Below are 111,733 nucleotides of genomic sequence, written 5' to 3' on the forward strand. Positions count from 1 at the left end.
GAAGGCATGGATACGCCGTCGATGCGTCGCCTGGCCGGTGAACTGTCGCTGCGCGGCGGCCAGCCGCTGCAGGCGCTGGACCATCTGCTGCCGTTGCTGGAATCGATCCCCGACGACCGCCAGGTGCTGCAGCTGCTGCTGATGTCCTGGCAGCGCCTGGGCCGCGAAGACGAGGCGCGCGCGCGCCTGGACGCGGCCCTGGAACAGCATCCGCAGCTGCACGACCTGTGGCTGGCACGCCTGGCCGTGGAAGAAGTCGGCAGCCCGACCGCCGCGGCGACCGTGGAGCGCTGGATGGACGCGATGCCGGGTCATCTGCCGGCACTGGAAGCACGCCTGCGCCTGCATGACATGGTGGGCGAACACGAACAGGCCGAAGCCATCGCCGAACGTATCGTCAGCCTCGAACCGGGCCGCGTCAGTGGCGAAACACGCCTGGTCGAAGGCCTGCTGCAGCGTGATCCGGTTGCCGCGATCGCGCGCGTGCAGGCGCTGATCGACAGGGCGCCGGACGGCCATCGCGCCGACCTGCGTACCTGGCTGGGTGAAATCCAGGACCGCGCTGGCCAGCCGGAACAGGCGCTGCAGACGTGGATGGCGCTGCAGGCCGACCAGGCACCGCAGCGCCTGCCGCTTCCACCGCAGGCCAAGGCGCCGCCGAGCTGGCCGGAGAAGGGCGAGATCGACAGTGATGCCAGCTCCGCGCCGATCTTCCTGTGGGGTGCGCCGGGTTCGGGTGTGGAGCGGGTTGCGACCGGCCTGGCGGCCGCCAGCCCGGTGCTGCGCAGCGACCGCTACACCAGCAATCCGCCGGATGATGCATTCCAGAACTACCACACGCTGCAGGACCTCGCCTCCGGCGTGCTGACCCCGGAGCGGCTGGTGCAGCGCTGGCGCGAGCAGCTGCCGGCGCGTGGCCTGCAGGGCGATGCCGTCATCGACTGGCTGCTGTGGTGGGACAACGCCCTGCTGTGGGCGCTGCGCCCGCAGCTGCCGCAGGGACGACTGGTGCTCGTGCTGCGTGACCCGCGCGACATGCTGCTGGACTGGGTGGCCTACGGCGCTGCCGCTCCGCTGGCGATGACCTCGCTGGCTGAAGCCAGCGAATGGCTGGCGCGCGGGCTGGCGCAGGTTGCCACCCTGCATGAGGAAGAACTGTATCCGCACGTGCTGCTGCGCATCGACCAGATCGGCAATGATCCGCACGCGATGGCCGAGCTGCTGGGACGCCTGTTCGAGCGGCAGATGCCGCCGGCCGCACAGCTGGGCGCACCGCGCTTCCCGCCGGGCCACTGGCGCAACTACCGCGACGTGATGAGCGCCGCCTTTGCCAAGCTCACCCCGATTGCGGTGCGCCTGGGTTACCCGGAAGAGTAAGGAGAAGCCGATGCAACTGAGCAGCCACAGCCTGACCAACGGCGCGCCGATCGACCGCGCGTTCGCCGCCGGCGATGCCACCGGCTTCGCGCCGGACCGCAATCCGCACCTGGCCTGGAACGGCGCACCGGAAGGCACGCGTTCGTTCCTGCTGGTGTGCGTGGACCCGGATGTGCCGACCGTTGCGGAAACGGTCGGCCGCAGCGACATGACCGTGCCGCGCGACCAGCCGCGCTGCGACTTCGTGCACTGGGTGATGGCCGATATTCCGGCCTCGGTGCAGGAGATCGCCGCCGGCAGCTGCAGCGATGGCTTCGTGGTGAAGGGCAAGACCGCACCGGCTGGCCCGGCGGGCAGCCGCCAGGGCCTGAACGACTTCACCGGCTGGTTTGCGGGCAACCCGGACATGGCCGGCGATTACCTGGGCTATGACGGCCCCTATCCGCCGTTCAACGACGAGCGCATGCACCGCTATTTCTTCCGCGTGTTCGCGCTGGATGTGGCCTCGCTGGAGCTTCCGGCGCGCTTCACCGCCGCCGACGCATATCGCGCCATGCACGGCCACGTGCTGGCCGAAGCCGCACTGCATGGCACCTACACGTTGAACCCGGCGCTGGGCTGAGCGGCACGATGGGTAGAGCCGGCCGCTGGCCGGCTTTGCTTCTGTAGTGTCGAGCCATGCTCGACTCACCGTAGAAGCAGTCGAGCATGGCTCGACTCTACACAACGAAGAAGGGCGACCTCGCGGCCGCCCTTCTGTCGTCTTACTTCTTCTCGATGGCCGACTCGACCACCATGTCCAGCACGTACGCCTGCGACGGCGCATCGGCCGGCGGGTTCTTCACTTCGTAGCGCTTCACGCGCACCACGTTGCGCACGCCGTCCTCGTGGGTGTAACCCTCGATGTTGCCGTAGAAGTTCTCGAACTTGCCCGGCTCACCCTGCTTCAGGCCCTTGTCGTCGAACTTCACTTCACGCACCTGCAGGCACTGGTAGTCCGGGATCAGCGGGTGCGAGCACTTCTCGGTCTTGGCGGCCACTTCCAGGAATACGGTCTCGCCGGCGCCGCCGTAGCGGGTTTCAGCGGTCGGTTCCGGGTTGAACACCAGCACGTCGCCCTTCGCGTTGGTCAGGGTCAGCTTGCCATCGGCATCCTGCTCGGCCTTCAGCTCGCCCTGCAGGCGGCTCGACACGGCCTCGTCCAGCGCCATCAGCGCCTTGTCGGTGCAGGCCATCATGGTCGAGGCCATCGCACTGACCGTCAGCTTGCCGTCGGCCAGGGTGTAGCCGCCACCCATGTGGTTGCAGGCGTTGCTGACCGACAGGCGGCCATCAGCGAAGTCCAGGGTGACCGGCTTGTCTTCGCGGGCGAACAGCGCGTCGATGCGCTTGCCGTCGGCGGCGGTGGCCTGCTGCAGCAGCCAGTGCTGGCTCTGCAGGCGCTGCGCGTCCAGGTGCGCCAGCGTCTGCTGGTCTGCTGCCTTGGCCGCGGCCGGGGCCACGTCGTCGCCGCCGGTGCCGGCCGGGGCCGGGGTCTGGCTGCAGGCGGCCAGCAGGGCCAGCGGGAGGAGCAGGGTGAGCTTGCGGTTCATGGTGATTCTCCTTGGGGAACCGTGGGGGAAACGGGGTGGGGCCGGCAACGGGGTTACCGTGCCCCGGCGCTGTTCAGCTGCCGGACGGCAACCACAGCAGCAGCGCGGCGCCCAGCGCGATGCGGTAAAGCGCGAACGCGGTGAATTTGTGCGATTTGATGTAGCCCATCAGCCACTTCACTACGACGAAGCCGGTGACGGCCGCGGCAAGGAAGGCCACGCCCACCTCGGTCCAGTTCTCGCTGCCCAGCTGTCCGGCCTTGGCCATTTCCAGGAAGGTGTAGGCGCTGGCGGCGAACATGGTGGGAATGCCGACCAGGAACACGAACTCGGCGGCGGCCGCGCGGCGGCTCAGGCCCAGCAGCATGGCCAGGAAGATCGCCGAGGCCGAACGCGAGGTGCCGGGGAACACGCCGGCCACCACCTGTGCCAGGCCGACGCCGATCGCCACGGTCCAGGTCACCTGGTCGCGGTCGGGCAGGCGCGCGGTGTAGGCCTCCACCAGCAGCATCCAGATGCCACCGATGATCAGTGCCCAGGCCACCGGGCTGACCGTCTCGGGCAGCGACCAGCCGGCTTTGCGCACCACCAGGCCGACCACGGCGGTGACCAGGAAGGCCGCGCCCAGCTTGAATACGTACTCGCGGTTCTCGCGCTGCCCGAAGCCGGTGGCCAGCTGCAGCAGGCGCTGGCGGAACACCAGTACCACCGCCACGATCGCGCCGGCCTGGATGACGATGTTGAAGAAGTCCGAACGGGCACCCAGCCAGTGCTGGGCGATGAGCAGGTGGCCGGTGCTGGAGATCGGCAGGAACTCGGTCAAGCCTTCGAGGATGCCCAGCAACAGGGCGGAGAGCAGGTCGGACATGGACGGTGCGGGCACGCGCGGCAGGAAGGAAGAAGGTCGAGAGGATAGACGATCACTGCCGCACCAAACGGGTGCGTCCGCTGTCGGCTGCACCCATTTGGTGCGCACGGTTCTGCACCGCTGCGGGGCGGCCTTATTGAAATCAATGACTTGCAGCCTACGAAAAGTTGGCACGGTCGTTGCTGTACCTCAGCAGGCATTCATCCCCATCCGAGGTCGTACCGATGTCCGTGGAAAACGTTGAGAAGCTGATCAAGGACAACCAGATCGAGTTCGTCGACCTGCGCTTTGTCGACATGCGTGGTGTCGAGCAGCACGTGACCTTCCCGGTCAGCATCGTCGAGCCGTCGCTGTTCGAAGAAGGCAAGATGTTCGATGGCAGCTCGATCGCCGGCTGGAAGGGCATCGCCGAATCGGACATGGTGCTGCTGCCGGATACCGCCAGCGCCTACGTCGACCCGTTCTACGCCGATCCGACCATCGTGATCAGCTGCGACATCCTCGATCCGGCCACCATGCAGCCGTATGGCCGTTGCCCGCGCGGCATCGCCAAGCGCGCCGAGGCCTACCTGAAGTCCTCCGGCATCGCCGAAACCGCGTTCTTCGGCCCGGAGCCGGAATTCTTCATCTTCGATTCGGTCCGCTTCGCCAATGAAATGGGCCACACCTTCTTCCAGGTCGACTCGGAAGAAGCGGCGTGGAACAGCGGCGCCAAGTACGACGGCGCCAACAGCGGCTACCGTCCGGGCGTGAAGGGCGGCTACTTCCCCGTTCCGCCGACCGACACCCTGCACGACCTGCGTGCCGAGATGTGCAAGACCCTGGAACAGGTCGGCATCGAAGTGGAAGTGCAGCACCACGAAGTGGCCACCGCCGGCCAGTGCGAGATCGGCACCAAGTTCAGCACCCTGGTGCAGAAGGCCGACGAACTGCTGCGCATGAAGTACGTGATCAAGAACGTCGCGCACCGCAACGGCAAGACCGTCACCTTCATGCCCAAGCCGATCGTCGGCGACAACGGCAGCGGCATGCACGTGCACCAGTCGCTGTCCAAGGGCGGCACCAACCTGTTCTCCGGTGACGGCTACGGTGGCCTGAGCCAGCTGGCGCTGTGGTACATCGGCGGCATCTTCAAGCATGCCAAGGCCATCAACGCCTTCGCCAACTCGGGCACCAACAGCTACAAGCGCCTGGTGCCGGGCTACGAAGCACCGGTAATGCTGGCCTACTCGGCCCGCAACCGTTCGGCTTCGTGCCGCATTCCGTGGGTGTCCAACCCGAAGGCACGCCGCATCGAAATGCGCTTCCCGGATCCGATCCAGTCCGGCTACCTCACCTTCACCGCGCTGATGATGGCCGGCCTGGACGGCATCAAGAACCAGATCGACCCGGGCGCACCGAGCGACAAGGACCTGTACGACCTGCCGCCGGAAGAAGAGAAGCTGATCCCGCAGGTCTGCTCCTCGCTGGACCAGGCGCTGGAAGCGCTGGACAAGGACCGCGAGTTCCTGAAGGCCGGCGGCGTGATGAGCGATGACTTCATCGACGGCTACATCGCGCTGAAGATGCAGGAAGTGACCAAGTTCCGCGCGGCCACCCACCCGCTGGAATACCAGCTGTACTACGCCAGCTGACCGGTGGCGATGGCGGTGGGCTTCCCCCTCCCACCCGCCGCCATCGCTTCCGTCTTCGCGGCTGGGGAGCCGCAGGGCGGGCCCCGGTCCGCCGTGGTAGAGCGGACCCCGACCCGCCGTGGTAGAGCGGGCCGCTGGCCCGCTGCAGTAGAGCGGACTGTTGGTCCGCTGAAACAGGGGCAAGAGAGACCGGATACGCGACCAGGGCCGCCCTCCCTCCCGCGTCGGTCGTGCAAGGAGAGAGGCACGGCCGTCCCGGCCCTGTACGTGTCCGGTGCAACAGCCACGGCCATCATCCTGATGGCCGCTGGTTGCCTGATGCCATCGCGCGCTGGCGCGCTGGCCCCATCCACCCTCGGGACATGCGCATGAAACTGATCTCCGCCATCATCCGGCCGTTCAAGCTCGACGAGGTCCGCGAGGCCCTCTCCGACGCAGGCGTGTCGGGCATCACCGTGACCGAAGTGAAAGGCTTCGGCCGCCAGAAGGGCCACACCGAGCTGTATCGCGGCGCCGAGTACGTCGTCGACTTCCTGCCCAAGATCAAGATCGAAACCGTGGTCACCGATGAGCGTGCCGACGCGGTGATCGAAGCGATCCAGTCGTCGGCAGGCACCGGCAAGATCGGTGACGGCAAGATCTTCGTCACCGCCGTCGAACAGGTCATCCGCATCCGCACCGGCGAAATCGGTGCCGACGCGCTGTAACCCCTTTCCGGAGACTCCCCCATGAAGATGCGCCTTCTCACCGGGTGGCAAGCCCGGTTCCACTTCGTGTGCCTGTTGATGCTGCTCAGCGCGCTGGCCGCCGGTGCGTGGCCGGGCAGTGCCCACGCTCAGGCCCAGATCTCGCCGCTGCCGAGCGAAAGCGTGGCGGTCGAACCGCTGCAGGATCCGGTCGCTGCGGCCGCCGCACCGGCCGCGGCTGAAGCCGCCGCGACCTACGACCATGGCGACGTGGCCTGGATGCTGACGTCCACCCTGCTGGTGTTGCTGATGGTGGTGCCGGGCCTGGCGTTGTTCTATGGCGGCCTGGTGCGTTCGAAGAACGTGCTGTCGGTGCTCAGCCAGATCCTGGTGGTGTTCTCGCTGGTGCTGCTGCTGTGGGTGGCCTATGGCTACAGCGCGGTGTTCAGCGCCGGCAACCCGTTCTTCGGCTCGTTCACCGAATTCGCCTTCCTCAAGGGCTTCACTCCGGAGTCGGTCGGCAACACCCCGATCAAGGGCCTGCCGGACTACCTGTTCGTCGCCTTCCAGTCGACGTTTGCTGGCATCACCACCGCGCTGATCGTCGGCGCGTTCGCCGAGCGCATCAAGTTCCGTGCGGTGCTGCTGTTCTCGGCGCTGTGGTTCACCCTCAGCTACATCCCGATGGCGCACATCGTCTGGGGTGGCGGCTACCTGGGTGAGATGGGCGCGATCGATTTCGCCGGTGGCACCGTGGTCCACATCAACGCCGGTGTGGCCGGTCTGGTCGCCGCGTGGTTCGTCGGCAAGCGCCTGGGCTATGGCCAGACCGCGCTGAAGCCGCACAACGTGCCGTTTACCTATATCGGCGCGATGCTGCTGTGGGTCGGCTGGTTCGGCTTCAACGCGGGTTCCGCCGCTGCCGCCGATACCGTCGCCTCGCTGGCCTTCCTCAATACCGTGCTGGCCACGGCCGCTGCCGTACTCGGTTGGACGCTGGTGGAAGCGATCAGCAAGGGCAAGCCGTCGGCACTGGGCGCGGCCTCGGGCGCAGTCGCCGGCCTGGTCGGCATCACGCCGGCCTGCGGCACCGTCGGCCCGCTCGGCGCGATCATCATCGGCTTCGTCGCCGGCGTGGTCTGCGTGTGGGGTGTGACCGGTTTGAAGCGCCTGCTGAAGGTGGACGACACCGCCGACGTGTTCGGTGTGCATGGTGTCGGCGGCATCGTCGGCGCGATTCTCACCGGTGTGTTCAGTGCGCAGTCGCTGGGCGGCACCAAGGCCGATCTGGATATCGCCCATCAGGTCTGGGTGCAGGTGGTCAGCGTCGGCCTGACCGTGGTCTGGTCGGCGGTAGTGACCACGCTGATCCTGCTGGTGGTGCGCAGCGTGGTCGGCCTGCGCGTGACCGAGGAAGCCGAGCGCACCGGCCTGGATGTGACCTCGCACGGCGAGTCCGCGTACGAGGCCTGAAATAGCGGCCGAGCTGCTGCATTGATGTTGTGGGTGCCGACCGTTGGTCGGCACTTCTACTGGTCTGGTAGGTGCCAAGCTTGCTTGGCACTGGGTCTGGGTCTGCTCTGGTGGGTGCCGACCACTTGGTCGGCACGGCAGCATGCATCATCGCGCCTGATCGCGCACAATCGGGCCATGCACCCGATCCGCACCGCCCTGATGCTCTCGGCCTGCCTGCTGCTGGCCGCCTGTGCCTCCGCGCCGCAGGAAACCCGCAACCCGCTCGCCACCTGGGTGTCGTCACCCAACCAGAATGCGCGCACGCCGGTCATCATCGTCATCCACCACACCGAACAGAAATCGGTGCAGCAGAGCCTGCGCACGCTGCGCACCGCCAACAGCGGTGGACCAGTCAGCGCGCACTACCTGATCGGTGCCGATGGCCATCGCTATCAGCTGGTTGCCGATGAGCGCCGTGCTTGGCACGCCGGCGCCGGGCGTTGGGGCACCATCACCGACCTCAACTCGGCATCGATCGGCATCGAGCTCGACAACGATGGCCGCAGCCCGTTCAGTGCGGCGCAGATCGAATCGCTGATCGTGCTGCTGCGCGATCTCACCACCCGCCTGAACATTCCGCCGCGGCAGGTGATCGGCCATGCCGACCTGGCGCCGACACGCAAGCAGGACCCGAGCCGCTTCTTCCCGTGGCAGCAGCTGGCCGAGGCTGGATTCGGCGTATGGCCACGCGCCGCCGACGGGGCTGCGCCGGAAGGCTTCGACGCGTGGAATGCGCTGGCCCGCTTCGGCTATCCGCTCGACAACCGGGACGCCGCCGTCGCTGCCTTCCACCGCCGTTTCCGTGGCCGCGACGACCTGCCGAAGACACTGGATGCTGAAGACGCCCGCATTCTGCATTCCCTGCTGCTGCAGACGCCGTGAGCCGGCGCATGAACGCTTGGCCCAGCGCTGGGTTGCCGCCCAGCGGCCGGCACTCCACCATGGCGGCATGATCGATTCCGCCATCTTCTTCAAGCGCAAGCACTGCATCCTGCTGGCAGCGGCCGTGCTCGCAGGCTGCTCCACCACCGCTCCCCGCACCGGATCTGAAGTGCCGACGCCGGTCACCCCGCCCACGGCCACCTACGCCAAGGCCACATGGAGCGCATTGCCGCCAGTCGCCGACAGCGACCTGCAGGCCGGTTTCGTCGCCTGGCGCAGCAGCTGCACCCGCCTGAAGAACGATGCGGTCTGGGCCAAACCCTGCGCCACCGCCGCGACGGTTTCGGACAAGGACCCGGCGGCGATCCGCCAGTTCCTGCAGCGCGACCTCGATGTCTATGCGCTGCGTGCCGGCGGCCACCAGGCCGACGGGCTGATTACCGGCTACTACGAGCCGATCTACCCCGGCAGCCTCACCCGCACGGCTGCTGCCACTGTACCGGTGTACGGCACGCCCGATGATCTGGTGGTGGTGCAGCTGGACAGCGTCTACCCGGAACTGAAGGGCAAGCGCCTGCGCGGGCGCGTCGAGGGCAAGGTGCTCAAGCCCTATGACGACGCCGGCACCATCGCGGCCAAGGGCGCCAAGGCGCCGGTACTGGCCTGGCTGACCGACCCGATGGACCTGCAGCTGCTGCAGATCCAGGGGTCGGGCCGGGTGCGCCTGGGCGACGGCACGCAGGTACGGCTGGCCTATGCCGAGCAGAACGGCCACCCCTACCGCGCGATCGGTCGCTGGCTGGTCGACCAGGGCCAGCTGAAGAAGGAAGACGTCACCATGGATGCGATCCGCGCCTGGGCCCGGGCCAATCCCGCGCGCGTGCCGGAACTGCTGCGCAGCAACCCCAGCTACGTGTTCTTCGTGCGCAACCCGGACAGCCCGGAAGGCCCGCGTGGTTCACTGAACGTGCCGCTCACCGCTGGTTACAGCGTGGCGGTGGATCGCACCGTGGTGCCGCTGGGCAGCCTGCTGTGGCTGTCCACCACGCGCCCGGACGGCACCCCGGTGGTGCGCCCGGTGGCCGCGCAGGACACCGGCGGCGCCATTGCCGGCGAAGTGCGCGCGGACCTGTACTGGGGCAGTGGCGATGCCGCAGGCAAGCTGGCCGGCGACATGAAGCAGAAGGGCAACATCTGGATGCTGTGGCCGAAGGGCGTGGCGTTGCCTGCGTCGGCCCGGTGAAGCACTCACCTGCGCGCTGCGAGGTCGGGCGATAATGGCGCCATTCCGAACTTTCCGACCGCGCATGCGGCCAGGACCTCTGCAATGACCTACGCAAAGCACAACGCAAAACCCGGCGCGAAATCCGCCGCGAAGAAGTACTACAAGCACTGGGCCGAATCGGGCCTGGGCAAGGGCAACGTGCTGATGGAAGCCCGTGGCGAGAAGATCGTGCGCCAGGTGGAGATCTACGGCACCAAGATGGTCTGGGCCGACGAGCACGCCCACAGCGATGACCGCTTCCTGCTGGCCGACCAGTCGGTGTCGTTCCTGGATTTCGACGAAGACGACGAAATCTCCGCGCGCGAATTCGAAAGTGCCTGGAAGAAGGCCCGGGAAGCTACCGGCTACCCGGTGTAAGCCACCGCTCCACCCCGTTTTTGTAGAGTCGAGATCCTATGTTCGTGGTCAAGCCTGCTGGAAGCAGGCTTGACCCACCTTCAGCATGGCCGGATCGAAGTCCCGGCCGCTTTTGAAGACACCCCAGGCGATCCTGGCCAGCTTTCTGGCCAGGATGTTGAAGACGGCGGTGCTGGGGTGACCGCGTTTTGACAGCTCGTCGTAGAGCGGTTGCCCCCGACGACACCGCTTGAGCCCCATGGCGGCCATGTAGAGCATCTGGCGCAGCACTGGCGCGCCCTGTTTGGACAGCCGACGCCGTCCCGTTCTGCCGCCAGACTCGTTAGGCCGGGGATCCAGGCCGGTGCAGGCGATCCACGCGTTGGCGCTGGCCAACGGCCAGCGCGTCATGTAGTAGATCAGGTGAGCGGCGACGGCAGGGCCGACACCAGGGATGGTCAACAGGCGCTTGTAGAGCGTGCCATGCTCTCCATCGCGACCCAAGCGCTGCAGTTCGCTTTCCAGCTCGGACAGCGTCCCAGCCAGAGCGCAGAACAGATCTGACAGCTCCCCGGGGGCACTTTTGCTTACCCCGAAGGATTGCTCCAGGCGCGCGCGTGTCTTTACCAGCGTCTGCCGCTTGCGCAGCAAATCGTGCATCTGCTGCTGCTCATCGGTACGCGGTACGTATTCACGCAGGCGATCGTTCTCCTTCTTCACGTACCGGGCGATCGCTTCGGCGTCCATGGCGTCCGTCTTGCCACGCGAGCCCGTCGCCCGGCCGTAGTGCTTGATCAGACGTGGATTGATCACATAGACAACGTGGCCTGCCTGGCCAGCCATCCGAGCCAACAACTCGTAGTACCGCCCCGTCGCCTCCATGCCAATCCGGCATCGCTGGGGCAAGGTGTTGAGCCACTGGGCTATGCCGGCCCGGGTGTTGGCGATCCTGTCGCCGGCCTTGCGGTCGGCCACTGCCGGTACGAACTCCTTGGAGTCCACGTCCACGCCAATATCGAGAGAATCAGACATTTGTACGGCTCCCAGCTATCTTTAAGGGGCTGGGGTGGTACCGCACCGACGTTAGCTTGCCTACATCGACGATCCCCTTTGGGGGCCGTACGATCCTTTATCGACGTTCGTGTGCGGGATGGGGATCGCTCGACTCGTCTGTCGGCTAGTATCCGCAGATGCATGCTTGACGGTCCCTCCACCCTGGCTCCTACATACCTCGTAGGAGCCGGGAGGAACATACAAGCCATGCTCGACTGCTGTTTGCCAGGAGCAGTCGAGCATGGCTCGGCTCCACATGGCAGACGCATGTAATGTTATATAATTACATTTCATCTGCGCCCGTCCACCCCCATGAAAACCTCCACGCTGGTGGCCGCCCTCGCGGCGGCTCCGTTCGCCCCTGAAGCACTCGCACAATCGGCCGACGCCGCACTCACCCTCGGCAGGGTGCAGGTACACCAGCACGGGGAGGGCCAGCTGAGCGCGCACCAGGTGCTGACCTCGGTGGACGTGCTCGGCGCGAACCAGATCGAAGACCGCAACGTCTCGCACAGCTGGGAGCTGCTGGGGCAGATGCCCGGCATCCAGCTCACCGAAACGCGGCAGGGTGCCGAATCGGGCAAGGTCAGCTTCCGCGCCTTCAACGGCGAGGGCTACCTCAACGCCATCAAGACCCTCATCGACGGCATCCCCAGCAACGTCAACAGCGGCAACCAGCGCTTCATCGACATGCTGTTCCCGCTGGACATCAGCTACATCGAAGTGGTGCGCGGGACCAACGACCCGCGCTATGGGCTGCACAACATCGGTGGCAACGTGAACTTCGGTACGCGCCAAGGCGGCAGCTACACCGATGCGCGGCTGGCCTACGGCAGCTACAACACCCGTGATGCACAGCTGGCGGTTGGCCGCGAAGCCAATGGCTTCGCGCAGAACTATTTCGTCGGCACCCAGGCCAGCGATGGTTATCGCGACCACGACACCTCCAGGAAGTACTCGCTGGGCGGCAAGTGGTTCTTCGGCACGCTGGACGAAGGGCTGCGCGTGGGCCTGACCGCGCGCGCCTATCACCATGAAGCCGACGAACCCGGCTTCATGACCGCCGAGGAACTGCGCACGCACCGCCGTGGCAGCGAGCTGCGCAACGGCAACGATGGCGATGACCGCGACATGCGGCAGATCGCCGCGCACGTCGACCTGAAGTTGTCCGACGCACTCACGTTCGGCATGCGGCTCTACTACAACCGCTACGAAGACGACCGCCGCGTGACCTTCAGCGACCTGCCCACCGGCAACCTGCCGCGTCAGCGCCGCGTGTGGGATGAGCGCCAGACTGGCCTGCTCAGCACGCTGACCTGGCAGGCCAGCCCAGCGCTTACCCTCGAAGGCGGCTTGAACTACGAGCAGCAGGACAACGGCTATATCCGCGAGCGCTACGCCTACGCCGAACCCACCGACTTCAGCCGTGCCCCGGCACGGGTGCAGAACAACGACCGCCACAGCTTCGACAATTGGGGCGCCTACGTGCAGGCCATCTACCAGCCCGTCGAGGCGTGGAAGATCGTGCCGGCCTACCGTGTGGACCGCTTCAGTGGCCGTACCCACCTGATGAACGGCCTCAGCGCTCGGCTGCAGGATTACGGCAGCATCGGCCAGCCCAAACTGAGCGTCATCCACAGCCTGGGCGAGAACACCCACGTATACGCAAACTGGGGCCGCACCTTCCAGGTGCTCACTGGATCCACCGCGCCGGCTTACCTCGCCCCGGGCCAGGCGCGGATGCGTCCGTCCACCAACACCGGCATGGAGCTGGGCCTGAAGTTCCAGCCGTTCGCGGGCAGCCAGGCACGTCTGGCGGTATGGCAGCAGGATGCGGAAAACGAGGTGTCCAACATGCCGGCCACCGGTACCACGGTCACCTTGGGCAAGACCCGCCGACGCGGCGTGGATGCGCAGTTGAGCCTGCAGCTGGGCGACGACTGGACGGTATGGGCGTCGCACGCCTACCAGGAAGCGAAGATCACCCGCGACGACCGCGACGCCAGCATTTCCCTGCAGGGCCGCGAAGTGGCCGCCACCCCGCGATACATCAGCAACCTGGGGGCGGATTACCGCGCCAGCGACGCGCTTCGCCTCGGCCTGCAGGCACGCGCGCAGGGCGACTACTACCTTGAGGAGCGCAATGTGGCCGGAAAGTTCGGTGGCTTTGCCGTGCTCGACCTCAGCGCGGCCTACCAGATCAACCCACGCTGGAGCGTGGACCTGCAGCTGAAGAACGTTACCGGACGCCAGTACGCCTACGCCTGGTACGACAGCTTCTTCTGGGACAGCGCTCGCCCGATGTTTTCGCCGGCCCCTGGCCGTAGCGTGTTCGTCGGCCTCAATATGAAACTGTGACCCGCTCACGTATCCGGAAGTGGGCGAGCTTGCTCGCCCTGCGGCAGTGGTCAGGGCCCTTTCCTGACGGAAAGGGATCCGACCCCGGACCCGCGTTTTGCACTACATTGGTGCAATGTCCGACCCCGCACCCCCACCGTCCCTCGATGCCCTGGGCACGCCGTTGGCCTGGGCCGGGGCCGATGGCTGCATCGTCGGCTGCAATCCGGCCTTCGCCCGCTGGCTGGGCGTCAGCGTCCGGCGCCTGCTGGGGCGGCCGCTGGCTGCACTGGAAGTGCAGGGCGAAGCCCTGGCTCATTTCCTGGCCCGCGATGAGCGCGACAGCCTGCGCCTGAACCGGTTGGCGCTGGCGGTGCCCGGCGAGGCCCCGCGCTTCGCCGAGGGCTGGATGAGCCGCCGCGATGATGGCGGCTGGCTGCTGGAGGCGCATCCGGTCGATGAATTCCCCGGGCTCGACCCGACCCAGGCCCTGCCCAGCGCGCTCAGCGCGGCGCTGAAGGGACTGGCCCACGAGCTTCGTAATCCGCTGGCCGGGTTGAAGGGCGCGGCCCAGCTGCTGGCCCGCCGCGCGGCCCAACGCGATGCCAGCGAACGTGAGCTGATCGAACTAATCGGGTCCGAGATCGAGCGCCTCAACGGCCTGCTCGACCAGCTGCTGTCGCCGGCCCCGGCTGCACCGCATGCCGAGCTGAACATCCACGCCGCGCTGGAACGCGTGCTGCGCCTGGCCGAGAACGAGGCCGGCTGGGCGGTACGCCTGCAGCGCGACTACGACCCCAGCATTCCCGAATTCCACGGCGACGCCGACCGCCTCACCCAGGCGGTGTGGAACCTGGTGCGCAATGCGATCCAGGCCGGCGCCGGCAGCATCACCCTGCGCACCCGCGTGGAGCATGGCGTACGCATCGCCGAGCAGCTGCACACGCTGGCGCTGCGCCTGGAAATCGCCGACGACGGCCGTGGCGTGCCCGAGGAGCTGGCCGAGCATCTGTTCCTGCCCTTGGTCAGTGGCCGCGCCGAAGGCACTGGCCTGGGCCTGGCGCTGGCCCAGCAGGTCGCGCGCGAGCATCGCGGTACGCTGACCTACCGTTCGCGCCCGGGCCATACCGTGTTCACCCTGCTGCTGCCGATCATCAGCGGCGCCGTCCCGGCCGAGGAGGCCCCGCGCGATGTCTGAACCTTCCACCGCCGCACAGCGCATCTGGGTGGTCGATGACGATCGTGCCGTGCGCTTCGTGCTGTGTACTGCGCTGCGCGAAGCGGGCTACCAGGTCGTCGATTTCGACAGTGCCGCTCCCGCCCTGCAGGCCCTGAGCGAAGGCCCGCCACCGGCGCTGCTGTTCACCGATGTGCGCATGCCGGGTGACGATGGCCTGGTGCTGTTGGACAAGCTCAAGGCCGCGCTGCCGCAGCTGCCGGTGGTGGTGATGTCGGCCTACACCGATGTGGCCAGCACGGCCGGTGCGTTCCGCGGTGGCGCGCATGAATTCCTGTCCAAACCGTTCGACCTGGACGACGCGGTGGCGCTGGCGCAGCGTGTGCTGCCGGCGGTGGCGCCGGCATTGGCTGCCCCCAGCCCCACAGCTGAAACTCCCAGCGACCAGCCACCGCAACTGGTGGGCGATACCCCGCCGATGCGCGCGCTGTTCCGTGCCATCGGCCGCCTGGCGCAGGCGCCGCTGGCGGTGCTGATCACCGGCGAAACCGGCACCGGCAAGGAGCTGGTGGCCAATGCGCTGCATCGCGAATCGCCGCGCGCGCAGGGGCCGTTCGTCGCGCTCAATACTGCTGCAATCCCGTCCGAGCTGCTGGAAAGCGAGTTGTTCGGCCACGATGCCGGCGCCTTCACCGGTGCCCAGCGCCGCCATATCGGCCGTTTCGAGCAGGCCAACGGCGGCACGCTGTTCCTCGATGAAATAGGCGATATGCCGTTGCCGCTGCAGACCCGCCTGCTGCGCGTGCTGGCACAGGGCGAGTTCTTCCGCGTCGGTGGTCGCGAGTTGATCCGCGTCGACGTGCGGGTGATTGCCGCCACCCACCAGGATCTGGAAGGCCTGGTCGCGCAGGGGAAGTTCCGTGCCGATCTGCTGCATCGCCTGGACGTGGTGCGCCTGCAGCTGCCACCGCTGCGCGAGCGTCGCGAGGACATCGCACAACTGGCAAGTACGTTCCTGGGCGCCGCCGCACGCAAGCTGGATACGCCGCCGAAGCGCCTGACCGCTGCCGCACTGCAGGCGCTGCGCGAACACGATTGGCCGGGCAACGTGCGCGAGCTGGAAAACGTGTGCTGGCGGATGGCGGCGTTGGCCGCCGCTGACACCATTGGCGTGGCCGACGTCGATACCGCGCTCAACCGTACGCGCGGTCGTCGCAGCAGCACCACCAGCGCCGATCCGGGGCAGTGGGAGGCGCTGCTGGCCGAATGGGCACGCCGGCAGCTGGCCGAAGGCACCGAAGGCCTGCACGCGCAGGTGCGTGAGCGGGTCGACCATGCCCTGCTGGAGGCCGCGCTGCAGATCACCCATGGCCGCCGTGCTGAAGCCGCGGCCCGCCTGGGCCTTGGCCGCAATACCCTTACCCGCAAGCTGGGCGCTGGCCGCCGTCGCGGGGGCCATTGAACGGTCCCTGCACGCGATCCTCGCGCCCGCTTGCCGAACCGTTGATCGTTCATGGACGATGCCGTCCGTAGTGTCACCTGCAAGGAGTCTTCGATGCGTCTGTCCTTTGCCATCCTGCCGTTGTCCGCCGCCGCGCTGCTGTCTGCCTGTGGCAGTGCGCCGAAGAAGGCCGAGCCCACCCCGCCACCGCCGACCGTGGTCAGCGCCGCCAAGCAGGCCGAGGCTAATCTCTCGCCGGCCTCGGCCAGTATCGTCAGTGGCCGCATCGCGCTGATGGTGGAGCCCGGTGGCATCCACATCACTGGGCTGATCGGTGGCCTGCAGCCGATGCAGCAGGCCGGTTTCCACATTCATGAGCGCGGTGACTGCAGCGCGGTGGATGCCAGCAGTGCCGGCAATCACTTCAATCCCGGTGGCGCTGCGCATGGTCGCGCCGGCACCGGCAAGCACCACCTGGGCGACATGGACAATCTGCGTGCCGACGCCCAGGGCCGCGCCAACGTCGATATCCACCTCAAGGGCGTTACCCTTGGCGGAGGCGCCGCCACCGATATCGCCGGACGTGCACTGGTCGTGCATGCCAACGCCGACGACTATCGCAGCCAGCCCGCCGGCAATGCCGGCGTCCGCATCGCCTGTGGCGTGATCCGGGTTGTCCGCTGATCACTGCAGGCATCATCCAGGGAGAGATTCCATGCGTTTGATCCACACTTCGCTGTTCGCAGCCATTGCTGCACTGGGCCTGGCGGCCTGCAACCAGCAGCCGGCCGCGCCGCAGGCTGAAACCGCGCCGGCCGCTCCGGCCGAGGGCGCAACCACTGAACCGGCCGCAGCACCGGCACCCGCTGCCGCCCCGGCGGCCGACGCCTCGGCCACCGCCGAGCTGGCACCGACCCAGGGCAACGAGACCAAGGGCAGCGTCACCTTCAAGGTGGTTGACGGCAAGGTCCACGTGACCGGCCAGATCAGCGGCCTGAAGCCGGGCAGCGAGCACGGCTTCCACATCCACGAGAAGGGCGACTGCAGCGCGCCGGACGGCATGAGCGCCGGTGGCCACTTCAACCCGGGCAAGCAGGATCACGGCAGCGTGTCCGCCGATCCGCACCACGGTGGCGACATGCCCAACATCAAGGCCGACGACAAGGGCGTGGCCACCATCGACGGCCCGGTGTCGAGCAACGTCAACATCGGCAAGGGTGATGACTTCGACATCATCGGCCGCGGCCTGATCGTCCACGCCGATGCGGATGACTACAAGACCCAGCCGACCGGCAACGCCGGTGCGCGCCTGGCCTGCGCAGTGATCCAGAAGGTGCAGTAAGCCATCAGAAAACGCCGGCGCAAGCCGGCGTATTTCTTTATCGGTAGTGACGGCCGCTGGCCGGCAATCGCAGATCCGGAGGTTGCCGGCCAGCGGCCGGCACTACCAACACCCGCATCAGCGCGCCAGCAACTCGCGCGCGTCCTGACCGGCCTCGCAGTGCACGAACAGCACCGCGGCCATTTTGCTGGAAATGGAAAACGCCGGCGCAAGCCGGCGTTTTTCTTTATCGGTAGTGCCGGCCGCTGGCCGGCAATCGCAGATCCGGAGGTTGCCGGCCAGCGGCCGGCACTACCAACAGGCCACCCGGGTCAGCGCGCCAGCAGTTCGCGCGCGTCCTGACCGGCCTCGCAGTGCACGAACAGCACCGGCACGCCGTGCGCTTCCAGCACCGCGGCCATCTGCCGCTGGCGCATCAGGAACTGCTCGTAGATGCCCTTCAGGCGGTCGCAGTCGTTCTTGCCGTGGTTGTAGTGCGCGCACCAGCCGGCCGGATCGAACAGCGCCATGCGTGCCTCGCCGTGCGTGTAGCGCAGCAGCGGCTCGGGCGCGGCGTTGAGCCATTCGTCCTCGCCCGGGGCCATGATCGCGGTCTCGATCAGCGGCCACAGCGCGGCCAGGCCTTGGTTGTCGTACTGCATCGACATCATGGCGGCCAGATCATTCACGGTGAAATAGCGCGCATGCTCGATGCGGGCACCGAAGCTGTTCTGCGCCATCAATGCGGTGTCGGCATGGGCCATGCCGTTGGCCAGCAGCGTGTCTTCCAGCGCCTCGGCCACCGCATTGGTCGTCGCCACGTCGCTGCCGGTCAGCAGGAACGGCACCACGCGCAGGCCACCGCCCACCAGGCTGGCATCGGCCTGGAACGGCAGCGGCACGTCACCGTTGGCATCGGTACCGAAGGCCAGCAGGCGCGGGCCCTGGTTACGGCCCGGCGCACGCATCTGCAGTTCTTCCAGACGGCGGTGGATCGGCCAGCCCGGACGCAGTACTTCGGCCGGATCGAAATGGGCGGCGGCGAACACCAGGTCCAGCTCGGCCACCTGCGGCACCAGCTTGGACAGGTCGCGGCCGACGCGATCGGCCAGTTCACCGGCCTGTTCGGCGCTGAGCACCGCCTGGCGGGGGATTTCGCCGCCGGCCAGTTCCAGGGCCAGCACGCCAAGGGCATTCATCGCGGGGTCGGGTTTGCTCATGGTTCCACGGTTGGCCCATCACAGGGCGGCAGCTACACTTGGCTCCATTATGCCTGCTCCGTCGTGCAGGCCATGTTGCAGACACCCTCATCCATGCCAGGTATCTCCATGCCCAACGCTCGTCCCGTCGCCATCCTCGGTGGCGTCCGCATTCCGTTCTGCCGCCAGAACACCGCGTATTCGGATGTCGGCAACCTCGGCATGTCGGTCCGTACGCTGGGCGCGCTGGTTGAACGTTTCGGCCTGCACGGCCAGCAGCTGGGTGAAGTGGCGATGGGTGCGGTGATCAAGCACTCCAGCGACTGGAACCTGGGCCGCGAAGCCACGCTGTCCTCCGGCCTGTCGCCGTTGACCCCGGGCATCACTTTGCAGCGCGCCTGCGGCACTTCGCTGGACAGCATCATCACGGTTGCCAACAAGATCGCGCTGGGCCAGATCGAATCCGGTATCGGTGGCGGTTCAGACACAACCTCCGACGTGCCGATCGTCTACGGCAAGAAGCTGCGTGCACGCCTGCTGGCGGCCAACCGTGCCAAGAGCACCGGCGACAAGATCCGCGCGCTCACCGCTGGCTTCAAGTTCTCCGAGCTCAAGCCCGAATTCCCGGGCGTGGCCGAGCCGCGCACCGGCAAGAGCATGGGCGACCACTGCGAGGACATGGCCAAGGAATGGAACATCTCGCGTGACTCGCAGGACGAGTGGGCGGTGTCGTCGCACAAGAAGCTGGCTGCTGCCTATGAGCGCGGTTTCTTCAACGACCTGATCGCACCGTTCCGTGGTGTCGAGCGTGACAACATCCTGCGCCCTGATACTTCGCTGGAGAAGCTGGCCACGCTGAAGCCGGCGTTCGACAAGGTCTCCGGCCGCGGCACGCTCACCGCCGCCAACTCCACGCCGCTGACCGACGGCGCCGCCGCCGTGCTGCTGGCCAGCGAAGAGTGGGCGCGTGCCCACGGCCATGAGCCGCAGGCCTATCTGCGTGACGCGCACGTCTCGGCGGTGGACTTCGTGCATGGCGAAGGCCTGCTGATGGCGCCGACCGTGGCCGTGCCGGAGATGCTCAAGCGCAACGGCCTGACCCTGCAGGACTTCGACATCTACGAGATCCACGAAGCTTTTGCCGCGCAGGTGCTGTGCACCCTGCGTGCGTGGGAGAGCGAGGATTACTGCCGCAATCGCCTGGGCCTGGATGCACCGCTGGGTCGCATCGACCCGGACAAGATCAACTTGCTGGGCTCGTCGCTGGCCACTGGTCACCCGTTCGCGGCGACTGGCGCACGCGTCATCGCCACCGCAGCCAAGCAGCTGGCCGAACGTGGCGGCGGCCGTGCGCTGGTGTCGATCTGCACCGCCGGCGGCATGGGCGTGGTCGCGATCGTCGAACGCTGATTGCTGCGACCGCGCGCCAACCAAGGTTGGCGACTACCCGGAATATGCGCTGGATCTGCTGCGGTAGATGCCGACCTTGGTCGGCCATGCGATGCCATCGTTCGGAAGATGTCAGAGCGCCAACCAAGGTTGGCGACTACCGGGTTCCACAGATGAAAACGCCGCCCAATGGGCGGCGTTTTTCTGCTCCGGTGGGTGCCGACCGTTGGTCGGCACGCTTCACGGCAACCGTGGATTGCCGAATTCGTCGCGCTCTTCGTTGGCGTCATACACCGGCGGCTGCACCGTAACCGGCTGCTCCTCCACCGTGGCACGCAGCGGCGCTTCGGTGCCGCGCACCAGTTCCACGCTGTCCTCGCCACGCTGCAGTCGCAGCGCATTGGCCAGGCACTGCGCGGCCAGCGCGTGCTCGCCACGCTGTGCGAACAGCTCACCCAGTGCCTCCCACGCCGGGGCACCGGCGCCCGCGGCGATGGCCTCGTGCAGGAACGCATCGGCGGCATCCCACTGCTGCTGGGCCAGGGCCACGCGGCCCTGTGCCAGGCGCAGCGCAGCCGAGCTGTCGTGCACGTTGCGCCAGCGCGCGAGGTTGGCCTGACGCGTGGCCAGGCGCTCGGCCGGCAGGCGGCCATACAGCGCCACCAGTTCGTCATCCCAACGCTGGTCCAGTGCCTGTTCCAACGCCAGCAGCGCCGGTTCGTCCCAGTTCAATGCAACCGCACGGCTGGCATACGCACCCACCACGTCCGGGGTTGGCCGCAGCGCCTTCGGCGTGGCTTCCCATTGCGCGGCCAGCGCATTGACGTCGGCCGCTTCCAGTAGTGCCTGTGCGGCCAGGCGTGCTTCCAGTTCGCTGTTTGCGTCGGCCGGCAGCACCTTGCTCTGGCGCAGTGCACCCAGCTGGCCATACGCCTCGTGGGCGCGGCCGGCCTGTGCCAGCGCTTCGGTACGCAGCCACAGGCCGCGCGGCGGCAGCGGCTGGATCGTCGCCACATCCAACGCGTTGATCGCATCCACCGGCAGATCGCGCGCCAGCAGCTGTTCGGCGCGTAGAAGCGCCTGCAGGGTGGCATCGCTCTCGCCCAGGCGCTGCAGCAGGGCTTCACCGGCGGGGCCGTCGGCACGTGCCTGCGCACTGCGCACGGCATTGGCCAGCGCCACCGCGCTCACTTCCGGATCCTTGGCGGCACCATCCAGCAGCTTTTCCGCGCGTTGCCACTGGCCGTGCTCATAGGCCTGCAGGCCGTCGATCAGGCGCACCCGGCCCTGCTTGCGGCGGTAGCGGCCCCAGGCGCGGAACGGTGCAGCGATCAGGCTCCACAGCAGCCACAGCACCAGCACCGCGATCACCGACAGCAGTGCCACCTTGGGCAGGTTGCTGTGGTAGTCGTAGCCGCCGTAGCGCAGGGTCACTTCGCCGAAGCGGTTGAGGTCATCGGCGCCGAGCCATTGCGCGGCCACCACGCCGATGGCCACGGCCAGCAACAGCACGACCAGGGATTGCAGGGGTTTCATGGGGGATTACCTCCGGTCGGTCTGGGTGCGCAGTTGCTGCAGGGTGCTGCCAAGAACGCTGTTGCTGGCCTGCAGCGGAAGCTCGCGCAAGGCCTTCAGTTCAGCACGTTGCGCGCGCAGGGCCGGTGAATCCGGCCAACGCCGCTGTGCCCAGTGTTCCACGCGCGCCAACGCGGTATCGCGACCGGTGCGGTCGCCACGTTCGATTGCGGCACGCGCCAGGGTCAGTTCCAGCTGCAGCGCATCGTCGGCATTGCGGCGTTCGGCGGCGGTCAGCGGGCCATTCTGGCGGCTCGGGGTGATGTCCACGAACGGTGCCAGCGTGGCCTGCCACCAGGGCTTGCCGGCGCCGGGCGCGGTGCTACCCGTCACCTGCGAGGGCAGGCCCTGCAGGGCCTTGGCCAGGGCATCCAACCGCTGCAGCGATTGCACGCGCGGGCCGGTGCCCAGCGCATCCAGTGCATCGCGTTCCTGTACCAGGGCCTGGCGCAGGTTCAGGCCGTCGCTGTCGGGCAGATCGGCCAGCGCGGTGGCGGCCTGTGCATACAGGCGGCGTGCGCCTTCCACGTCGTCGGCGTAGTTCAGGCGCTGCGCCGCCTGGGTCAGCAGCAGTTCGGCCTCATCGCGCTGTACCGCCTGACGGCCCTGGTTGGCGCTGTCGGCCAGCTTGGCCAGGTTCTCTTCCAGCAGCGCACTGCGCTGGGAAAGGCCCAGCATCTCGTCGCGCAGCACGCGGTTGGTGGTCGCCGCATCCTGCAGGCGCTGGCTGGTTGCGCGCTGGTCGCGGCGCAATGCATCCAGCGTCGCCTGCAGGCCCTGCAGCTGTACGGCCGTGGTCTGCGCCTGCGCTTCCTGTTCGTTTTGTTGCTGCTGCCAGACGTACCAGCCGGCATAGCCGCCCACGCCAAGCACGACCACCCCGGCCAGCGGCAGCAGCCAGCGCACGGGTCGACGGGGCGGGGAAACGGGCGGAGTCTCGTTCATGGGGCTTCCTTGTCGGCACCGTCGCCGGTCAGGTACCGGCAGGCCGCGTTGTGCACAGCATCACTGTTGCCGACCACAGCGGCAAGCGTGACCCACGTCCCTGTTCAGTTCGCTGCCGGGACGGTGAGCGTGGCGTGTGCAGCCGCCACCAGCTGCGCGGTGGTGGGCCCGGCCGCGCGCGCCACGCGCTGCAGCCCCAATGCGTGCGCCTGTTCGCCCAGCCGTTCGCTGGCCACCACGGCGGTGGCATGTGCCTGACAGCGTTGCTGCAATGCCGGCGGAAGCTGCTGCCAGAAATGCAGCAACGCCTCACCACTGCTGACCGCCAGCACCCACGGATACGCTGAATGCGCCAATCGAGCCAGCGTGCGTGGCGACAGGCGCAGCAGGCGACGCTGATAGACATCGGCGCGTTCGATGCTGGCGCCGGCCGCCTGCAGTTGCGCGGCAATCAGGCCGCGTCCGCCGGGGGCGGTGACCAGCCCGATGCGCAGGCCGCGTACGTCCGCCAGTACCGGCAGCGCCAGCAGGCCCTCGCTGTCCATCCGTTGAGGCGCATGCACCTCGGCGACACCCTGCGCCCGCAGCGCGCGCGCGGTGCCTTCGCCCACGGTCAGCCACGGGCTGCGTTGTGCCTCGGCCAGTGGCAACAGGGTGGCGGCTGCGGTAACGGCGGCCGGGCTGGTGAACACCACCCGATCGCAGTTCAGCGCGCGTTGCAGCTGGTGCACCACTGGCGTGCCGTTCAGGCGCTGCAGGCGCCAGGGTGGCAGGGCCAGCACATGCCCGCCCAGCCCAGCAACGGCGCGGCGCAGCGCGGAATTCTGGCCCTGCGGTCGCAGCGAAATGAAGGTCCAGCCCGGCTCGGAACCGGCGGCGCCAGTGGGTATCGTATGGTCGGCCATTGCCTGCATTATGCGGGCCCTTCGTTGTCGTGGTCCCTGCTCCGATGTCCGTTGATGCTCTGACTTCCTCGCTGGCCGCCCTGCAGGACGTGCTTGACTGCATGCCGGCGGTCCGCGCCATGCAGATCCAGCTCGACGGCTATGCCGATGGCGTGCTGCGCATCACCGCGCCGCTGGCCGCCAACGTCAACGACAAGGGCAACGCCTTCGGTGGCAGCCTGGCCTCGGTGCTGACCCTGTCCGGCTGGGCACTGGTCAGCCTGCGCCTGCGCCTGGCCGGCCACGATGCCGAGGTCTACGTGGCCGACAGCAACCTGCGCTACCTGGCACCGGTCTACGAAGACCTGCACGCCCATGCCGAAGCGGCCGAGGCCACTGGCTGGGATGCCTTCCTGAACACCTTCCGCCAGCGCCGCAAGGCCCGCATCAGCATCATCGCCACCCAGCCCGGTGCTGATGGCAAGCCCGCCGCCGAGTTCAGCGGTCGCTTCGTTGCCTTCGCCAAAGGGTAGGATGGCAGGCTGACGTTCTGGGGAAACCACCGATGCGCCGCCTCATCCAGTTCCTGATGTGTTCCCTGCTGCTGGCCAGCGCCGTGGCTTCGGCCGACGACCTGAGCCGCAAGCAGCGCAAGCTGCTGGAAGAGACCCAGATCGCCTACGGCGCCACCATCCGCTGGGGCAGCATGGACGATGCCATCGGCTATCTGGACCCCAAGCTGCGCAAGGAAAAGCCGCCCACCGAGTTCGAGCTCAACCGCTACGCGCAGCTGCGCGTGTCGTCCTACCGCGAGCGCAGCAGCGCCGCGCTGGACGGGGGCCTGGTCGAGCGCCGGGTCGAAATCGGGGTGATCAACCAGAACACCCAGGCCGAACGCACCGTGGTGGTGGTTGAGCGCTGGCGCTGGGATGCCGAGGCCAAGCGCTGGTGGCAGACCGCCGGCCTGCCGGACCTGTGGAAGGGGCAGTGACGGGCCGCGTCCGGCTTGTGCGACAATCGGCGCCCGCTTAATCGACCCGTGACCTGAGTGAATTACGAAGAGTTGCTGGCCTTTGCAGGCCGAAACCCGATGCTGTCCGCGGCCCTGGTCGGCCTGACCGTGGCCATCATCGTCACCGAGATCCGCCGCCTGTTCCGGGGCTTCAAGGGCATCAAGCCCGCCGAACTGACCCAGCTGATCAACGCGGGTGGCACGGTGGTGGTCGACCTGTCGGCCAGCGGTGACTTCGAGAAGGGCCACATTGCCGGCAGCCGCAATGCCCAGGCCAGTGCCTTCGGCCCGGACAACAAGCTGGTGGCCAACGCCAAGCAGTCGCCGGTGGTGCTGGTGTGCCGCAGCGGCAACGCCTCGGAAACCGCCGCCAAGGCGCTGAAGAAGGCCGGCTTCGAAAAGGTCTACGTGCTCGACGGCGGCATTCCCGCCTGGCAGCAGGCCGAGCTGCCGCTGGTCAAGGGCCGCAACTGATTGCCGCAGGTGGCGGATCCGGCCTTGTATGGGCCTGATCCCGCCCCCATCGCAGTAGTTCGACCATCGTTTTCATTGCATTCACCTGGAGTTACTGGAAATGTCCGAAGAGATCACCAACGGCGCCGCTGCGCCGGTCGATGCCGCTACCGGCCCTGCTTTCACCGTCGAGAAGATCTACGTCAAGGACGTCTCCTTCGAGTCGCCGAACGCTCCGACCATCTTCAATGACCAGGTGCAGCCGGAACTGCAGCTCAACCTGAACCAGCAGGTGCAGCGCCTGGGCGAGAACGCCTTCGAAGTCGTGCTGGCCGTGACCCTGACCTGCCAGGCCGGTGAGCGCACCGCCTACGTGGCCGAAGTGAAGCAGGCCGGCGTGTTCGGCCTGGTCGGCCTGGACCCGCAGTCGATCGACGTGCTGCTCGGCACCCAGTGCCCGAACATCCTGTTCCCGTACGTGCGTCAGCTGATCAGCGACCTGATCCAGGCCGGCGGCTTCCCGCCGTTCTTCCTGCAGCCGATCAACTTCGAAGGCCTGTACGCAGAAACCCTGCGCCAGCGCCAGGAGCAGGGCGACGCACCGTCGCTGGCTGACTCCGAGCCGGCTGGCAACGCCTGATTCCTGCCGCGACGTCACGGATGAGCACTACCGCTGACAAGATCGCCGTGCTTGGCGCCGGTTCCTGGGGAACCGCGCTGGCCAGCCTGCTCGCACGGCACGGTCACCCGACCGTGCTGTGGGGGCGCGACGCTGCCGTGGTCGAGGCCATCGACCAGCGCCACGAGAACCCGCGCTACCTGCCGGGCATCCCGCTGCCGGACAGCCTGCGTGCCACCACCGACCTGGCGTCGGCAGTGGAGGGCGCCGCCTGGATCCTGGTGGTCACCCCGTCGCATGCCTTCGGTGAAACCGTGCGTGCGCTGGCGCCGCTGCGTCCGGCCGGTGCCGGCGTGGCCTGGGCCACCAAGGGCTTCGAACCTGGTTCGGGCCGCTTCCTGCATGAAGTGGCGCGCGAAGTGCTGGGTGAGGACGTGCCGCTGGCCGTCGTCACCGGTCCGTCGTTCGCCAAGGAAGTGACCCAGGGCCTGCCGACCGCGATCACCGTGCACGGCGACGTGCCCGAGTTCGCGCAGACGGTGGCCGAGGCGATGCATGGCCCGGCGTTCCGCGCCTACACCGGCGACGACATGGTCGGTGCCGAGCTGGGCGGCGCGATGAAGAACGTGCTGGCCGTGGCTACCGGTGTGGCCGACGGCATGCAGCTGGGCCTCAACGCCCGTGCCGGCCTGATCACCCGTGGCCTCAACGAGATGCTGCGCCTGGCCGCGGCGATCGGCGCCAAGCCGGAAACGCTGATGGGCCTGGCGGGCCTGGGCGATCTGGTGCTGACCTGCACCGGCGATCTGTCGCGCAACCGCCGCCTGGGCCTGGCCCTGGGCCGCGGCCAGACGCTGCAGGATGCCGTGCGCGAAATCGGCCAGGTGGTCGAGTCGGTGCAGACCGCCGACGAAGTGATGCGACAGGCACGCCGTCATGGCATCGACCTGCCGATCTCGGACCGCGTGCGTGCCGTGCTGCACGGCGAGCAGACGCCGGAAGAAGGCCTGCGCGCGCTGCTGGCGCGGGAACAGAAACCGGAATATCCGGACACACTGTTCAAGTGAATCGAAAAACCCCGGCCACGTGCCGGGGTTTTTTATGTGTGTGGCCCATCCACGCATGGCGTGGATCTACTCCGGAATCCGCTTCTGGTAGCAGCCAACCTTGATTGGCGCCCGGTAGCGCCGGGCCATGCCCGGCGGAATCCATCACCGCGCCCGTGGCGGCGCGCTGGTGTTGTCCATGTCCGAGAAGATCAACCACGGCCCGTCGCCCACGCGCTTCAGCGTCAGCGTGAACTTGCCGGTGTCCCCCACGTTGTTGCCGTAGCGGTAGGCACCAATGATGTAGCCCGTGCTGCCCTCCACCGAGTACGCCAGCGCGCGCAGCCGCAACGGGCTGCCGCCCTGGCCGGCATACGCGGCTTCGATCGCGCTGCGCCCACGCACCGGTAGCTGGTTGCTCTGCAGCACAAAACCATCCTCGGCGAACAGCGCAGCCAGTGCCTTGGCATCGCCCGTGCGCCACGCCTGCTCGTAGTCGCGCAGTACGCGATCCAGCGTCGCGGGCAGGGCCGCATCAGGAAGAGGCTGTGCGGGCTTCGCGCCTTCAGCATCGTGGGCGATGGCCGGCGATGCCAGCAGCAGGGCACTGCAGAAAATCACGGCGAGTCGTGTGCGGTGCATGCGTCCGGCTCCAGGCGATGACGGGAACGTGCGAACGCATCCTAGCGCGCTGCTGGTTAGAATCACGCAGGCGCCCGCGCGGCGGCATGCACCGCAGATCAGACAAGGACAAGGAATGAAGATTCGAATCACAGGGATGGCACTGACGGTCGCACTGCTGGCCGCCTGCGGACAGGCACCAGCGCCGGATGCAGCACCGACCGCACCGGCACCAACCACCGAAGCACCTGCGGCCACGGCAACGGTGGTCGAGAAGGAACCGTCCATCGAAGACGGCGTGGACCCCTCGGTGTGGGACAACGAAGGCGAACCGGAAGACCCGGGTGCTGGCGGCGAACTCACCTGCGCGGACAATCCGCTGGCGACCCACTTCTTCACCCTGGTGGGCGGCAACACCGTGGACGACTGCGGCCGCAAGGACCCGAAGGTGCTGGCCGCGTTCAACGCCCTGATGAAGAACACGGCGGCGGCCGAATCCGCCGACAAGGACATCCCATCGCTGCGCGAACGCCTGCTGAGCGGGCCCAGCGGGCCCGGCGAGCTGGTGGTGCTGCAGGGCGAGCCATGGTGGTTCTACACCGCCTGCCAGGCCCACGACTGCCCCGGCACCGCATTGGCGATGCTGTACTCGCCCGATCAGTCGAAGATGGTCGGCCGCCTTACCGCGCGCTGCAGAATCTGGTGGCTGGGTGAACCCAGCGACGAGCAGCGCGCGCTGATCGAGCGCGAGCAGCCGGTGGACAAAGCGATGCTGAAGGAAGAAGGCGAGTCCTGCGAGTAATCGGTGGTGACGCCGGATGATGTTCCGGCGGCCGCATCATGCCGGTGAAAGCTGCCTCACCATGTCGGCGATGATCACGTGGACCAGTGTTCTCAGGAAATGCACTTCGCCTTCCAGGGTTGGGCCGATGTCGAAACGGGTCGACCATTGCTGGTTTTCCTGCAGCACCAGCGCGTAAAGCGCCTGGGCTTCGCTCGTGATGCGGTCGATCTGATGGCGCAGCTGCCGGGTGGCAGCCGGCCTTCCCAGGCCCAGCGCTTCACCGGCAGAAACCAGATGCTCGAAACGAAGGTCGTGGAAGCGCGCGACACCGAGAATGGGCCACGACAGTTCCGAGCGTTCCGGCCAACGTGCGCCCTCGTCGGCATACGCGCGGGTCTCGTAACATGCGGTGGACAGCAGGTCGTAGTGGGGGGCCAGTTCGATGCCCCTGCTGTCGACCAGGAAGCTCAGGTTCTTCAGGTGCGCATCGTTGTTGCCGGTGAGTACATTGAAGATCAACCAGTCGAACAGGCGGACGCGCGTCTTGAGCTTGCTTCTGCATTGCTCGACGATGACCTTCAGGGTGTCGATGCTGCCGAGCGTGTACTTGAACTGCCGGTCGAGGTTGAGCAGCTGGCAGGCGTCGATGGCATGACGGCGATGGATGGCATCGGCGGTGATTTCGCGATCAAAGCGCTCGATGATGAAGACCGGCTCCGGTACGTAGCGGCGCTCGATCTTCGGCACCTGCAGCCCCATGCGCTGTGCAAGGCGCATCACGAACCACTCGTTGGCCACGCTGTGGGGATAACTGCTGCTGGTGCTGTCAGGCTTGAGGATGTGGGTCGAGGGCTCGGCGCCCAGAGGTTGGTAGAGTTCTCCCCCTGTCTCGATGATTGCCAGCTTGTGCTGGGCACCTGCCAGTGACATGCGCTTGGCGGCACCCGCCGCAAGCGACGTGCGTGGCAGGCCTTGGATACGCGTGGAGAGTTCCGCATCGGGCAGTGGTTTTCTGCCGCCGGGTGGCAGGCGCTGGCCTGGAGGCAGCAGCGTCAACGAGCCAGCCGATTCCGCGCCATAGGCAGCCAGCAATGCGAACGCGTCCGCGCCATCCACCCTGGCATCGGTTGCCATCAGCGTGCGTTGCTGCTCTTCCGGCAGCAGATTGTCGAAGTACCACTGCACGGGGCGTTGGCTGGAGCCATCGAGGATGGCGGTGTCTTGCAGTGGTAACGCAGGCGCCAGTGGAAACCGATGTGCGCTGCCGAGCCACTCCGGCGCATAGGTGAAGCGCCACAGGTTTGCTGCTTCGGTCAGGCGGCCCACCGGCGCTTCGTCGATGCTGACCTGCAGTTCGCGTGGTGGAAGCGGATAGTGCAGTCCAGACAGGACGGTCGTTGTAATGACGTCCTTGAGGTCGATACGGGGGGCGCTCATGGCACCTTCCCGTTGGCACGTTTGGCCAGCAGGGCCATCGCTTCGTCCGGCACGTCGATTTCGACATGCAGCCCCAGCTCGTCAAGCACGGTGAACAACTTGCCCCATTGCACCGTGGTACCGCCGCGTTCGACCTTGGCCAGGAAATTTTCGCTGACCCCGATGCCTTCGGCGGTTGCATCCTGGCGCAGTCCCTGATGCTTGCGGGCGGCTCTCACCAGTGGTCCCAAGGCCTCAGCCTTCTCAAGCCTGATCTTCAATGGGAACTCCCCCAGCAGAGCCTGACGCTCTGGATTCGACCCATCGTCTATACCATATAATCCTCACTGCAGTGAGGATTCTTCGCGCAAAGCCCAGGATTCCTCAGAATCCTTTCGATCTTGAGGATTTCTTGGCAAAAGAGCTGGATGCAAGAAAATCCTCATTGAAATAAGGATTTATCTGCAAAGGCGTCCAGTCCCCCAAAAAATCCTCATGAACTCAAGGATTCTTTGACGTCGTGGGAGCGCGATGCCTCATCCGGTCCATATGGGCAGCGCCACGAGGGTGGGACGTCCGCGATGAGTGGGGTCCAGGTGGGGCCTGCCAGGAGCGTACCCGGGAACCTCTGCCTGCAGCGCAGGCTCAAATCGTCAACAGGCCGCAGGCAAAGCATCTGTTACTTGCTCGCGCGCCGCGCGCCTTTCTCGTCTTCGTCCTTTGCATCGCCCCGGCTCTGCGCGAACTCCGGGAACGTCTTCGCGATCGAATCCTTGTCCGGAAGGATGTAGAACACGCCGCCCTTCTCGAACGTGGATTGCACGATCTGCTCGTAGAACGCAGGCGTGACGTTGATGCAGCCGTGCGTAACGCGGTTGTCGTCCGGCGAAGGTGATGCCAGCCGTTCGGCGCGCTTCTCTTTCGGAGTGCCTGGCGGCAGCGGGTGCATCGAAACGGCGGAATCGTAGTCCACCCACAGCACGCGACCGGCATCGTCGGAGGGGCCGTAGCCACCAATGAAACGGCCCGCCGGGGTGGTGCGGTCATAGCCTGGAATCGCGCTCAGCGCGAGCTTGGCGACGCCGGGTGCGGAGTGATCGCCGATGGCCGAACCGAACAGCGCCGGTGCCGCGCCACGCAGCTTGCCGTCTCCACCGAAGACCAGTACCTGCGCAGCCGCCTTGTCCATGATCGCGAACGGATAACCCTGGTTGTCCTTGCTGGCGACTACCCAGCCGGCCAGTTCGATCACCGTCTCGGACACGCTCTGGTCAGCGGGCAGTTCATCGACTGCGGCGACCGGGGGTGCAGGTGCGTCCTTGTCCCTGGCGTTGGCTACGCCGCTGCACGCAACGGCCAGTGCCATGGCCAGTGCGGCATGGAGGGCGCGGCGCGCAGGGGAGGAGGAGGTACGAATGGGACGGCTCCTTGCAGTGCAATCTTGGTGGAAGGATGCCAGTGGCCGGCGAAGGCCACTGGTTCCCGATACAGATGTGGATCAGTTCAAACGGTGAGGGAGCGATCAGCCGCGCGGCTTGCGGCCCGCTGGTGCCCTTTCAAGCTGCTGCACGCGACCTTCGATCTGGTCCAGACGCTGGTTGGCCTGCTGCGCCGACTGGTTGGCGGACTCGGCACTCTGGGCGGCGCCCTGCACCTTTACATCGAGCTGGTCGAGACGCGAGTTGATCGTTGCAAACTCGTTCTTGTAAGAGGCGCAAGCGCCAAGGCTCACGGTGGCGATGAGCGCCACGCTGAGTGCACGGGCCATCTTCATGTGTTGCGAGGTCAGTTTCATTCCACTCCCTCCTTCGTCTGGGGAAGCTGGAATATAGCGGCGTTTGTTCCCGGCGCTACCAAGCGCTTTCAGCTGGAATTTGAGTACGTGGATGGGCTGTGAAGGCCTGTAAATCAACGAACCTTAACAAGCGGGATCAAGCGAGCTGATCTGCACCGGCGTATCGCCTTGTGCCTGTTCAATATCACCCATTCACCTGCATGAAGCCGGCATCACGGCATGTGCGTCTGTGTGCTTTCGCCTGCTCCGCACGCAGGCTGCCATCCACTTGCTTCCAGCAGCGCTGCAGCGTTTCCAGGCTGGACATCCAGCAGTTCGGCGATGGCGTTGGGCGTGTCGGGGGCGCGCGCAACATAGGCATGGGCGATGCGGTAGCCGATCCAGTAGCCGAGATCTCCGCGGCGCGTATCGTCGCCGGGGCCGTTGTACAGCCACCTCGAAAGATCGGTACCCATGCTGTCCTGCAGGAACGCGCGCTCCAGCGCACACTCGCGACCCTGCGTCCAACGCTGCAGATGCGCGTTGGCCGGTTGCCCGGAGATCCGTTCGGCCACGTATTCGGCGCCGCCTTCCAGCAGCGTCTGATAGAGCAGGGTGGGCTGCTCGACATCAACGCGTGCGCCGGGCTGTTGCACGTGCACGTACTCATGGGCGATCAGGTGCACGAAGCGGTCGCTTGCATCGGCCTGCATCCAGTCGGCATTGCACAGCGCTTCCAGTCCAATGACCACACCTGCTTCGGTGGTAACGCCACCACTGTTGCCGCGGCCCACCAGTACGGTGACCGGAGGAAAGCGCGCAGACGGCAACAAGGCGCCGAGCTGATCGACGGCAGCGGCGACGCGCGTGCGGATCGATGGCAATGCGGTCGCGCACGTTCTCGCTTTCGCAAACAATGCCGGCTTGTCCTGGATGGCCCTGGCCAGCCGCTCCATCGAGCCGATACGGCTGTCGGTGAAGCTGCGCAGGGCATCCGTACCCGCATCCAGATAGCCGTGCTGCAGATCATCGGCGCTTGGGCGCCCATGGTTGGCGTCCAGCACCTTGAAGAAGCGCGTGACATCGTCTGTCTGTACGACGATGTGCCCGGCAGGACCGACACGCTCAGCCGCCTGTGCCTGCAGCAGCGCGATCGGCGAGGCGATCAGGATCAGTGCCCGCATCAAGCATCGAGCGTGATGCGCGTAAGAAGCCGACAGCAATGCCATGCGGAGTTCCCTGAACGCCAGCCTTATTTATACACCAGTCAGTTCAATATTCAGGGTTGATTAGACCCCCTAACGGATAATTCACACCTGTCGACCGCCTCCTCTCTCCCCCTCCCGGGAGGCGGTCGACGAAACCAAAATAATTAAAGGTGTGTCCCGATGAACAAGAATTCGCTGCTTGCCCTGGGTCTTCTGGCTGCTCTGCCGTTCGCTGCATCGGCAACCGATGGCCTGTCGTACAACTACGTTGAAGGCGGCTACGTGAACACCGATGCCAAGGGCGGCGACGCCGATGGCTGGAAGGTGAAGGGTTCCGTTGCGGTGCACCCGAACTTCCACGTCTTTGGCGACTACAGCGCCCAGGAAACCGACAAGTTCAAGAATGACGTCGACCAGTGGCGCCTGGGTGTCGGCTACAACTACGGCATCGCACCGAACACCGACCTGGTGGCCCGTGTTGCGTACCAGAAGTACGACGAGAAGCGCGGCCTGGACTTCAACGGCTACTCCACCGAAGTGGGCGTGCGCACCGCGTTCAACCCGTACGTGGAAGGCTACGTGATGGCCGGCTACGAAGATTTCAGCAAGAAGCACGGCTACAACCCGGACGGCGAGTTCTACGGCCGCGTCGGCGCCACCGCCAAGTTCAACCAGAACTGGGGCCTGAGTGGCGAAGTGAAGCTGGCCAAGGCCGGCGACCGCGAGTGGTTCGTGGGCCCGCGCTTCACCTGGTAACAAACGCCTGTCGTTAGTGCGTGTTGTGCTGGCGTGTGACTCTCTCTCTCTCCCACACGCCAACCGAAGCCCGGCCTCGCGCCGGGCTTCACTTTTATGGGCCCTGTGGCGCCACAATGCGGCATGGGCGACCCTTCCTCCCTCGCAGGTACTGGCATGGCCTACCAGGAGCATCTGGCGCCTGCGCCGCTGCGTGGCCACTTCGGCCAGCTGTGGCAGAGCCAGCTCCCTGCCGATGCCGATGGGCACATCACCGTATTGCCCGATGGCTGCGTGGATATCCTCTGGCGCGACGGCGCGCTGTTCGTGGTCGGCCCGGATCGGGTGGCTGCACATCCGGCACTGGCACCCGGTGCACAGGTACTGGGTGCACGCTTCCGACCTGGCCAGGCATTGGCCGCGCTTGACCTGCCCTTGGCCGAGATCATCGGCCAGGCGGTGCCACTGGCCGATCTGAAGGGCACGTGGGCGAAGAAAGCTGCGGCTTCCATCGGTGACACCGCGCCTGCGCAGCGCCTGCAGCGGATGGCGTACTGCCTGCAGCAGCATATGGGCGCGGCCGCACTCGACACCCCGGCGCAGCGTGCACATGTCCTGTTCCAGGCGCTCGCCGGGGGTCACGCCACGCTGGATACGCTGGCGGCGCACTTGAGTCTGAGCCCGCGCAGCCTGCGGCGTTTCAGCCAGTCGCAGTTCGGCTACGGCGCCAAGACGCTGGAGCGCATCCTGCGCCTGCAACGCTTTCTTCGCCATAGCCGCGCGCTGCCGCAGCACTCGTTGGCGATGCTGGCCGCTGATGCCGGCTATGCCGACCAGGCCCACCTCAGCCGTGAGGCGCGCGAGCTTGCCAGCATGACCGCACGGCAGCTGCGCCTGGAATGGGACCGATGATGGCCGTTTTGTTCAAGACCGCCGTGCCGCGCTGACCGAAGCTGGGGCTCCCACCCAGGAGTCACGCCATGAGCCACGCCGCACCCCGCGATGCCGAGCGCCGCATCGACAACATCGAATTCAACGTCGCCGACATCGCCCGCAGCAAGCGCTTCTACGGCGAGGTATTCGGCTGGAAATTCACGGACTACGGCCCGGCCTACACCGAGTTCGACGACGGCCGCCTGAAAGGCGGCTTCGTGTCCGACACACCGGTACGTGCGCAGGGCGGCCCACTGGTGATTCTCTACTGCGCGGACCTTGCCGACGCCCAGCAGCGCGTGATTGCCGCCGGTGGCGAGGTGGTGCAGGCGGTATTCGCCTTCCCCGGTGGCCGCCGCTTCCACTTCCGCGATCTGGATGGCTACGAGCTGGCGGTCTGGAGTGATATGGATTGAGGTCTTCGTACCTTCGCCGGTGGACGGAACGAGAACCGCTCCGTCCCCGGTCAGGCGGTTCCGCTATGATCGCCCGCACATCGCCACACGCGATGCGCCCGCCTCAAGCCAGCAGGAACCGCCGTGAACTCCCAGCCCGCACCGATCACCGCCCTCAACCACACGCTCGACAACGAGCCGCAGCAGATCACCGCGCCGCTCACCCATTCGGCGGCGTTCCTGGTGCTGAAAGTGAAGGATGACGAGGCGTCGATCGCCAAGGCACGCGAGGTGCTGGCCAGCACCGACGACCTGATCAAGAACACTGCCATCCGTGAAATCGAGCGCACCTTCACCTGCAATGTGGCCATTGGTCACCGCGTGTGGCAGCCGTTGGTGGGCACCACGCCGCCGCGTGAACTGAAGCCGTTCCGCGAGATCAAGGGCGCGACTCACACCGCGGTGTCCACGCCGGGTGACCTGCTGTACCACATCCGTGCGCGCACCATGGACCTGATCGTGGCATTCGAGCGCAACCTGCTGATGGCGTTCGGCGACGCGGTGGAAACGGTCGATGATGTGGCCGGCTTCCGTTATTTCGATGGCCGTGACCTGCTCGACTTCGTCGACGGCACCGCCAATCCGGAAGGGCTGTCGTTGCCGGAAGCCACCATCGTGGGCGATGAAGATCCGGAGCATGCCGGTGGCAGCTACGTCGTGGTGCAGAAGTACCTGCACAATCTTGATGCCTGGCGCGCGCAGAAGACCGAGGCGCAGGAAGCGATCATCGGCCGCACCAAGCACGACAACATCGAGCTGGACGATGCACCGGCCGATGCACAGAAATCGCACAAGACCCTGTGCACCATCGAGGACGCCGACGGCGAGCACGAGATCCTGCGTGACAACATGCCGTTCGCCAACCCGGGCCGTGGCGAATACGGCACCTACTTCATCGGCTATACCCGCCGCCTGTGGGTGATCGAGAAGATGCTCGAGCGCATGTTCATCGGCAATCCTGCGCCGCTGCATGACCGCATCCTCGACTTCTCCACCGCCACCACCGGCGTGACCTTCTTCGCGCCCTCGCGCAAGGTGCTGGCCGACCTGGGCGATTGATCGCGCCGGCCAGCGCCGCCCGCCATCTGCCTGTCATCTACCGCGCCGACCATCAGACGTTGGATGAGAGCGCAGGGGCGGGCGATGGCGATGGCAAGGAACACAACCGGCGCACGCCGCTGGTGGCGGCCGCTGGCCGCGTTGTTCGGTGCGCTCGCACTTGGTAGTGCCAGCGTTTCCGCGCAGGAGGCTCCCGCACACTGGATGGCCTATGCCGCCGCCGTGGGTGGCCAGCTGCAGCAGCGCCTGCAGCAGGAGCAGGACCCGCAGGCGCAGCGCGTGCTGGAATGGATGCAGGCACACCCGGATACGCCGACGCCGTTGCCGGTGAGCGTGTGGATCGCGGCGGATGGCCGCATTTCGAAACTCGAATTCGACAGCCTGGGCGACGCCCAGATCGACGCCGACCTGCGCGCGACATTGCAGTCCGCGCCGTTGCAGGCCGCGCCACCAGCCGACATGCGCCAGCCGCTGCGGCTGGGCCTGCTGCTTACCCAGTAGATCCACGCCATGCGTGGATGCGCCTGGTAGATGCCGACCTTGGTCGGCACGTGCGCCAACAAAGGTTGGCGACTACCGGTAGCCCCAAACCACGCATGGCGTGGCTCTACTGATCTTGCGGGTGCAGTAGATTCAGGCCCTGCGTGGATGTGTTGGGTAGATGCCGACCTTGGTCGGCAGGCGTGCGCCAACCAAGGTTGGCGACAACCGGTAAGCCCCGGCCACGCATGGCGTGGCTCTACTGATCTTGCGGGTGCAGTAGATTCAGGCCCTGCGTGGATGTGTTGGGTAGATGCCGACCTTGGTCGGCAGGCGTGCGCCAACCAAGGTTGGCGACTACCGGTAGCCCCAAGCCACGCATGGCGTGGCTCTACTGATCTTGCGGGTGCAGTAGATTCAGGCCCTGCGTGGATGTGTTGGGTAGATGCCGACCTTGGTCGGCAGGTGTGCGCCAACCAAGGTTGGCGACTACCGGTAGGCCCCGGCCACGCATGGCGTGGCTCTACTGGGTTGCCACCTGCGGTTCACGCGCGGCCGCGCTCCATGCGCGCAGCCCGAACACGGCCAGGCCGAGGAAGAACACGTACAGCGCGGCGGTCACGTGCAGCGACTTGAACAGGTAGGCACCCACGTAGACCACGTCCACCGCGATCCACACCCACCAGCAGGCCACGTGGCGGCGCGCCTGCCACCACTGGCCGACCAGGCTCAGCGCGGTCAGCATCGCGTCCAGCCACGGCAGCGCGGCATCGGTGAAGGTGTGCATGGCCGCACCCAGTGCCACGCCGCCACAGAGGCCGATGGCCAGGTCGCGCAGCAGCTTGCCGCGCGCCAGTGGCACGATGCGGACGCTGCCCTCGTCGGCGGCGTGCTGCCGCCAGTTGAGCCAGCCATAGACCAGGAAGCCACCGAAGGCGACCTGCAGCAGGGTGTCCGAGTACAGCTTGGCCTCGGCGAACACCAGGCCATACAGCGTCACCGACAGCAGGCCGACCGGCCACGCCACCAGCCGGCGCTTGGCCATCAGCCAGACGCCGAGGATGCTGCACAGCGCGGCGGTCCACTCGAGCATGACGCCGCTCACAGCGCGAACGTCACCGACAGGCGGGCCTGTCGCGGTGCGCCGGGGAACAGGTAGTAGTCACCGCCGCTGCTGCCGGTGTCGCGCCAGTAGAAGCGGTTGAACACGTTGTCCACCGACAGGTTCCAGGTCACCGCGCGCTCGTGCAGGCGATGCTGGAAACGCAGGCCAGCGTCGAACAGCGAGTAGTCCGGTGCGCGCACGCCACCGTCGGCGCGGGCAACGTTGGCACCGGCATAGCGCCAGCCGCCGGTCACATCCAGGCCCTGCACGAACGGCAGCGCGTAGGCCACGTGCACGCTGGCGCGCACCTTCGGCACGTTCACCAGCTGATGGCCTTCATAGGCCGGGGTGCCGGTGTCGCGCGCTCGTGCCTGCAGCATGCTGGCGCTGGCCACGATCTGCAGCGCATCGGTCAGCTGGCCGTTGGCGGTCAGCTCCAGGCCGGTGTGGGTCTGCGTGCCTTCCTCGACGAAGGTGTAGCCGACCTCGCTGTTGTCCGGCCTGGCGTACTGGTACGGCTGCGAAATGCGGAACACGGCTGCGCCCAGCGTCAGCGCCTCGACCGGCACGTACTTCACGCCCACTTCCAGCTGCCGCGACTGCACCGACGGCAGGAAGGTGTCGGCGTTGCTGGTCCAGAAGGGCGCTTCCTGGCCCAGCGAGATGCCGCGCACGTAGCTGGCATAGGCGTTGAGCTGGTCGGTAGCCTTCCACACCACGGCGGTCTGCGGCAGGAAGCGCGACAGGCGGCTGTGCCGCTGCGGGGTGCCACGCTTGTCGTAGGCACGCTCGTCCAGGCGCACGAAGCGGCCGCCGGCCAGCCACTGCCAGTCATCACCGAAGCTCATCCGGTCCAGCGCGAAGAACGCGGTCTGGCGGCTGTCCAGGCGTCGTGCGGACGGCCCTGGAATCTTCGGCGACGGCTCGAACACCGGCACCTGTGCGTCGTGGATGTTGCTGGTGCCGACGTACTCGTTGACGCTCGGGTGCTTGTCTACCGTGCGGCGGAAGTAGTCGGCACCGATGGTCAACTCATGGCCGACGCTGCCGGTCTCGAAGCGGCCGCGCAGCTCGGCACGGGCCTGCTGGTTGCGGCGGGTGTCGTCCGGGCTGCGGTAGTCGTAGACGTCGTAGTCGCCATTGGGCGCGAAGTAGTTGCCCGGCACGCTGCCATCGGCGCACTGCGTGGCGTAGTAGCAGCCATAGGCGAAGGCGACGTTGTCATCGATCACCGAGCGGCTGTGGCCGACCGAGACGCGCGACTGCCAGGCATCGTTGAAGTCGTAGGTGTGCAACGCGGTGATGTTGGTGCTGGCGATATCCACCGGGCGCTGCCAGGGCTGGTAGCCGAGCAGGAATTCGCGATCCACGCCGTGCGGCAGCTCGCGCGCGCCCAGCAGCTGGTAGCCCGACACCGAGCGCTGCGAACTGGTCTGGTAGTTGGCATCCACTTCCAGCTTGCCGCGTTCGCCAATCAGCCAGTCGGCGGCCAGCGAGTAGAAGTTGCGGCGACCATCGGCGTGCTCGACGTAGGAATTGCTGGAATCCCATGCGGCATTCAGGCGCAGGCCGAAACGCGGGGTGATCCAGTGGCCGACATCGACGGCGACGTAGCGCGAGCCTTCCGAGTCGGTACCGAGCGTGGCGGTGCGCACTTCGGCCGGGCGCTTGCCGATGTAGTTGATGATCCCGCCGGGCGCCATCACACCCGCGGCCAGGCCGGCTTCACCCTTGAGGATCTCAACCGACTGCACGTTCTCCAGCGCCAGGCGCTGTTCGCCGGCGATGGACAGGCCGTTGAAGCGGTAGCCGGTGGCGGCGTCCAGCGCAAAGCCGCGGATGGCGACGTTCTGGTAGTAACCCACCGGCGCATACGCATCACCCAGCGAGGCATCGTTGCTGGCCAGCTCGGACAGCGAACGCACCTGGCGGCGGTCGAGGTAGTCGCGCTCGAGCACGTTCACCGAGGCCGGGGTGTCCTTCCATGACCCACCACCGAAGGCGTTCACGCGTGAGGTATCGGCCTTGGGTTTGCCGGCCTGCACGCGCACTGCCGCCAGTTCGGTGGGCGAGCGCTCGGCGCCGGTGGCAGCCGCATCGGTGGCAGCGTCGGCCTCGCTGGCATGCAGCGGCAAGGCGGCGCAGAGGGCGAGGGAGAGCAGGGTGGGGCGCAGGCAGCGGTTCATTCGGTTCGTCTTCGGACAACAAGGGAGACGAAGCGACGGCGCGCAGGTGCACCGGCCCATGACGGGGGTGTGGCTGCGGCTCAAAGCTCCCTACGCCGGTGCAAACCGGATCAGGTTCCAAGGGACTCTCTCAGCCTGGCAGATCCAGGCACCCCCGCTTCAGGTGACCATTTCACTACAAATGGTACGGATTTGCGAGCCGGTGCCCTTCAGGCTGCCGCGTGCAGCGCCTGCAGCAGTGCCTGCCCCGGCGCGCTGTGGAACCACGCCGGGTGCCCCAGCATGAAGGGCTGCCAGGCCACATCCGCGTTCGCGGTCGAGCCGGTGACGCCTTCGAAGTACTCCACTTCGGACAGTGCAAAGTCGAAATGGACCATCGGCAGCAGGTCGGCCAGCAGGTGCACGCGTGCTGCCGACAACGGCAGCAGCTGGCGGTAGCCGTCGAGCAACGCCAGTGCGATGTCGATGCGCACCGCCTCCATGCCGCGCTCCAGTTCCAGCCACGCCACTGCGTTGCGCTCGATCGCGGTGGCGAAGTCAAACAGTGCGCTGGTGGGCGAAGCCAGGCCGAAATCCAGCACGGTGCTGACCTGCCCGTCGCGCCACAGCAGGTTGGAGACATGCCAGTCGTTGTGCGCCCACAGCCGTGGCTCGTCGCGCAGGCGTTCGGCCAGGCCGGCATGCCACGGCAGCACGTCGCGGCGAAGCTGGGTTTCCCATGGAATGCGCGCGAGGTAGCGGGCCAGCCCCGGTCGTGTGGGCAGTTCGGCTTTGATCGCGGCGATGGGATCGTCGGCGCGGATCAGATCGTCGCGCGCGACCAGCACATGGGTACTGCGCTGTGGCGCGTGATAGCTGGCGGCGGCACGGTGCAGCCGGGCCAGCATGCGGCCGGCTTCGCGGGCCTGCGCGACATCGGTCAGCAACGACCACGACACGGCATCGCGGTACAGGTCCTCGCCCACGCCCACGGCATGCAGTTCGAAGGTCCATTCGCCGTGCTCTACTGCGGTGTGGCCATCGGTTGCCGCCAGCACCTGCACCACCGGTACGCCGGCGGCAGCGAGATGGGCGATGAAGTGGTGTTCTTCTTCCAGGCAGGCGGCGCTGCGAACGCTGTGGTGGTGGCGCTTGATGAACACCGGTCCGCGCGTGCCATTGACGATGGCGGCGGCCGACAACGGTCGAGGACTGTGCCAGTGCGGCTGGCTGCCCGCATCCAGCTGCGGAAAGCGCTGGCGCAGCCACGCGAGGTCTGCGGTGCTGATCGGCGGCCAGTCGGCAGCGACCTCGTCGTTGTTGAGGCCCTGCACCCGGTGGGAAGAAGAAGTCATGCCGCAGCCCCAATGGGGAAAGTCACATCCAAGGGTGCGAATTCAACGCCATGGCCGCCCGCAACGCAAACGGGCGGGTCATCGACCCGCCCGTCCGTGCATCGGCATGGGGGATGCCGCGCTGCTTACCAGCCGCGATGGCGGCCGCGGTCGTGGTAGTAGCGGTTGTCGTAGTAGCGCTCGCGCTGCCAGCGACGGTCGTCACCGCGGTCGTAGTAGCCGCTGCGGTAGTAGCCACGGTCGTAACGGCGATCGTAGCGGTTGTCGTAACGGCGATTGTCGTAGTAACGACGATCGCGGCGGTCGGAGGTGGTCAGGTTGCCGATCGCGCCGCCGGCCACGGCACCGCCGACAGTGGCAGCGGGATCACCGTTGGAGAGCAGGTTGCCGGCCACGCCACCGACCACGGCGCCGACCAGGGTGCGCTTGTCCTTCCTCGACATCGCGCTGGCATCGCTGACCACGGCCACACCGGCCACCAGTGCCAGAGCCATCGCCAGACCGCGGAAGCTGAGTGCGGAAGTACTGAGCATGTTCGTTCTCCTGTGAGGTGCATGCCACGCTGGGCAGGGAGGGCGCGGGGCGCCCCGGCTGCCGTGATGTCCACGCTGGCGTTCCAACATTGCCGGAACATTGCCTGGTCCACCGTGCGGCTTGCGCATTCATCTAGCGGCAGGCGGCATGAAGCAAGGCTGAAAGCGGCCCCGGCCGCTCAGCTGGCAGAAAGGGAAAGGGCCACGCGAACGTGGCCCTCCCTTCTCTCCCAAGGCGCCGCGGGCCTAGACGCCCATCGCCTTCTGCGCCTGCCGGGCCTGCTCCTGCTGCGTCTCCTGCTGCTGGTGCAGCACGTTCGGCGCGCCCTGCACGGCACCGCTGCTGAGTGCCAGGCTCTGCTCGCTGGCCGTACGGGTCTCCACCGCCGCGCGAATGGCGGCCGGGTCGCCGATGGTGCCCTGCACGGCGAACAGGCGCTCACCGTTCGGGCTGGGCACCACCGAGTCGATGCGCTGCAGGCCGGCGGCATGCGCCTCCTTGGTCAAAGCCGCAGCAGCGCTTTCCAGCGTGTGGCGGTCCTTGAAGGTCCCGGCCGGCAGCAGTTCCAGACCCTTGCTGGCCTGGATGAACAACGGATTGCGCGGGTGCCGCTCGTCGTTCAGCAACGGCCGTTCGCGTGCGTCCTTGATTGCCTCCAGGGTCTTCGCCCCGACAATGCCGTCGACCACCAGGCCGTTGTCCTTCTGCAGCTGGCGCACTGCCGCGTCGGTGTTGCGGCCGAAGCGGCCATCTTCGACCAGCGGCTTGCCGTCGGCGCCGACGTAGCCCAGGTGGCCCAGCTGCTCCTGCACCTTGCGCACGCCCTCGCTGTGCGCGCCCTGCTTGTACAGTTCGGCGTGCGGCGTGGCAGCGGCCTTGTACTCGGCCGCAGGCTTGCCCTGGGTCTGCTCGTGCGACTGGGTGCGGTTTTCCAGCAGGTCGCGCGCCTTGGACAGCGGATCGGAGGCGTACAGCTTCCAGTTCGGGTGGTCCTTCACCTGCTTGAGGTAGTCCTCGACCGGCATGGTGTGCACGCCCTTGCTGCCGGTGGACTGGCTGATCAGCAGCTTGTCGGTGTTGGGGTCGCGCACCACCATCACGATGTGGTCGATGCCGTTCCAGTGCTCATGGCGGGTCCTGGCCGTATCCAGGCCGATGATCATGCCTTCCTTCAGCGCATCGGGCTTCAGGATCGCGTCGCGGTCCAGCAGCACGCCGGACTGGTCGAACGCCTTGCGCACGATCCCACCGGAACCGAGGTTGCCCAGGTCGATGCGATCAGCCTTGCTGAACACCGCGTGCCCGGCCTTCTGGTTGATCTCGTCCATGGTCCGGTTCTGCAGCGTGCCGACCCAGCCGGAACAGTCGATGTAACCCTGCTCCACGTTCTTGCCGGTCTTGCCCGGTACGTACAGTGCGTGGCCCGGAATGTTGATGGCGTACTTGACGTCGTCGTACTTCACGCCGGCCTCGTAGGCGGCCTGCAGTTCAATGCCTGGCTTCGGTGTGGCAGCTGCCGTTGCGGTTGCCGCCAGCGTGGCTGCACCCGCCGCCACGGCTGCGCTGGCCTGCGCAGGTGCTGCCGGGGTCTGGCCCTGGCCCTGCACTACCGCCTGCGGTTCGATGTTCTTTTCCGGAATGCTGATCGCTGCGTACTTGTGGATGTAATAGCTGGAGAACGTCCGCGCCAGGTCGCCGTCGTTCATCCCGCGCATCTCGGCCAGGGTGTGGCCGGTCAGCGCCTTCGCGTCGGAGCCGATCTGGTTCAGCACGTTGCGGCGCATGTTGATCTCGTCGCCGTGGCTGTTGCGGACCACACCGAAGGTGCCGGTGGCAATGGCAGTCTGCACCGAGCCGTAGCCGGCGCTGCCCTGCTGGTGGGCCAGGTACAGGTCCAGCCCGGTGGGCGTGTTGCCCCCGGACAGGTACGGGTTGCCGGTGCGCTCGTTGCGGCGCGCCATCGAGTCCAGGTTGTCCTGGTACATCTGCGCGGCCGCTTCGGTGTTGCGGGTGGGGTCGAACTCGTGGCCGGTCAGGTGGTACTGGCGCGCGGAGCCGGGCACGAACTGGAACAGGCCCTTGGCGCCGGATGAGGTGTTGTGGGCGCGCTCGTTGAAGGTGCCGCCGGTCTCGATGTGCGCGAAACGCATGAAGTCATCCACAGGGATGCCCTTCTGCCTGGCGACCTGCTCGACGATGTCCAGGACTTCCTTTCTGCTGTAGTCATGCTGTGCCATGACGTTTTCCTCGGGGTTGATGGAGCGGCGCGTGCCGCGAATCGCCAACCGGACTCATCCGTGAGTCAAGAACATGTCGGTCAACAGGGAACCCGCGCGTGGCGGGTGCTATCAGGGCGCGACGTACTGCTGGGTCGCGCTGTCGAAGGTGTAGTGCACGGCGTCGCCGGCACCCAGTGCGCGGGTCTTGCCGGGGCCTTCGATGGTGGTGCCCTTGAAGGTCACGGTCAGTCGCGGCAGGCCGTCGCCGTCGGCAGCGAAGGTCAGTTCGCCATCGCTGTCGGTGCAGGGCATCACGTTGCCGTCGTCGCAGGCGGCGCTGTTGTCCTCACCCGTGCGCACTGAACCGACATAGCGCCAGACCTTGCTGTCCACGTCGTCTTCGCTGCGCCTGGGGTTGAACAGCAGCAGCGCATAGCCGGTGCTGCTGATGCCGCGGTCGAAGCTGCTGGTCGGCACCGCCAGCAGCAGGCGACCATCGGCCGTGCGATGTTCAAGCGGCTTGCGCCGGGTATCGACATCGTCGGCCTTGTCGTACGCGCCCAGTGCGCCGATGGTCCATTCCTGGCCACGGAACTTCCATGGCTTCCTGGCGTCGGTGCCGGCCAGCACGAAGGTGGCCTCGGCAAGGTTGGCGCGGTCATCCGGACCGGCCGGCGTCTGCTCGCCCGGCTTGCCGTAGTGCTCGCGGGTATCCCAGGAGAAACCCGTGTAGTACGTGGTGCCATCGAGAGTGAAGGTGTGGCCGAACCAGAAGGTCGCCACGCTGCCGTTCTGGACCTCATAGGAGGTCGCGCCATCGCCGTCCACCTGGTAGGTGAAATACATCACGGTCGGCGCGTCGGGCGGGGTGGCGGCGGCATCGGGGGTGGGGGTCTGCATCGGGGCAACATCCTGTCGGGGCGCATTGGCAGCCTGCGCAGGGGCGCCGGGCTGGGAGGACGAGGGGGCCGGATCGGCGGCGCTGCAGGCGGCAGCGGAAAGAGAGACGAGCAGGCACGCCGCGAATGCGCGCAGAGGCCGCAACGGCAGGGTCCAACATAGCTTGGGGGGATGATGCATGCGCCTCTCCATGGTCAGCGTTGCCGGGCCAGACGGCCGGCAGGAAACCGCGCCACGTCCACCAGGAACGGGAGCGAGGACATGAGCCGGTCGATTCCTTCGACCTCGCATTGAGAACTCATGCCGGACCATCTTGGCACAGATCGGCGGCCGGTCAAAGAGGGCGGTGGCAGCTGACCTTCTTGTGTGATCTGGCTCTCAGATCTTGCCGTCGCGCAGGTAATCGAACAGCTCGGCGTCGCCCTTGAGGCCCAGTTTGAGCATGGCGTCACCCTTCTGCCGGCTGATGGTGCTGACGCTCTTGTGCAGCTGCAGCGAGATTTCCTTCACGGTCATGCCGGTGCCCAGCAGCCGCAGCACCTCCACCTCGCGTGGCGACAGTGGCTTGCCGTCGCCCTCGCGCATGCGCCAGCTGCCAGCGGCCTCGACCCGCTCGCGCAGGCTGCGGCTGATGTAGGGCTGGCCCCGGTAGACCGCCTGGATGGCCTGTGGCAGTTCGTCCATCGACGAACTCTTGTCGACCAGGCCGAGCACGCCGCTGTCGAGCACCATGCGCAGGATCGCCAGGTTGTTGGAGACACTGAGCATCAGCACCGGCAGGTCGGGATGACGGCGGCGGATCATGCCGATCATGGCGAAGCCGTCGGCCTGGGGACTGCCCGGCATGGAGTAGTCGGTTACCAGCAGGTCACAGGGTTGGCTGCCGAGCAGGGCCATCAGCGCCTGCGCGCTGTCGGCTTCGCCGACCACGCGGCCCACCCCGCTCGATTCGATGACGGCACGGGTACCGATACGGACCACCGGGTGGTCGTCTGCGATGATGATGCGCAAGCTCATGCTCTAGTATGGCCACCGGGCACGCCGGACCGCGACCATCGCGGTTCCTGGCAGATTCTAGGAGATCAACGCCGATGCGTAGCTGGGCTGTTCGCGGGCTGGTCCTGCTGCTGGCCGTGCTGGTGCTGCCTGCGGCGCTGGCACAGGCGGTGCCTGGGCTTTTGCCGCTCAGCCCGCTGCAGCGCGAGTACCTTGCCGCGCATCCGAGCATCGTCGTGGGCCAGTATGACAGTGGCTGGCCGCCGTTCGAGTCCCTCCGTGATGGCCAGCAGGTCGGCCTGGGCCCGGATTATCTGTCGCTTCTCGCCCGTCAGCTGGGCGTGAAGGTGGAGGCACGGCGCTATCCCGACTGGACATCCGTGCTGGATGCGGCATGTCGTGGCGAGATCGATGTAGTGATGAATGTCGGTCTCAGTGCCGACCGCACCCGCTGCATGGTCTATACCGCCGCCTATGGCGAGGCACCGCTGGCCCTGGTGGGACGCCCGGATGACCTGCGTGCCTCCGACATCCCCGACCTGGATGGACTGCGGGTGGTGATCGAGCAGGACTTCCTGACCGGCCCGCAGGTGCGGGCGCGCTTTCCCCGGGCACGACAGCTTGTCGCAAACAGCTCGTTGGCGGCGCTGGAGATGGTCAGAGACGACAAGGCAGACGTTTACATCGGCAATGCCTACGTGGCCACCGAACTGATCGCACGCGAGGACCTGCAGGGGGTCGTGCTGCTGCGCCCCAGCGATCTGCCGCCCGAACGGCTGCACTTCGGTGTTCCCAACAGCAAGCAGCCGTTGGCCGAAGCATTGGACCTGGCACTGGCTGCGACCAGCCAGGCCCAGCGCGATGCGCTGGTGCAGCGCTGGCTGCCACCTCCGCAGTGGTCGGCATCGGCACAGCTGGCGTTGAGCCAGGCCGAGAAACGGGTATTGGAGCAGCCGTTGAAGATCGGCTTCGCGCCGAACGCGGCGCCGCTGTCGTTCGCGGACCAGGATGGCAACCCCAGTGGCCTGGCCAGCGAATACCTGCGGCGCCTGCTGCAGGCTGGCGCCAACCTGCAGGTGGAAAACAGCCATGACTGGTACGAGGTGCGCGAGAAGGCGCGTCGCGGCGAGCTGCAGGCGGTGATGGGCATTCCTGCCGATTCTCGCTACCTGGGCCCGGACTGGGTGTTCAGCCAGCCCTTCATCAGCGTGCCGAACGTGATCGTCAGCCGGCGTGACAGCCCGGCGTTGCTGGGCCTGTCCGACCTGCAGGGCAAACGGGTGCTGCTGTCCGATCCGGAACGCGTGCGTGGCTATGTGCTGCAGCAGGCGCCGCAGGCGCGGATCATCGCGGCACGCAGCGCGGAACAGGCCCTGCAGCGCCTGATCAATGGCGACGCCGATGCCTACGTAGGCAACCTGGCACTGGTTGACCATCTGCTGCGCAGCCGCTTCCCGGGGCGCCTGCAGGTGGCGGCACCGGCAGGTTTCAACGATCAGCTGGTGCTGGCGGTTGAGCGCCGCCATGCCGCCCTGGCCACCACCTTCGACCGCCTGCTGCTGCAGATGACGCCGCGCAAGCGCGAGGCCCTGCGCGGGGACTGGCTGGCCGTCGAGTACCGCAACGGCCTGGACTGGAACAGCGCGATGCGCTGGGGCGTGCCGCTGCTGCTGGTGCTGCTCACCGCGCTGCTGGTGCACGCCATCGGGCATTGGCGGCTGCGCCGCGAGGTGGCCGGACGGCGTCACCTGGAACAGCGCCTGGCCGAAGTCACCGACAACCTGCCCGCCGTGGTCTATCAGGCTCGCCGCGCGGCAGACGGAACCCTCAGCTTCCCGTTCATTGCCGGTGACCTGCAGGCGTTGTTCGGGATCAGCCGGCAGCAGGCCGAACAGGATGCAATGTGCCTGCTGGAGCGCATCGAGGAAGACGACCGCGAGCACATCCTGCATGCGGTCGAGCAGGCGGCGCGCCAGTTCGCACCGCTTGTTCTCGAGTTCCGGCTGCGACCTGAAGGCACCGGCGCGCGCTGGGTGCGCAGCCAGGCCCATCCCTATGCGGCGGAAGCGGGCGTGGTCACCTGGAGTGGATACTGGGTGGATGTCAGCGAGGCGCGTGCACAGGCCGAGGCCCTGACTGCGGCCAAGGCTGACGCCGAACAGGCGGCGGAGGCGAAGTCGCGTTTCCTGGCGACCATGAGCCATGAAATCCGAACGCCGATGAGTGGCGTGCTGGGCATGCTGGAAGTGCTGGCGCATTCGCCGCTGGATGCCGAGCAGCAGCGCATCCTCGGGGTGATCGAGGATGCGGCGCAGATGCTGCGGCAGATCCTCGACGATATTCTTGACTACTCGCGGCTTGAGGCCGGCGCACTGCGCCTGGAACCGGTGCCGCAGCCGCTGCGGCCATTGCTGGAAAGCGTGTGCCGGTTGTTGTCGGCGCAGGCCAGTGCACGTGGGCTGGACCTGCACGTGCAGATCGACCCGCAGCTGGCGGCCGCGCACGAAGTGGATGGCGTGCGCCTGCGCCAGATCGTGTTCAACCTGCTCAGCAACGCCATCAAGTTCACCGTGCGCGGCGAAGTGCGGCTGCAGCTGGACGTGCTGGGGCCGACCGCCGAAGACGGCAGCCAGCCGCTGTGCCTGAGCGTCACCGACACCGGCATCGGCATCGGCATCGCGCCGGAACAGCTGCAGCACCTGTTTGCGCCGTTCACCCAGGCCGGTGCCTACATCCAGCGCGACCATGGGGGTACTGGCCTGGGCCTGAGCATCTGCCAGCGCCTGGTGCAGATGATGGACGGCGAGCTGGAGCTGCACAGCACGCTGGGCGAAGGGACCCGCGCCGAGGTGCGGCTGTCGCTGGTGGAAGCCGGCAGCGGTGATGTGGAAGCGCTGGTCGCCGAGCAGGAACAGGCCTCGCTGCTGCCGCCGGCGCTGCGCCAGGCGCGGGTGCTGGTGATCGAAGACCACCCGACCAACCAGGCGATGATGGCCTGGCGACTGCAGCAGCTGGGGGTGCCGCATGTGATGGTCGGTGACGGCCAGCAGGGCTTGGATCGGCTGTCGTCGGAGAGTTTCGATCTGGTGATCACCGACTGCCGGATGCCGGTGCTCGATGGCTTCGGTTTCACCCGCCTGCTGCGCGAACGCGAGGGCCGCAACGGCCAGCCGCGGCTGACCGTGCTGGCGCTGACCGCCAGCGTGCTGGATGACGATGCACGGCGCTGCCGCGAGGCCGGCATGGACGAAGTGCTGGCCAAGCCGCTGTCACTGGCCACGCTGCGCACCGCACTGCTGCGCTGGTTGCCGCAGGCGCAGGGACAGTCGTTCGAGGAGCCGCAGGCCGGGTCCGCCGCCGACGATGCTGGGACGCTGCCCGATCTGGACAGCCTGCAGCGGCGCTTCGGCTCACGTGCGGTGGCCGAGCAGCTGCGCGACAGCCTGTTGCAGGCCAGCGAGGGCGATCTTGCCGCCGTGCAGCGCGCGCTGCAGGCTGGAGATCGCGAGGCGGCCGCACTGCACCTGCATCGTCAGGCCGGTGGGTTGGGCGCGGTGGGAGCGACAGTGCTGGCCGGGCAGGCCAATGCGTTGGTGGAGCGTCTGCAGGATTCGGCGGAAGCCGATGTGGCGCCGTTGTTCGCGGCAGTGGCGGAATTTGTGGCCCGGCTGCAGCAACAGCTGCAGCGCCTGGCTCACTGAGCCGACTGCTGCTGCAGGTAGGCGATCACCAGCGCGCGGCGTTCGGCGCTGGGGAAGGCGTTGTACATGCGTGTGCCGGGCACCACGTGGGTGGGCGACTGCAGGAACGCATCCAGGGTCTGCGCGGTCCAGGTGATATCGGCGCGGCGCATGCCGTCGGAATAGCCATAGTCCGGCAGGCTGCCAGCGCGGCGGCCGATCACGCCGTGCAGATTGGGTCCGAAGCGGTGGATGCCACCAGGTTGCACGGTGTGGCAGCCGGCGCACAGCTCGAACGCGCGCTGCATGGCCTGCTGCTGCGCCTGTTCCGGCGTGGCCGGTGCCGCAGGCGGGCGCTGGCAGGCCGTGGCCGCCAGGGTCAAAGCAATGGTGATGAGCAGGCGGAAAGCACGCATGGGCGGGCAGGATAGCGACGCAGCGGGGCAGGTGGGCTGCGACACGCGGTCGCAGCCCGGAGCAATCACATGCCCGAATAGTTCGGGCCGCCACCGCCCTGCGGGGTCACCCAGACGATGTTCTGGGTCGGGTCCTTGATGTCGCAGGTCTTGCAGTGCACGCAGTTCTGCGCGTTGATCTGCAGGCGCGCGTTATCGGCTTCACCGACGAACTCGTACACACCCGCCGGGCAGTAGCGGGCTTCCGGGCCGGCGTACTCGGCCAGGTTCACCTTCACCGGAATGCTGGGGTCCTTCAGCGTCAGGTGGCTGGGCTGGTTCTCGTCGTGGTTGGTGCTGCTGAGGAACACCGAGCTGAGACGGTCGAAGGTCAGCACGCCATCCGGCTTCGGGTAGGCGATGCGGGTGTGCTTGGCCGCCGGCTCCAGGCAGACGTGATCCGGCTGCGTGCGGTGCAGGGTCCACGGCGGATTGCGCACGCCCAGCTTCGGCAGCAGCCACTGCTCCACGCCGGTCATCAGCGTGGCCACGGTCTGGCCCTTCTTGAACCACTGCTTGAAGTTCTTGGCCTGCTGCAGCTCGGTGAACAGCCAGCTGGCTTCGAAGGCCTTTGGATAGGCGCTCAGTTCGTCGTGCTGGCGGTCGGCGGCCAGCGCGTCGAACGCGGCATCGGCGCACAGCATGCCGGTCTTGATCGCGGCATGGCTGCCCTTGATGCGGCTGGCGTTGAGGTAGCCGGCCTCGCAGCCGACCAGCGCGCCACCGGGGAACACGGTCTTGGGCAGCGACAGCAGGCCACCGGCGGTGATCGCACGCGCGCCGTAACCGATGCGGGTGCCACCCTCCAGGTGCTTGCGGATGGACGGATGGGTCTTGAAGCGCTGGAACTCTTCGAACGGGCTCAGCCACGGGTTCCTGTAGTCCAGGCCAACCACATAACCGATGGCGACCTTGCCGCCGTCGGCGTGGTACAGAAACGCGCCGCCATAGGTGTCGCTGTCCAGCGGCCAACCGGCGGCGTGCACCACCAGGCCCGGCTCATGCTTGGCCGGGTCGATCTGCCACAGTTCCTTGATGCCGATGCCGTAGGCCTGCGGGTCCTTGCCTTCATCGAGCTTGTAGCGCGCGATCAGCTGGCGGCCGAGGTGGCCGCGTGCGCCTTCGGCGAAGATCGTGTACTTGGCCTGCAGCGCCATGCCGCGTTCGAAGGCCGGGCCGATGCTGCCGTCCTTCTCGATGCCCATGTCGCCGGTGGCCACGCCGATCACTTCACCGTTGTCGCCGTACAGCACCTCGGCTGCGGCGAAGCCGGGGAAGATCGCCACTTCCAGCGCTTCGGCCTGCTGCGCCAGCCAGCGGGTCACTTCACCCAGGCTGATGATGTAGTTGCCTTCGTTGTGGAAGCACTCCGGCAGCAGCGCATTGGGCGTGCTGCGTGCGCCGGTTTCGCTGAGGAACAGGAATTCGTCGCGGGTGACCTTCTGCTTCAGCGGTGCGCCGCGCTCGGCCCAGTCCGGGAACAGTTCGGTCAGTGCGCGCGGATCCATCACGGCGCCGGACAGGACGTGCGCGCCCGGTTCGGAGCCCTTCTCCAGCACGCACACCGACAGGTCGCGGCCGGCTTCGATCGCGCGCTGGCGCAGGCGGATCGCGGTGGCCAGGCCGGCGGGGCCGGCGCCGACGATCACCACGTCGAACTCCATTACTTCACGCGGGGGCAGGGCGTTGGCTTCAGCGCTCATCGATTGCATGACTCGTGGGTAGGGCCGGCATCGGGGCCACCGGCGGTGCCTGGGAATCGCGCGTGCAGCCACGAGCGAAACGGTTGTTTGAATGTGTCAGGGTACCGGGCCGCGCGTGATCGAGCTAGATCGACGATGTTCACGTCATGATTGCTGCGGTGCAGCGTAATGCACGTGGCCGGGTAGGTGCCAACCTTGGTTGGCACATTGTTTCACCGCCCGGACCCGCTTCCGTGTGGACCAAGGTCCACACCTGCCAGACGCGATGCTTGCGGATGACCGACAATGGCCGGGTCCTGACTGCGCGTGAGTGCCATGGCTTTGCATCCGTACGATCTGTTCGATGTCCGTTCCCTGCTCAACGAGGAAGAGCGCGCGGTGCAGGAGAGCGTCGCCCGCTTCACCAACGAGCGCGTGCTGCCGATCATCGGCGATGCCTTCGACCAGGCCCGCTTCCCTTCAGAGCTGGTGCCGGAGATCGCCGCGCTGGGCCTGCTCGGTGCCACCCTGCCAGCCGAGTACGGCGGCGGCGACCTGGGTGCGGTCAGCTATGGCCTGATCTGCCAGGAGCTGGAGCGCGGTGATTCGGGCCTGCGCAGCTTCGTCTCGGTGCAGAGCTCGCTGTGCATGTACCCGATCTATGCCTACGGCAGCGAGGAACAGCGCCAGCAGTGGCTGCCGGCGATGGCGCGCGGTGAGCTGATCGGCTGCTTCGGCCTGACCGAGGCACACGGCGGTTCCGATCCGGCCAGCATGAAGACCCGCGCGGTGCGTGACGGCAGCGACTGGCGCATCAGCGGCAGCAAGATGTGGATCACCAGCGGCCCGGTGGCCGATCTGGCCATCGTCTGGGCGCAGACCGAAGACGGCATCCAGGGCTTCGTGCTGGAAAAGGGCATGGCCGGCTTCACCACGCAGGAGATCAAGCACAAGATGAGCCTGCGCGCATCGCTGACCGGCGCGCTGTTCTTCGACGACGTGCGCGTGCCCGACAGCCACCGCCTGCCGAACGTGAAGGGCCTCAAGGGACCGCTGGGTTGCCTGACCCAGGCCCGCTACGGCATCAGCTGGGGCCCGATCGGCGCTGCCATTGCCTGCCTGGATGAAGCGCTGGGCTATGCCAAGGAACGCGTGCTGTTCGGTCGCCCGCTGGCGGCCACGCAGAGCGCGCAGATCAAGCTGGCCGAAATGGCCCGCCGCATCACCACCGCGCAGCTGCTGGCGCTGCAGCTGGGCCGCCTGAAGGAAGCTGGCCAGCTGCAGCCGCAGCAGGTCAGCCTGGCCAAGTGGAACAACTGCCGCATGGCCATCGACATCGCCCGTGAGTGTCGCGATCTGCTGGGCGGGGCCGGCATCACCACCGAGCATGTAGCGATCCGGCATGCGCTGAACCTGGAATCGGTGATCACCTATGAAGGCACCGAGACCGTGCACCAGCTGGTGATCGGCCGCGAACTGACCGGCATCAACGCGTTCTAGGCGGTGCGGGGAACACCATCCACGCATGGCGTGGATCTGCTGCACATGGCACCTGCCACGGCCACCTGGGATGTGCTTTGGTAGGTGCCAACCTTGGTTGGCACATTCCTTCAGCGCGCGACCGGGCATCGGTGCGGACCAAGGTCCGCACCCACCAGAAGCGATCCACAGCCATCAGAGGTTCTCGGCGGCGGCCTGGATCTGCCTTTGGTAGGTGCCAACCTTGGTTGGCACATTCCTTCAGCGCACGACCGGGCATCGGTGCGGACCAAGGTCCGCACCCACCAGAAGCGATCCACAGCCATCAGAGGTTCTCGGCGGCGGCCTGGACCTGCCTTTGGTAGGTGCCAACCTTGGTTGGCACATTCCTTCAGCGCGCGACCGGGCATCGGTGCGGACCAGGGTCCGCACCCACCAGAAGCAGGTCCACACCCACCTGAGGCGGTTTACGCGCCGCCAGCAAACCCGTGCTGCCGCCACGCTTCGTACATCACCACCGCAACGGTGTTGGAAAGATTGAGGCTGCGGTTGTCCGGCCGCATCGGCAGGCGCAGGCGGCGGCCATCGGGCAAGGCATCGAGCACGTCCTGCGGCAGGCCGCGGCTTTCCGGGCCGAACAGGAAGGCATCACCATCTTCAAAGGCCACGCTGTCGTAGCGCACGCTGGCACGCGTACTCAGGGCAAACAAGCGCTTCGGTGCGATCCGCGCCAGCGCGGTGTCCAGGTCGGGGTGCACCTGCAGGCGCGAGTATTCGTGGTAGTCCAGGCCGGCGCGCTTGAGCTGCTTGTCTTCCAGTGCGAAGCCGAGCGGCTCGACCAGGTGCAGCTGCGCGCCGGTGTTGGCGCAGAGCCGGATCACATTGCCCGTGTTGGGCGGGATTTCCGGTTGGAACAGGATCACGTGGAACTGGGGCGCGGCATTCATCGGCGCAGTGTACCTGCGACGACCGCCGCCTTTACGGCGCACGCCCTGCGCTGGGCAGGGCGGCACCGCTTACGGGCGCAGCAGGACCTGGGCGGTTTCGGTGGCCAGAGCCTGCAGGTCGGCGGCGCTCGGGCGCACCTGCAGGGCCGGCAGGTTGACGATGACCGAGTTGGCGACGTTGGTGGCGGCAGCAGCCAGGGTGGCGGCGTAGCGCTGGGCTTCCATTTCGGCGGCCAGGGCGACGCGCTGTTCCAGGCTCGGGCGCACTTCCACCGAGGCCAGGGTGGTGATCGGCATCGCGGCAGCAACCGGGGCGGCAACGTAGCCGTTGCGCTCGGCCAGCTGGTCGGCGCTCGGGCGCACTTCCACGGTGGCCAGGGTCGGGATGCCGCTGGCCTGTTCCCAGGCCTGCTGGGCCAGCTGGTCGGCGGCCGGGCGGACCTGCACGGTGGCCAGGGTCGGGATGGATTCGGAGGCCTGCACCGACGAAACAACCGCGGTGCCGGCGATCAGGGCGATGGCGATGGCAATGGTCTTGGCGTTCATGACGGGGCCTGTTTAGTGTTGGTGATCAGTGGTGTGGTAGTAAGGTAGTACACCGATTCTGGGCTTGCAAGGAAAATTTTCGGTTTCCTGCATGTGTTCAGTCTTCAGTCAGCTTTCATCTGAAGCCCTTCCTGGCGCAGGAAGTACCAAGCAATCCCCGTGCCAACTTTTAGTTGTTGATTTGCAAGAGTTTTTGTTTGGTCGAGAAGTGTCCGGTAGGCGGACACCTGTCCATTCGATGTGCTGCGGACACTGTCCGGACGGTCCTGGCGGGCGCTTGTGACCGGTCAGGCAGCGCAGATCGGCGCTGCGGATGGGGCACAGGGGCAAACACCCCCAGTGACTGCTGGCCGATTCCTGCCGCTGCGTGCGCAGGCTAGGATCGGGGTTCACCTATGTGACCAAGGATCCGGATATGTCTCTCGCCCTTCGCCCGCGCGCTGCACTGCTGGCCGTCGCCCTCAGCACCGCCCTGGGCACGCTTGTGCCTTCCCATGCGCTGGCGGCCAAGCCGGCCGCACCGGCCAAGGTCGATATCCCGTATGAGCAGTTCACCCTGCCCAACGGCCTGCGCGTGATCGTGCATACCGATCGCAAGGCGCCGATCGTCGCCGTCAACGTCTGGTACCACGTGGGCAGCAAGGACGAACCGGCCGGCCGTACCGGCTTCGCGCACCTGTTCGAACACCTGATGTTCCAGGGCAGCGAAAACCACGACGGCGAATTCTTCGAACCGTTCAAGCAGGTCGGTGCCACCAACCAGAACGGCACCACCAATACCGACCGCACCAACTACTTCGAGAACGTGCCCACCACCGCGCTGGACATGGCGCTGTGGATGGAGTCGGACCGCATGGGCCATCTGGTCGGTGCGATCGACCAGGCGGCGCTGGACGAGCAGCGTGGCGTGGTGCAGAACGAGAAGCGCCAGGGCGAGAACCAGCCCTACGGTCAGGCCTGGGACCAGCTCAACAAGGCGCTGTACCCGGTAGGCCACCCGTATCACCACGGCGTGATCGGTTCGATGAACGATCTGAACGCGGCGTCGCTGGATGACGTGAAGACCTGGTTCCGCACCTGGTACGGCCCGAACAATGCGGTGCTGGTGCTGGCCGGCGACATCGACCTGGCCACTGCCAAGGAAAAGGTCGGCAAGTACTTCGGCAGCATCCCGGCCGGCCCGACCATGGCGCAGCCGGCAGTGAACGTGGCCAAGCGCAACGCCGACACGCGCGAGACGATGACCGACAAGGTGCCGCAGGCGCGCATCTACCGCGCCTGGAACGTGCCGCAGGTCGGCACCACCGATGTCGATCAGCTGCAGCTGTTCGCGCAGGTCCTGGGCGGTGCCAAGTCCTCGCGCCTGAGCCAGCGCCTGCAGCACCAGGACAAGCTGGTGGACAGCATCGCCTCGGGCCTTTCGACCTCGCAGCTGGGTTCGAACTTCGTGATCATGGCGACGGTCAAGCAGGGCCAGGACCCGGCCAAGGTCGAGAAGATCATCGACGAGGAACTGGACCGCCTGATCAAGCAGGGTCCCACCGCGGCCGAGCTGGAGCGCGCCAAGACCGGTGCCCGCGCCGGCTTCATCCGCGGCATCGAGCGCATCGGCGGCTTCGGCGGCAAGGCCGACGCACTGGCCGAGTGCGCGGTGTTCACCGGCGACCCGGGCTGCTTCCGCACCTCGCTGGCCAACATCGAGAAGGCCAGTGCCGCTGATCTGAGCCGGCTGGGCGCGCAGTGGCTGGACAAGGGCAGCCACACCCTGGTGATCGCACCGGGTGAGCGTGTGGCGCTGAAGGAAGACCCGAGCCAGGCACCGAAGCCGTTCAACGTTCCCGCGGTGGACCCCAAGTACAGCTCCCTGCCGGAGCAGGTCGACCGCAAGGCCGGCGTGCCGCAGACCCGCGAGTTCCCGCAGCTGAAGTTCCCGGCGCTGCAGCGCGCCACGCTGAAGAACGGCACCCAGGTGATCCTGGCCGAACGCCACGAGATTCCGGTGGTGCAGTTCAGCTACCAGTTCCCGGGCGGCTTCAGCGCCGACCAGGGCCGCAAGCCGGGCACCGCCAACTTCACCATGAGCCTGATGACCGAAGGCGCCGGCAAGCTCGGCTCGCTGGCCTTCGCCGATGCTGCCGATGCGCTGGGCGCCAGCCTGGATGCCTCGGCCGGCCTGGACTCGATGAGCGTGGACCTGTCGGCACTGAAGGAAAACCTGGCACCGTCGCTGGCGCTGTACCGCGACCTGCTGCGCGAGCCGCGCTTCGAGCAGGGTGAGATCGACCGGGTCAAGGCGACCTGGATCGCCGGCATCCAGCAGGAGAAGGTCAACCCGGGTGCGGTGGCGATGCGCGTGCTGCCGCCACTGCTGTATGGCAAGGGCCACCCGTATGCCATTCCGTTCACCGGCAGTGGCGATGAGGCGGCGATCAGCGGCCTGACCCGCGAAGATCTGGTTGATTTCCACCACGACTGGCTGCGCCCGCAGAACGGCACCCTGATCGTGGTCGGTGATACCACGCTGGCGGAAATCGTGCCGCTGCTGGACAAGCAGCTGGGCGACTGGAAGGCTGCCGGCGATGCCCCGCAGGTGAAGGCGGCGACCGACGTCGCATTGCCGAAGGGCCCGCGTGTGTTCCTGATCGACCAGCCGGGCGCGGTGCAGGCCAACCTGTTCGCCGGCCAGGTGGTCGCGCCGTCCAGCGCCACCAGCTCGACCCGCTTCGATATCGCCAACGGCGTGATCGGTGGCGACTTCACCTCGCGCCTGAACATGAACCTGCGTGAGGACAAGCACTGGTCGTACGGTGCGCGCAGCAGCGCGATCAATTCGGTGGGCCAGCGCCCGTGGATGGCCAGCGCGCCGGTGCAGATCGACAAGACCGGCCCGGCGATGGCGGAAATGCGCAAGGAAATCGCCGCGTTCGCCGACGGCAGCAAGCCGGCCACCGCCGCCGAGGTCAACCGCATCCGCAACATCCAGACCCTGAGCCTGCCCGGTGCCTACGAGACCGCCAGCGCGGTGGCGTCGACCATCGGTTCGATCGTGCAGTTCAAGCGCCCGGATGACTACGTGCTGCGCCGCAAGGCCGAGATCGAGGCGATGACCCCGGCACAGGTGCAGCAGGCCGCCGCCGAGATCAAGCCGCAGGCGCTGACCTGGGTGGTGGTGGGTGACCTCAAGCAGACCGAAGCGGCCGTGCGCGCGCTGAACCTGGGCGAGGTGACGGTGATCGATGCCGAAGGCAACCCGGTCAAGAAGTAAGGCACTACCCGGCCCGCCATGGGGCGGGCCGGCTCCTCCGGTAGTGCCGGCCGCTGGCCGGCAACCTTGCCGTGGTAGTGCCGGCCGCTGCCTGGCAACTCCGTGACCCGAAGGCGGGGTCAGGACCCCCTGCGGGGGATCTGACCCCACCCACCGGCTACCCCCGATTCAGGCTGTTCAGGCAGAATCCCCCCATACCCTTCCAGGATCTGCCCATGCGCGTTCTGCTGCTTTCCTCCCTGCTGCTCACCGTCACCGCCTGTACCTGGGTGCCGATCGAACCGGCCGGCAAGGCGACCCGCGTGCTGCCGGCAGGCCCGGTTCCCGCTGGCTGCATCGCCAAGGGCGAGGTGGTGGTCACCGTGAAGAGCAAGGTCGGCTTCTACAACCGCAACCCGCTGCGTGTGCAGGAAGAGCTGGAAACCCTGGCCCGCAACGAGGCCCCGAGCGCCGGCGCCAACGCCGTACAGGCCGCCGCCGCTCCGGCCGATGGCAGCCAGCGCTTCGCCGCTTTCCAGTGCCCGCCGCGCTGAACGCTTCACCATACGGCCAAGCCTGAATTCGTAAAGATGCGGTGAAGGCCCCGGGGGTTATAGAATAGCGCCCCCTTTTGCCTGAGCCTTGGCGCTAACCTCGATGCTCTTCAAGAATGTCTCGATCGCCGGCCTGGCACACGTTGATGCGCCGCATACGCTGACGACCAAGGAAATCAACGAGCGGCTGCAGCCGACGTTGGATCGCCTCGGTATCCGCACCGACGTGCTCGGCGATATCGCCGGCATCCATGCCCGCCGCCTGTGGGACAACGGCGTGCTTGCGTCCGATGCCGCCACCATGGCCGGCCGCAAGGCGCTGGAAGACGCGGGCATCGATGCGACGCAGGTCGGCCTGCTGGTCAACACCTCGGTCAGCCGCGACTACCTGGAGCCGTCCACGGCCTCCATCGTGTCGGGCAACCTCGGCGTCAGCGACGAGTGCATGACCTTCGACGTCGCCAATGCCTGCCTGGCCTTCATCAACGGCATGGATATCGCGGCGCGCATGATCGAGCGCGGCGACATCGACTACGCGCTGGTGGTGGATGGCGAGACCGCCAACCTGGTGTACGAGAAGACCCTGGAGCGCATGACCGCCCCGGACGTCACCGCCGACGATTTCCGCAACGAGCTGGCCGCCCTGACCACGGGTTCGGGCGCCGCCGCGATGGTGATGGCGCGCTCGGAACTGGTGCCGGATGCGCCGCGCTACAAGGGTGGCGTGACCCGCTCGGCCACCGAGTGGAACCAGCTGTGCCTGGGCAACCTGGACCGCATGGTCACCGACACCCGCCTGCTGCTGATCGAAGGCATCAAGCTGGCGCAGAAGACCTTCAGCGCCGCCAAGATCGCACTCGGCTGGGCTGTGGAAGAACTGGACCAGTTCGTGATCCACCAGGTCAGCCAGCCGCACACCGCCGCGTTCATCAAGAACTTCGGCATCGACCCGAAGAAGGTCATGACCATCTTCGGCGAGCACGGCAACATCGGCCCGGCCTCGGTGCCGATCGTGCTGAGCAAGCTCAAGCAGCTGGGCAAGCTGAAGAAGGGCGATCGCATCGCGCTTCTGGGCATTGGCTCGGGCCTGAACTGCTCGATGGCTGAAGTGGTCTGGTAACAAAGTCACCGCTGACCTGCTGCGCGATTGCCTCGCCAATCGCTCGCGACGGACAGCGATGATCTTCCAAGTGTCCAAGGGCCGGTTCTACCGGCCCTTTCTACAGGTGCGATCCGATGTCCCAGCTTCCCGGTTACCCCGCCCACCCGCAGCGCTTCGAGGTACGCCCCGGCCTGTCGATGAACTATCTCGACGAAGGCCCGCGCGATGGCGAAGTGGTGGTGATGGTGCACGGCAACCCGTCGTGGAGCTATTACTGGCGCACGCTGGTCGCCGGCCTGTCGGACACGTACCGCTGCATCGTGCCGGACCACATCGGCATGGGCCTGTCGGACAAGCCCGATGACAGCCGCTACGAGTACACGCTGCAGTCGCGCGTTGACGACCTCGATGCGCTGCTCAAGCATCTGGGCATAACCGGCCCGGTGACCCTGGCGGTGCACGACTGGGGCGGCATGATCGGTTTCGGCTGGGCGCTGTCGCACCACGACCAGGTCAAGCGCCTGGTGGTGCTCAATACCGCTGCATTCCCGATGCCGGCGGCGAAGAAGATGCCGTGGCAGATCGCGCTGGGCCGCCACTGGAAGATCGGCGAGTGGATCATCCGCACCTTCAACGCGTTCTCCTCCGGTGCCTCGTGGCTGGGCGTGGAGCGGAAGATGCCGGCCGACGTGCGCCGCGCCTACGTGTCGCCGTACAACAGCTGGGCCAACCGCATCAGCACCATCCGCTTCATGCAGGACATCCCGCTGTCGCCGGCCGACAAGGCGTGGTCGCTGCTGGAGCATGCCGGCAAGGCGCTGCCGTCGTTCGCCGACCGGCCGGCCTTCCTCGGCTGGGGCCTGCGCGACTTCGTGTTCGACCACCACTTCCTGAAGGGCTTCCAGGCCGCGCTGCCGCAGGCCCAGGTACATGCGTTCGAGGACGCCGGCCACTACGTGCTGGAAGACAAGCACGAAGTGCTGGTGCCGGAAATCCGCGCGTTCCTGGACAAGAACCCGATCTGAGGTGTGCCGACCAACGGTCGGCACCCACCGGAAGAGGAAATGGGTAGGTGCCGACCGTTGGTCGGCACACCCGAAGGGTTCATGAGGTTGCCGGCCAGCGGCCGGCACTACCACTACGCCGCGATCGGCGCCTGCGGTGACGGGCTGTTGCCGTTGTCGTCCGGGTGGTCGTCGTCGTTGCCCGCTTCGTCGCGCCAGCGCCAGTCGGCCAGGGTCAACGGATCCAGGCCATAGGCAATGCGCGCCTTGTCGCACTGCGGGCTGGCCTTGCCGTACTCCCACGATGCATCCACCTCACGGCACACGCTGGGCCGGTTGGGGTGGATGGTGCAGCGTGAATACACGCCGATCTGCGCATCCAGCGCCACGCAGCGCACCGGCTTGGAGTGGGTGCCGCGCATGCACAGGCGATGCGGGTCCAGCACCTCGGTCAGCTGGTGCGGTACGCCGCCGGGGGTGACCTCGTCCGATTCCATCCAGTGGAAGGCCACGCGGTATTGGGTGCAGCAGGCGCCACAGGTCATGCAGGGATGTTGCATGGGCAAGCCGCCTCGGGCGGCAGTCGGAATCAGGAACGAGGGTGCGGATTTTCCACGAAGTTGGCCGCCGCGCAAGAAATTCCGTAAGCGGCGACAATGAACGGATGAACCGACCCTGCAATATTGCCGCCCGTTTGCCTGAACTGGCGCGTGAACGGCCCGACCAGATCGCCATCCGCTGCCCGGGCCGCCGTGGCGCCGGCAACGGCATGGCCGCCTACGACGTGACGCTGGATTACCGCCAGCTGGACGCCCGCAGCGACGCCATGGCGGCTGGCCTGGCCGGCTACGGGATCGGTCGCGGGGTGCGCACGGTGGTGATGGTGCGGCCGTCGCCGGAGTTCTTCCTGTTGATGTTTGCCCTGTTCAAACTGGGTGCGGTGCCGGTGCTGGTCGACCCGGGCATCGACAAACGCGCACTGAAGCAGTGCCTGGACGAGGCGCAGCCGGAGGCCTTCATCGGCGTTCCGCTGGCACACGTGGCGCGGTTGGTGCTGCGCTGGGCGCCCTCGGCGATCCGCCTGGTCACCGTCGGCCGCCGCCTCGGCTGGGGCGGGACCACGCTGGCCGCGCTGGAGCGCGCCGGTGCCAACGGGGGGGCGATGCTGGCCGCCACCGATGGCGAGGACATGGCCGCGATCCTGTTCACCAGCGGCTCCACCGGCGTGCCCAAGGGCGTGGTCTACCGCCACCGTCATTTCGTCGGCCAGATCCAGCTGCTGGGCAGTGCCTTTGGCATGGAAGCGGGCGGGGTGGACCTGCCGACCTTCCCGCCGTTTGCCTTGTTCGACCCGGCGCTGGGCCTGACCTCGGTGATCCCGGACATGGACCCGACCCGGCCGGCACAGGCCGACCCGGCACGCCTGCATGACGCCATCCAGCGCTTCGGCGTGACCCAGCTGTTTGGCTCGCCTGCGCTGATGCGGGTGCTGGCCCGTCACGGCCGGCCGTTGCCGACGGTGACCCGGGTGACCTCGGCCGGTGCGCCGGTGCCGCCGGATGTGGTCGCCACCATCCGCAGCCTGTTGCCGGCCGATGCGCAGTTCTGGACCCCGTACGGCGCCACCGAGTGCCTGCCGGTGGCGGTGGTGGAAGGCCGCGAGCTGGAGCGCACCCGTGCCGCCACCGAGGCCGGTGCCGGTACCTGCGTGGGCAGCGTGGTTGAACCGAATGAGGTGCGCATCATCGGCATCGATGACGGACCGTTGGCCGACTGGTCGCAGGCGCGCGTGCTGGCCACCGGCGAGGTGGGCGAGATCACCGTGGCCGGACCGACCGCTACCGACAGTTACTTCAACCGCCCGCAGGCCACCGCGGCGGCGAAGATCCGCGAGACCCTGGCCGATGGCAGCACGCGCGTGGTGCACCGCATGGGTGACGTGGGCTACTTCGATGCGCAGGGCCGCCTGTGGTTCTGCGGCCGCAAGACCCATCGCGTGGAAACCGCACGGGGGCCGCTGTACACCGAACAGGTGGAGCCGGTGTTCAATACCGTGCCCGGGGTGGCGCGCACGGCGCTGGTCGGTGTTGGTCCGGCGGGAGCACAGGTGCCGGTGCTGTGCGTGGAGCTGCAGCGTGGCCAGTCAGACAGCCCGGCGCTGCAGGAGGCGCTGCGTGCGCACGCCGCAGCCCGCGCACCGGAGGCCGGCCTGCAGCACTTCCTGGTGCATCCGGCGTTCCCCGTCGATATCCGTCACAACGCCAAGATCGGCCGCGAGAAGCTCGCCGTCTGGGCCAGCGCCGAACTGGAGAAGCGCGCATGAAGATCCTGGTCACCGGTGGTGGTGGTTTCCTTGGCCAGGCGCTGTGCCGTGGGCTGGTCGAACGTGGCCACCAGGTGCTGGCGTTCAACCGCAGCCACTACCCGGAACTGCAGGCCATGGGCGTGGGCCAGATCCGCGGCGATCTGGCCGATGCGCAGGCGGTGCTGCATGCAGTGGCCGGCGTCGATGCGGTATTTCACAACGGCGCCAAGGCCGGCGCCTGGGGCAGCTATGACAGCTACCACCAGGCCAACGTGGTCGGCACCGACAACGTGATCGCCGCCTGCCGCGCGCACGGCATCAGCCGGCTGGTCTACACCTCCACGCCCAGCGTGACCCACCGCGCGACCCACCCGGTGGAAGGCCTGGGGGCTGATGAGGTGCCGTACGGCGAGGACTTCCAGGCGCCGTATGCGGCGACCAAGGCGATTGCCGAACAGCGCGTGCTGGCCGCCAACGATGCCACGCTGGCGACGGTGGCACTGCGCCCGCGCCTGATCTGGGGCCCGGGCGATCAGCAACTGGTGCCACGCCTGGCAGAACGTGCGCGGCAGGGCCGCCTGCGTCTGGTGGGCGATGGCAACAACAAGGTGGATACCACTTACATCGACAACGCCGCGCTCGCGCATTTCCTCGCCTTCGAAGCGTTGGCACCGGGTGCCGCGTGTGCGGGCAAGGCCTACTTCATTTCCAACGGCGAACCGCTGCCCATGCGCGAGCTGGTCAACAAGCTGCTGGCCGCGGTTGGCGCGCCGACGGTGGACAAGGCGATCAGCTTCAAGACCGCCTATCGCATCGGTGCGGTCTGCGAGCGGCTGTGGCCGCTGCTGCGCCTGCGTGGCGAGCCGCCGCTGACCCGCTTCCTGGCCGAGCAGCTGTGCACGCCGCACTGGTACAGCATGGAGCCGGCGCGCCGTGACTTCGGCTACGTGCCGCAGGTCAGCATTGAAGAAGGGCTGCGCAGGCTGAAGGCTTCATCTGCCGCATAGGTCGCCATCACTGGTTGCACACCGCCAGATCGGGAGGATGGACCCACGCCATCCAACGGCCCGGACATCTGCGAGGAGCACCATGCTGCATTACGCCGTTATTTTCTTCGTCATCGCCATCATCGCTGCCGTGCTCGGCTTCTCCGGCATCGCCGGTGCCGCCAGCAACATCGCCTGGATCCTGTTCGTTGTGTTCCTGGTACTGGCAGTGATTTCGATGTTCCGCAAGCGCGGCTAGAAGACCGCTGGGTAGTGCCGGCCGCTGGCCGGCACTGTTCTTTCCGGTGGGTGCCGACCGTCGGTCGGCACGCATCTTTGTAGAGTCGAGCCATGCTCGACTCATGAAAAGCAGTCGAGCATGGCTCGACTCTACAGAGAGCGCCTCTACACGGCGCTGTGCAATCCGCGATCGGCTTCATGGCGCTCCAGCGCCAGTTCGATCAGGCGCGTGATCAGCGTGGTGTAGTCCACACCGCTGGCGCCCCACAGCTTCGGGTACATGCTGATGCGGGTGAAGCCCGGCAGGGTGTTGACCTCGTTGATGACGATGTCGCCGCCTGCGGTGAGGAACACATCCACACGCGCCATGCCCGCACACTCCAGCGCCTGGTAGGCCTGCAGCGCGATCTGCTGGATACGCGCCTGGGTTGCGGCATCGATATCCGCTGGCACCACCACCTCGGCGCCATCCTCGTTGATGTACTTGGTGTCGTAGGCGTAGAACTCGTCGTGCACCACCACCTCGCCGCACAGGCTGGCCTGCGGCTGTTCGTTGCCCAGCACCGCGCACTCGATCTCACGGCCGACCACCGCCGATTCGACCAGCACCTTGTGGTCATAGCGCAGCGCCAATGCAAGTGCCTCGGCGAAGCCCGCCGCATCCTTGACCTTGCTCACACCCACGGACGAACCCTGGTTGGCCGGCTTCACGAACAACGGCAGGCCGAGCTGCGCGATCACCGCATCGACATCAACGTCAGCGGCCTGGTGACGTCGGATGCACAGCCACGGCGCCACCTGCAGGCCAGCGTCGCGCAACAGGCGCTTGGTCACGTCCTTGTCCATCGCCACCGCCGAGCCCAGCACCGGCGAACCGACGAAGGGCAGGTTCGCCATGCGCAGCAGCCCCTGCAGCGCACCGTCCTCGCCCAGCGGCCCGTGCACGATCGGCAGCACCACATCGATCTGGCCCAGCGCGCTGGCCGCATCGGACGGCTGCAGCTGTGCCTGCTCAGCACCCGGGCGTACCGCCAGCGACGTGCCGGACCGATGCAGCGCGATGCGCGACGGATCATCGGCATTGATCAGGAAGGTATCCGGCTGGCTCAGATGCCATTGGCCCTGCTTGTCGATACCGACCAGCACCGGCTCGAAGCGCTCGCGATCAAGCGCATCGAGGATGTTCTTCGCCGACTGCAGCGAAACTTCGTGCTCGGAGGACTTGCCCCCGAAGATGATGCCGACCCGGGTCCGTGCCATGGTGTTGCGATGTCCTGTGCGTTGCGTGGCCGTACAGCATGAACCTTCCATTGCCGCACAGGTGAGGCATAGATGAACCGCCTGACGGTCGGCTCGAGTAGCGGCCAACCCTGGTTGGCACCCCCGGAAATCCAGCGCCGACCAAGGTCGGCATCCACCAACGCGAGATGCCATCAGCATTGGGGTCAGAGCCCGTTGCGCAGCAACGGGATCCGACCCCGGATAGCCTGACAGATCGCAGGAACCTGTCGAAGGTGGGGTGGGTCCGGTTGCGGGGGCGTGAGCCGCATGGGCCCGAGGCATGCCTCGGGCGGGTTGGGCAGGACGCCCAACCCCGGTCTTGCCGTGTGCGCAGGACAGCGCACACGAGCAAGCGGCGACCGAGCTTACAGGGATGTACTTGCAGCGGCCCCCGCAACCGAACCCACCCCGCCTCTCCACAGGAAGCCAGCCTTTGATGTTGCTCTGGCAGTCGCCTCTGCGGGTGCCGGGCGGCAGCCCGGCCCAAGCCCCCCACCCACGCAGGTAGAATGCGCACATGGCTCTCTCCCTGCTCAAGTCCCTCAAGCCGGTCGCTGGCCGCGCCCTGCAGATCGCCCTGAACCGCGCGCTGGCGCTGGATCCGGATACCCGCCATGCACTGGCCAGCCTCGACGGCCGGCACATCGACCTGACCCTGGAAGCGCCGTCGCTGGCCATGCGCATCAGCGTCGACGGTGATGCACTGCGGGTCGGCCCGGTGGACGCGCAGGAAGCCGACCTGGCCGTGCGCAGCAGCCTGGCCGGCGTGCTGGCGCAGCTGCCGCTGCTGGCCAACGCACGGCGCGGCGACAACAACGGCAAGGGTCGCGTGCGCGTGGCCGGTGATGCCGAACTGGCGCGTCGCCTGCAGCAGCTGGCCAAGGGCTTCGACCCGGACTGGCAGCAGCCCTTCGTCAGCGTGTTCGGCGAGGTGCTGGGCGTGCAGGTGGCCAACACCCTGCGCGGTGCCCTTCAGCACGCGCGCCAGGGCGCGATCGACCTGGCCCACAGCGCCGCCGAGTTCATCACCGAGGAATCGCGTGACGTGGTGCCGCGCGCCGAGCTGGATGCCTTCCACGACGATGTGGACGTGCTGCGCGACGACGTCGAACGCCTCGGTGCACGTGTGCAGCGTCTGCGGGGTGCCGCATGAAGGCCGTGCTGCGTGCCAGCCGCATCGGCCGGGTGATCCTGCGTTACCGCCTCGACGACCTGTTGCAGGGCACTCCCGCCGAGCGCTGGCTGCGCCTGGCCAAGCCGTTCGTGCCGCGCGCCTCGGCCGACATCGCCGCTCAGTCGCGCGGTGCACGCCTGCGTCTGGCGCTGCAGGATCTGGGCCCGATCTTCGTCAAGTTCGGCCAGATCCTGTCCACCCGCCGCGACCTGGTGCCGCCGGATGTGGCCAATGAACTGACCCTGCTGCAGGACCGGGTCAAGCCGTTCGATGGTGAGACCGCGCGTCGCATCGTCGAGGAAGCGCTGGGCCTGCCGGTCAGCGAGGCCTTCGCCAGCTTCGATACCGAACCGCTGGCCTCGGCCTCGATCGCGCAGGTGCACGCAGCCACGCTGGCCGATGGCCGCCAGGTGGTGGTCAAGGTGCTGCGCCCGGGCATCGAGAAGCAGATCGACGCCGATATCGCGTTGCTCAATTCGCTGGCTGCCCTGGTCGAGCGCACCCACCCGCGCGCCGACAAGATCCGCCCGCGCGAAGTGGTGGCCGAAGTCGAGAACACCCTGGCTGCCGAGCTGGACCTGCAGCGCGAAGGCGCCAATGCCAGCGTGCTGCGCCGCTTCTGGGAAAACAGCGCCGATCTGTACGTGCCGGAAGTGATCTGGAGCCACACCGCCGAGCGGGCACTGACCCTGGAACGCGTGTGGGGCATCCCGTCCGATGACATCGTCGCACTGGACAAGGCCGGCATCGACCGCAAGGCGCTGGCCGCCAAGGGCGTGCGGGTGTTCTACACCCAGGTGTTCCGCGACAACTTCTTCCACGCCGATGCGCACGCCGGCAACATCTGGGTCGACACCGATCCGGCGCGCCGCGCCAACCCGCGTTTCATCGCGCTGGACTTCGGCATCATGGGCCAGCTCTCGCAGGAAGATCAGTACTACCTGGCCGAGAACTTCATGGCCATCTTCAACCGCGATTACCGCCGCATCGCCGAACTGCACGTGCAGGCGCGCTGGATGCCGGACAACGTGCGCATCGATGACCTCGAGGCCGCCGTGCGTTCGGTGTGCGAGCCGTACTTCACCCGGCCGCTGTCGCAGATCTCGCTGGCCGAAGTGCTGATGAAGCTGTTCCGCGTGGCCCAGCGTTACCAGTTGACCCTGCAGCCGCAGCTGATCCTGCTGCAGAAGACCCTGCTGAACATCGAAGGCGTCGGCCGCCAGCTCGACCCGCAGATCGACATCTGGGCGGTGGCCAAGCCGGTGCTGGCGAAGATCCTGCGCGAGCGTTACAGCCCGCGCCGGGTGGTACGCGAGATCGGCAAGCGCCTGCCGGAAATCATGACCCATGCGCCGGACATGCCGCGCCTGGTGCACGCCTGGCTGACCCAGCAGGTGGAAGGCCGCCACGAACTGTCGATGCGTTCGCGCGACCTGGCCGCACTGGATGCCAGCGTGCAGCGCCTGCAGAAGCATGCGGTCGGCGCGATCACCGGTGTCGGCCTGCTGGCCATCGCTGCACTGATGTATGTGCTGCAGCCGCCGGGCTGGTACTGGGGCGACGTGCCGGCGTGGAGCTGGCTGTCCGGTGCGGTCGGCGCAGTGGCGCTGCTGCGCGCGTGGTGGAAGTAGGCCCCATGCTGCAGGCACTCAAGGACGAACTGATCCGCTTCGGCGCCGACAACGACGCACGCGAAAGCGAGCGCGGCCGACGCATGCTCAACATCACGCCCGACACCGGTGAATTCCTGTCGGTGCTGGTGCGCTTCGGCAACGCTCGCCGGGTGCTGGAAATCGGTACGTCCAACGGCTATTCCACGCTGTGGCTGGCCGAGGCAACCGCCGCCATCGACGGCCACGTGACCACGCTGGAATACGCCGAGAACAAGGTGGCGATGGCGCGTGATACCTTCGCGCGCAGTGGTCTGGCCGATCGCATCACGCTGGTCCACGACGATGCCGGGCTCTGGCTGGCGCAGGCCGCCGATGCCTGCATCGACCTGCTGTTCCTCGATTCGGACCGCGGGCAGTACGCCGGCTGGTGGCCGCAGCTGCGTCGCGTGCTGCGCCCGGGTGGCCTGCTGGTGGTGGACAACGCCACCTCGCATGCGGAAGAGATGCAACCGCTGCGTGCGCTGCTGGACGCTGATCCGGACTTCAGCACCAGCCTGGTGCCGGTGGGCAATGGCGAGCTGCTGGCCGTGCGCAGCGCCTGACCGCTCTACAGGTAGGTGCCAACCTTGGTTGGCACGCTGTTGCCGGCCGCTGGTCGGCAACCGCAGCCATCCGACTGCCCGGAGACAGCCGGCCAGCGGCCGGCTCTACCCCATTCAGTGCCCAGCCCCGATAATCCTGCCGTGAGCACCGAACCCGATACCCTCGCCGCGGTCGAGACCGACACCGCGCCCCTGCAGCTGCTGCACCTGGATGAGCGCCTGGCCGTGGTCAACAAGCCTGCCGGGCTGATGGTCCACGACAGCAAGCTGGCCCGTGGCGAAGACGACTTCCTGGCCGACCGCCTGCGCGAGCAGCTGGGCCGCCCGATCTTCCTCGTGCATCGCCTGGACCGGGCCACCAGTGGCTGCCTGCTGCTGGCCTTCGACCGCGATACCGCCAGTGCGCTGGGCAAGGCCCTGATGGGCGGCGAAGTGCTGAAGGACTACCTGACGGTCTGCCGGGGCTGGCCGGCCGAGCTCGCCTGGCAGGTCGATCATGATCTGGACGGCGGCCCGGGCAAGCCGGTGAAAAAGCCGGCGATCACCGACTTCCAGCGCCTGGCCACCGGCGAGCTGTCGGTGCCGGTCGGTGAATTCACCAGCTCGCGCTACGCACTGCTGCGCTGCCAGCCGCAGACCGGACGCTTCCGGCAGATCCGCCGGCACCTCAAGCACCTCTCGCATCACATGATCGGCGACACCAGCCACGGCGATGGCCGCCACAACCGCATCTTCCGCATGCAGGGCGTGCACCGCATGCTGCTGCACGCCGAGCGCCTGCGCTTCCCGCATCCGGACGGTGGCACGGTGGACGTGCGTGCGCCGTTGGACGGCGGGTTCCAGAAGGCGCTGGACCTGTTCGGCTGGCAGGTGGATACCGATTGACGGTAGTGCCGGCCGCTGGCCGGCATCTGCGCGATTCCATATGTAATGGGGAGCCGGCCAGCGGCCGGCACTACCTCATTTCTTTTCCGGCTCGTTGACGATTGCTTCCAGATCCTTCTGCAGGTCCGCAAACAGCGGCTGCATGCGCGCCTGGATCGCGACCATCACGTTCTGCATCAGCGCCGGGGTCTTGTCCAGCAGGCTCTGGCCGGCCGCGCTCTCGTAGAACTCGGCCATCGCCAACACGTCTTCCTTGCTGAAGGTCTTTTTGTACAGGTCCACGTACATCGGCCGCAGCTGCTGCCAGGACAGGGCCTGGCGCAGGGTCTGGCTGGTCCGCGCCTGGATCCGCTTCAGCTGTTCCTGCTGCTGGGCATTGAGCTGGCGCTGTGCGGCTACCTGCTGGAACTGCTGCTGCTGCATCGCCTCGATCTGCGGCAGCATGGTGTCGATCATGCTCTGCGCGCGCGAGGCCGACAGCAGGCGGTTGATGTCGCCATCGGTCGGCGGCGCGGCCAGGGCCGGAACGCTGGCCACGGCCAGCGCCAGCAGCAGGGCGGCGCGGCGCAGCAGGGACGGCAGGGCGGGTACGGTGCGGGTCATGCGGGGCTTCCTGCAGTACATGGGACGGCCAGCATACCCGCAGCCAAGGCGAAGGCGGCGTGTTCGGTACCTGATCGGCGGCATACGGGGCGCGATGCCGCACTCCGGTGCGTGGCTGCCGCTACAATGCGCGGATGGGCAGTGGACCGGTCACCATCAGCGCGCAGCTTGAAATCCCCGACGGCGAGATCGTCGAGCGGTTCGTGCGTGCCAGTGGCGCCGGTGGCCAGAACGTCAACAAGGTCTCCACCGCGGTGGAACTGCGTTTCGATGTGGCCAACTCGCCCTCGTTGCCCGAACCGTTGCGCGCGCGCCTGCTGGCGCGGCGTGACCGGCGCATGACCGGCGAAGGCGTGCTGGTCATCGACGCGCAACGTTTCCGGACCCAGGATCGCAATCGCGAGGATGCGCGCGATCGGCTGGCGGCCTTCATCCAGGCCGGGCTGAGCGTGCCCAAGCCGCGCAAGGCCACCAAGCCGACCCTCGGGTCGAAACTGCGTCGTCTGGACGCCAAACGCGGGCGCGCGCAGATCAAGCGCGGGCGCTCATCACGTGACTGGGAGTGATTGCTTGAACAACCCGACTTCGTTGCTGCCGGCCGTGCCGCCGCAGATGCCGCAGGTCAAACCCAACGCCTTCCTGCGCTGGCTGGCGCGCTGCACCCTGCGCATGGGCGGCTGGAAGGTGACCGGTACCCTGCCTGACATCCCCAGGCTGGTCTTCATCATCGCCCCGCATTCGTCCAACTGGGACGGCCTGTGGGGCATGGCCGCGAAGATCGCGCTGGGCATGAAGGTGAAGGTGCTGGGCAAGGCATCGCTGTTCTGGTGGCCGCTCGGCCCGCTGCTGCACAAGCTGGGCGTGATCCCGCTGGACCGCAGCTCGCCGCAGGGCACCGTCGGCCAGGCCGTGGACCTGCTGCGCAACAACGAGAAGATGTGGTTCGCCATCACGCCCGAGGGCACCCGCAAGGCCGTGAAGGACTGGAAGGCCGGCTTCCTGAAGATCGCGCGGATGGCCGACGTGCCGATCCTGGCCGCGTATTTCCACTACCCGGAGAAGACCATCGGCATCGGCCCGCTGTTCACGCCGACCGGCGATGACGCCGCCGACATGGCCGCCATCCGCGAGTTCTACCGGCCCTGGATCGGCAAGACCCGCGGTACGGTCTGAGCCGGCCGCAGGCCGCCGCATAGACGCCACGTCCGGCACATGCCGGGCGAGCGCGACAGGAGTAGGGTGGACGGCTGGTATCCCGTACCGTCTGCCCAAGGAGTGTTTTACATGTCGCGTACCGTAGTCCTGGCCGCCGCCATCAGCCTGGCGCTGGCGGCCTGTTCCGGCAAGGAGTCCACCCCCGTGTCCGATGCCCAGAAAGCCCCGGCCCAGCAGCCGGCCGAAGCCTCCACCAATCCGCTGCTGAGCGCCAGCACGCTGCCGTTCCAGGCGCCGCAGTTCGACAAGATCAAGGACAGCGACTACCTGCCGGCGTTCGAAGAAGGCATGCGCCAGCACCTGGCCGACGTGCGCAAGATCGCTGACAGCAGCGAGCCGGCCACCTTCGACAACACCATCGTGGCGATGGAGCGCAGCGGCGAGACGCTGAATCGCGTGTCGCGCATCTTCTTCGGCCTGGTCCAGGCCGATACCAACGATGCGCGCCAGAAGATCCAGGAAGACGTGGCGCCGAAGCTGGCCGCGCACCAGGACGAGATCAACCTCGATCCGAAGCTGTTCGCGCGCGTGAAGTCGCTGTACGACCAGCGTGACACGCTGGAGCTGGACCCGGTGCAGAAGCGCTTGGTCGAGCACTACTACGACGGTCTGGTGCGCGCCGGTGCGCAGCTGTCCGACGCCGACAAGGCGAGCCTGCGCAAGCTCAACGTGGAAGAAACCACCCTTTCCACCCAGTTCCACACCCGTCTGGTGGCCGCCACCGCCGCAGCGGCCGTCGTGGTCGACGACAAGGCCAAGCTGGCCGGCCTGGACGAGAATGCGATCAACAACGCTGCCAACGCCGCCAAGGAGCGCAAGCTGGATGGCAAGTTCCTGCTGCCGTTGCAGAACACCACCCAGCAGCCGGTGCTCGGCTCGCTGAGCGACCGCGACCAGCGCGCCGCCGTGCTGAAGGCTTCGGAAACCCGCGCCGAGCGCGGCGATGCCAACGATACCCGGCAGACCGTACAGCGCCTGGCCCAGCTGCGCGCGCAGAAGGCCAAGCTGCTCGGCTTCGACACCTTCGCCGACTACCAGCTGGGCGACCAGATGGCCAAGACCCCGGCCGCCGCGCTCAAGCTGCTGACCGACACCGTGCCGGCCGCCACCGCCAAGGCGCGCGCCGAGGCCGGCGAGATCCAGAAGGTGATCGACGCGCAGAAGGGTGGTTTCCAGGTCGCTGCCTCGGACTGGGACTTCTACGCCGAGCAGGTGCGCAAGGCCAAGTACGATCTGGACGAGTCGCAGATCAAGCCGTACTTCGAACTGGACAACGTGCTGCAGAACGGCGTCTTCTACGCCGCCACCCAGCTGTACGGCATCACCTTCAAGCCGCGTACCGACATTCCGACCTACAACCCGGACATGAAGGTGTATGAAGTGTTCGACAAGGACGGCACCTCGCTGGCCCTGTTCTACACCGACTACTTCAAGCGTGACAGCAAGTCCGGCGGCGCCTGGATGGACGTGTTCGTCGAGCAGGACGGCCTGACCGGTGCCAAGCCGGTGGTCTACAACGTCTGCAACTTCACCAAGCCGGCCGCCGGCCAGCCTGCGCTGATCAGCTTCGACGACGTGACCACGATGTTCCATGAGTTCGGCCATGCGCTGCATGGCATGTTCTCGAACGTGAAGTACCCGTCGATCGCCGGTACCGCCACCTCGCGTGATTTCGTCGAGTTCCCGTCGCAGTTCAACGAGCACTGGGCGTTGGATCCGAAGGTGTTCGCCAACTACGCCAAGCACTACAAGACCGGCGAGGCGATGCCGCAGGAACTGGTCGACAAGATCCTCAAGGCACGCAGCTTCAACCAGGGCTATGCGACCACCGAGTACCTGTCGGCCGCACTGCTCGACCTGGCCTGGCACACGCAGAAGGCTGACGCCCCGCTACAGGATGTTGGCGCCTTTGAAGCCAGCGCGCTGAAGAAGTTCAAGGTCGACCTGCCGCAGGTGCCGCCGCGTTACCGCACCACCTACTTCGATCACATCTGGGGTGGCGGTTACTCGGCCGGTTACTACGCCTACTTCTGGGCCGAAGTGCTGGACCATGACGCCTACCAGTGGTTCACCGAACACGGTGGCCTGACCGCGGCCAACGGCCAGGAGTTCCGCGACAAGATCCTCTCGCGCGGCAACAGCGTGGAGCTGTCGACCCTGTACCGCGATTTCCGCGGCAAGGACCCGTCGGTGGAACCGCTGCTGAAGTTCCGCGGGCTGAAATAAGAAAGCGAAAACGGCGGGGGCAACCCCGCCGTTTTTCTTTTCTGTAGCGTCGAGCTTGCTCGACATTCTTCTGTAGAGCCGAGCCTACGCTCGGCTGCGATTCCCGCCCTTGTAGAGCCGAGCCATGCTCGGCTGCCTTTCGATGAAAAACCAGTCGAGCATGGCTCGACTCTACAAACAACGTTACGTCCCCACGTGCACCCGGTTCGCCTGCTCGGCCAGGCCCAGGTGATCCAGCGCGATATCCAGCGCCAGCACATAGCTCTGCGCGCCGTAACCAGCGGCGATGCCCAGGCGCTGGCCGACACCGGCCGGCAGGCACGGCTCGGCCACTGCACCGTCGTCATGCACTTCCACATAGGCGTTGTGCAGGTAGGGCAGCAGGCGCTGCAGGCGCAGGCTGTTGGCACACGCACCCGGATCCAGCAGGGTCACCTCGCCGCGACTGTGGTCGGCCACGCGCAGCGCGTCCAGCAGTTCCTGTTCCGAACCACAGGCACGGATCGCCACGCTGGTGCCGGCGTCGATCGCACGATGCACCAGTGACTTGAGTACCGGTGCCGGCAACGGCATTGCCGTGCGGATCAGCGCACCGGCCGCTTCCGGGCCACGGATGATGAAGATCGACATGGCTCAGCCCTCCTGTGCCAGACGGCGGCCGACAATGGCCAGCGACAATGGATACCCCGCCTGCTGGCTGCGCTGGTCCACCACCACCGCAGCAGGACCATGCTGCAGGCGCAGGCGCGCATCCAGGCCGGGTTCGCTGGGTGACTGCAGTTCGATGTACTGCGCCGGCAACCGTTCCAGCGCCGCCTGCAGCGCGCCGCCCTCGGCCTGCCATTGCGCCTCGTCGGCCACGCCGACATCCAGCAGCACCCAGTCGGCCGAGCGCGCCTGCGGCTGGCACAGGCACTGGCGCACTTCAGACAGGCTGGCGCAGTCGCTGCACAGCACGCGATGGCCGGCCAGCTGCGCCGGCAGCTGCGGACGCGGCGCCGACGAAGATGCGTGGCGGATCACCAGGAGGGTCATACAACACCTTGCGGAATGCGCCCTGTGGCGCGGTGGGCACACGATGCGCGCGGTGGCCGTAAAGGTGCGATGCCCGCGCCCGGGCCGGGGCGTAAAACCTGCGTAACCCGTGTCCGGCGCTACCGGGAACCTCCTGCGCCCGGATGTGGTCTGATAGCGCTACCACTTGCTCGGAGCCTGTCATGGATGCTGTTGCCCGCCCCCCGTTTTCCGAACGCGCGCTGGTCTGGCTGAAGAAGGAGGCGCTGCCGTTGCTGGTGATGCTTGGCCTGCTCGCCGCCGCCCGCGATACCCTCGCCAACCACTACGTGGTGCCCAGCGGCTCGATGCAGCCGACCCTGCAGCCCGGCGACCGGGTGGTGGTGGACATGCGCGCCTATGGCCTGCGCCTGCCGTTTACCGGCAAGGAACTGATGGCGACCGGCACCCCGCAGCGCGGCGAAGTGGCGGTATTCGACTCGCCGGCCGACGGCACCCGCCTGATCAAGCGCGTGGCTGCAGTGGCCGGTGATCATGTGCAGCTGCGCGAAGGCCATCTGAGCATCAACGGCCAGCCGCTGCAGACCGCCGACCTGCAGGATGTGGAAGCCTTCGGTGAACGCCGTGCCAGCCTCGATCTGGACATGGGGGGCGGCCCGGACATCGCCGACCTGGTGGTACCGGCCGGCAAGGTGCTGGTGTTGGGTGACCACCGTGGCAACAGCTTCGATGGCCGCTTCTTCGGCTTCGTAGATGCCGACAAGGTCTACGGCCGTGCGGTGGCGGTGTACTACCGCCGCGGCGATGGCTTCGAATGGCAGCGCCTGTAAGCTGAATTGATACTTTTGGGGTATCAATCCTGACCTATCAGGTTATGGATCGACTGGATGGACGGGCCTAGTCTGAGGCCCGTTCCCTCCCACCCCCGGCCGCCCCACCGGCCCATCGATCCCATGACTGGCGAAACCGCGGCGGCCGTCGAACGCCGCCCCCCCACTGTCGATCCCATCGCCGAGACCCGCATCCAGCAGGGCACGCCAGCCTTCCGCCGCACCGCGCTGGCGCTGTTCCTGGCCGGCTTTTCCACCTTCGGCCTGCTGTACACCGTGCAGCCGCTGCTGCCCGAGTTCAGCCGTCACTTCGGCGTGTCCGCCGCCGGCAGCGCGATGTCGCTGTCGTTGACCACCGGCACGCTGGCGGTGGCGATGCTGCTGGCCGGCCTGCTGTCCGATGCGGTCGGCCGCCGTCCTTTGATGATCGTCGCGCTGTTGGCCTCGGCCACGCTGTCGCTGTGCACCGCGCTGGTGGATGACTGGACCACGCTGCTGGTGCTGCGCACGCTGCTCGGCCTGGCGTTGAGCGGCGTGCCGGCAGTGGCGATGACCTACCTTGTCGAGGAAATGGACGGCCGCGCGCTGGGCCTGGCGATGGGCCTGTACATCGGCGGCAACGCCATCGGTGGCATGAGCGGGCGCCTGCTGGCCGGCATCATCGCCGACCATTGGGGCTGGCGATGGGGCATCGGCGTGGTTTCGATCATCGCCATCGCCAGTACCGTGCTGTTGTGGCTGCAGCTGCCACCGTCGCGGCACTTCCATGCACGTCGCGGCGGCCTGCGCCAGTTGCCATCACGCTGGCGCACGCTGTTCGCCGACCCGGGCCTGCCGTGGCTGTTCGCCACCTCGTTCGTGCTGATGGGCGTGTTCGTCACCCTCTACAACTACCTCGGGTATCACCTGCTGGCGCCGCCGTACCACCTCAGCCAGACCGTGGTGGGGCTGATCTTCAGCGTGTACCTGGTGGGCACCTTCAGTTCGGCGTGGATGGGCCAGCAGGCGACGCGTTACGGGCGCGGGCGCATCCTGTCGATCTCGTTCGCACTGATTGGTGCCGGCATCGCGCTGTTGGCGATGCCGTGGCTGAGCACGATGGCACTCGGTATCGCGCTGGTGACGTTCGGCTTCTTCGGCGGTCACTCCGTGGCCAGCAGCTGGGTCGGCAGCCGCGCCGGTGCGATGCGCGCCGAAGCCTCGGCGCTGTACCTGTTCGCCTACTACCTGGGTTCGAGCGTGCTCGGTGGTGTGGGTGGCCTGGTCTATGCAGCGTGGGACTGGCTGGGCGTGTGCCTGTTCGCCGCCGTGCTGACCGTGATCGGCGGTGGCATCGTCTGGGCGCTGCAGCAGCGCGCGCCGCAGCCGGTGACGGCGTGAACCTGCTCTGGTAGATGCCGACCTTGGTCGGCGCCGTGGCCGTGGGCCAACCAAGGTTGGCCGCTACCGGGTGGGTTGCACCTCACCCTTCGGCGAACGCCTCACGCAACAGCCCGGCGAAGTTGCGGATAAGCGGCGTCACACCCTCGCGGCGCCAGGCCAGCTGCACTTCCGAATGCGCCCCGGTATCGGCCATCGCCACGAAGCGCGCGCCTTCCACCCGGATGTGGTCGCACGACGACGGCAGGATCGCTGCGCCCAGGCCTGCGGCGGCCAGACTGATCAGCGTCGATGCCTCGCCCGCCTCCTGCACGATGCGCGGGGTGAATCCCGCCGCCGCACACAGCGCGATCATGTGGTCGTGGATGCCGGCACCGGCACTGCGGCGGAACGCCACGAACGGTTCCTGCGCGAAGTCGCGCAGCGACAACGTGCCCTGCTTCGACAGTCTGCGCAGGGCAGGATGGTCGGCATGCACGATCAACGCCAGCGGATCGACGAACAGGCTGTGCGCCACCAGTTCCGGCGGCAGCGCACGCTTGCGGATGATGCCCACGTCCAGGCTGCCATCGAGCAGCGCATCGATCTGCTGCAGGGTATTCATCTCACTCAGCTGCAGCCGCACCTGCGGGAACTGCTGGCGGTAGCGCAGGATCGACCGCGGAATCTGCGGTGACAGCGGCGTGGCGCGGGTCAATCCGATGCGCAGCTCACCCTGCTCACCGCGCTGCGCACGCTGTACCTCGTCCACCGCCGTTTCCACCTGCTGCACGATGGCCCGTGCACGTTCCTGCAGCAGCTCGCCCGCCGGCGTCAGCTGCACACGACGGTGGCTGCGTACGAACAGGCGCGCACCGATCAGGTCTTCCAGCTGGCGGATCTGCTGGCTGAGCGGCGGCTGCGACATGCCCAGCCGCTCCGCCGCCTGTCCGAAGTGCAGCGTATCGGCAACGGCGAGGAAGTAACGCAGATGGCGGAGTTCGATGGACATGGGTCCAGTCTAGCCAGACCGGCACCGGGCTTGTCGCCTTCTTCGATCGCTTTTCCGCCAGTCGAGCATGGCTTGTATGTTCCTCCCGGCTCCTACGCGGTATGTAGGAGCCAGGGTGGAGGGACCGTCAAGCATGCATCTGCGGATACTAGCCGACAGACGAGTCGAGCGATCCCCATCCCGCACACGAACGTCGATAAAGGATCGTACGGCCCCCAAAGGGGATCGTCGATGTAGGCAAGCTAACGTCGGTGCGGTACCACCCCAGCCCCTTAAAGATAGCTGGGAGCCGTACAAATGTCTGATTCTCTCGATATTGGCGTGGACGTGGACTCCAAGGAGTTCGTACCGGCAGTGGCCGACCGCAAGGCCGGCGACAGGATCGCCAACACCCGGGCCGGCATAGCCCAGTGGCTCAACACCTTGCCCCAGCGATGCCGGATTGGCATGGAGGCGACGGGGCGGTACTACGAGTTGTTGGCTCGGATGGCTGGCCAAGCAGGCCACGTTGTCTATGTGATCAATCCACGTCTGATCAAGTACTACGGCCGGGCGACGGGCTCGCGTGGCAAGACGGACGCCATGGACGCCGAAGCGATCGCCCGGTACGTGAAGAAGGAGAACGATCGCCTGCGTGAATACGTACCGCGTACCGACGAGCAGCAACAGATGCACGATTTGCTGCGCAAGCGGCAGACGCTGGTAAAGACACGCGCGCGGCTGGAGCAATCCTTCGGGGTAAGCAAAAGTGCCCCCGGGGAGCTGTCAGATCTGTTCTGCGCTCTGGCTGGGACGCTGTCCGAGCTGGAAAGCGAACTGCAGCGCTTGGGTCGCGATGGAGAGCATGGCACGCTCTACAAGCGCCTGTTGACCATCCCTGGTATCGGCCCCGCCGTCGCCGCTCACCTGATTTACTACATGACGCGCTGGCCGTTGGCCAACGCCAACGCGTGGATCGCCTGCACGGGCCTGGATCCCCGGCCCAACGAGTCTGGCGGCAGAACGGGACGGCGTCGGCTGTCCAAACAGGGCGCGCCAGTGCTGCGCCAGATGCTCTACATGGCCGCAATGGGGCTCAAGCGGTGTCGTCGGGGGCAACCGCTCTACGACGAGCTGTCAAAACGCGGTCACCCCAGCACCGCCGTCTTCAACATCCTGGCCAGAAAGCTGGCCAGGATCGCCTGGGGTGTCTTCAAAAGCGGCCGGGACTTCGATCCGGCCATGCTGAAGGTGGGTCAAGCCTGCTTCCAGCAGGCTTGACCACGAACATAGGATCTCGACTCTACAAAATCCGGTTTCGATCATTTGCAGCGGGGGTCAGAGCCCATTGCGCAGCAACGGGATCCGACCCCGACAGATCGCGGGAATCTGTCAGAGGCGGGACGGCGTGGGTGGGCAGGACCGTTGGCGCCATGGATGGCGCCATCGAGCCCCCATGGGTGAGGGCGCTTTGCTTGCAAAGCACTGCTTCGCAAGCGCCCGAACGCACAGCCGCCAGCGGCTGGGCCGGACCGCGGAGCGGGGTTTACGGCGTGTCCTGCCCACCCACGCCGCCCCGCCATCCCACGGATAGCCCGCTGTTGCCGTTGCTTCGGCTTCGGCAGGTGCAGGGCGCAGCCCTGCCGCACACCCTCACCGCTCGGAATGCCCGCTCTGGTCGTAATCGCGCGGACTGAACAACTCCGGCTGGATCAGCTCCACAAACGCCCGCGCCTGCGCCGACAGCGCCTTGCCACGCCGCACGATCACCCCGTAACTGCGTTCCGGGAACCAGCGCTTCATCGACCGCGCCGCCAGCCGCTCGCGGTCGGCCTCGTTCAGGCACAGCGCCGGCACGATTGAAATGCCCATGCCCATCGCCACGTACTGCTTGATCACCTCCCAGCCACCCACTTCCAATGCCACGGTGTAGGCGATGCGGTGGCGCTGGAATACCTGGTCGACCAGGCGGTAGGTGATCTGCCGCTTCGGTGGCAGCACCAGCGGAAAACGCGCGATGTCGGCCAGTTCCAGCTCGCCACCGCTGGCCAGCGGATGGTCGTGCGGCGCGATCAGCACCTGCTCGAAACGGTAGGCCGGTGCGTAGCTGAGATCGGCCGGCACATCGGTCATCGAACCGATCGCCAGGTCGGCGGCGTCCTCGCGCAGCAGGTCGGTGCCGTCGGCGCTGATCGCGTTGTGCAGGGTCAGGCGCACGTCCGGATGATGCAGGCGGAAGCGTTCGACGATCTTCGGCAGCAGGTACAGGATGGTCGAGCTGTTGGCGGCGATGTTCAGTTCGCCCGCGTCCAGGCCGCGCACCTTGTCGCGGAAGCGCGCCTCCAGCCCGTCCAGGCTCTCCACCAGTGGCTGCGCCATCTCGTACAGCAGCTGGCCCTCGCGGCTGGGCACCAGGCGGCGCCCGCTGCGTTCGAACAACGGCACCCCCAGCTCTCGCTCCAAGGCCTGCAACTGCAGGCTGATAGCCGGCTGGCTGACGAAAAGCGCCTCAGCCGCCCGTGAGACCGAGCCCAGGCGCACGGTCTGGCAGAACGCACGCAGCGGTTTCAACCGGTCGGATTTGTAGGAAAAACGAGGACTTGGCGAAGGGCGCGTGGTCATGGCGTCACAAGTATTAGCACAATTTATGTAGAGCATTGCAAAAACTGTTTTGCCAAATACTCGATACCGGCGGCACCGTGGAGACGTTCCCCCACCGCTGGAGTCGCCCCATGTCCGCCGTCGCTTCCGCTGTTCCCACCCCCGCCAGCAAGGCCACCCCCGGTATCGCCCTGGCGACCCGCGTGGCCGGCCAGGACACCCTGCTGCCGGCGCCGCTGCTGGCCCTGCTGGTGTCGCTGCACCGTGCGGTGGAACCGGGCCGGCAGGCACGGCTGCAGGCACGCCGCGTGCGCCAGGCGTTCTTCGACCAGGGCGGCCTGCCGGACTTCCGCGAGGACACCGCCGCGATCCGCAGCGGCGACTGGCGTGTTGCCCCGCTGCCGGCCGCGCTGCAGGACCGCCGCGTCGAGATCACCGGCCCGACCGACCCGAAGATGGTCATCAACGCGCTGAACTCCGGCGCCAAGGTGTTCATGGCCGACTTCGAGGATTCGACCTCGCCGACCTGGCGCAACCTGCTGGCCGGGCAGCAGTCGCTGGCCGCCGCGGTGCGTGGCGATCTCGAGTACACCGCACCGGCATCCAACGGGAAGGCCGGCAAGCACTACACCTTGCGCCCGTTCGACGAACAGGCGGTGCTGATCGTACGCCCGCGCGGCTGGCACCTGGACGAGAAGCACGTGCGCATCGATGGCCAGTTCATCGCTGGTGGCCTGTTCGATGCGGCGGTGTTCGCCTTCCACAACGCCCGCACGCTGCAGGCCAAGGACCGCGGCCCGTACTTCTACCTGCCCAAGCTGCAGAGCATGGAAGAGGCGGCGCTGTGGGAGACCGCGCTGTCGCACATCGAGGGCATGCTCGGCCTGCCGCACGGCCAGATCAAGGTGACCGTGCTGATTGAAACCTTGCCGGCAGTGTTCGAGATGGACGAGATCCTGCACGCGCTGCGTGACCGCATCGTCGGCCTGAACTGCGGGCGCTGGGATTACATCTTCTCGTACCTGAAGACCTTCCGCCGCCACGCCGACCGCGTGCTGCCCGAACGCGGCCAGGTGACCATGACCCAGCCGTTCCTGAAGGCGTATTCGGAACTGCTGATCCAGACCTGCCACCGCCGCGGTGCGCATGCGATGGGCGGCATGGCCGCGCAGATCCCGATCAACAACGATGCCGCTGCCAACGAACAGGCGATGGCCCGCGTGCGCGCCGACAAGCTGCGCGAAGTGACCGCCGGCCACGACGGCACCTGGGTCGCGCATCCGGCGCTGATTCCGGTGGCGATGGCGATCTTCGACGAGCACATGCCCGGTGCGAACCAGCACAGCGTGCTGCGCCAGGATGTGCGCGTCGGCCGCGACGAACTGATCGCGCGGCCGCCGGGCACCATCACCCGCGCCGGATTCGAAGGCAACGTGGAAGTCTGCGTGCGCTACCTGGCCGCCTGGCTGGATGGCAACGGCTGCGTGCCGATCCACCACCTGATGGAGGACGCGGCCACCGCCGAGATCAGCCGCAGCCAGCTGTGGCAGTGGCTGCATACGCCGGGCCAGCAGCTGGACGATGGCACTGCGATCGACCTGGTGCTGCTGGATTCCACCCTCTCGCAGCTGCCGGCACGGCTGGGCGATACCGCCGCGCTGCCCGGTGGTGCACGCATCGGCGAGGCCATCGCCCTGCTCGGCGAACTGAGCCGCAGCGAAGAGCTGACTGATTTCCTGACCCTGCCGGCCTACGCGCGCATCGACTGACCGACCGCTCGCAATTCCGCCGTTTCCCTCCCCGCTGCACGCACGAACCGAACTGGAGAAAGACATGAGCAAGCTGCCCACTGCCGAACAGATCCAGCACGACTGGGATACCAACCCGCGTTGGGAAGGCATCCAGCGCAACTACAGCGCCGCTGACGTGGTGCGCCTGCGCGGCACCGTCCACATCGAGCATTCGCTGGCCCGCCTGGGTGCGGAGAAGCTGTGGGCGACGCTGCATGAGCGCGAGTTCGTCAACGCGCTGGGTGCATTGACCGGCAACCAGGCCATGCAGCAGGTCAAGGCGGGCCTGAAGGCGATCTACCTGTCCGGTTGGCAGGTGGCGGCCGACGCCAACCTGGCCGGGCAGATGTACCCGGACCAGTCGCTGTACCCGGCCGATTCGGTGCCGGCGGTAGTCAAGCGCATCAACAACACGCTGCTGCGCGCCGACCAGCTGCACCACGCCGAAGGCAAGGACGACATCGACTTCCTGCAGCCGATCGTGGCCGATGCGGAAGCCGGTTTCGGCGGCGTGCTCAATGCGTTCGAACTGATGAAGGCGATGATCGAGGCCGGTGCCGCTGGCGTGCACTTCGAAGACCAGCTGGCCTCGGTGAAGAAGTGCGGCCACATGGGCGGCAAGGTGCTGGTGCCGACCCGCGAGGCCATCGAGAAGCTCAACGCCGCGCGCCTGGCCGCCGACGTGCTGGGCGTGCCGACCCTGCTGGTGGCGCGTACCGATGCCGAGGCCGCGGATCTGCTGACCAGCGACATCGATGGCAACGACAAGCCGTTCGCCACCGGCGAGCGCACCGTGGAAGGCTTCTACAAGACCCGTAATGGCCTGGACCAGGCGATCAGCCGCGGCCTGGCCTATGCGCCCTATGCCGACCTGGTGTGGTGCGAGACCGGCAAGCCGGACCTGGAATTCGCACGCAAGTTCGCCGAGGCGATCCATGCGAAGTTCCCCGGCAAGCTGCTGGCCTATAACTGCTCGCCCAGCTTCAACTGGAAGAAGAACCTGGACGACGCCACCATCGCCAAGTTCCAGAAGGAGCTGGGCAGCTACGGCTACAAGTTCCAGTTCATCACCCTGGCCGGCTTCCATGCGCTGAACTACGGCATGTTCAATCTGGCCCACGGCTATGCACGTCGACAGATGAGCGCGTTCGTGGAACTACAGGAAGCCGAGTTTGAAGCGGCCGAGCGCGGCTTCACTGCGGTCAAGCATCAGCGTGAGGTTGGCACCGGCTACTTCGATGCGGTGACCCAGGCGATCCAGCAGGGCCAGTCGTCGACCACCGCATTGACCGGTTCGACCGAGGAAGAGCAGTTCCACGGCGGGCGCAGCGAACGCGCGGCGTGATGCGGTAGTGCCGGCCGCTGGCCGGCAACCGCGTGATCCTTCGGGCACCACAGGGAAGCCGGCCAGCGGCCGGCGCTACCGAAGCTTCGGAATCCGATCAGGGTGGCCAGGGAAGGGCCAGACAACGCCGGCCGGTCGGGGGACCTGCCGGCGTTGTTGTATCGATGCAAGGGAGCAGCGCGCAGCCAGCGTCAATCAGGCGCACCCACGCGTGCCGGCAACTTGGCCGAAAGCCTGTGAAATCCAGCATCGGATTGATCCAGCAGGGGTTTTGCCCGGACACCCGTGACCAGAACGGGCCACCACCGATCTTCACATCAATCAAGATCGGCAGACGGGTCAAAATGAGATAGGGCGCACACTTTAAAGCGGTGCTATGCTCCGCGGCTCACCAGGGGACGCTGGCGGCGGGTGCAGGGAATGACCGGCAGGGGTGCGGCCGAGAACAGTGATGTGACGTCAGGTATCGCCCGGGTGGCGATGGCCGAGATCGTGCACGCGCTGCTTTCCGCTGCCGAGGTTGCATTGTTCGCCAGATTTGCCCGTCCATGCAAGCTTCATGCCGGACAGTGGTTGTTCCAGCGTGGCCATCGCGGCGAACGGATGTATGTGATCCTCCAAGGCCAGATCGAACTGGACTTCGGAGAGGACCTGGTGATCAAGACGCTCGGCCAGCATGAGTTCTTCGGTGAGCTTGGCCTGCTGGTCGGCGATCACCTGCGCAGCGCCAGTGCACGCGCGCTGGCCGACTGTGAAGTACTGGAGCTGGGCCCGGCCGACTTCCATCGCCTGGTGGAATCCGATCCCGGCCTGGTCGCCTACTTCCTGCGCCGTACGATCATGCGCGTGCTGACCAACGAGCAGGCGCTGATCAGCCAGCTGCGCCGGCGCAACCACGATCTGGAAACCGCGCTGGACAACCTGTACATCACCACCCACCAGTTGACCCACACCCGTGAACTGGTACGTACCGATGAACTGACCGGGCTGCACAACCGTCGTGGCCTCACCCTGTACCTGCAGGAATGCCGCGCCGATGGCGAAGGGTTGCCGCAGGCACTGCTGCTGATCGACTGCGACCGCTTCAAGCAGATCAATGATCGCCACGGCCACCAGGCCGGCGACCGTGTACTGCAGAGCATGGGCAACATCCTGCGCTCGATGGCCGGTGAGCAGGACCTGGCCTGCCGCCTCGGCGGCGATGAGTTCTGCCTGATCCTGCGCCGTGGCAACCATGAGATCGTGCAGCACGCGGCCGAGTTCATCCTCAGCGCGGTGCATGGCCTGCTCGAACGCAGTCATGGCACGCCGCACGTCAGCCTGGTCAGCATCGGTGCCAGCCTGCTGGCGCCGGAGGCGGGCTGGAGCGAGTGGTACGCCAACGCGGACCGCGCGCTGTACCAGGCCAAGCGCGATGGTGGCAACTGCCTGCGCTGGGCGGATGCAGCGGACATACCTTGATCGGGAGAGACCGGCGATGAATGGCGACAACGGAACGTCGACGCCGCACAACCAGCAACTGCGTGCGCTGCTGTTCACCGATCTGTGTGATTCGCTGCTGCTGGTCGAACGCATCGGCGATGTGGCTGCCGCCGAGCTGTTCCAGGAACACGACCGCTTGGTGCTGGCGCTGCAGCAGCGCTGGCACGGCCAGCTGATCGACCGCTCTGACGGATTGTTCATGCTGTTCGAGCGCCCGATTGATGCGCTCGGATTCGCCCTGGATTACCAGCGTGGCCTGCAGCCGCTGGGGCAGGCGCGTGATCTCCGACTGCAGGCGCGGGCCGGGTTGCACGTGGGTGAGGTCATCCTGTGGAACAACAGCTCGGAATCGATCGCGCTTGGAGCCAAGGCTGTGGAGGTGGAGGGCCTGGCCAAGCCGATGGCAGCGCGCCTGATGCAGTTGGCTCCCCCCGGACAACTGCTGATGTCGGCGGCTGCTGAATCGGTGGTGCGCCGTGCAGCGACGGAGCTGGGTGAACTGGGCAGTCGCCTGCAGTGGAGGTCATTCGGTCGCTGGCGCTTTCGCGGTGTGGCGCAACCGATGGAAGTGCTGGGCGTGGCGGTGGCGGGGAAGGGCATGCTTTCCCGGCCGCGTGCCAGCGACAAGGCGCGCCCTGATGTTCCGGTCTGGCGGCGTCCGCTGGCGATGGCCGCGCAGGCGGCCCTGATTGTCTCTGTCGGGCTGGGCCTGTGGCTGCTGGCCCGACCACAGCCGGCGATTGCCTTCGCCGAACGCGACTGGGTGGTGATGGCCGATGCGCGCAACCTGACCGATAACCCGGTCCTGGACGACGCCCTGAACCAGGCGTTGCGCATCGGGCTTGAGCAGTCGCGTTACGTAAACGTGATCAGCGACATGAAGGCGCGCGACACCATGGCGCGCATGTTGATGCCAGAAAACACCGAGATCGATCGTGCGGCCGCTGTCCAGATCGCAATGCGCGATGGCGCGCGCGCGGTACTCGATCCCTCGATCCGTGAGGTACACGGCCAGCTGCGTGTGGCCGTCGATGTCGTCAATCCTGCCACTGGCGAGACCGTCTACTCGGTTTATTCCGATGGCAAAGGCCTGCCTTCCGCGCTGACCTCCAGTGACCAAGTGGTGGTGCAATTGCGATCGCGGTTGGGCGAAGCGATGGCGCAGATCGGCAAGACATCGGCACCGTTGCCGCAGGTGGCAACAGCCAACCTCGACGCACTGCATGCCTACGCACGCGGACAGCTTGCCTATGGCCGCGGACAGACCGAGTCGTCGTTGAAATTTTTCCAGATCGCAACGCGCATTGATCCTGACTTCGCCATGGCCTATGTCGGGCAGATGCGATCGATGTTCAGCCAGGGCCAACTGGAGGACGCGCGCGGTTTGCTGACCAAGGTCAGGACGCTGCGTCATCGGCTGAGCACGCGTGAGGGCCTGTATCTGGATGCATGGCAGGTGGAGCTGGAGTCCGGTTCTGAATCCGCCGCTGGCGAGGCCTGGAAGGTACTGGCCGATCTGTATCCGGATCATCACGGGGCCAGCGTCAACCATGGTCTGGCCGAGTTCGTGCTGGGCCACTACGAAAAGGCGGAGCAGGCCGTTGCCCATGCCAACGTGGAGCAGAACCCGTTGCGCAGCGTGACGCTGGAGCTGCTCGGGCGCATCCAGTTGGCACGGGGAAAGGTCGATGAGGCGGTAGCAACGCTGCATCGTGCCATGCAGCTCGCCGAAGGTCGCCCGAACCGGCAGCTGGTTGCGGCGCTGGCCGTGTCCGGGCGAAATGCAGAGGCCAGTGCAGTGCTGGCGCGGTTGCCGGAGAACGGGCCGGGACGGTGGCTGGAAGGGACTTCACTGGCCATTGATGAGGGGCGATTCGAGGAGGCGTTGGCAGCCTCGGTCGCGTCCGCAGGCCGGTGCAATGGCGGTCCCTTCGTATGTGATCTGCTGGGCACGGTCAATTTGGCTGTTCACGCCGCGGCGGCTCGATGCGTAGCGCCACGCGACTTCGCAACGCAGGCCAGCGCGCTGCTGCGGAATGCGGCACGCCCCGAAAACGGTGAACGCGGACAGTATCTGTATTTCGCTGCGGCCAGCTTGTATGCGGCACAGCGCTTGGGCCTGCAATCCTCGATCGGCCGGCAGGTGGCCGAGCTTGACGTATTGGCGGCCGACGCCGTCGACCCACGTGCGCGCCAGTTGGCGGCGGTGGTCAAGGCCAATGCGTTGCATCTGTCCGGTGACAGCGCGCAGGCAATCAAGATGCTGCAGGCGATGGTTGATGGCAGCGAGCTGTTCCAGGTCCACAGCGTGCTGGCAGCGGCCTACGCCGCACAGGGCGCGATACAGGAGCAGCAGTCGCAGCTGGACTGGATGCGTCGGCACCGCGGGCGCGCCTATACCGAATTCGCAGGCTCGTCCGTGTTGCAGGCATTGAATGTAGGCGACAGCCAGCGTGGGCCATCACGCCCGGGATGCGCCCTCTCACCGGACGCATCCTGAGCGATCGGCACCAAGGTCAGGGCGTCGGTGCCTGCGAACCGTCGATGAAGCAATGCGGATGGCTGAACACCGCGCGCTCGGTCAGCTGCTGCACCAGATTGTCGCGTGCAGCGGCCAGATCTTCATTGGAGGCCAGGTCGGCGGACAGCATGCAGCCCTGCGCGGCGGCACCCGCCTCGACACTGATCTGCTGCAGGGCTGTTGCCGGGTCCTGCTTGAATGCTGTGCGGAAGTCTGCGTCGGTGGTGAGCAGATCAAGCAGCGTGGTGGCGTCAGCGAGGGACAGTGGGGATTTGCGGTTGGTCATGAGCGTGGGATCCAAGGAGACAGGGAAGGTCGAACAAGTGGCGCGTGCCTTTGACCGTAGTCATAGCGGCGCGGATCGATGGGTCTTGAACGCGGTACTGGGCCATACTTACCCAGCTCCACCGGCAGCACATTGCCGGAATCCCATTTGCCACAGGAACGTCGATGACCTCTTCGCGGTACCGCCGATGCCACGCGCTGGCTGTTGTTCCCGATGAACAACCATCGTTCTCCCTGAACAGCCTGCTGGCTGGTGGAACCGGTGTGGAGTTCGTGCAGCAGTTGCAGGTGCGTGCTGCCCATCTCGATCAGCCTGTGACGCTCGATGCCGACGCTTGTGCGTTGCTGTTGCAGACCAGCGCCGAGCGCTGGCAGGTCTTGCCGGATGACCTGCAGAACCGCGCCCGAGTGGCATCGCTGCTGGAGGCGGGGTTGCTCATCGCCGAGAAGGGCGCGCCCGAGGCGGCGCGACAGGCTGACCAGCGTGTTCGCGACGGACACTGGTGGGCCTTGTCAGCCATCCATCATCGCCATTCCCGCTGGGCGGGCGTAGACAGTGCCGGCGATATGGAGAAGCACCGGATGGTGACCGCACAGGACCTGGTGCAGCAGCTCGGCAAGCCACCGGCCGAAGCCCCGGTGCGGCAGCCGGGTGCCATCGCTCTGCCGGTCGCGGCACCCGATGCCGTGGCACAGCTGTTGGCTGCACGTACCACCTGCCGCAACTACGCCGAGGACAAGCCTCTATCGCTGGAGATGCTGGCGGGCATGATGCAGCACGTGCTGATGGCGCAGGCACAGGTAGAAACCGAACCCGGCGTGCGCTTCCTGAAGAAGAACGTACCGTCCGCGGGTAGCCTGCATCCGCTGGAAGCGTACGTGATTGCGCGCAAGGTCGATGGCCTGCAGCCTGGGTTGTATCACTACCATGCTGTGGCTCACGAGCTGGCACGGCAACAGGCACAGCCCGCCCAGCTGGACGATTTCTGCCTGCGCCTGTTGTCGGGCCAGCACTGGTTCGCTTCGGCCCACGCCATGGTGGTGCTGGTCTGCCGTTTCGGTCGCAACTTCTGGAAGTACCGCAACCACGCCAAGGCCTATCGCGCCGTTAGCCTGGATGTCGGCCATGTGTCGCAGGCACTGTATACAGCGGCCACGGCCAATGGCTTGGGCGGCTTCGTCACCGCGGCGATCAATGAGACGGAGATCGAGTCGCTGCTGGGGTTCGACCCGATGGTCGACGGCGCAATGGCGGTGTGCGGATTCGGTTGGCGTGCGCAGAGCATGACCACGGCGGAGCTGGACCCTGCGGGGCATGTCTGGAAGCGCGAGGCCCGCGATTGAACAAGCCCGGCAGGGCGCTGGAGTACCCAGCGCCCCTTGTCGGGTGCATTACTGGATGATGCGGTGGACGTGACCGGCTTCGAAGGTGAAGACCACGGTCATGGATGCGCGGTGGCTGGAGAGATAGTTCACCAGGGCATCGCGGGCCTGGCTCAGCTCTTCCTTGCTGGCCAGCTTGCCGGTGCTCAGGCAGGGCGGCACCTGCGCCATCGAGTCGAATGCCAGGCCGATCTGCCGGCAGGCCTGCAGCGGGTTCCTGCTGAACTGCGCACGGAACACATCATCGCTGCACAGGCGGTCGAGCAGGGCAATGGCGGTTTGCGGCTCAAAGCGCGGCGACTCGGTGGTGGTGTGTTCGCTGGAGAACCGGGTACGAGTGGATGGCAACATCGAATCTACCTCTGAAGTGGATTGAGGGGCGTTCAAGCGGCCTGCGGTACGGCGGAGTGGTGCACGCTTCCCTGCAGATGCCCGGATTCGAACATGAAGGGGACAGTGAATGCGGCGCGCTGGGCCAGGAGCGCGGCGATCTGCTGGCGCACCTGTTGGAACTCTTCCTTGCTGGCCAGGACGTTGTGGATGGCGCAGGGGCTTGTGCCGGACTGTGCCTGCAGCCCATGCCGCGCCATCGCAGCGCCGGCATCGGCTGTGAACTCTGCGCGGAAGGCGTCGTCAGAACACAGCAGGTCGAGCAGCCGACCGGCATTGACAGTGGTCATCGGGGACTTTGCGGACATCGCAAACACTCCTTGTGGGTCAATGTCCGCCGATTAAACCACGTGTGACTACCGCGAGCGTGCCGCAGCGCAGCGTCAAGCAAGGCGCGCCGAGCCGGTACAGGCCAGTGGTCCTGCTGGGCATGGCACCGTGGTTCCAGAAACGTTGGAAGAGCGCACCGGAGATGCCAGCTTGACGTTCCTGCGACACAGTTTCAGGGCGGTGTCCAGGTCGGAGGCGTCGTCGGCGACCTGGCCCATCGAGCACGAATTTGGCCTAGATCCGCGTTCCGAGGGCGTCCTCGCCGTATGCGGTTTTGGCTGGCGCGCCCCGACCATAACCACGACCGAACTGGACCCGGCAGGTGTGATCTGGAATCCCGAGGACCGCGCGGTCTGAACCCACGCGGCCCCCGCCACGTCACGCCGCTTCGAAGTCCACCAGCACCGCACCATCACCCACCTGGTCGCCGGCCTTGGCGCGGTAGCCCTTCACCGTGCCGTCTGCCGGTGCCTGCAGGGTGTGCTCCATCTTCATCGCTTCCAGCACCACCAGCGGCGTGCCGCGCTTGACCTCGGTGCCGGCCGCGACCAGTGTCGCGACGATCCTGCCCGGCATCGGCGCCAGCAGGCTGCCGGCATCGGCCACGGCGTGGTCCGATTCGCCCACCGGATCGTGCAGGGTGAAGCGGTGCTGGCCATCGGCGCCGAACAGATACAGCTGGTCGCCTTCGCGCAGTAGCTGCAACGACCAGCGGCGCTCGCCCAGCAGCACGGTCAGATGCTGCGCATCGGCCGTGCCAAGCACCTGCACCGGCGCGGCGTCATCGCACTGCACGCGCCAGCCATCGGTCTGCGTCCACACCTTCAGCGTGTGCTTGCGTTCGCCCTGCTGCAGCGGCAGCACGCGCGGTGCCGATGCGCCAAGGCGCCAGCCGTCCTGGGCCTGCCACGGCGAATGCGGATCGCGCGCGTCGGTGCTGGCGCCGCCCGTGCTTGCAACCGCAGCCACCGCAGCCAGCTGCCACAGGGCATCATCCGTGTCGCCCACTGCACTCAATGCCGCCTGCTCGCGCTCGATAAGCGCGGTGTCCAGCTTGGCCTGCGCGAACGAATCGGTGTTCACCAGGCGGCGCAGGAAGCCGGCATTGGTGGTCACGCCCACCACCTGGCAGTCCGCCAGCGCCTGGCTCATGCGGCGCAGGGCGGCATCGCGGTCCACGTCCCAGACGATCAGCTTGGCAATCATCGGATCGTAGTACGGGGTGATGCTGTCGCCTTCCTCCACGCCGGTATCCACGCGCACATGGGCCGACGGGGTCGGCAGGCGCAGGCGGCGCAGGGTGCCGGTGGAGGGCAGGAAGCCCCGGTCGGCATCTTCGGCATACAGGCGCGCTTCGATAGCGTGGCCGTGGATCGCCAGCTGTTCCTGGCGCAGCGGCAGCGGCTGGCCCGAGGCCACGCGCAGCTGCCACTCCACCAGGTCGGTACCGGTGATGTACTCGGTCACCGGGTGCTCGACCTGCAGGCGGGTGTTCATTTCCATGAAGTAGAAATCGCCGTCCGGGCCGGCAATGAACTCCACCGTGCCGGCACCGACGTAGCCCACCGCGCGCGCTGCATCGACTGCCGCCTTGCCCATTGCAGCACGACGTTCTGTGCTCATGCCCGGCGCCGGCGCCTCTTCCAGCACCTTCTGGTGGCGGCGCTGCACCGAGCAGTCGCGCTCGAACAGGTACACCGCCTCACCGTGGCTGTCGCCGAACACCTGGATCTCGATATGGCGCGGGCGCTCGACATACTTCTCGACCAGCACGTGGTCGTTGCCGAACGCCGAGGCCGCCTCGCGCTGGCAGCTGGCCAGTGCATCGACGAAGTCCTCGCTGCGCTCGACCTTGCGCATGCCCTTGCCACCGCCGCCGGCGCTGGCCTTGATCAGCACCGGGTAGCCGATGCCGTCGGCCTGTGCGCGCAGGAAGTCCGGCGCCTGCTGGTCGCCGTGATAGCCGGGGGTCAGCGGCACACCGGCCTTGGCCATCAGCGCCTTGGCCGCGCTCTTGTCGCCCATCGCGCGGATGGCGCTGGCCGGCGGGCCGATGAAGGTGATGCCGGCCGCCGCGCAGGCATCGGCGAAGTCGGCATTCTCGGACAGGAAGCCGTAACCGGGGTGGATCGCCTGCGCGCCGGTCAGGCGTGCGGCATCGAGCAGGGCATCACCGCGCAGGTAGCTCTCACGTGCGGCGGCAGGACCAATGTGGATGGCTTCGTCGGCCAGGCGCACGTGGCGGGCGTTGCGGTCGGCATCGGAATACACCGCCACGGTGGCGATGCCGAGGCGGCGGCAGGTGGCGATGACGCGGCAGGCGATCTCGCCGCGGTTGGCGATCAGGACTTTGGTGAACATGGCAACAGGCTCGGTCATGGCACGGGTTACATGCGGAACACGCCGAAGCGCGTCTGCTGCGGGGCGGCGTTGAGGCTGGCCGACAGCGCCAGGGCGAGCACGCGGCGGGTGTCGGCCGGATCGATCACGCCGTCATCCCACAGGCGCGCGCTGGCGTAGTACGGATGGCCCTGCTGTTCGAACTGCTCGCGGATCGGTGCCTTGAACGCATCCTCTTCCGCCGCCGGCCACTGGTCGCCCTTGGCTTCGATGCCATCGCGCTTGACCGTGGCCAGCACGCTGGCGGCCTGTTCGCCGCCCATCACGCCGATGCGCGCGTTCGGCCACATCCACAGGAAGTTCGGCGAGTATGCGCGGCCGCACATGCCGTAGTTGCCGGCACCGAACGAACCACCGATGACCACGGTGAACTTGGGCACCTTGGCGCAGGCCACGGCCATCACCAGCTTGGCGCCGTCCTTGGCGATGCCGCCCTGTTCGTACTTGCGGCCGACCATGAAGCCGGTAATGTTCTGCAGGAACACCAGCGGGATGTTGCGCTGGGTGCACAGCTCGATGAAGTGCGCGCCCTTCAGTGCCGACTCGGAGAACAGGATGCCGTTGTTGGCGATGATGCCGATCGGGTAGCCGTTCAGATGCGCAAAGCCGGTCACCAGCGTTGCGCCGTAGCGCGGCTTGAATTCATCGAAACGCGAACCATCGACCAGGCGCGCGATCACTTCGCGCACGTCGTAGGGCTTGCGCGTGTCGGCCGGGATCACCCCGTACAGGTCGTATGCCGGCAACAGTGGTTCCTCGTTGGCCTGCACCGCCATCGCCGGTTCCGGCTTGCGCCAGTTCAACTGCGCGATGATCGCGCGCACCCGTGCCAGCGCCTGCAGGTCGTTGTCGGCCATGTGGTCGGCCACGCCGGAAATGCGCGTGTGCACGTCGGCACCGCCCAGTTCCTCGGCCGTCACCACTTCACCGGTGGCCGCCTTCACCAGCGGTGGGCCGCCGAGGAAGATCGTGCCCTGCTCGCGCACGATCACCGTCTCATCGCTCATCGCCGGCACATAGGCGCCGCCGGCGGTGCAGCTACCCATCACGCAGGCAATCTGCGGGATGCCCTGCGCGGACAGGTTGGCCTGGTTGTAGAAGATGCGGCCGAAATGATCGCGGTCGGGGAACACCTCGTCCTGCAGCGGCAGGAAGGCGCCACCGGAATCGACCAGGTAGATGCAGGGCAGGTGGTTCTGCTCGGCGATCTCCTGCGCGCGCAGGTGCTTCTTCACCGTCATCGGGTAGTAGGTGCCGCCCTTCACCGTGGCGTCGTTGGCCACGATCACGCATTCCACGCCGCTGACGCGGCCGATGCCGGCCACCACGCCCGCGGCGGGCACGGCGTCTTCGTACATGCCGTGCGCGGCCAGCGGCGCGATTTCCAGGAAGGCGCTGCCGGGATCGAGCAGGGCGTCGATGCGGTCGCGCACCAGCAGCTTGCCGCGTGCGGTGTGCTTGGCGCGCGCGGCTTCGCTGCCGCCCAGCGCGGTGCGGGCGAGGGTGGCATGCAGGTCGTCGACCACGGCCTGCATGGCGGCGCGGTTGCTTTCAAACGTTTCGCTGCCCGGTTGCAGCTGGCTGTTCAGGACGGTCATCGCGTTGGCCTTACAGGGTGCGCTGGAACAGTTCGCGGCCGATCAGCATGCGGCGGATCTCCGACGTGCCGGCGCCGATTTCATACAGCTTGGCGTCGCGCCACAAGCGGCCGGTCGGATATTCGTTGATGTAGCCGTTGCCGCCCAGGATCTGGATCGCCTGGCCGGTCAGCCAGGTGGCCTTCTCGGCGGCGTACAGAATGGCACCGGCGGCATCCTGGCGGGTGGTGCGGCCCTGGTCGCAGGCGCGCGCGACGGCATAGACGTAGGCGCGGCACGCGCCCAGGCCCACGTACATGTCGGCGATCTTGGCCTGGATCAGCTGGAAGCTGCCGATCGGTTCGCCGAACTGGTGGCGCTCGTGCACATAGGGCATGACCACGTCCATGGCCGCGGCCATCAGGCCCAGCGGGCCACCGGACAGCACCACGCGCTCGTAATCCAGGCCGGACATCAACACGCGCACGCCACCACCGACCTGGCCCAGCACGTTTTCTTCGGGAATCTCGCAGTCCTGGAACACCAGCTCGCAGGTGGGCGAGGAGCGCATGCCCAGCTTGTCCAGCTTCTGCGCGGTGGAGAAGCCCTCCATGCCCTTCTCGACCAGGAACGCGGTGATGCCCTTGGCACCCGCTTCCATGTCGGTCTTGGCATAGACCACCAGCACGTCGGCGTCCGGGCCGTTGGTGATCCACATCTTGTTGCCGTTGAGCACGTAGCGGTCACCGCGCTTGTCGGCGCGCAGCTTCATCGACACCACGTCCGAACCGGCACCCGGCTCGCTCATCGCCAGCGCGCCGACCAGGCTGCCGTTGCACAGGCCGGGCAGGAAGCGCTGCTTCTGTTCTTCGTTGCCGTTCTTGCGTAGCTGGTTCACGCACAGGTTGGAGTGCGCGCCATAGGACAGGCCGATGCCGCCGGAGGCACGCGAGATTTCTTCCATCGCCACCACATGGGCCAGGTAACCCATGCCGGTGCCGCCGTATTCTTCTTCCACGGTGAGGCCGAGCAGGCCCTGTTCGCCCAGCTTCGGCCACAGGGCCAGCGGGAACTGGTTGCTGGCATCGGCCTCGGCGGCCAGCGGTGCGACCTCGGCGGCGGCAAAATGGGCCACGCTCTGGCGCAGCAGGTCGATGTCTTCGCCAAGATCGAAGTTCAGGGATGGCACGTGCATTGTGGTGGCTCCACGGCGGGATGGCAGGAAATGGACGCACCCGGCGGGGGAGCGGGCGGCGGTCTGCAGGACCGCTGCCCGCACGGGCGATTGGACCCCAGCGTAGCGGGGTTCGGGTAAGAAGTGAATACAAATTCAAAAATTGAAACTAGAATCAAAACATGGCCTACAAACGCTCTGCACTGATGGAAGAACGCCTGGCCGGGGCCCGTGAACGGATCCTGCTGGCCACCCGTGAGCTGGTCGCCACCGGCGGCTGGCGCAATGCCCCGGTGACCGCCGTGGCGACCCAGGCGGGGGTGTCCACCGGCCTGATCTACCGCCACTTCCCGTCCAAGGCCGAGCTGTTCGTGGAGGTGCTCAACGCCGCGGTGGCCCACGAGGTCGCGATCATGGAGCGCATCGCCAGCGGCCCGGAGGTGGCCAGCGAGCGCCTGCGGTTGGCGATCACCGCCTTCGTCCGCCGCGCCCTGGCCGGGCCGGGGCTGGCGCATGCCTTCATCGTCGAACCGGTCGACCCGGACGTGGAAGCCGAGCGCATGCGTGGTCGTCGTGCCTTCGGCGACGTGTTCCTGCGGCTGGTGGAGGAGGGCGTGGCCGCCGGTGAGCTGCCGGCGCAGGACGCGCATGTGGCCGCCGCCTGCCTGGTCGGCGCCTTCACCGAGGCGATGGTCGGCCCGACCGCGCCCAGCCGCGAAGCACACCGCGACGAAGACGCACTGGTGGATGCGATCTGCAGCTTCTGCCTGCGCGCGATCGGCGCCCGGTAATCCGGTAGAGCCGGCCGCTGGCCGGCTTCTGCACGATCCATCCGGCGGGCTGGCGATGCCGGGCAGCGGCCGGCACTACCGGGTCCGAATGCTGCGCCGCACCAGCAGTGACGCCTGTTGTCGCACGCAAAGCGCGTTCTATACTCGGTCCATCACGCAGTCGCTCAGCCGTGGTCCAACGACTATCAGCCAGGGGTAACGAAGAGTGCGGAATTACGATCTGGAGTTCCTGAAACGCTTCTCCATGGTGATCGCGCTGCTGGCGACCATCACCCTCGGCCTCATCCTCCTTGCCGCTTACATCCACACCCGGATTCCGCCCGAGGTGTCGCCGACCGCGGCCAAGCGCACCGAACAGCGCATCTCGCCCACCGGCGCGGTCTATGCCGGCAGCACCGGCGCCGCCGCGCAGGCTGCGGCCAAGGCCGCCGCGCTGGCCAAGGCCGCCTCGCAGGTGGCCTACGGCGGCACCAAGGACGGCAAGGTCATCTTCGACAACCTGTGCACCGCCTGCCACACCACCGGCGTGGGCATGGCGCCGACGCTGGACCATTCGCACTGGGACAAGCGCATCGCACAGGGCAAGGACACTCTCTACAAGCACGCCATCGAGGGCTATACCGGTCCGGATGGCGGCATCATGCCGCCCAAGGGCGGCAACCCGGCGCTGACCGAGGAACAGATCCACGCCACCGTGGACTGGATGCTGGGCAACCTGAAGTAACCGGTAGTGCCGGCCGCTGGCCGGCAACCACGCATTGCACGAAGGTCATGAGGTTGCCGGCCAGCGGCCGGCACTACCAGGCTTTGCCCACCAAGGCCTGATCGCCCATATCCCCCCGCTGCGCAGGCGGGGTTTCGCATTTCAGGGTTAGTCTGTGCGCCTATTCCATGGAGTCGCCCGTCGATGCGCCGCCGTTCCCTCGCCCTTGCCCTGTCCCTGCTGCTGCCGGCCGGCGCCTTTGCCCAGGCCCAGCCGCAGGCCGCACCGGTCGCGTCGCCGTCCGCCGCGCGCAGCAGCGCCACCGTGGTGCTGACCACCGCGCCGGCCGACTGGCGTGCGCTGGATGGCCAGCGCGTGCGCATCGCCGCACCGCTCACCCTGGCCGGCACCGATGGCCTGGAGCGCTTTGGGCAGCTCACCGTGGCCTTCGATGGCCGCCTCTGGCAGCCGACCGAAGTGGCCGCGCCGGGTACTGCCGGCTATGAGCAGGTGATGGCCGACATCCAGCGCCGCCGCCTGCTGCTGGACGACGGTAGCGAAGCCCGCGACCCGGCCAGCGTGGCCTACCTGCCAGCCAACCCGGTGCTGCGCACCGGCATGCAGCTGCGCAATGTGGAAGGTGTCGTGCACGTGGACGCACAGGGCCGTCCGCGCCTGCAGGTCGAGGGTGCACTCACGTTGCCCGAGCTGAAGCGTCCGGCGGTGCCGACGGTGCCGGGCAGCCTGCATATCGCTGCATTCAACCTGGAGAACTTCTTCAATGGCGATGGCCAGGGCGGTGGCTTCCCGACCCTGCGCGGCGCGCGCACGCTGGAAGAGCACAAGGCGCAGGTCGGCAAGCTGGTGGCCACGGTCAACGCGCTCGGTGCCGACATCGCCGCGTTGATGGAACTGGAAAACGATGGCTATGGCCCGCAGTCGGCCATCGCCGAACTGGTCAGCGCCCTCAACGCCGGTCTTGCCGCCGACAAGCAGTGGGCCTTCGTCGATGCCGGCGAGGGGCCGGGCAGCAACCCGATCCGGGTTGGCATCATCTATCGCAGGAGCGCGTTCAAGCCGCTGGGCAAGCCGTTGACCAGAACCGACGGTCCTTTCGCCGAACACAGCCGCGCACCGCTGGCGCAGGCCTTCCAGGGCAAGGGCGCACCGTTCATGGTGGTCGCCAACCATTTCAAGTCCAAGGGCTGCCGTGATGCCAGCGGCGGCGATGCCGACCGCAACGATGGCCAGGGTTGCTGGAATGCCACCCGGGTGGAATCGGCAAAGCAGTTGAACCAGTGGGTGCAGGCCGAAGCTGGCCGCCTGAAGGTGAAGGACGTGGTGCTGCTGGGCGATTTCAACGCCTACGCGATGGAAGACCCGATCCGCACCCTGCATGACCTGGGCTGGCAGGACGCATTCAAGGTCGCCCAGGTCGAGCATCCTTACAGCTACGTCTACAACGGCTATACCGGCCGCCTCGACCATGCGCTGCTGAGCCCGGGCATGGCCCAGCGCCTGCGCGGTGCCGCCGAGTGGCACAGCAATGCCGACGAACAGGACGCCAGCGGCTACCAGGGCCGCAACGTGCAGGGCCCGTGGCGCAGTTCCGACCACGATCCGCTGCTGCTGGGCTTCGATAAATAACGCCCAGCGTCGGGTCGGATCCCATTCCACCGAAATGGGCTCTGACCCCGAGGCCGGGCTCAGCCCCAGGCGATCAATCCAATCGCCAGCACCGCCAGCGCCAGCCCGGCGCGGTTCCACTTCGTGGTGGCCTCGCCGAAGGCGAACACGCCCACCAGCGCGCCCAGCACCACCACGCCGATGTTCATGCCGGCGAACACGGTGGCCGGGTTCTCCGGCATGGACTGATGCGCGTGCACATAGAAAAGAATGTTGCCGCCGTTGAGCAGGCCCAGCAGCGCGCCCGCACCGAGGTTGCGCCAAGCCAACCGGCTGCGGCCACTGGCGTGCCGCCACAGCTGCAGTGCCAGCATCAGCACGAAGGCCACGCTGAAGCTGGCCAGCACCGCCGCCATCGACGGCGTGCCGGACAGCGCCACCTGCTTGAGCAGCACGTCGACCACCGCGAACCCGGCCCAGACGCCCAGCAGCCAGCCCCAGCCGCCGGGTGAGGACGCCACCGCCGGGCCGCGCGGGCGCAGGCTGATCGCCACCATCGCCAGCAGGCCCAGGCCGAGACCGGCGAGCTTCCACGGCGTCGCAGTCTGGCCGAAGAACAGGAAGGCGGCGGCCAAAGACAGCAGCAACGACAAGCGCTGCGCCACGTCGCTGCGGACGATGCCGGCCACCGCCACCGCGCGGCCCAGCACCAGGAAGATCGATGGCAGCACCACCGCCAGTGCCAGCAGCGACAGCCACGGGGCATGTGGCGCGCGCAGTGCGTCCAGCGGCGGCTGCAGCACCACGGCGGTGAGCGTTGCCGCCACCAGATAGTTCCAGGTGACCATCTGCGAAACATCCAGCTGGCGGCGTCCGGCCACCTTCAACAACACCGAAACCAGCACGCTGCAGATCACGGCCAAGGACAGGTAGAGCATGGGGCGGGCACAGGGCAGGGGCAGGGGACGGTATCATGGTGCCATGCACAAGCCTTCGTTCCCCGTCGCCCCCGGCGAAACCGCCTGCCTCGAACTGGCCGGCCCGGCCGGCCCGCTGGAAGTGGTCGTCGACCTGCCCAAGGCCGATGTGTCGGCGCAGCCGATCGTGGCCATCATCTGCCATCCGCTGTCCACCGAAGGCGGCACCCTGCACAACAAGGTGGTCACCATGACCGCCACCACCCTGCGCGAGCTGGGCATCACCACGGTGCGCTTCAACTTCCGCAGCGTCGGCGCGTCGGCCGGTGAGTTCGACCACGGCGTGGGCGAGCAGGATGACCTGAAGACCGTCGCCGCCTGGGTGCAGAGCCAGCGCCCCGACGACCGTCTGTGGCTGGCCGGTTTCAGCTTCGGCTCGTTCGTATCGCTGAAGGCGGCTGCCGCGCTGCAGCCGGAAGCGCTGATCTCGATCGCACCGCCGGCCGGCCGCTGGGATTTCGATGGCATCGCGCCGCCGGCCCGCTGGCTGGTGATCCAGGGCGAGCAGGACGAGATCGTCGACCCGCAGGCCGTCTACCAGTGGCTGGACACGCTGGACGTCCCGCATGAGCTGGTGCGCATGCCCGAGACCAGCCACTTCTTCCACCGCAAGCTGATCGATCTGCGTGGCGCGCTGACCCACGGCGTGAAGCACTGGCTGGGCGCAGCGGCATGAGTGCAACCGAGCTGACCCCGTCGCAGCGGTACGCGGAAGGGGTTGCCCGTGGCGACTGGCAGAACGACCCGGCCCAGCACGCAGCGCTGGCCGAACTGGACCGCATCCACCTGGGCCTGGTCGACAGCGCCGAAGACGGCTGGCTGGACCGCCTGTCCTCGTTCTGGAAGAAGCCCGAGCCGGTGAAGGGTCTGTACTTCTGGGGCGGCGTCGGCCGTGGCAAGACCTTCCTGGTCGACCTGTTCTACGACGGCCTGCCGATCAAACAGAAGTACCGCACGCATTTCCATCGCTTCATGCGCAGCGTCCACGAGCGCCTGCGCGAGCACCAGGGGCAGAGCGACCCGTTGGCGAAGATCGCCCAGGAATGGCGCAGCAACCTGCGCGTGCTGGTGCTGGACGAATTCTTCGTCACCGACATCGGCGACGCGATGCTGCTGGCACGGCTGCTGGAGCGCCTGTTCGCCGAGGGCGTGACCCTGGTGACCACCTCCAACACGGCGGTGGAGAACCTGTACCTCAACGGCCTGCAGCGTGAGAGCTTCATGCCGGCCATCGGCCTGCTGCAGCGCTTCTGCGTGGAGCTGTACGCCGAGGGCACCGAGGATTACCGGATGCGCGCGCTGACCCGCTCGCCGGTGTACCGCGCACCGTTGGCTGCCGACAGCGATGAGTGGCTGGCCACGCGCTGGAACGAACTGAGCGGCGGCCAGCCGGCCAAGCCCGGCAACATCGAGATCGAAGGCCGCAAGATCCCGGTGCGCGGCCGTGGCAAGAGCATCGCCTGGTTCGATTTCGCCGCGTTGTGCGAGGGCCCGCGTGGCCCGTCGGACTACATCGAGATCGCGCACGAGTTCAACACCGTGCTGCTGGGCGGCATCCCCGCCTTCGACCGTTTGAACGAAGATGCCGCGCGCCGCTTCGTCAATCTGATCGACGAGCTGTACGACCGCCACGTCAACCTGGTCTGCACCGCCAGCACCTCGCCGATCGAGCTGTACACCGGCCAGCGCCTGCAGGGCGCGTTCGAGCGCACCGCCTCGCGCCTGATCGAGATGCAGAGCGCCGAGTACCTGGGTACCCCGCACCGGGCATGAGGGCGCCACCCAGGCAAATGCGTTGCCGGCCAGGGTTCCGGTAGTGCCGGCCGCTGGCCGGCATCCGCCGCGCGGTTACCGGGTCGGCGCCACCGCATTCCCACGCGGCCGCTCATCCGGCCCGGCCGACATATGCAGGCCCGAGCCATCGCCGTGCCCCACCCGTACGCTCTCGCCGCGCTCCAGCAGCCGCAGTGGCTGGCCTTGGTAGCGCACTTCCAGCGCGTCGTGGGCGTCTGCCAGCGACTGCACCAGCGGGCACAGCGCCTGCGCGCGGGCCTCGATGCGCTCGGCGCGGCCTTCCAGCTGCTGTTCCATCTGCGCGTCCAGGCGGTCGGCGCGTTCCTCCATCGCATCGCTGCGACCGGTGAACACCTGCCACAGCACGCTGCGGGCGATGGACGCGGACAGCGACTCGGCCATGTCCTGCACCTTGGCCTCGAAGCCCGGCCCGAACACTGCCTGTTCCCAGTAACCCTTGCCCAGCGTGCCGCCGATCCAGTCATCGGCCTGCCGGCGCAGGCGCCGGACCTTGCGGCTGTTGGCGGTGCCGGTGAGGCTCTCATAGACCCCGTCGAGCACGTCGAAGCTCAGCCCACTCACTTCATGGGCCAGTGCGGTGACCGCTGGCATCAGCTGCCGTGCCCCGGCCTCCATCTGCCGCAGGCGGGCCGCGTCGGCGGCGCTGACCGTAACCATCCTGCCATCCAGGCTCAGCTCGCCGTCGTGGAACACCACTTCATGCGGCGCCTGCGGGCCATGCCGCAGCCAGATGCCACCGCTGTCCACCAGCACGTCATAGTCGGTGTGGATACCGCACTGGTCCGAACGCAGGTCCGGCCCCTCGGCGGCCAGCGCTGGGGCAATGAACAGGGCAGGCAGCAGGGCCAGCGCGGGCAACCGCAGGTGCATCGGAGCATCCTTTTCCGGGAGCGAGCGGCCAGCATCCGCTGCCAGCGCGCGGGCGTCACCGGCCGGAAGTCACCCGTCCACCGGATTCCCACCGGCTGCCCACCAGCTATCCACAGGGTTGTCCCTAGCCAGTTTCATCACTGTCATGTGAAGCTGTCATTGTTCCGTTTTCGCGGTGCGTTGTACCACCGCGATGACGCCTTTCGGGCTTGACTGCGCAGCCCGTTCCGGCAGGTCTGAAGCGTCTGATCCGGGCGCCGATGGCACGATCCTTGCGGCGCAAGGGATTGCCGAATTTCACTACATTTGGCGTTGACGGGCCCCATTACCCCCACTATCTTGTGGCCGTCGGTCGCAGCAACCCCAATTCCAGGGGGTGCCCGGGGTACCCATCCGCGATCGTCAACGGCAGTGGCAGGCGCAGGGTCTCATCCCCTGCGACGCCGTCCTGCCATCCTGGGCTGTCATGTCCCGGGCTGCGTCACCCGATGCATCGAGCACCCACCAATCACGCCAAGAGGACACACGCCGTGACCACCGAATCCAGCGCCACCATCGAGAAGGAAAGCGAATTCCTGTTGACGTCGCCGCCGACGGCCAACGCGATGAGTGTGACCAAGCGCAATGGCACGACCGAACTGGTGGACCTGAACAAGATCGTGCGCGCGGTGCAGCGTTCCTCCGAAGGCCTGCACGCCGTCGATCCGATGCGCGTGGCCACCCGCACCATTTCCGGCCTGTACAACGGCGCCACCACCCGCGAGCTGGACGAACTGTCCATCCGCACCGCCGCCCTGCTGATCGGTGAAGAGCCCGAGTACGGCCGCCTCGCTGCGCGCCTGCTGGCCAACTACATCGCCAAGGAAGTCTCGGGCCAGGAAATCTACGCTTTCTCGCAGTCGGTCAGCCGTGGCCATGAAGTCGGCCTGATCAACGACCGCCTGCTGAACTTCGTGCAGACCAACGCGCGCAAGCTCAACGATGCCATCGACATCTCGCTGGACCTGAACTTCGATTACTTCGGCCTGCGTACCCTGTACGACCGTTACCTGCTGCGCCATCCGCACACCCGCAAGGTGATCGAGACCCCGCAGCAGTTCTTCCTGCGCATTGCCAGCGCGCTGAGCGAGGATGTGTCCGAGACCCTGGCGCTGTACAAGCGCATGGGCAACCTGGACTACCTGCCGTCCAGCCCGACCCTGTTCAATTCCGGCACCACCCACGAGCAGCTGTCCTCGTGCTTCCTGCTGGATTCGCCGCAGGACTCGCTGGAGTCGATCTATTCCAAGTACGGCGACATCGCCCAGCTGTCGAAGTTCTCCGGCGGCATCGGCGTCAGCTACACCCGCGTGCGTTCGCGTGGTTCGCTGATCAAGTCGACCAACGGCCACTCCAACGGCATCGTGCCGTGGCTGAAGACCATGGATTCGTCCGTGGCCGCGGTGAACCAGGGCGGCAAGCGCAAGGGCGCAGCCTGCGTCTACCTGGAAACCTGGCACGCCGACGTCGAGGACTTCCTCGAGCTGCGTGACAACACCGGTGACGAAGCCCGCCGTGCGCACAACCTGAACCTGGCCAACTGGGTGCCGGACCTGTTCATGAAGCGCGTCGAGGCCGACCAGGAATGGTCGCTGTTCGATCCGCGCGTCGTGCCGGAGTTCACCGACCTGTTCGGCGAAGCCTTCGAGCAGGCCTACCTGCAGGCCGAAGCGCAGGGCAAGGCCAACCGCACCATCTCCGCGCGCAAGCTGTACGCCCGCATGATGCGTACGCTGGCCGAGACCGGCAACGGCTGGATGACCTTCAAGGACAAGTGCAACCGCGCCAGCAACCAGACCCTGCGTCCGGGCAACGTGATCCACCTGTCGAACCTGTGCACCGAAATCCTGGAAGTCACCTCCAACGATGAAACCGCGGTGTGCAACCTGGGTTCGATCAACCTGGGCAACCACTTCGACGAGCACAACGAGTTCGACTTCGAGAAGCTGGCCGAGACCGTGCGCCTGGCCGTGCGCCAGCTCGACCGCGTCATCGACCTGAACTTCTACCCGATCGAAACCGCCCGCCGCGCCAACCTGCGCTGGCGTCCGGTCGGCCTGGGCTGCATGGGCCTGCAGGACGTGTTCTTCCGCAAGCGCCTGCCGTTCGACAGCGCCGAAGCCCGCGCTCTGTCGAAGAAGATCGCCGAAGCGATCTACTTCCACGCGCTGGAAACCTCCTGCGAGCTGGCCCAGGAACGCGGCAAGCACCCGTCGTTCAACGACACCCGCGCCGCCGGTGGCGAACTGCAGTTCGACGCCTGGAACGTGGTGCCGGAAGACACCGCGCGCTGGGATGCCCTGCGTGCCCGCATCAAGGAGCATGGCCTGCGCAACTCGCTGATGATCGCGATCGCGCCGACCGCGACCATCGCCTCGATCGCCGGCTGCTACGAGTGCGTCGAGCCGCAGGTGTCCAACCTGTTCAAGCGCGAGACCCTGTCCGGTGACTTCCTGCAGGTCAACCGCTACCTGGTGAACGAGCTGAAGAAGCTGGGCCTGTGGACCGCCGACATGCGCGACGCCATCAAGCTGGCCGAAGGCTCCATCGCCGGCGTGGCACAGATTCCGGAAACGCTGCGCGAGGTCTACCGCACCGCGTGGGAACTGCCGATGCGTTCGCTGATCGACATGGCCGCCGAGCGTGGTGCCTTCATCGACCAGTCGGCCTCGCTCAACCTGTTCATGGAAAGCCCGAACATCGGCGCGATGTCCTCCATGTACATGTACGCCTGGAAGCAGGGCATCAAGACCACCTACTACCTGCGTTCGCGCCCGGCCACCAAGATCGCCAAGACCACGGTGAGCAGCGCAGCCCCGGCCAAGGTGTTCAGCCCGGACGAAGCCATCGCCTGCTCGCTGGAAAACCCGGAAGCCTGCGAGGCCTGCCAATAAAAGCGGCCGTGCCGGCCTTTGGCCGGCACACCCCTTTGTAGAGTCGAGCCATGCTCGACTGCAGAAAACACCAAGGTAGCGCCGGGCCATGCCCGGCGTTTTGACCCGAGAAGACAAGGAAACACCCATGGCCGACAAGCCCAAGCAGATGCTGCTCGATCCCGGTTTTGAACTGACCCTGCGCCCGATGCGCTACCCGCAGTTCTATGACATGTACCGGAATGCGATCAAGAACACCTGGACGGTGGAAGAGATCAACTTCCAGATCGACATCACCGACCTGCACAGCAAGATGTCGCCGGGTGAGCGCCACCTGATCCACCGCCTGGTCGCGTTCTTCGCCACCGGCGACTCGATCGTGTCCAACAACCTGGTGCTGAACCTGTACCAGCACTTGAACGCGCCGGAAGCGCGCATGTACCTGTCGCGCCAGCTGTACGAAGAAGCGCTGCACGTGCAGTTCTACCTGACCCTGCTCGACAACTACCTGCCGGATCCGGAAGAGCGCGTCAAAGCCTTCGCCGCGGTGGAGAACATCGACTCGATCAAGAAGAAGGCCGACTTCTGCTTCAAGTGGATCGACTCGATCCAGGACCTGAAGCGCATCGAGACCCGTGCCGAGCGCCGCCAGTTCCTGCTCAACCAGATCTGCTTCGCTGCGTGCATCGAAGGCCTGTTCTTCTTCGCTGCCTTCGCCTACGTATACTACTTCCGTTCGCGCGGCCTGCTGCCGGGCCTGGCCTCGGGCACCAACTGGGTGTTCCGCGACGAGAGCGCGCACATGGAGTTCGCGTTCGAGTCGGTGCGCGTGGTGCGTGAGGAAGAACCGGACCTGTTCGACGACGAGATGAAGCAGCAGGTCTACGACATGCTGGCCGAAGCCATCGAATGCGAAGTGCAGTTCGCCGAGGACGTGCTGTCCGGTGGCGTGGCCGGCATCTCCACCCGCGACATGCGCCAGTACCTGCAGCACTGCGCCGACCAGCACTTCGCCAAGCTGGGCATGGAAAAGAAGTACAACGTGCGCAACCCGCTGCCGTTCATGGAACTGCAGGACGTGCAGGAGCTGACCAACTTCTTCGAACGCCGCGTCTCGGCCTACCAGGTCGGCGTGCAGGGCGAAGTCGCCTTCGACATGAACTTCTGATCGAACCGGTCAGATCTGTCGCAACGAAAAACCCCGGCCAACGCCGGGGTTTTTTTGTTGGTAGCGCCGGGCCATGCCCGGCGGAGCCTGCCTGGTGCTACCGGCCGTCATGCTGCACGCGGGCCTTTGTAGAGTCGAGCTTGCTCGACTGCCGTTCGCGCAAAGCGGTCGAGCAAGCTCGACTCTACAATCAGCGTCGCCCTTCCACCGCCATGCGTACCGCCAGCCCGGCCAGCACCGTGCCCATCAGCCAGCGCTGCACCACCTGCCAGGTCGGGCGCGCGGCCAGGAAACCGGCGATGCTGCCAGCGGTCAGCGCAATCATGCCGTTCACGGTCACACTCACCGCGATCTGGGTGGAGCCCAGCACGATCGACTGCATCAGCACACTGCCCTCGCCGTCCGGATGCAGGAACTGCGGCAGCAGCGACAGGTACATCACCGCCACTTTCGGGTTCAGCAGGTTGGTCAGGAAGCCCATCGTGAACAGTTTGCGCGGGCTGTCCTGCGGCAGTTCGCGAACGGCGAACGGCGAACGGCCACCGGGCTTGAGCGCCTGCCAGGCCAGGTACAGCAGGTACAGCGCGCCGCCGATGCGCAGCGCGTCGTAGGCGAACGGCACGGTCATCAGCAGGGCGGTGATGCCCAGTGCCGCACACAGCATGTAGAACACGAAGCCCAGCGCCACCCCGCCCAGCGAGATCAGGCCTGCCATCGGCCCCTGGCAGATCGAGCGTGAGATCAGGTAGATCATGTTCGGCCCGGGCGTGAGCACCATGGCCAGTGAAACAAGCGCGAAGGCCAGCAGGTCGGAAGTGGCGGGCATGGGCGGTCCTGGCAGTGGGCGTGGCGCAGTGTAACGCCTGCCGCAGGCGCGGCCTGCGCAGGCACCGCTGCCGGGTGACCGTTGCACGTGCATTCCGATGGCCATCACGCCGGTCGCTTAGAATTCGCAGCACCCCACACCGAAGCCCCCCATGACCCCCATCCCCGAGACCGTGCCGCCTACCGAAGTGCGCATGGCCGAAATCGTCTTTCCCAACCACACCAACCACCTTGGCACCCTGTTCGGTGGCCAGGCGCTGGCGTGGATGGACAAGGCCGCCTTCCTGGCCGCCGCCCGTTACTCGCGCCGCACCGTGGTGACCGCGCGCAGCGACCAGGTCGACTTCAAGCTGCCGATCCGCATCGGCCAGATGGTGGAAACCATCGGCCGCATCGTCGAAGTCGGCCGCAGCTCGATGAAGGTGGAGGTGGAACTGGTCGCCGAAGACCTGCACAGCGGGGAGCGCAAGCTGTGCACCCGCGGCCACTTCGTGATGATCGCGCTGGACGAGGAAGGCCACCCGATCGCGGTACCGCCGCTGCCGGCGGCCTGACCCGGCCAACGGACCGGCGCTTGCGGGGGCGCCACCGCGCCCCCATCTGGCAGCCATGACCCTGCCACTGACCGACTTCATCGACCGTGCCCAGCGCCTGTTCGTGCTGACCGGCGCCGGCTGCAGCACCGCCTCGGGCATTCCCGATTACCGGGATGCCGACGGCCAGTGGAAACGCACGCCACCGGTGACCTACCAGGCCTTCATGGGCGAGGCCGCCACCCGCCAACGTTACTGGGCGCGCAGCCTGCTCGGCTGGCCGCGCTTCGGCCTGGCCCGGCCCAACGGCACCCACCAGGCCCTGGCCGCGCTGGAACGCCGCGGCACGCTGCAGGTGCTGCTGACCCAGAACGTGGACGGCCTGCACCAGCGCGCCGGCAGCCACAACGTGATCGACCTGCATGGCCGCCTGGACCTTGTGCGCTGCATGGGCTGTGAGCGTCGCAGCGATCGTGAAGGCTTCCAGCAGCGCCTGCTGGACGCCAATCCCGGCTGGGACGCGCTGGAGGCAGGCATCGCGCCCGATGGTGATGCCGATCTGGAGGCCGATTTCTCCGCGTTCGTGGTGCCCGAGTGCCCGCATTGCGGCAGCGTGTTGAAGCCGGATGTGGTGTTCTTCGGCGAAAACGTGCCGCGGGAGCGCGTGCAGGCGGTGCAGGAGCACCTGCAGCAGGCCGACGCCGTGCTGGTGGTGGGTTCATCGCTGATGGTCTATTCCGGCTTCCGCTTCGTGCAGGCGGCGGCCAGGGCAGGGCTGCCGGTGGCGGCGTTGAACCGTGGCCGCACCCGCGCCGACGACCTGCTGCAGTTCAAGGATGAACGGGACTGCGCCGAGGCGCTGGCCGCGTGGGCTTCGTCCTGAGCCGAGCACGCGCTCGGCTGCACGCCCACCGCGAAACAGCGATCCATCCAGACGGTTGATTCGCAGGCCGTGCGGCGGTGCAATACGCACCCCCTACGTCGTTCATCACCGTCTTGAGCCAGCTGTTTTCGCCGATCTCGTTCGGCCCCCTGACCCTGTCCAACCGCATCGTCATCGCGCCGATGTGCCAGTACTCCGCCGAAGATGGCCGCGCCAGCGACTGGCACGCCATGCATCTGGGCAACCTGGCGCAGTCCGGTGCCGGCCTGCTGATCCTGGAAGCCACCGCGGTCGAACCGCGCGGCCGCATCAGCTGGGCCGACCTGGGCCTGTGGGATGACGGCACCGAGGCCGCACTGGCGCAGGTGCTGGCCAGCGTCCGCCGCTGGTCGCCGATGCCGCTGGGCGTCCAGCTGGGCCATGCCGGCCGCAAGGCCTCGGTGAGGCGTCCGTGGGACGGTGGTGGCCAGTTGCCGGCCGATGATGCGCGTGGCTGGGCCACCGTGGCGCCGTCGCCGCTGCCGTTCCATGCCGCCGATCCGGCACCGCAGGAACTGGACGAGGCCGGCATCGCCGAGGTCATCGCCGCCTTCGCCGCCAGTGCGGTGCGCGCCGAGCGCCTGGGCTTCGAGCTGATCGAGCTGCATGCCGCGCACGGTTATCTGCTGCACCAGTTCCTGTCGCCGCTGAGCAACCGCCGCACCGATGGCTACGGTGGCTCGCTGCCGAACCGCCTGCGCCTGCTGGTGGAGGTTTTCGATGCTGTGCGTGCGGCAGTGTCCGACAAGGTCGCGGTGGGCGTGCGCATCTCCGCCAGCGACTGGGTCGATGGCGGCTGGGATCTGGTGCAGAGCGAAGCGCTGGCGCAGGTGATGGACGCGCGCGGCTGCAACTTCCTGCATGTCTCCAGCGGTGGCCTGGACGAGCGCCAGAAGATCACCGTCGGCCCGGGCTATCAGGTGCCGTTCGCGGCGGCGATCAAGGCCAAGGTGCGCATGCCGGTCATCGCCGTGGGCATGATCACCGAGCCGGAGCAGGCCGAATCGATCCTGCGCCATCGCCACGCCGATGCGGTAGCCCTGGCGCGCGGCATCCTCTACGACCCGCGCTGGCCGTGGCATGCCGCCGCCGCGCTGCGTGACAGCGTGGAGCCGGCACCGCAGTACCTGCGCTGCGAGCCGCGCGATGCGCGCGGCGTGTTCAAGGCGCGCTGAGGCTCACACCCGCCAGGCCGGCGCCATGCCGGCCTGCAGGTGCTCGAACAGTGCGCGGATCTTGGCAGTGAAATCGCGGCGGTCGCTGACGCAGAAATAGACTTCCATCGGTTCGGGGCGCCATGCAGTGTCGGCGCCGAACACCGCCTGCAGGCGGCCATCGCGCAGGTACGGCTCGGCCACGAATGCGGCCAGCCGGGTGATGCCGGCACCGGCTGCGGCCAGCGTCGCCAGGGCATCGATGTCATCGCAGACCATGCTCGGCGGCAGTGCGGCGTCCACGCGCTGGCCATCCTTCAACAGGCCCCATCGCAGCGGCCGGCCATCGGTGGGGAAGCGGTGCAGCAGCCCGCGATGGCCGCTCAGCTCGGAGGGTTGCTGCGGGGTGCCGTGTGCCTTCAGATAGGCCGGCGAGGCACAGAACACGAACGGCACGCGCGCCAGCTGCCGTGCGACGACACCGTCCTCCAGCTGTGCACCGATGCGGATGCTGGCATCCACCGCTTCCGGGCCGTGTTGCACGGCGCGATCGGTCAGGCGCAGCTCCAGCTGCAGTTGCGGGTAGCGCTGCTGCAGCGACGGCAGCAAGGGGGCAAGCACGTGGCGACCAAAGGCGCTGCTGCTGGCGATGCGCAGTGGCCCGGCCGGTTCGATGTCACCAGAGGTGACCATCGCCTGTGCACGCGCCAGGTCGGCTTCGATGTGGCGCACCTGCGCCAGGTACAGCGCGCCGGCCTCGCTGAGGGCCAGCTGGCGCGTACTTCGGTTCAGCAACCGTACGCCCAGATGCGCCTCCAGCCGGTTGATGTTCTGGCCGACTGCGGTGGCGCTGATGCCAAGGATGCGGGCCGCGGCGGCAATGCTGCCGGTCTCTGCGGTGCGGGTGAAGCTGCGGATCAGTTGCAACAGGTTCATGACCGACCAGCTTGCCATGGAGAAACCCAAGTATCGCTTGGGACTGAACCAAGCAGGTCGGTTGCATCGGTGACCATCGATCCCGAGGACAGGCTGCTGCCCTACACTCGGGCGATGCGCCCCGATTCCATCCTCACCCTGTCCTGCCCCGACCGTACCGGCATCGTCTACCGCGTATCCGGCCTGCTGTTCGACCACGGCTGCAACATTCTCGACGCCCAGCAGTTCGGCGACGAGGAGAGCGGCCGCTTCTTCCTGCGCGTGCATTTCGATCGCGATGCCGGCCTGCCGCTGGAGACCGTGCACGCCGCCATGGCCACGCTCGCCGCCGGCTTCGGCATGGACTGGCAGCTGCATGATGGCCGCCGCCGTGCACGCCTGCTGGTGCTGGTCAGCAAGCAGGGGCACTGCCTCAACGACCTGCTGTTCCGTGCCCACAGCGGCCAGCTGAAGGTGGACATTGCCGCAGTAGCGTCCAACCACGCCGACTTCGCGCCGCTGGCGGCGTCCTACCAGGTGCCGTTCCACCACCTGCCGGTGACCGCTGATACGCGCGCGGTGCAGGAACAGCAGATCATCGACCTGGTCGAGCGCGAACGCATCGATCTGGTGGTGCTGGCGCGCTACATGCAGATCCTGTCACCCACGCTGTGCCGCGCGCTGGCCGGCCGTGCGATCAACATCCACCACAGCTTCCTGCCCAGCTTCAAGGGCGCGCAGCCGTATCATCAGGCGCACGCACGCGGGGTCAAGATCATCGGCGCCACCGCGCACTACGTCACCGAGGATCTGGACGAAGGTCCGATCATCGAACAGGACGTGGCCCGCGTGGACCACGCGATGGCTCCGCGCGAACTGGTGCGGCTGGGCAGCGATACCGAATCGCTGGTGCTGGCACGCGCCGTGCGCCGCCATGTGGAACACCGCATCCTGCTCAACGGGCACCGTACGGTCGTGTTCCGGTAATCGCCCATCCCGCGTCCGCCGGGCATGGCCCGGCGCTACCACGGGTGCTATCCGGTAGTGCCGGCCGCTGGCCGGCAACTGCAGAGATCCCGAGGTTGCCGGCCAGCGGCCGGCACTACCGAATCCTGATTTCATCCAATGAAAAGCCCCCGGTTCGGCCGTCCCGCGATCTGTAGGGGGGCGTAGTTAGGGGGCTGGATGAATCGATTGTGTTGTCGTGGGCAGGAGCGCGCAAGCGGCATAAGCGACGTGCGCGGTAGCGCCGGGCCATGCCCGGCGGTCACGCCTCAGGCGATCGAAATCCCCGCCTTGCCCAGCGCTTCACGCACCATCGCGTCGTTGGCGTCGGTCACCGGCTTGGTCAGCTCCCACAGGAATTTCACCCGGAAGCCGGACTTCACCGCGTCCTGCGCGCTCCACAGCACGCAGTAGTCGCGGGCCAGGCCGCACACGTGCACTTCGCGGATGCGGCGTTCGTGCAGCCAGCCGGCCAGGCCGGTGGCCGGGCGCTCGCCATCGGGGCCATGGTTCTCGCGGAAGGCGCTGTATGAATCCACCTGTTGGCGCGTGCCCTTGCGCAGAATCAGGTCGGCCACGGTCCAGTCCACGCCCGGATGCAGCGCGGCACCGGCGCTGCCCTGCACGCAGTGGTCCGGCCACAGGGTCTGCGGCTGCGCGTGCAGCAGGATGGTCTCGAAGGGGCGTTGGCCGGGGTGCTGGCTGGCGAACGAGGCATGGTCGGCCGGGTGCCAGTCCTGTGTTGCCACCACGGTGCGGTAGCGGCGCTGTGCCAGCAGATCGGCGATCGGTGCCACCAGCGCATCGCCTTGGTCGCAGGCCAGCGCGCCACCGGGCATGAAGTCCGGCTGCAGGTC

102 protein-coding genes, 1 pseudogene and 1 riboswitch (2 of these 104 only partly in view) are annotated in these 111,733 nt (G+C 66.9%); of the genes and pseudogenes, 61 read left to right on the forward strand and 42 right to left on the reverse strand.

Annotation, left to right across the window (positions count from 1 at the left end):
- On the forward strand, positions 1-1,377 hold the 3' portion of the coding sequence (locus ACZK2R_RS00470; RefSeq protein ID WP_049398186.1) for a tetratricopeptide repeat protein. The gene continues 693 nt to the left of window position 1, outside the view; 1,377 of the gene's 2,070 nt are visible here — the last part of the coding sequence; its start codon lies off the left edge, out of view; the stop codon is at positions 1,375-1,377.
- Between the two features lie 10 nt (positions 1,378-1,387).
- The gene (locus ACZK2R_RS00475) at positions 1,388-1,999 is read left to right on the forward strand and encodes a YbhB/YbcL family Raf kinase inhibitor-like protein (protein ID WP_125893046.1); all 612 of its coding nucleotides are present in this window, start codon (positions 1,388-1,390) and stop codon (positions 1,997-1,999) included.
- 142 nt (positions 2,000-2,141) lie between these two features.
- Here the strand turns inward: ACZK2R_RS00475 and ACZK2R_RS00480 are convergent, their stop codons facing one another.
- Positions 2,142-2,969, reverse strand: a complete 828-nt coding sequence (locus tag ACZK2R_RS00480; protein ID WP_012509681.1) for an META and DUF4377 domain-containing protein — start codon at positions 2,967-2,969, stop codon at positions 2,142-2,144.
- A 73-nt stretch (positions 2,970-3,042) separates the two neighbouring features.
- Entirely contained in the window at positions 3,043-3,837 is a 795-nt protein-coding gene (locus ACZK2R_RS00485) for an undecaprenyl-diphosphate phosphatase (RefSeq protein WP_012509682.1), read from the reverse strand.
- 224 nt (positions 3,838-4,061) lie between these two features.
- On the opposite strand from ACZK2R_RS00485, the gene glnA reads away from it, so the two are divergent.
- The 6 genes from glnA to ACZK2R_RS00515 all read left to right on the forward strand — a co-directional run bounded on the left by glnA (position 4,062) and on the right by ACZK2R_RS00515 (position 10,196).
- A complete protein-coding gene (gene glnA, locus ACZK2R_RS00490; protein WP_004153533.1) occupies positions 4,062-5,471 on the forward strand; it encodes a type I glutamate--ammonia ligase in 1,410 nt (469 codons plus the stop codon).
- A gap of 368 nt (positions 5,472-5,839) precedes the next feature.
- On the forward strand, positions 5,840-6,178 hold the full coding sequence (locus ACZK2R_RS00495) for a P-II family nitrogen regulator (RefSeq protein ID WP_004134334.1): 339 nt from the start codon (positions 5,840-5,842) through the stop codon (positions 6,176-6,178).
- Between the two features lie 21 nt (positions 6,179-6,199).
- Positions 6,200-7,630 carry an ammonium transporter gene (locus ACZK2R_RS00500; RefSeq protein WP_071228817.1) on the forward strand — a complete coding sequence of 477 codons (1,431 nt, stop codon included), beginning with the start codon at positions 6,200-6,202 and terminating at the stop codon, positions 7,628-7,630.
- A 177-nt stretch (positions 7,631-7,807) separates the two neighbouring features.
- Entirely contained in the window at positions 7,808-8,554 is a 747-nt protein-coding gene (locus tag ACZK2R_RS00505; RefSeq protein WP_180837765.1) for an N-acetylmuramoyl-L-alanine amidase, read from the forward strand.
- A gap of 67 nt (positions 8,555-8,621) precedes the next feature.
- Positions 8,622-9,797, forward strand: a complete 1,176-nt coding sequence (gene mltA, locus ACZK2R_RS00510; protein ID WP_180837766.1) for a murein transglycosylase A — start codon at positions 8,622-8,624, stop codon at positions 9,795-9,797.
- 84 nt (positions 9,798-9,881) lie between these two features.
- Positions 9,882-10,196 (forward strand): hypothetical protein, encoded by a 315-nt coding sequence (locus ACZK2R_RS00515; protein ID WP_180837767.1) that lies wholly within the window; start codon positions 9,882-9,884, stop codon positions 10,194-10,196.
- A gap of 48 nt (positions 10,197-10,244) precedes the next feature.
- On the opposite strand, the gene ACZK2R_RS00520 is transcribed toward ACZK2R_RS00515, so the two are convergent.
- Positions 10,245-11,207, reverse strand: coding sequence for an IS110 family transposase (locus ACZK2R_RS00520; RefSeq protein WP_478487700.1), 963 nt, complete (start codon positions 11,205-11,207; stop codon positions 10,245-10,247).
- Positions 11,208-11,540: 333 nt separating this feature from the next.
- Here ACZK2R_RS00520 and ACZK2R_RS00525 point away from each other — a divergent pair, with 333 nt between their 5' ends.
- The 5 genes from ACZK2R_RS00525 (at position 11,541) to ACZK2R_RS00545 (ending at position 17,525) form a co-directional block, all read left to right on the forward strand.
- Positions 11,541-13,586: a TonB-dependent receptor gene (locus ACZK2R_RS00525; RefSeq protein WP_180838779.1), complete on the forward strand. Its 2,046-nt coding sequence runs from the start codon at positions 11,541-11,543 to the stop codon at positions 13,584-13,586.
- Between the two features lie 115 nt (positions 13,587-13,701).
- Positions 13,702-14,763, forward strand: a complete 1,062-nt coding sequence (locus tag ACZK2R_RS00530; RefSeq protein ID WP_180838778.1) for a two-component system sensor histidine kinase NtrB — start codon at positions 13,702-13,704, stop codon at positions 14,761-14,763.
- On the forward strand, positions 14,756-16,204 hold the full coding sequence (ntrC, locus tag ACZK2R_RS00535; protein WP_180838777.1) for a nitrogen regulation protein NR(I): 1,449 nt from the start codon (positions 14,756-14,758) through the stop codon (positions 16,202-16,204). Before ACZK2R_RS00530 ends, ntrC begins: the two co-directional genes overlap by 8 nt.
- 93 nt (positions 16,205-16,297) lie before the next feature.
- A complete protein-coding gene (locus ACZK2R_RS00540; RefSeq protein ID WP_004134573.1) occupies positions 16,298-16,867 on the forward strand; it encodes a superoxide dismutase family protein in 570 nt (189 codons plus the stop codon).
- A gap of 31 nt (positions 16,868-16,898) precedes the next feature.
- Positions 16,899-17,525 (forward strand): superoxide dismutase family protein, encoded by a 627-nt coding sequence (locus ACZK2R_RS00545; RefSeq protein WP_180838776.1) that lies wholly within the window; start codon positions 16,899-16,901, stop codon positions 17,523-17,525.
- Between the two features lie 311 nt (positions 17,526-17,836).
- Here ACZK2R_RS00545 and ACZK2R_RS00550 read toward each other — a convergent pair whose 3' ends face one another.
- Entirely contained in the window at positions 17,837-18,724 is an 888-nt protein-coding gene (locus ACZK2R_RS00550) for a hypothetical protein (RefSeq protein WP_125893059.1), read from the reverse strand.
- 93 nt (positions 18,725-18,817) lie between these two features.
- Between ACZK2R_RS00550 and ACZK2R_RS00555 the strand changes: the two genes are divergently transcribed.
- The gene (locus ACZK2R_RS00555) at positions 18,818-20,113 is read left to right on the forward strand and encodes an acetyl-CoA C-acetyltransferase (protein WP_099551602.1); all 1,296 of its coding nucleotides are present in this window, start codon (positions 18,818-18,820) and stop codon (positions 20,111-20,113) included.
- A gap of 219 nt (positions 20,114-20,332) precedes the next feature.
- Here ACZK2R_RS00555 and ACZK2R_RS00560 read toward each other — a convergent pair whose 3' ends face one another.
- The 3 genes from ACZK2R_RS00560 to ACZK2R_RS00570 form a co-directional block, all read right to left on the reverse strand.
- Complete coding sequence (locus ACZK2R_RS00560) at positions 20,333-21,628, reverse strand: heme biosynthesis HemY N-terminal domain-containing protein (protein ID WP_032130162.1); 1,296 nt, start codon at positions 21,626-21,628, stop codon at positions 20,333-20,335.
- Between the two features lie 6 nt (positions 21,629-21,634).
- Positions 21,635-22,612 (reverse strand): uroporphyrinogen-III C-methyltransferase, encoded by a 978-nt coding sequence (locus ACZK2R_RS00565; RefSeq protein ID WP_071228808.1) that lies wholly within the window; start codon positions 22,610-22,612, stop codon positions 21,635-21,637.
- 104 nt (positions 22,613-22,716) lie between these two features.
- Positions 22,717-23,526, reverse strand: coding sequence for a uroporphyrinogen-III synthase (locus tag ACZK2R_RS00570; RefSeq protein ID WP_180837879.1), 810 nt, complete (start codon positions 23,524-23,526; stop codon positions 22,717-22,719).
- A gap of 35 nt (positions 23,527-23,561) precedes the next feature.
- On the opposite strand from ACZK2R_RS00570, the gene ACZK2R_RS00575 reads away from it, so the two are divergent.
- The 5 genes from ACZK2R_RS00575 to ACZK2R_RS00595 all read left to right on the forward strand — a co-directional run bounded on the left by ACZK2R_RS00575 (position 23,562) and on the right by ACZK2R_RS00595 (position 26,647).
- Positions 23,562-24,029: a YiiD C-terminal domain-containing protein gene (locus ACZK2R_RS00575; protein WP_005407593.1), complete on the forward strand. Its 468-nt coding sequence runs from the start codon at positions 23,562-23,564 to the stop codon at positions 24,027-24,029.
- Positions 24,030-24,061: 32 nt separating this feature from the next.
- Positions 24,062-24,487, forward strand: coding sequence for a hypothetical protein (locus tag ACZK2R_RS00580; protein WP_049423133.1), 426 nt, complete (start codon positions 24,062-24,064; stop codon positions 24,485-24,487).
- 57 nt (positions 24,488-24,544) lie between these two features.
- Positions 24,545-24,982, forward strand: a complete 438-nt coding sequence (locus tag ACZK2R_RS00585; protein ID WP_004134671.1) for a rhodanese-like domain-containing protein — start codon at positions 24,545-24,547, stop codon at positions 24,980-24,982.
- Positions 24,983-25,082: 100 nt separating this feature from the next.
- On the forward strand, positions 25,083-25,601 hold the full coding sequence (gene secB / locus ACZK2R_RS00590) for a protein-export chaperone SecB (RefSeq protein ID WP_005407596.1): 519 nt from the start codon (positions 25,083-25,085) through the stop codon (positions 25,599-25,601).
- Between the two features lie 20 nt (positions 25,602-25,621).
- Positions 25,622-26,647: an NAD(P)H-dependent glycerol-3-phosphate dehydrogenase gene (locus ACZK2R_RS00595; RefSeq protein WP_005407597.1), complete on the forward strand. Its 1,026-nt coding sequence runs from the start codon at positions 25,622-25,624 to the stop codon at positions 26,645-26,647.
- Between the two features lie 144 nt (positions 26,648-26,791).
- On the opposite strand, the gene ACZK2R_RS00600 is transcribed toward ACZK2R_RS00595, so the two are convergent.
- Entirely contained in the window at positions 26,792-27,268 is a 477-nt protein-coding gene (locus ACZK2R_RS00600; protein ID WP_180837880.1) for a YybH family protein, read from the reverse strand.
- A gap of 115 nt (positions 27,269-27,383) precedes the next feature.
- Here ACZK2R_RS00600 and ACZK2R_RS00605 point away from each other — a divergent pair, with 115 nt between their 5' ends.
- On the forward strand, positions 27,384-28,049 hold the full coding sequence (locus ACZK2R_RS00605; RefSeq protein WP_180837881.1) for an Ivy family c-type lysozyme inhibitor: 666 nt from the start codon (positions 27,384-27,386) through the stop codon (positions 28,047-28,049).
- A gap of 36 nt (positions 28,050-28,085) precedes the next feature.
- On the opposite strand, the gene ACZK2R_RS00610 is transcribed toward ACZK2R_RS00605, so the two are convergent.
- The 5 genes from ACZK2R_RS00610 to ACZK2R_RS00630 form a co-directional block, all read right to left on the reverse strand.
- Positions 28,086-29,468, reverse strand: coding sequence for a HipA domain-containing protein (locus tag ACZK2R_RS00610; RefSeq protein WP_100435579.1), 1,383 nt, complete (start codon positions 29,466-29,468; stop codon positions 28,086-28,088).
- Positions 29,465-29,686 (reverse strand): helix-turn-helix domain-containing protein, encoded by a 222-nt coding sequence (locus ACZK2R_RS00615; RefSeq protein WP_200881082.1) that lies wholly within the window; start codon positions 29,684-29,686, stop codon positions 29,465-29,467. The genes ACZK2R_RS00610 and ACZK2R_RS00615 overlap by 4 nt, the downstream gene beginning before the upstream one ends.
- A 440-nt stretch (positions 29,687-30,126) precedes the next feature.
- Positions 30,127-30,813, reverse strand: a complete 687-nt coding sequence (locus tag ACZK2R_RS00620) for a hypothetical protein (RefSeq protein WP_180837882.1) — start codon at positions 30,811-30,813, stop codon at positions 30,127-30,129.
- A 156-nt stretch (positions 30,814-30,969) separates the two neighbouring features.
- Positions 30,970-31,242, reverse strand: coding sequence for a hypothetical protein (locus tag ACZK2R_RS00625; RefSeq protein ID WP_012509703.1), 273 nt, complete (start codon positions 31,240-31,242; stop codon positions 30,970-30,972).
- A 212-nt stretch (positions 31,243-31,454) separates the two neighbouring features.
- Positions 31,455-32,405, reverse strand: coding sequence for a DUF2268 domain-containing putative Zn-dependent protease (locus tag ACZK2R_RS00630; RefSeq protein ID WP_180837883.1), 951 nt, complete (start codon positions 32,403-32,405; stop codon positions 31,455-31,457).
- A gap of 204 nt (positions 32,406-32,609) precedes the next feature.
- Here ACZK2R_RS00630 and ACZK2R_RS00635 point away from each other — a divergent pair, with 204 nt between their 5' ends.
- From ACZK2R_RS00635 to ACZK2R_RS00655, 5 genes are all read left to right on the forward strand, one after another.
- Complete coding sequence (locus ACZK2R_RS00635) at positions 32,610-33,185, forward strand: OmpO family porin (RefSeq protein ID WP_004134798.1); 576 nt, start codon at positions 32,610-32,612, stop codon at positions 33,183-33,185.
- Positions 33,186-33,308: 123 nt separating this feature from the next.
- Positions 33,309-34,076: a helix-turn-helix transcriptional regulator gene (locus ACZK2R_RS00640; RefSeq protein ID WP_180837886.1), complete on the forward strand. Its 768-nt coding sequence runs from the start codon at positions 33,309-33,311 to the stop codon at positions 34,074-34,076.
- A gap of 68 nt (positions 34,077-34,144) precedes the next feature.
- Positions 34,145-34,513, forward strand: a complete 369-nt coding sequence (locus ACZK2R_RS00645) for a VOC family protein (protein WP_049423115.1) — start codon at positions 34,145-34,147, stop codon at positions 34,511-34,513.
- Positions 34,514-34,636: 123 nt separating this feature from the next.
- A complete protein-coding gene (locus ACZK2R_RS00650; RefSeq protein ID WP_049423112.1) occupies positions 34,637-35,611 on the forward strand; it encodes a Dyp-type peroxidase in 975 nt (324 codons plus the stop codon).
- A gap of 84 nt (positions 35,612-35,695) precedes the next feature.
- Positions 35,696-36,112: a hypothetical protein gene (locus ACZK2R_RS00655; RefSeq protein ID WP_180837887.1), complete on the forward strand. Its 417-nt coding sequence runs from the start codon at positions 35,696-35,698 to the stop codon at positions 36,110-36,112.
- 502 nt (positions 36,113-36,614) lie between these two features.
- On the opposite strand, the gene pnuC is transcribed toward ACZK2R_RS00655, so the two are convergent.
- From pnuC to ACZK2R_RS00690, 7 genes are all read right to left on the reverse strand, one after another.
- Positions 36,615-37,184: a nicotinamide riboside transporter PnuC gene (gene pnuC, locus ACZK2R_RS00660; RefSeq protein WP_012509709.1), complete on the reverse strand. Its 570-nt coding sequence runs from the start codon at positions 37,182-37,184 to the stop codon at positions 36,615-36,617.
- Positions 37,185-37,192: 8 nt separating this feature from the next.
- Positions 37,193-39,382 carry a TonB-dependent receptor gene (locus tag ACZK2R_RS00665; RefSeq protein ID WP_180837888.1) on the reverse strand — a complete coding sequence of 730 codons (2,190 nt, stop codon included), beginning with the start codon at positions 39,380-39,382 and terminating at the stop codon, positions 37,193-37,195.
- A 70-nt stretch (positions 39,383-39,452) separates the two neighbouring features.
- Positions 39,453-39,548: riboswitch (TPP riboswitch) on the reverse strand.
- Positions 39,549-39,591: 43 nt separating this feature from the next.
- Positions 39,592-40,716, reverse strand: coding sequence for a phosphotransferase enzyme family protein (locus tag ACZK2R_RS00670; protein ID WP_180837889.1), 1,125 nt, complete (start codon positions 40,714-40,716; stop codon positions 39,592-39,594).
- A 125-nt stretch (positions 40,717-40,841) separates the two neighbouring features.
- Entirely contained in the window at positions 40,842-41,249 is a 408-nt protein-coding gene (locus ACZK2R_RS00675; protein ID WP_071228796.1) for a glycine zipper 2TM domain-containing protein, read from the reverse strand.
- Between the two features lie 246 nt (positions 41,250-41,495).
- A complete protein-coding gene (locus ACZK2R_RS00680) occupies positions 41,496-43,487 on the reverse strand; it encodes an XVIPCD domain-containing protein (protein ID WP_180837890.1) in 1,992 nt (663 codons plus the stop codon).
- A 111-nt stretch (positions 43,488-43,598) separates the two neighbouring features.
- The gene (locus ACZK2R_RS00685; RefSeq protein ID WP_180837891.1) at positions 43,599-44,369 is read right to left on the reverse strand and encodes a hypothetical protein; all 771 of its coding nucleotides are present in this window, start codon (positions 44,367-44,369) and stop codon (positions 43,599-43,601) included.
- A 378-nt stretch (positions 44,370-44,747) separates the two neighbouring features.
- Positions 44,748-45,386, reverse strand: coding sequence for a response regulator (locus ACZK2R_RS00690; RefSeq protein ID WP_032130138.1), 639 nt, complete (start codon positions 45,384-45,386; stop codon positions 44,748-44,750).
- Between the two features lie 74 nt (positions 45,387-45,460).
- Between ACZK2R_RS00690 and ACZK2R_RS00695 the strand changes: the two genes are divergently transcribed.
- Positions 45,461-49,066 (forward strand): ATP-binding protein, encoded by a 3,606-nt coding sequence (locus ACZK2R_RS00695; protein ID WP_478487704.1) that lies wholly within the window; start codon positions 45,461-45,463, stop codon positions 49,064-49,066.
- Here ACZK2R_RS00695 and ACZK2R_RS00700 read toward each other — a convergent pair.
- Entirely contained in the window at positions 49,060-49,461 is a 402-nt protein-coding gene (locus ACZK2R_RS00700) for a c-type cytochrome (RefSeq protein ID WP_032130140.1), read from the reverse strand. The genes ACZK2R_RS00695 and ACZK2R_RS00700 overlap by 7 nt on opposite strands.
- Positions 49,462-49,526: 65 nt before the next feature.
- The gene (locus ACZK2R_RS00705; RefSeq protein WP_049461849.1) at positions 49,527-51,203 is read right to left on the reverse strand and encodes an electron transfer flavoprotein-ubiquinone oxidoreductase; all 1,677 of its coding nucleotides are present in this window, start codon (positions 51,201-51,203) and stop codon (positions 49,527-49,529) included.
- Positions 51,204-51,518: 315 nt separating this feature from the next.
- Between ACZK2R_RS00705 and ACZK2R_RS00710 the strand changes: the two genes are divergently transcribed.
- Positions 51,519-52,682 (forward strand): acyl-CoA dehydrogenase family protein, encoded by a 1,164-nt coding sequence (locus tag ACZK2R_RS00710; protein ID WP_071228793.1) that lies wholly within the window; start codon positions 51,519-51,521, stop codon positions 52,680-52,682.
- 446 nt (positions 52,683-53,128) lie between these two features.
- On the opposite strand, the gene ACZK2R_RS00715 is transcribed toward ACZK2R_RS00710, so the two are convergent.
- Together ACZK2R_RS00715 and ACZK2R_RS00720 are read right to left on the reverse strand one after the other, a co-directional pair.
- Positions 53,129-53,608 carry a tRNA (cytidine(34)-2'-O)-methyltransferase gene (locus ACZK2R_RS00715; protein WP_005407625.1) on the reverse strand — a complete coding sequence of 160 codons (480 nt, stop codon included), beginning with the start codon at positions 53,606-53,608 and terminating at the stop codon, positions 53,129-53,131.
- A gap of 69 nt (positions 53,609-53,677) precedes the next feature.
- Positions 53,678-54,154 carry an XAC0231 family protein gene (locus ACZK2R_RS00720; RefSeq protein ID WP_125893093.1) on the reverse strand — a complete coding sequence of 159 codons (477 nt, stop codon included), beginning with the start codon at positions 54,152-54,154 and terminating at the stop codon, positions 53,678-53,680.
- A 415-nt stretch (positions 54,155-54,569) separates the two neighbouring features.
- On the opposite strand from ACZK2R_RS00720, the gene ACZK2R_RS00725 reads away from it, so the two are divergent.
- The 4 genes from ACZK2R_RS00725 (at position 54,570) to ACZK2R_RS00740 (ending at position 60,079) form a co-directional block, all read left to right on the forward strand.
- Positions 54,570-57,419: a M16 family metallopeptidase gene (locus ACZK2R_RS00725; protein ID WP_180837893.1), complete on the forward strand. Its 2,850-nt coding sequence runs from the start codon at positions 54,570-54,572 to the stop codon at positions 57,417-57,419.
- A gap of 215 nt (positions 57,420-57,634) precedes the next feature.
- On the forward strand, positions 57,635-57,952 hold the full coding sequence (locus ACZK2R_RS00730; RefSeq protein ID WP_005407628.1) for a DUF4156 domain-containing protein: 318 nt from the start codon (positions 57,635-57,637) through the stop codon (positions 57,950-57,952).
- 103 nt (positions 57,953-58,055) lie between these two features.
- Complete coding sequence (locus tag ACZK2R_RS00735) at positions 58,056-59,072, forward strand: 3-oxoacyl-ACP synthase III (RefSeq protein WP_107431623.1); 1,017 nt, start codon at positions 58,056-58,058, stop codon at positions 59,070-59,072.
- A gap of 116 nt (positions 59,073-59,188) precedes the next feature.
- A complete protein-coding gene (locus ACZK2R_RS00740; protein WP_180837894.1) occupies positions 59,189-60,079 on the forward strand; it encodes an alpha/beta fold hydrolase in 891 nt (296 codons plus the stop codon).
- A 113-nt stretch (positions 60,080-60,192) separates the two neighbouring features.
- Here ACZK2R_RS00740 and ACZK2R_RS00745 read toward each other — a convergent pair whose 3' ends face one another.
- Positions 60,193-60,618, reverse strand: coding sequence for a YkgJ family cysteine cluster protein (locus tag ACZK2R_RS00745; RefSeq protein WP_004135417.1), 426 nt, complete (start codon positions 60,616-60,618; stop codon positions 60,193-60,195).
- A 104-nt stretch (positions 60,619-60,722) separates the two neighbouring features.
- On the opposite strand from ACZK2R_RS00745, the gene oleC reads away from it, so the two are divergent.
- The 3 genes from oleC (at position 60,723) to ACZK2R_RS00760 (ending at position 63,608) form a co-directional block, all read left to right on the forward strand.
- A complete protein-coding gene (gene oleC, locus ACZK2R_RS00750) occupies positions 60,723-62,381 on the forward strand; it encodes an olefin beta-lactone synthetase (protein ID WP_180837895.1) in 1,659 nt (552 codons plus the stop codon).
- On the forward strand, positions 62,378-63,370 hold the full coding sequence (gene oleD, locus ACZK2R_RS00755; protein ID WP_100435560.1) for a 2-alkyl-3-oxoalkanoate reductase: 993 nt from the start codon (positions 62,378-62,380) through the stop codon (positions 63,368-63,370). Before oleC ends, oleD begins: the two co-directional genes overlap by 4 nt.
- Before the next feature lie 82 nt (positions 63,371-63,452).
- On the forward strand, positions 63,453-63,608 hold the full coding sequence (locus ACZK2R_RS00760; protein WP_004153593.1) for a DUF1328 domain-containing protein: 156 nt from the start codon (positions 63,453-63,455) through the stop codon (positions 63,606-63,608).
- Between the two features lie 146 nt (positions 63,609-63,754).
- Here ACZK2R_RS00760 and ddlA read toward each other — a convergent pair whose 3' ends face one another.
- Positions 63,755-64,849 carry a D-alanine--D-alanine ligase gene (ddlA, locus tag ACZK2R_RS00765; RefSeq protein ID WP_180837896.1) on the reverse strand — a complete coding sequence of 365 codons (1,095 nt, stop codon included), beginning with the start codon at positions 64,847-64,849 and terminating at the stop codon, positions 63,755-63,757.
- A gap of 538 nt (positions 64,850-65,387) precedes the next feature.
- Here ddlA and ACZK2R_RS00770 point away from each other — a divergent pair.
- The 4 genes from ACZK2R_RS00770 to ACZK2R_RS00785 all read left to right on the forward strand — a co-directional run bounded on the left by ACZK2R_RS00770 (position 65,388) and on the right by ACZK2R_RS00785 (position 69,144).
- On the forward strand, positions 65,388-66,023 hold the full coding sequence (locus tag ACZK2R_RS00770) for a ubiquinone biosynthesis accessory factor UbiJ (RefSeq protein ID WP_132808782.1): 636 nt from the start codon (positions 65,388-65,390) through the stop codon (positions 66,021-66,023).
- Positions 66,020-67,675 (forward strand): ubiquinone biosynthesis regulatory protein kinase UbiB, encoded by a 1,656-nt coding sequence (gene ubiB, locus ACZK2R_RS00775; RefSeq protein ID WP_180837897.1) that lies wholly within the window; start codon positions 66,020-66,022, stop codon positions 67,673-67,675. Before ACZK2R_RS00770 ends, ubiB begins: the two co-directional genes overlap by 4 nt.
- A gap of 5 nt (positions 67,676-67,680) precedes the next feature.
- Complete coding sequence (locus ACZK2R_RS00780; RefSeq protein WP_180837898.1) at positions 67,681-68,259, forward strand: O-methyltransferase; 579 nt, start codon at positions 67,681-67,683, stop codon at positions 68,257-68,259.
- A gap of 117 nt (positions 68,260-68,376) precedes the next feature.
- Entirely contained in the window at positions 68,377-69,144 is a 768-nt protein-coding gene (locus tag ACZK2R_RS00785; protein WP_428999598.1) for a pseudouridine synthase, read from the forward strand.
- 75 nt (positions 69,145-69,219) lie between these two features.
- Here ACZK2R_RS00785 and ACZK2R_RS00790 read toward each other — a convergent pair whose 3' ends face one another.
- Positions 69,220-69,747, reverse strand: a complete 528-nt coding sequence (locus tag ACZK2R_RS00790) for a DUF2059 domain-containing protein (RefSeq protein ID WP_125895907.1) — start codon at positions 69,745-69,747, stop codon at positions 69,220-69,222.
- A gap of 134 nt (positions 69,748-69,881) precedes the next feature.
- Between ACZK2R_RS00790 and arfB the strand changes: the two genes are divergently transcribed.
- From arfB to dcp, 3 genes are all read left to right on the forward strand, one after another.
- Positions 69,882-70,313 carry an alternative ribosome rescue aminoacyl-tRNA hydrolase ArfB gene (arfB, locus tag ACZK2R_RS00795; RefSeq protein ID WP_032130467.1) on the forward strand — a complete coding sequence of 144 codons (432 nt, stop codon included), beginning with the start codon at positions 69,882-69,884 and terminating at the stop codon, positions 70,311-70,313.
- Positions 70,314-70,359: 46 nt separating this feature from the next.
- Positions 70,360-70,920 (forward strand): lysophospholipid acyltransferase family protein, encoded by a 561-nt coding sequence (locus ACZK2R_RS00800; RefSeq protein ID WP_223276957.1) that lies wholly within the window; start codon positions 70,360-70,362, stop codon positions 70,918-70,920.
- A gap of 111 nt (positions 70,921-71,031) precedes the next feature.
- The gene (gene dcp / locus ACZK2R_RS00805; RefSeq protein ID WP_180837899.1) at positions 71,032-73,188 is read left to right on the forward strand and encodes a peptidyl-dipeptidase Dcp; all 2,157 of its coding nucleotides are present in this window, start codon (positions 71,032-71,034) and stop codon (positions 73,186-73,188) included.
- Between the two features lie 183 nt (positions 73,189-73,371).
- Here dcp and ACZK2R_RS00810 read toward each other — a convergent pair whose 3' ends face one another.
- Both ACZK2R_RS00810 and ACZK2R_RS00815 read right to left on the reverse strand, forming a co-directional pair.
- Positions 73,372-73,818, reverse strand: coding sequence for a 3-dehydroquinate dehydratase (locus ACZK2R_RS00810; RefSeq protein WP_004153636.1), 447 nt, complete (start codon positions 73,816-73,818; stop codon positions 73,372-73,374).
- A gap of 3 nt (positions 73,819-73,821) precedes the next feature.
- Positions 73,822-74,223 (reverse strand): hypothetical protein, encoded by a 402-nt coding sequence (locus tag ACZK2R_RS00815; protein ID WP_021203742.1) that lies wholly within the window; start codon positions 74,221-74,223, stop codon positions 73,822-73,824.
- A gap of 182 nt (positions 74,224-74,405) precedes the next feature.
- Here ACZK2R_RS00815 and lepB point away from each other — a divergent pair, with 182 nt between their 5' ends.
- Positions 74,406-75,032 carry a signal peptidase I gene (gene lepB / locus ACZK2R_RS00820; RefSeq protein WP_180837900.1) on the forward strand — a complete coding sequence of 209 codons (627 nt, stop codon included), beginning with the start codon at positions 74,406-74,408 and terminating at the stop codon, positions 75,030-75,032.
- Between the two features lie 123 nt (positions 75,033-75,155).
- Positions 75,156-76,412, forward strand: coding sequence for an MFS transporter (locus ACZK2R_RS00825; protein WP_180837901.1), 1,257 nt, complete (start codon positions 75,156-75,158; stop codon positions 76,410-76,412).
- An 82-nt stretch (positions 76,413-76,494) separates the two neighbouring features.
- Here the strand turns inward: ACZK2R_RS00825 and ACZK2R_RS00830 are convergent, their stop codons facing one another.
- A complete protein-coding gene (locus ACZK2R_RS00830) occupies positions 76,495-77,403 on the reverse strand; it encodes a LysR family transcriptional regulator (protein WP_180837902.1) in 909 nt (302 codons plus the stop codon).
- 297 nt (positions 77,404-77,700) lie between these two features.
- On the opposite strand from ACZK2R_RS00830, the gene ACZK2R_RS00835 reads away from it, so the two are divergent.
- The gene (locus ACZK2R_RS00835; RefSeq protein WP_478453501.1) at positions 77,701-78,663 is read left to right on the forward strand and encodes an IS110 family transposase; all 963 of its coding nucleotides are present in this window, start codon (positions 77,701-77,703) and stop codon (positions 78,661-78,663) included.
- Positions 78,664-79,035: 372 nt separating this feature from the next.
- Here ACZK2R_RS00835 and ACZK2R_RS00840 read toward each other — a convergent pair whose 3' ends face one another.
- Positions 79,036-80,004, reverse strand: a complete 969-nt coding sequence (locus tag ACZK2R_RS00840; protein ID WP_125895444.1) for a LysR family transcriptional regulator — start codon at positions 80,002-80,004, stop codon at positions 79,036-79,038.
- Between the two features lie 110 nt (positions 80,005-80,114).
- Between ACZK2R_RS00840 and aceB the strand changes: the two genes are divergently transcribed.
- The 4 genes from aceB (at position 80,115) to ACZK2R_RS00860 (ending at position 87,100) form a co-directional block, all read left to right on the forward strand.
- Entirely contained in the window at positions 80,115-81,752 is a 1,638-nt protein-coding gene (gene aceB, locus ACZK2R_RS00845; protein WP_180837245.1) for a malate synthase A, read from the forward strand.
- Positions 81,753-81,816: 64 nt separating this feature from the next.
- Complete coding sequence (aceA, locus tag ACZK2R_RS00850; RefSeq protein WP_125895446.1) at positions 81,817-83,118, forward strand: isocitrate lyase; 1,302 nt, start codon at positions 81,817-81,819, stop codon at positions 83,116-83,118.
- Between the two features lie 420 nt (positions 83,119-83,538).
- On the forward strand, positions 83,539-84,579 hold the full coding sequence (locus tag ACZK2R_RS00855; RefSeq protein ID WP_049400576.1) for a GGDEF domain-containing protein: 1,041 nt from the start codon (positions 83,539-83,541) through the stop codon (positions 84,577-84,579).
- 16 nt (positions 84,580-84,595) lie between these two features.
- A complete protein-coding gene (locus ACZK2R_RS00860) occupies positions 84,596-87,100 on the forward strand; it encodes a putative peptide modification system cyclase (RefSeq protein ID WP_180837247.1) in 2,505 nt (834 codons plus the stop codon).
- Between the two features lie 16 nt (positions 87,101-87,116).
- Here ACZK2R_RS00860 and ACZK2R_RS00865 read toward each other — a convergent pair whose 3' ends face one another.
- Positions 87,117-87,407, reverse strand: coding sequence for an NHLP-related RiPP peptide (locus ACZK2R_RS00865; protein ID WP_012509741.1), 291 nt, complete (start codon positions 87,405-87,407; stop codon positions 87,117-87,119).
- A 164-nt stretch (positions 87,408-87,571) separates the two neighbouring features.
- Between ACZK2R_RS00865 and ACZK2R_RS00870 the strand changes: the two genes are divergently transcribed.
- A complete protein-coding gene (locus ACZK2R_RS00870) occupies positions 87,572-88,750 on the forward strand; it encodes a putative peptide maturation dehydrogenase (protein ID WP_125895447.1) in 1,179 nt (392 codons plus the stop codon).
- 48 nt (positions 88,751-88,798) lie between these two features.
- Here the strand turns inward: ACZK2R_RS00870 and ACZK2R_RS00875 are convergent, their stop codons facing one another.
- Positions 88,799-89,140: an NHLP-related RiPP peptide gene (locus tag ACZK2R_RS00875; protein ID WP_080355176.1), complete on the reverse strand. Its 342-nt coding sequence runs from the start codon at positions 89,138-89,140 to the stop codon at positions 88,799-88,801.
- Positions 89,141-89,172: 32 nt separating this feature from the next.
- Positions 89,173-89,487, reverse strand: a complete 315-nt coding sequence (locus ACZK2R_RS00880) for an NHLP-related RiPP peptide (protein ID WP_125895448.1) — start codon at positions 89,485-89,487, stop codon at positions 89,173-89,175.
- A gap of 238 nt (positions 89,488-89,725) precedes the next feature.
- On the opposite strand from ACZK2R_RS00880, the pseudogene ACZK2R_RS00885 reads away from it, so the two are divergent.
- Positions 89,726-89,866 (forward strand): annotated as a pseudogene (locus ACZK2R_RS00885) (putative peptide maturation dehydrogenase); the annotation flags it as partial.
- Positions 89,867-89,887: 21 nt separating this feature from the next.
- Here ACZK2R_RS00885 and ACZK2R_RS00890 read toward each other — a convergent pair.
- Genes ACZK2R_RS00890 through ACZK2R_RS00900 form a run of 3 tightly spaced genes read right to left on the reverse strand, consistent with a single transcriptional unit; the run spans position 89,888 to position 94,681 of the window.
- Entirely contained in the window at positions 89,888-91,870 is a 1,983-nt protein-coding gene (locus ACZK2R_RS00890; protein ID WP_125895449.1) for an acetyl/propionyl/methylcrotonyl-CoA carboxylase subunit alpha, read from the reverse strand.
- Between the two features lie 26 nt (positions 91,871-91,896).
- Positions 91,897-93,507: a carboxyl transferase domain-containing protein gene (locus tag ACZK2R_RS00895; protein ID WP_125895450.1), complete on the reverse strand. Its 1,611-nt coding sequence runs from the start codon at positions 93,505-93,507 to the stop codon at positions 91,897-91,899.
- 10 nt (positions 93,508-93,517) lie between these two features.
- Entirely contained in the window at positions 93,518-94,681 is a 1,164-nt protein-coding gene (locus ACZK2R_RS00900; RefSeq protein ID WP_032128216.1) for an isovaleryl-CoA dehydrogenase, read from the reverse strand.
- A gap of 161 nt (positions 94,682-94,842) precedes the next feature.
- On the opposite strand from ACZK2R_RS00900, the gene ACZK2R_RS00905 reads away from it, so the two are divergent.
- From ACZK2R_RS00905 to ACZK2R_RS00915, 3 genes are all read left to right on the forward strand, one after another.
- Complete coding sequence (locus ACZK2R_RS00905; RefSeq protein WP_005407661.1) at positions 94,843-95,451, forward strand: TetR/AcrR family transcriptional regulator; 609 nt, start codon at positions 94,843-94,845, stop codon at positions 95,449-95,451.
- 205 nt (positions 95,452-95,656) lie between these two features.
- Positions 95,657-96,175, forward strand: a complete 519-nt coding sequence (locus tag ACZK2R_RS00910; RefSeq protein WP_005407662.1) for a c-type cytochrome — start codon at positions 95,657-95,659, stop codon at positions 96,173-96,175.
- Positions 96,176-96,358: 183 nt separating this feature from the next.
- A complete protein-coding gene (locus ACZK2R_RS00915) occupies positions 96,359-97,801 on the forward strand; it encodes an ExeM/NucH family extracellular endonuclease (RefSeq protein WP_180838040.1) in 1,443 nt (480 codons plus the stop codon).
- Positions 97,802-97,860: 59 nt separating this feature from the next.
- Here ACZK2R_RS00915 and ACZK2R_RS00920 read toward each other — a convergent pair whose 3' ends face one another.
- Positions 97,861-98,718 (reverse strand): EamA family transporter, encoded by an 858-nt coding sequence (locus ACZK2R_RS00920; RefSeq protein ID WP_180838041.1) that lies wholly within the window; start codon positions 98,716-98,718, stop codon positions 97,861-97,863.
- A 43-nt stretch (positions 98,719-98,761) separates the two neighbouring features.
- Here ACZK2R_RS00920 and ACZK2R_RS00925 point away from each other — a divergent pair, with 43 nt between their 5' ends.
- Complete coding sequence (locus ACZK2R_RS00925) at positions 98,762-99,433, forward strand: alpha/beta hydrolase (protein ID WP_180838042.1); 672 nt, start codon at positions 98,762-98,764, stop codon at positions 99,431-99,433.
- A complete protein-coding gene (zapE, locus tag ACZK2R_RS00930; protein WP_125895454.1) occupies positions 99,430-100,530 on the forward strand; it encodes a cell division protein ZapE in 1,101 nt (366 codons plus the stop codon). The genes ACZK2R_RS00925 and zapE overlap by 4 nt, the downstream gene beginning before the upstream one ends.
- A 75-nt stretch (positions 100,531-100,605) precedes the next feature.
- Here the strand turns inward: zapE and ACZK2R_RS00935 are convergent, their stop codons facing one another.
- Positions 100,606-101,442 carry a DUF2884 family protein gene (locus ACZK2R_RS00935; RefSeq protein ID WP_180838043.1) on the reverse strand — a complete coding sequence of 279 codons (837 nt, stop codon included), beginning with the start codon at positions 101,440-101,442 and terminating at the stop codon, positions 100,606-100,608.
- Positions 101,443-101,972: 530 nt separating this feature from the next.
- On the opposite strand from ACZK2R_RS00935, the gene ACZK2R_RS00940 reads away from it, so the two are divergent.
- Positions 101,973-104,375 carry a ribonucleoside-diphosphate reductase subunit alpha gene (locus tag ACZK2R_RS00940; protein WP_032128210.1) on the forward strand — a complete coding sequence of 801 codons (2,403 nt, stop codon included), beginning with the start codon at positions 101,973-101,975 and terminating at the stop codon, positions 104,373-104,375.
- Between the two features lie 127 nt (positions 104,376-104,502).
- Positions 104,503-105,522, forward strand: coding sequence for a ribonucleotide-diphosphate reductase subunit beta (locus ACZK2R_RS00945; RefSeq protein ID WP_008264781.1), 1,020 nt, complete (start codon positions 104,503-104,505; stop codon positions 105,520-105,522).
- 190 nt (positions 105,523-105,712) lie between these two features.
- Here the strand turns inward: ACZK2R_RS00945 and ACZK2R_RS00950 are convergent, their stop codons facing one another.
- Positions 105,713-106,348 carry a LysE family translocator gene (locus ACZK2R_RS00950; protein ID WP_032128209.1) on the reverse strand — a complete coding sequence of 212 codons (636 nt, stop codon included), beginning with the start codon at positions 106,346-106,348 and terminating at the stop codon, positions 105,713-105,715.
- A 151-nt stretch (positions 106,349-106,499) separates the two neighbouring features.
- Between ACZK2R_RS00950 and ACZK2R_RS00955 the strand changes: the two genes are divergently transcribed.
- The 3 genes from ACZK2R_RS00955 (at position 106,500) to ACZK2R_RS00965 (ending at position 108,977) form a co-directional block, all read left to right on the forward strand.
- Positions 106,500-106,901, forward strand: a complete 402-nt coding sequence (locus ACZK2R_RS00955) for an acyl-CoA thioesterase (protein WP_004153688.1) — start codon at positions 106,500-106,502, stop codon at positions 106,899-106,901.
- A gap of 55 nt (positions 106,902-106,956) precedes the next feature.
- On the forward strand, positions 106,957-107,763 hold the full coding sequence (locus ACZK2R_RS00960; protein WP_180838044.1) for an NAD-dependent protein deacetylase: 807 nt from the start codon (positions 106,957-106,959) through the stop codon (positions 107,761-107,763).
- A 113-nt stretch (positions 107,764-107,876) separates the two neighbouring features.
- A complete protein-coding gene (locus ACZK2R_RS00965; protein ID WP_180838045.1) occupies positions 107,877-108,977 on the forward strand; it encodes an NADH:flavin oxidoreductase/NADH oxidase in 1,101 nt (366 codons plus the stop codon).
- A gap of 3 nt (positions 108,978-108,980) precedes the next feature.
- Here ACZK2R_RS00965 and ACZK2R_RS00970 read toward each other — a convergent pair whose 3' ends face one another.
- Positions 108,981-109,892 carry a LysR family transcriptional regulator gene (locus tag ACZK2R_RS00970; RefSeq protein ID WP_049399772.1) on the reverse strand — a complete coding sequence of 304 codons (912 nt, stop codon included), beginning with the start codon at positions 109,890-109,892 and terminating at the stop codon, positions 108,981-108,983.
- Positions 109,893-110,006: 114 nt separating this feature from the next.
- Between ACZK2R_RS00970 and purU the strand changes: the two genes are divergently transcribed.
- Positions 110,007-110,858 (forward strand): formyltetrahydrofolate deformylase, encoded by an 852-nt coding sequence (gene purU / locus ACZK2R_RS00975; protein ID WP_032128205.1) that lies wholly within the window; start codon positions 110,007-110,009, stop codon positions 110,856-110,858.
- 287 nt (positions 110,859-111,145) lie between these two features.
- On the opposite strand, the gene pncA is transcribed toward purU, so the two are convergent.
- A protein-coding gene (gene pncA, locus ACZK2R_RS00980) for a bifunctional nicotinamidase/pyrazinamidase (protein WP_032128204.1) crosses the window boundary here: on the reverse strand, positions 111,146-111,733 show its 3' portion. 39 nt of this gene lie beyond the right edge of the window; only the last 588 of its 627 coding nucleotides appear in the window; the start codon falls outside the window, past its right edge; its stop codon occupies positions 111,146-111,148.

The organism is Stenotrophomonas sp. 96582_Sma, from assembly GCF_056480905.1.

Bases quoted from the DNA above. Each gene is read 5' to 3' on its own strand.
- ACZK2R_RS00475 (WP_125893046.1), top strand. From the start codon at position 1,388: ATGCAACTGAGCAGCCACAGCCTGACCAACGGCGCGCCGATCGACCGC.
- ACZK2R_RS00480 (WP_012509681.1), bottom strand. From the start codon at position 2,969: ATGAACCGCAAGCTCACCCTGCTCCTCCCGCTGGCCCTGCTGGCCGCC.
- ACZK2R_RS00485 (WP_012509682.1), bottom strand. From the start codon at position 3,837: ATGTCCGACCTGCTCTCCGCCCTGTTGCTGGGCATCCTCGAAGGCTTG.
- glnA (WP_004153533.1), top strand. From the start codon at position 4,062: ATGTCCGTGGAAAACGTTGAGAAGCTGATCAAGGACAACCAGATCGAG.
- ACZK2R_RS00495 (WP_004134334.1), top strand. From the start codon at position 5,840: ATGAAACTGATCTCCGCCATCATCCGGCCGTTCAAGCTCGACGAGGTC.
- ACZK2R_RS00500 (WP_071228817.1), top strand. From the start codon at position 6,200: ATGAAGATGCGCCTTCTCACCGGGTGGCAAGCCCGGTTCCACTTCGTG.
- ACZK2R_RS00505 (WP_180837765.1), top strand. From the start codon at position 7,808: ATGCACCCGATCCGCACCGCCCTGATGCTCTCGGCCTGCCTGCTGCTG.
- mltA (WP_180837766.1), top strand. From the start codon at position 8,622: ATGATCGATTCCGCCATCTTCTTCAAGCGCAAGCACTGCATCCTGCTG.
- ACZK2R_RS00515 (WP_180837767.1), top strand. From the start codon at position 9,882: ATGACCTACGCAAAGCACAACGCAAAACCCGGCGCGAAATCCGCCGCG.
- ACZK2R_RS00520 (WP_478487700.1), bottom strand. From the start codon at position 11,207: ATGTCTGATTCTCTCGATATTGGCGTGGACGTGGACTCCAAGGAGTTC.
- ACZK2R_RS00525 (WP_180838779.1), top strand. From the start codon at position 11,541: ATGAAAACCTCCACGCTGGTGGCCGCCCTCGCGGCGGCTCCGTTCGCC.
- ACZK2R_RS00530 (WP_180838778.1), top strand. From the start codon at position 13,702: ATGTCCGACCCCGCACCCCCACCGTCCCTCGATGCCCTGGGCACGCCG.
- ntrC (WP_180838777.1), top strand. From the start codon at position 14,756: ATGTCTGAACCTTCCACCGCCGCACAGCGCATCTGGGTGGTCGATGAC.
- ACZK2R_RS00540 (WP_004134573.1), top strand. From the start codon at position 16,298: ATGCGTCTGTCCTTTGCCATCCTGCCGTTGTCCGCCGCCGCGCTGCTG.
- ACZK2R_RS00545 (WP_180838776.1), top strand. From the start codon at position 16,899: ATGCGTTTGATCCACACTTCGCTGTTCGCAGCCATTGCTGCACTGGGC.
- ACZK2R_RS00550 (WP_125893059.1), bottom strand. From the start codon at position 18,724: ATGAGCAAACCCGACCCCGCGATGAATGCCCTTGGCGTGCTGGCCCTG.
- ACZK2R_RS00555 (WP_099551602.1), top strand. From the start codon at position 18,818: ATGCCAGGTATCTCCATGCCCAACGCTCGTCCCGTCGCCATCCTCGGT.
- ACZK2R_RS00560 (WP_032130162.1), bottom strand. From the start codon at position 21,628: ATGAAACCCCTGCAATCCCTGGTCGTGCTGTTGCTGGCCGTGGCCATC.
- ACZK2R_RS00565 (WP_071228808.1), bottom strand. From the start codon at position 22,612: ATGAACGAGACTCCGCCCGTTTCCCCGCCCCGTCGACCCGTGCGCTGG.
- ACZK2R_RS00570 (WP_180837879.1), bottom strand. From the start codon at position 23,526: ATGCAGGCAATGGCCGACCATACGATACCCACTGGCGCCGCCGGTTCC.
- ACZK2R_RS00575 (WP_005407593.1), top strand. From the start codon at position 23,562: ATGTCCGTTGATGCTCTGACTTCCTCGCTGGCCGCCCTGCAGGACGTG.
- ACZK2R_RS00580 (WP_049423133.1), top strand. From the start codon at position 24,062: ATGCGCCGCCTCATCCAGTTCCTGATGTGTTCCCTGCTGCTGGCCAGC.
- secB (WP_005407596.1), top strand. From the start codon at position 25,083: ATGTCCGAAGAGATCACCAACGGCGCCGCTGCGCCGGTCGATGCCGCT.
- ACZK2R_RS00595 (WP_005407597.1), top strand. From the start codon at position 25,622: ATGAGCACTACCGCTGACAAGATCGCCGTGCTTGGCGCCGGTTCCTGG.
- ACZK2R_RS00600 (WP_180837880.1), bottom strand. From the start codon at position 27,268: ATGCACCGCACACGACTCGCCGTGATTTTCTGCAGTGCCCTGCTGCTG.
- ACZK2R_RS00605 (WP_180837881.1), top strand. From the start codon at position 27,384: ATGAAGATTCGAATCACAGGGATGGCACTGACGGTCGCACTGCTGGCC.
- ACZK2R_RS00610 (WP_100435579.1), bottom strand. From the start codon at position 29,468: ATGAGCGCCCCCCGTATCGACCTCAAGGACGTCATTACAACGACCGTC.
- ACZK2R_RS00620 (WP_180837882.1), bottom strand. From the start codon at position 30,813: ATGGCACTGGCCGTTGCGTGCAGCGGCGTAGCCAACGCCAGGGACAAG.
- ACZK2R_RS00625 (WP_012509703.1), bottom strand. From the start codon at position 31,242: ATGAAACTGACCTCGCAACACATGAAGATGGCCCGTGCACTCAGCGTG.
- ACZK2R_RS00630 (WP_180837883.1), bottom strand. From the start codon at position 32,405: ATGCGGGCACTGATCCTGATCGCCTCGCCGATCGCGCTGCTGCAGGCA.
- ACZK2R_RS00635 (WP_004134798.1), top strand. From the start codon at position 32,610: ATGAACAAGAATTCGCTGCTTGCCCTGGGTCTTCTGGCTGCTCTGCCG.
- ACZK2R_RS00640 (WP_180837886.1), top strand. From the start codon at position 33,309: ATGGGCGACCCTTCCTCCCTCGCAGGTACTGGCATGGCCTACCAGGAG.
- ACZK2R_RS00645 (WP_049423115.1), top strand. From the start codon at position 34,145: ATGAGCCACGCCGCACCCCGCGATGCCGAGCGCCGCATCGACAACATC.
- ACZK2R_RS00655 (WP_180837887.1), top strand. From the start codon at position 35,696: ATGGCGATGGCAAGGAACACAACCGGCGCACGCCGCTGGTGGCGGCCG.
- pnuC (WP_012509709.1), bottom strand. From the start codon at position 37,184: ATGCTCGAGTGGACCGCCGCGCTGTGCAGCATCCTCGGCGTCTGGCTG.
- ACZK2R_RS00665 (WP_180837888.1), bottom strand. From the start codon at position 39,382: ATGAACCGCTGCCTGCGCCCCACCCTGCTCTCCCTCGCCCTCTGCGCC.
- ACZK2R_RS00670 (WP_180837889.1), bottom strand. From the start codon at position 40,716: ATGACTTCTTCTTCCCACCGGGTGCAGGGCCTCAACAACGACGAGGTC.
- ACZK2R_RS00675 (WP_071228796.1), bottom strand. From the start codon at position 41,249: ATGCTCAGTACTTCCGCACTCAGCTTCCGCGGTCTGGCGATGGCTCTG.
- ACZK2R_RS00680 (WP_180837890.1), bottom strand. From the start codon at position 43,487: ATGGCACAGCATGACTACAGCAGAAAGGAAGTCCTGGACATCGTCGAG.
- ACZK2R_RS00685 (WP_180837891.1), bottom strand. From the start codon at position 44,369: ATGCAGACCCCCACCCCCGATGCCGCCGCCACCCCGCCCGACGCGCCG.
- ACZK2R_RS00690 (WP_032130138.1), bottom strand. From the start codon at position 45,386: ATGAGCTTGCGCATCATCATCGCAGACGACCACCCGGTGGTCCGTATC.
- ACZK2R_RS00695 (WP_478487704.1), top strand. From the start codon at position 45,461: ATGCGTAGCTGGGCTGTTCGCGGGCTGGTCCTGCTGCTGGCCGTGCTG.
- ACZK2R_RS00700 (WP_032130140.1), bottom strand. From the start codon at position 49,461: ATGCGTGCTTTCCGCCTGCTCATCACCATTGCTTTGACCCTGGCGGCC.
- ACZK2R_RS00705 (WP_049461849.1), bottom strand. From the start codon at position 51,203: ATGAGCGCTGAAGCCAACGCCCTGCCCCCGCGTGAAGTAATGGAGTTC.
- ACZK2R_RS00710 (WP_071228793.1), top strand. From the start codon at position 51,519: ATGGCTTTGCATCCGTACGATCTGTTCGATGTCCGTTCCCTGCTCAAC.
- ACZK2R_RS00715 (WP_005407625.1), bottom strand. From the start codon at position 53,608: ATGAATGCCGCGCCCCAGTTCCACGTGATCCTGTTCCAACCGGAAATC.
- ACZK2R_RS00720 (WP_125893093.1), bottom strand. From the start codon at position 54,154: ATGAACGCCAAGACCATTGCCATCGCCATCGCCCTGATCGCCGGCACC.
- ACZK2R_RS00725 (WP_180837893.1), top strand. From the start codon at position 54,570: ATGTCTCTCGCCCTTCGCCCGCGCGCTGCACTGCTGGCCGTCGCCCTC.
- ACZK2R_RS00730 (WP_005407628.1), top strand. From the start codon at position 57,635: ATGCGCGTTCTGCTGCTTTCCTCCCTGCTGCTCACCGTCACCGCCTGT.
- ACZK2R_RS00735 (WP_107431623.1), top strand. From the start codon at position 58,056: ATGCTCTTCAAGAATGTCTCGATCGCCGGCCTGGCACACGTTGATGCG.
- ACZK2R_RS00740 (WP_180837894.1), top strand. From the start codon at position 59,189: ATGTCCCAGCTTCCCGGTTACCCCGCCCACCCGCAGCGCTTCGAGGTA.
- ACZK2R_RS00745 (WP_004135417.1), bottom strand. From the start codon at position 60,618: ATGCAACATCCCTGCATGACCTGTGGCGCCTGCTGCACCCAATACCGC.
- oleC (WP_180837895.1), top strand. From the start codon at position 60,723: ATGAACCGACCCTGCAATATTGCCGCCCGTTTGCCTGAACTGGCGCGT.
- oleD (WP_100435560.1), top strand. From the start codon at position 62,378: ATGAAGATCCTGGTCACCGGTGGTGGTGGTTTCCTTGGCCAGGCGCTG.
- ACZK2R_RS00760 (WP_004153593.1), top strand. From the start codon at position 63,453: ATGCTGCATTACGCCGTTATTTTCTTCGTCATCGCCATCATCGCTGCC.
- ddlA (WP_180837896.1), bottom strand. From the start codon at position 64,849: ATGGCACGGACCCGGGTCGGCATCATCTTCGGGGGCAAGTCCTCCGAG.
- ACZK2R_RS00770 (WP_132808782.1), top strand. From the start codon at position 65,388: ATGGCTCTCTCCCTGCTCAAGTCCCTCAAGCCGGTCGCTGGCCGCGCC.
- ubiB (WP_180837897.1), top strand. From the start codon at position 66,020: ATGAAGGCCGTGCTGCGTGCCAGCCGCATCGGCCGGGTGATCCTGCGT.
- ACZK2R_RS00780 (WP_180837898.1), top strand. From the start codon at position 67,681: ATGCTGCAGGCACTCAAGGACGAACTGATCCGCTTCGGCGCCGACAAC.
- ACZK2R_RS00790 (WP_125895907.1), bottom strand. From the start codon at position 69,747: ATGACCCGCACCGTACCCGCCCTGCCGTCCCTGCTGCGCCGCGCCGCC.
- arfB (WP_032130467.1), top strand. From the start codon at position 69,882: ATGGGCAGTGGACCGGTCACCATCAGCGCGCAGCTTGAAATCCCCGAC.
- ACZK2R_RS00800 (WP_223276957.1), top strand. From the start codon at position 70,360: ATGCCGCAGGTCAAACCCAACGCCTTCCTGCGCTGGCTGGCGCGCTGC.
- dcp (WP_180837899.1), top strand. From the start codon at position 71,032: ATGTCGCGTACCGTAGTCCTGGCCGCCGCCATCAGCCTGGCGCTGGCG.
- ACZK2R_RS00810 (WP_004153636.1), bottom strand. From the start codon at position 73,818: ATGTCGATCTTCATCATCCGTGGCCCGGAAGCGGCCGGTGCGCTGATC.
- ACZK2R_RS00815 (WP_021203742.1), bottom strand. From the start codon at position 74,223: ATGACCCTCCTGGTGATCCGCCACGCATCTTCGTCGGCGCCGCGTCCG.
- lepB (WP_180837900.1), top strand. From the start codon at position 74,406: ATGGATGCTGTTGCCCGCCCCCCGTTTTCCGAACGCGCGCTGGTCTGG.
- ACZK2R_RS00825 (WP_180837901.1), top strand. From the start codon at position 75,156: ATGACTGGCGAAACCGCGGCGGCCGTCGAACGCCGCCCCCCCACTGTC.
- ACZK2R_RS00830 (WP_180837902.1), bottom strand. From the start codon at position 77,403: ATGTCCATCGAACTCCGCCATCTGCGTTACTTCCTCGCCGTTGCCGAT.
- ACZK2R_RS00835 (WP_478453501.1), top strand. From the start codon at position 77,701: ATGTCTGATTCTCTCGATATTGGCGTGGACGTGGACTCCAAGGAGTTC.
- ACZK2R_RS00840 (WP_125895444.1), bottom strand. From the start codon at position 80,004: ATGACCACGCGCCCTTCGCCAAGTCCTCGTTTTTCCTACAAATCCGAC.
- aceB (WP_180837245.1), top strand. From the start codon at position 80,115: ATGTCCGCCGTCGCTTCCGCTGTTCCCACCCCCGCCAGCAAGGCCACC.
- aceA (WP_125895446.1), top strand. From the start codon at position 81,817: ATGAGCAAGCTGCCCACTGCCGAACAGATCCAGCACGACTGGGATACC.
- ACZK2R_RS00855 (WP_049400576.1), top strand. From the start codon at position 83,539: ATGACCGGCAGGGGTGCGGCCGAGAACAGTGATGTGACGTCAGGTATC.
- ACZK2R_RS00860 (WP_180837247.1), top strand. From the start codon at position 84,596: ATGAATGGCGACAACGGAACGTCGACGCCGCACAACCAGCAACTGCGT.
- ACZK2R_RS00865 (WP_012509741.1), bottom strand. From the start codon at position 87,407: ATGACCAACCGCAAATCCCCACTGTCCCTCGCTGACGCCACCACGCTG.
- ACZK2R_RS00870 (WP_125895447.1), top strand. From the start codon at position 87,572: ATGACCTCTTCGCGGTACCGCCGATGCCACGCGCTGGCTGTTGTTCCC.
- ACZK2R_RS00875 (WP_080355176.1), bottom strand. From the start codon at position 89,140: ATGTTGCCATCCACTCGTACCCGGTTCTCCAGCGAACACACCACCACC.
- ACZK2R_RS00880 (WP_125895448.1), bottom strand. From the start codon at position 89,487: ATGTCCGCAAAGTCCCCGATGACCACTGTCAATGCCGGTCGGCTGCTC.
- ACZK2R_RS00890 (WP_125895449.1), bottom strand. From the start codon at position 91,870: ATGTTCACCAAAGTCCTGATCGCCAACCGCGGCGAGATCGCCTGCCGC.
- ACZK2R_RS00895 (WP_125895450.1), bottom strand. From the start codon at position 93,507: ATGACCGTCCTGAACAGCCAGCTGCAACCGGGCAGCGAAACGTTTGAA.
- ACZK2R_RS00900 (WP_032128216.1), bottom strand. From the start codon at position 94,681: ATGCACGTGCCATCCCTGAACTTCGATCTTGGCGAAGACATCGACCTG.
- ACZK2R_RS00905 (WP_005407661.1), top strand. From the start codon at position 94,843: ATGGCCTACAAACGCTCTGCACTGATGGAAGAACGCCTGGCCGGGGCC.
- ACZK2R_RS00915 (WP_180838040.1), top strand. From the start codon at position 96,359: ATGCGCCGCCGTTCCCTCGCCCTTGCCCTGTCCCTGCTGCTGCCGGCC.
- ACZK2R_RS00920 (WP_180838041.1), bottom strand. From the start codon at position 98,718: ATGCTCTACCTGTCCTTGGCCGTGATCTGCAGCGTGCTGGTTTCGGTG.
- ACZK2R_RS00925 (WP_180838042.1), top strand. From the start codon at position 98,762: ATGCACAAGCCTTCGTTCCCCGTCGCCCCCGGCGAAACCGCCTGCCTC.
- zapE (WP_125895454.1), top strand. From the start codon at position 99,430: ATGAGTGCAACCGAGCTGACCCCGTCGCAGCGGTACGCGGAAGGGGTT.
- ACZK2R_RS00935 (WP_180838043.1), bottom strand. From the start codon at position 101,442: ATGCACCTGCGGTTGCCCGCGCTGGCCCTGCTGCCTGCCCTGTTCATT.
- ACZK2R_RS00945 (WP_008264781.1), top strand. From the start codon at position 104,503: ATGGCCGACAAGCCCAAGCAGATGCTGCTCGATCCCGGTTTTGAACTG.
- ACZK2R_RS00950 (WP_032128209.1), bottom strand. From the start codon at position 106,348: ATGCCCGCCACTTCCGACCTGCTGGCCTTCGCGCTTGTTTCACTGGCC.
- ACZK2R_RS00955 (WP_004153688.1), top strand. From the start codon at position 106,500: ATGACCCCCATCCCCGAGACCGTGCCGCCTACCGAAGTGCGCATGGCC.
- ACZK2R_RS00960 (WP_180838044.1), top strand. From the start codon at position 106,957: ATGACCCTGCCACTGACCGACTTCATCGACCGTGCCCAGCGCCTGTTC.
- ACZK2R_RS00970 (WP_049399772.1), bottom strand. From the start codon at position 109,892: ATGAACCTGTTGCAACTGATCCGCAGCTTCACCCGCACCGCAGAGACC.
- purU (WP_032128205.1), top strand. From the start codon at position 110,007: ATGCGCCCCGATTCCATCCTCACCCTGTCCTGCCCCGACCGTACCGGC.